This is a genomic window from Cryobacterium sp. M25 (assembly GCF_002929635.1).
Taxonomy (GTDB): domain Bacteria; phylum Actinomycetota; class Actinomycetes; order Actinomycetales; family Microbacteriaceae; genus Cryobacterium; species Cryobacterium sandaracinum.
Map to the genome: position 1 here is coordinate 1 of NZ_PJJU01000057.1, position 112423 is coordinate 112423.

Genomic DNA, 112423 nt, shown 5'->3' on the forward strand with positions numbered 1-112423 from the left:
GCTGAAGATCGCCGGCGAAGCCGACCCCGGCCGGGTCTTCGGCGGACGCCGCCCGGCGGTGCGCGTGATCGTGACCGAGAAAGCGCTCACGGCTGAGACCGGCGAGCCGGGTCCCGCCGAACCCGCCGCGCACGGGCAGATCGAGGGCAACCCGGTCCCGATCTCGCAGGAAACCATCGACCGGTTGCTCTGCGAGACCGGCACCCGCGGCATCAAATTCGACGACATCGGCCAAATCATCGACGTCGGCCGTGACGAACGACTCTTCACGGAGGCACAGCGCGCCGCGATGGGAGTGCGCGATGGTGGATGCCTCTGGGTCGGCTGCGACCGATCACCGGCCTGGAGCGAAGCCCACCACATCAACGAATGGCTCACAGACAGCGGAGACACCAACCTCGCCGACGGCGTGTTGCTCTGCCACCCGCACCACCTGCTGCTACACAACCAGCACTGGAAGATCACCCGCACAGGAACGCAGTACTGGCTCCGGCCACCGGTGGAGAACGATCCGGAGCAGACGCTGATCGCACTGCCGAGCAAGGCGGTGGGGCTGTAGGGCGTGGCTCTGGTCCCGGGTCTTGACAGGCTCGACCACCGGCAGGGAACCTCCGAGGGGCGGGTCGCCGGGACTGGGCAGGCTCGACCCCCCCCCCCCCCNGGGGGCGGGAAAGAGGCACTCCGTGGAGGGCGATGGGGTTTGGCTCGGGGGAGCAGACCCCAGCCAGATGCGAATCCGACTGGGGTTGCGTTGGTCCCCGGGTCCCCCTGAATCCTCCCGGTCAGTCGAGAACTGAATCTCACCCGGGGACTTGTACGATCGTACAGCACTCTCAGGTGAAGGCGTCCCGGCCCGATGGTTAGGCTGGTATATCGCACCATTCGGTCGAACGGTGACGATTCCCGGAGGTGCTGGTGGCTGGAAGTGATGCTCGCAGGATCGAGGCGCGTGAACGCATCCTGGCAGCGGCGGCAATCGAATTCGCCGACCGCGGCTACGCGGGCACCTCGATCGGCCTGGTTGCCGAGAAGTCGGGCACCGGCAAGGGGTTGGTACAGTACCACTTCAAAGCCAAGTCGGATATGGCGCTCGCGCTCGTGCATTCCTCGTTTTCGCGGGCTCCGTTCGCCAACGTACTGGGCGATGCGTCACCCATGCGCGGGATCGAGGCCATCGTGGCGTCGATCCGCGGGGTTGCCGGCGCTTTCCGGAACGACGTGCGCGTGCGGGCCTCGGTGCGGCTCGTGCGGGAATATCACCTGATCCCGGCAATCCTGCCGACCCCGTACGTGGGCTGGGTCGCGCGCATCGCGATGCTGCTTCGCGAGGCCGAGGCAGCGGGGGAGATCCCGTCCGGACTCGACCACGACCGCGAGGCCTGGCATCTGGTGGCGTACTTCAGCGGCGTTCAGGAGGTATCGAACCGGCTTGCCGAACGGGAGGACCTACCAGAACGGATCGAGGAGATGCTTGCACGGTCCCTGGCTACGCTGGGTGTGGTGGACCTCGACCGGTTCCTTTGAGAGCCTGGCCCCGCGCTGCCGTTGCGACAATCAGTCAGATCTCGTGTCTCACCGTCTCTCACAGACGGGCACCACCGCCGTTCACCCGCCCGCCGGCACGGGGTGACCCGCCGCGGGATACAACAACCGTTCCGGCGCTGGTTTCGGTTGCGCCTGAGGATCCTCCTTCGGTGCTGCGGTCCGCGCCGGTGGCCACGTCCGCCCCGACCCGCTGCCGGCTCCGCCCGTCGCGGCGTAAATCCGGCGGCCACTCGGTCTACTCTGTCTCCGACCGATCGGGGCCCACCGAAGGTTCGCCGGCTCACGACCAGACGAGAGACAACGAATGCTGTCGAGCTACCTGATTCGCCGAATCGTACGGGCGCGTCCGCGGAGTCGTGCACGCCGTGCTCAAGGATGCCGGTGCGGAGCTGCTGAACCTCCGGCCCGTCCCGGAGGCGAACAGCATCGCGTCGCTGATCCGGCATCTGACCCGGGCGCAGGACGACCACCTGTCCGAGATCATGAAGGAGGAGCTCTGAAACAGCTACCTGAACGGTTCACCGGCGCCAGACGTATTCGTTCTCTGGCCGCCCCGGCGTGCCGTAGCGCGGCGACCGCTCGAGCGAGCCGGTGTCGGCCAGATGCTCAAGGTAGCGCCGGGCGGTCACCCGCGAAATGCCGAGCTGCTCCATGACCTCGCTGGAGGAGACCGGAACGGTCTGCAGCTTCAGGAACTCGATCACCGCGCCCAGGGTGCCCTCGGACAGACCCTTCGGCCGCGGCAGCTCGGTGGGCGTGCGCAGGCTCGCGAACGCCAGGTCCACGTCGGTCTGGCTGGTCATCGCGGACAGGCCGCCCAGCTGAAGCCGAAAGTGCCGATACTGCACCAGCTTCTGCGCGAAGGTCGAATAGGTGAACGGCTTGATCAGGTATTGAACAATGCCGGCCGCCACGGCGCCGCGCACGATGTGCAGTTCGCGCACCGCCGTGATGGCGATGATGTCCGTGGTCAGGCCGGCCGCGCGCATCCGTCGGCTCACGTCGAGGCCGTGCAGGTCGGGCAGGGTCATATCCATCAGCACCAGATCGATGGGCTGCCCGGCGGTGACGGCCGTAGCCAGGGCGCGCAGGGCGGAATGGCCGTCGCCGACGGTGCCCGCGTGCACGAAACCGGTCAGACGCCCGAGGTAGGCGGCGTGCGCCTCGGCCGCAATGGCTTCGTCTTCGACGACGAGCACCCGGATGTCCCGGTCAGTCATGCGATCCGCCCATCATCGCCGCGAGGTCGCGTTCGATGCCCGCGGCGGGCTGCTCCGGCTGCCGGGGGAGGGTGACCGTGAACACGGCCCCCTCGCGGCGGGTGATGCTGAGGCTGCCGCCGAGCCGGTTGACCGTCTGCCGCACCAACGCCAGTCCGAGGCCGCGGCCGAAACTGCCGGGCTTCTTGGTGCTGTAACCGCGGCGGAGGATGTCCGTCACGGCGTCCGGGTCGACGCCGGGCCCGGTGTCGGCCACCTCGATCGCCACCGACGAGGGCGTGGAGCCGACCGAGAGGTGCACCCGGCGGGGTGCCTCGCCGCCGGCGGCCGCGTCGAGCGCGTTATCGACCAGGTTGCCCACGACCGTGACCAGGTCCTGCGCCGTCAGGCCGGAATCGGCGAGGGTTCCGGCCGCCTCAACCGTGAGCAGCACGCCCAGCTCGCTGGCTTGGGCGAACTTGCCCATCAGCAGGGCGCTGAGCACCGGTTCGTCCACCGAGTCGAGCATGTCATCGGTGAGTTGCTGGCTGAGCTCCAGGTCTTTGGTGGCGAAATCGAGGGCCTCGGCGCTGCGCCCGAGTTCCATCAGGGACACGATGGTGTGAAGCCGGTTGGCGTGCTCATGGGTCTGGGCGTGCAGGGCATCCGAGAGGGTGCGCATCGACCGGAGCTCGCTGCCCATCGATTGCAGGTCGGTGTGGTCGCGGATGGTCGCAACCCAGCCCATCGGCGCAGGTTTGGTGCGGCCGCTGCCCGGTTTCAGTGCCGGCAGCTGGCTGACGACCAGCACGCGCGTGTCGGTGACGTGGATCTCGTCGGTGGCGGGGCGGCCGCTCTTCAGTAGCTCGGCGAGCGCCGGGGGAAGGTCGAGACGGTCAAGGCTCTGCGTGGCGGCGGAGGATGCCCGGCCCTCAGTCGGTGAGCGCGGCGGCAGGCCCAGCAGCCGGGCAGCCTGATCGTTGTAGAGCACGACCTCGCCCGTGAGAGTGACGAGTACGAGACCCTCCCGAACCGAATGCAGCACCGAGTCGTAGTAGACGAAGAGCTGGGCGAGCTGCTCCGGTCCCCAGCCGAGCGTGACCCGGCTCAGATAGCGACCGAGCAGCCAGGCGGCGAGGGTGCCCGTGGCCAGCAGCATCAGGGCCACCCCCAGCACGGCCGGCAGCCGCGCGCTCAGCGCGATGGAGAGGTTGCTCGTCTTCACCCCCGCAGCCACCAGGCCCTGAACGGCTCCCTGCTCGTCGGTGATCGGAACGACGGCCCGCACCGAGGGTCCGAGCGTGCCCGTGGTCACCTCGGTGAACGGTTCCCCGGCCAGGGCAGGCGTGACGGTACCGATGTAGGGGCGGCCGATCTCCAACTCGGTCGGGTGGGTCCAGCGGGTGCGGTCGGGCGCCATGATCGTGATGAAGTCGAGGGTGGCGTCGGCGGTGACCCGCTCGGCGTACGGCTGGAGCACCGCGCTGGGATCGGCTGATCGGCTGGCCTCCAGTACGAGCGGGTTGTCGGCGATGGCGCTGGCGACGGACAGCATCCGTTCCTCGGCGGCGACGAAACCGCGGTCGCGGGCGTCCACGAAGGCCGCGGTGCCCGCGAACACGGTTATCGCCATGATGACCAGGGCGTTCGCCAGGAACAGGCGGCGCGCAATGCTCCAGCCTTGCCCCATCGCATCCTTCTTCCATTTGCGCGACCGTGACCAATATGACCGCAACAGTGACGCGGGCGCCTCGGTCGTCCAGTCTGAAACACACCACGGATGGTCCGGGCGCACCAGCGCCTCACCCCAGCCTAGTTACTAGACAAAGGAGTCTTTTGTGGCATCACTGCCTCGCGCTCGCGCTGCACAGCCCGCGAAGAAGTTTGACAAGTCCCACTACCTGTACATGGCGGTCATCGTCGCGGTGATCCTCGGCGTCATCGTCGGCCTGCTCTTCGGCGGCACAGGCGGATTCGCCGTCTCGCTCAAACCGCTCGGGGACATCTTCATCGCCCTGATCAAGATGATGATCTCGCCGATCATCTTCTGCACGATCATCCTCGGCATCGGGTCCATCGCGAAGGCCGCCACGGTCGGCAAGATCGGCGGACTGGCCCTCGGCTACTTCCTGATTATGTCCACCTTCGCCCTGGCGATCGGCCTCGTCGTGGGCAACGTGATCAAGCCCGGCTCAGGGCTCGATCTCACCGCGACCACCTTCGTGCCGCCGGAAGCCGCCGAAACGAACTTCTTCCTCGGCATCATCCCGACCACACTGTTCTCCGCACTGACCGCCGGCAACATCCTGCAGACCCTGCTGGTGGCCCTCATCGCCGGCTTCGCGCTGCAGAAGATGGGAGCCGCCGGCAAGCCGATCCTCGAGGGCATCGCACACGTGCAGGCCCTGGTCTTTCGCATCCTGATCATGGTCATGTGGCTCGCACCGATCGGCGCCTTCGGTGCGATCGCCGCCGTCGTCGGTGCCACCGGCTTCCAGGCCGTTATCAGCCTCTTCACCCTGATGGGCGCCTTCTACCTGACCTGTGTGCTCTTCATCGTCGTCATCCTCGGCGGGTTGCTCAAGATCGTCACCGGCATCAGCATCTTCAAGCTGATGCGCTATCTCGGCCGAGAGTACCTGCTGATCTTCTCTACCTCCTCCTCCGAGGCGGCGCTGCCGCGCCTGATCGCCAAGATGGAGCACCTCGGCGTCTCCAAGCCGGTCGTGGGCGTCACGGTTCCCACCGGATACTCCTTCAACCTCGACGGCACCGCGATCTACCTGACCATGGCGTCGCTCTTCATCGCCACGGCCATGGGTCAGCCGCTCGCCCTGGGCGAGCAGATCGGGCTCCTCGCCTTCATGATCATCGCCTCCAAGGGTGCCGCCGGAGTGTCCGGTGCCGGGATCGCGACCCTGGCCGCCGGCTTGCAGGCCCACGCCCCGCAGCTGCTTGAAGGAGTCGGCTTCATCGTGGGCATCGACCGCTTCATGTCCGAGGCCCGCGCGCTCACGAACTTTACCGGCAACGCCGTCGCCACCGTGCTGATCGGATCCTGGACCAAGGAGATCGATCGTGCCCAGGTCGACCGGGTGCTCGACCGTCACGAGCCGTTCGACGAGACCACGATGATCGCCCACCACGGTGCGCCCAGCGCCGCCGAAACGGCCGCCGCGACCGAGAAGTCCGCGCAGATCGCGGCGCTCAAGGCCTGAGTCCGGCCCGGGTCGTCGAACGCGACCCAGCACGGATGCTCCGCGGCGACTGTCTCGCGGCCTGCGGTAGGGCTGGTTCTCCCCGCTACCCGAAACCGTCGAAATCGCTGCTTCTGCGACGCAAATACCCCCGTGTTAGGGTTGCTGCTGGTCTTACGACCCTTCACCAGGACGCGAATGTACAGCCACGGCCCCATCGGTACGGCGCTTCGTATGGTGAGGCCATGACGGATGCGATCCCCATGATCGCCCCAGCCCACGCTTTCCATCGCGTCGAGGCCGGTCACGGCCTACCCGTCCGACACAGCGTGCATCCGTTCCGTCGGCCGTGATTCGGCCCCGCCCGGCGTGCACCGGGAGAATCCGTGACCGACACTATTGCCGTAAAGGCAGATCGACTGTACAAAGCGTTCGGGCGTCGTCCGCACGAGCTCGTCAAGAAGCTGACCGCGGGAGCCAGCCGCGATGAGGTGTCCTCGCTGGGCACCGCCGCCGTTATCGACGCCTCATTCGAGGTTCACCGCGGCGAAATTTTCGTGGTGATGGGGTTGTCCGGTTCGGGCAAATCCACCCTGATCCGCATGCTCAACGGGCTACTGGACGCCACCTCCGGCAGCGTGACGGTGGCCGGCCAGGCCATCACCGGCATCTCCGCCGCCGCGCTGCGCGAGGTGCGCCGCACCAATATTTCCATGGTGTTCCAGCACTTTGCCCTGCTACCGCATCGCACCGTGATCGACAACGTCGCCTACGGACTCGAGGTGCAGGGCGTGGGCCGCGAGGAGCGGCTCGCCAAGGCGCGCACCATCATCCGCCTCGTCGGGCTCGACGGCTGGGCCGACAGCCTGCCGTCCGAGCTTTCCGGCGGAATGCAGCAGCGAGTCGGCCTCGGCCGGGCCCTCGCCGCCGACACCGACGTACTCCTGATGGACGAGGCGTTCTCGGCCCTTGACCCGCTGATCCGCCGCGAAATGCAGGAGCAGCTGATCGAGCTGCAGGCCGAGCTTGGCAAAACCATCATCTTCATCACCCACGACCTCAACGAGGCCATGTTCCTCGGCGACCGCATCGCGGTCATGCGCGACGGTCGCATCGTTCAGATCGGCACCCCCGAGGAGATCCTGACCGACCCGGCGAACGACTACGTCGCTCAGTTCGTGCAGGATGTCGACCGCGCCCGGGTGCTGACCGCGGCCAGCGTGATGGAGCCCGTGCGCTCCGTGGTCACGATCACCGGCGGTCCCCGAGCTGCGCTCCGCACCATGCGCGACCTGCAGACCTCCGCCACCTTCGTGCTCAACCGCGACCGCACCTTCGCCGGTGTGGTGCGCGATCGCGACGTGCTGGGGCAGGTCAAGGCCGGCGAGACCGATCTGCGCGCGATAGTGCGCACGGATGCGATCTCCGTCAACCCGGACACCCCGCTGGTCGACCTGGTCGAACCCTCGGTCGGCAGTGACCTGGCCATCGCCGTGGTCGATGAGAAGAACCGTCTGCTCGGCGTCATCCCGCGGGTGACCCTGCTGGCCGCGCTCGGCAACGTGAGCACGAATACGGGGGACGTGCCCGTGATCGAGCCCGCGGCCACGATTTCCATCAGCGTGATCACCGAAACCCTCCGCGACACCGCTCTGGAAGGAGCCGACCTGTGAACGACTTCCGACTTCCTCTGGGTACCCTCGTGGAGGGGTTCATCGACTGGATCACCGACACGTTCGGGTTCTTATTCGACTTCATCCGGGCCGTCTTCGACGGTGCCTACGAACTGGTCGACTTCCTCCTGGTGGCGCCGCCCTTCTGGGTGATCATCGTGCTCTCGGCGGGGCTGGCCCTGGCCACCCGCGGTTGGAAATTCATGGTCGGTACCGTCCTCGGTCTGATCGTCGTCGTCGGCGTCGACCAGTGGGAGAACGCCATGGACACCCTCGCACTGGTGCTGGTCGCCAGTGTGCTCGCGATCGCCCTCAGCCTGCCGCTCGGCATCCTGGCGGCGAAGTCCGCGGTGGCGTCCAACATCATCCGGCCGATTCTCGACTTCATGCAAACCATGCCGGCCTTCGTGTACCTGATTCCCGCGCTGATCCTGTTCCGCGTTGGCGTCGTGCCCGGAATCGTGGCCACCATCATCTTCGCGATGGCTCCGGGAGTCCGCCTCACCGAGCTGGGCATCCGCGGGGTCGACCGAGAAGTGGTTGAGGCCGGACAGGCCTTCGGCGCCTCGCCCTGGCGCATCCTCCGGCAGATCCAGCTTCCGCTGGCGATGCCGACGATCATGGCGGGTATCAACCAGGTCATCATGCTCTCCCTGTCGATGGTCGTCATCGCCGGTATGGTCGGTGCCGGGGGGCTGGGAGCGGATGTCGTCGCCAGCCTGAACCGCATCGACGTCGCACTCGGTTTCGAAGCCGGCCTCGCCGTGGTGATCCTCGCCATCTTCCTTGACCGCCTGACCGCCGCACTCGGCACCGGCGACACCCCGCTCGGTCGAATCATGTCGGCCCGCAAGCGCCGCGCCCAGCAAGCCCTGGCCGCCTGAGTCAGTGCGCCGCGCACACGACCTCCTGATTTCTGATTCTGCCCCGGTCGCCCACCAGGCGACACGAAAGGAAACAATATGAAAAACCGATCACTGTCCCTCATCGCCCTCGGAGCCGTTGGGCTCCTCGCACTCAGCGGCTGCGCCTCGGCCGAGGCCGCCGTCGTCGGCGACGGGAACAAGGACCAGAAAGACATCACCATCGCCGTGTTCAACGGCTGGGATGAAGGCGTCGCGGTCTCCGAACTGTGGAAGGCCATCCTCGACGAGAAGGGCTACAACGCGGAGTTGGAATACGCCGACGTTGCCCCCGTCTACTCGGGTCTCTCCACCGGAGACTACGACATCAACATGGATGTCTGGATGCCACAGACCCACGCGTCCTACGTGAAGGAGTACGGCGATGACATCGTCGACCTCGGCGCATGGAACGAGGAATCCCGCCTGACCATCGCCGTCAACAAGGATGCCCCCATCGATTCCCTCGACGAGCTGGCCAGGAACGCCGACAAGTTCGGCAACCGCATCGTCGGAATCGAACCCGGAGCCGGCCTGACCAAGGCCACCACTGAGAAGGTCATCCCGGCCTACGGCCTCGACGACATGGAATACCTGACCTCATCGACCGCAGCCATGCTCACCGAGCTGACCGCGGCCACCAAGGCCGGCGAGAACATCGTCGTCACCCTGTGGGAGCCGCACTGGGCCTACGGTTCGCTGCCGATCAAGACCCTCGAGGACCCCAAGGGAACCCTGAAGAACACCGAGTCGCTCCACAGCTACGCCAAGTCCGACTTCGCCGAGGACTTTCCGCAGGCCACCGAGTGGATCAAGGGCTTCGACATGGACCTCGACAAGCTGTACTCGCTTGAGAAGGCCATGTTCGTCGACTACGACGGCAAGGACTACGAGCCGATCGTGGCGAAGTGGATCTCCGAGAACCAGGAGTACGTGGACTCTCTGACCACCACGTAACACAGAACACAACCCGAGAGCGGCAGGAAAGGCCCCGGTCAAGGAGACCCGGGCCTTTCCTGCACCTCAGCGGGGCAGCACGGATGTGCGCCCCCGGGTGTCGAAGGCGGCCGACCGCGCCCCGCAGGGTGCCGGGGCGACGCTTGGGCGAGGAAGGCCTGCAGGCGCGGCGAAGGTTTCCAGCCCACGACCGCGCTGTCGACGGGAACTGCCCTGGTGCCGTCGCCGAGCTCGACGGCGATTGTCTCGGCAATGGTTGACCTGGTTTTGGAGGTCGAATCGAAGATGACCAGGGTGCTCACGCCGTGCTCCAACGATCGGGTTCGTCAGGTGCCGGCCGCTTCAGTGCACCGCAACCGCGGACCGGGGAAGGTTGCCGACTACGGGGTTGTCTGTGTCAGGAATTCAGTGAGCTCGCGAGTGATTTCGGCGGCAACGGCATCCGTTGACATGGTGGCAACACCGTCGCCGTTCTCGACGCCGTAGTCGCCGAACCGCGCATGGTTGGCTCCTTCGATTTCGACGAAACGGGTGTCGGGCACAAGCAGATCTGCGCTGTCGGCGATCTTCTCCGGGGTGCTGAGGCCGTCGGCGCTCCCGCTGAGGCTGAGGGCCCGCAGATCGGTGCGCTCCGGCGCGGCCGCACAGTAGCTGCCGAACAGCACCAGCCCGGCCACCGCGGGATCGTCCGCCAGCATGCAGGCTCGCACGCCGCCGATCGAGTGGCCGCCCACGAACCAGGTGGAGACGTTGCGGACGGCGTCGGTGAAGGTGGACAACGTCCGGCGGTCGAAGATGGCGAGGTTGAGCACAGGCTTGGTGATCACAACGGTCACCCCGGTGTCTTCGACCGTGCCCGCCAGCTTGTAGAGGTAGGCATAGGGGTCAACCCGGGCACCGGGAACGAAGACCAGGCCGATGTCGCCGGCGTCGTCGGCGGGCGCGAGGACGACCGACGTGGGGGTGTCGGTGACGGTCACGTTCGGGTTGGCGAAGACCTCGTCCGCCGCGGCCCGATCGGCCACGCGCACCGTGTTCGCCCAGGCCAGAAACACGATCACGACGAGTACGAACGCGGTCAGGCTCCACCAGCCGCCGGCCCGGATGCCGCGCCGCAGCCGTCCTCGTCGCCGTGCCTCGGTCGTGCCGCCGGGCTGGGTCACCGCGCTCCGCTCCTCGCCTGTCCGGTCGGCGTGAGACCGGAAACCGCTGGTGGTCCCAACCTAGCCGCAACCGACCTGCCCGGGCCGAACCGCTCCGGCCTCAGTCGTCGAGACCGCGGGCGGCCAGAGCCTCGCCGATCGCATCCGCGGCATAGAGTGAGCGCACGACCACCGGCACGGCCAGGGCGAGCAGCGAACCCTGGGTGCCGCGCGCCCGACGGGCCTCGATCACCTCGGACACGATCTCGGTGACGAGCGGGATGCACCGCAGGGTGAGGGCGAGGAGGAGGCCGACCCGGTCGGCGTCGACCCAGCGACGGAACGGTCGCAGAAGCTTCTGAAAGCCCTCGAGCACGGCCGTGACCGTGGTCGTCACGGTGAACAGCGCCGCCAGCGCCACGGCGATCAGCAGCCGCCCGGCCATCAGGCCGGCCGTGGTCCAGCCGGCGAACAGCGCCTGGAGTGGAACGGCGATCACCAAAATCCACAGGATCGGGCCGATCTGCTGCCACGCCGCGCCCAGCGGCACCCGCGCCGCCAGGAACAGTGCGGCGACCCCGAGAAGGCAGGCGCCCAGCTGCCAGAGCTCGCCGAGCGAGCCGACGAGCAGTACGGCGAGCGAGAGAAGCACGAGCTTGAGCAGCATCGGCGCGCGGTGGATCAGCGAGTGGCCGGGGTGATAGAGCCCGATCATGCCGGCCCGATCATGCCAGCAGCTCCCGGTACGCGCCGAGCGCGGCATCCGGTGCACCGTCGGCGACCACCCGGCCGTCCTCGATCACAATCACGCGGTCGAAGGCGGCGAGCAGGTCCAGCTGGTGGGTGACCACGATGACCTGCTGGCTCAGGCCGAGCAGAAGTTCGGTGATGCGCCGGGCATTGCGTGCGTCGAGCAGGGTGGTCGGCTCGTCGGCGACCACGATCTCAGGCTCCGCCACGAGCACGGCCGCCAGCGCCAGCAACTGCTTTTGGCCGCCGGACAGCCGGTGCGCCGGATGGTCGGCGTGCTGCTCGAGCCCGAAGCGCTCGAGCGCCGCCCGCGTGCGGGTCGAGATCTCGAGCGGGGTCAGCCCGCGGCGGCGTAGGGTGAAGGCGACGTCTTCGGCCACGGTGGGCATCACGATCTGGTTGTCCGGGTTGGTGAAGATGAAGCCGACCTGCCGGCGCACCGCCTTGGCGTTCCGGGCCACGTCGAGGCCGCCGACGCTCACGATTCCGGTGTCGGGCTTGATCAATCCGTTGATCAGGCGCACGAGGGTGGACTTTCCCGACCCGTTCGCCCCGACGATGCCGATGTGCTGTTCGGTGAGGGTCAGACGGATGTCCCGCAGCACCATCCGTTCACCGAACGCATGCGAGACACTGTCGAAGTCGATCCTGCTCATGATGCAGGCGTGACTGCTCCGGCGGTGACGTCGGCGGCCTCGGGCGCGGGAGCGGCGCTGCGGCGCGGCGGGATCAGACCCGGGTAGGCCCTGTGAACCTGGCGGGCCACCAGAACGGTCACGACCACCTTGATCAGGTCGCCGGGCAGAAACTTCGCGGCGTCGACGAGAGCAACCCAGAGCGGCAGGCCCAGGTTGATCGCGGTGACGGGCACGCCGATCAGGTAGACCACGACGATGCCGCCGAGGGTGGTGGCGCCGAGCGCCGCCCAGAGCCGGTAGCGGGGGAGGAGCAGGCCGGTCAAGTAGCCGATGACCAGGGCGCCGAGCAGCCAGCCATAGAGGTAGCCGGCGGAGGGTGAGGTGGTGAACCAGACGATGCCGCCGCGCCCGCCAGACAGCAGCGGGAGGCCGGCTGCGGCGAGGGCGAGCAGGAGGAGCACGGCGAAGAAGCCCTTGCGCGCCCCGAGGATCGCCCCGGCCAGCATCACCCCGAGGGTCTGGAAGGTGATCGGCACGGCCACCGCCCCGATGCTCAGGGCGCCGGGCAGTCCGAGTGCGGCGATCAGGGCGGCGAAGATGGCGATCTGCGACAGGTCGCGCACGCTCATGATGCGGGGTGTCGGGGTGCGGGCGATGCGGGTGCTGGAAGTCATGTTCTTCAATCTAGAATTCCGCGGCAGGGCGAGTCCGAAGAAGACCTACAAAGAATGCGGCGGAACTCTATACGGGCGCGTCCGGCAAGCTCCTCGGCGCAGGGGTGTCTCGGGGTTTCTGCCGGTAGAGCGTTTCCCCGCGTTCGAGCATGCCGATGTAGGTCGCAATCTTCGCGGCGCGAGCCTCGGGCTGCTTCGCGCCGTCGAGGCGGAACGGGATCGCGAAGCGGTTCTGGGACGTGAGCGCCGGGAAGAACCCGGCGGGACGCATCCGCCCCTCCGCGATGAGGGTAAGGGCTGAGTCCCGGTTGAGCTGTGACCACACGCTGCGGGCTCGGCGGGGAGTGAAGGCCTGCGACAAGTAACCGTCGAGAAAGTTCACTTGCCCGTCGATCCAGCCGAAGCACAACGCGATCTCGAGCGCCTGGGATGGGTGGTCTCCGGTGCCGCAGGGCGTTTCTTCCGCAGCTGCAAACGGATGCGCTCGTCCGACGGAGTACTGCTGTGCCATGCTCACCCTTTGCTCCTGCACAACAAGCACTGGACGATCATCCGCACCGGAACTCAGTGCCGACTGCGGTCACCGATGCAGGTTGACCCGGAGTGGACGATAATCGCGTTGCCGAGCGAGCAAACAAGCGGGGCCGAGGGTCAGGCGACGAGGCGGGCGTTGTTCGTCGAAGCAGCGGCGGAGAAGCGCGGAAGAATGGCCGTCGGCGCCCGCTCCGGTTCGGCCCAAACGGAGATCGGGGCGGGAATGAAGGGGAGCGCGGTGGGCTCGGCGGTGACCTCGCCGCGCAGAACGGCGGTCTCGGTGCGGAGCACGGAGGCCAGGGACGAGGCAATCTGGTTGGCCTTCAGATCGTGGAAGATCACGTCGGTGTCGTCACTGCTGCGGGGAATTAGAGTCCACTGGCCTTGGGCGCCGACGAGACGAGCGATTTGGGTGTGCAGGAGCTCGAATACCTGAGCGTCGCTGAGCTCGGGAACGGGCGGGGGGATGACCGGTGCGACCGGTGCGACGCGACGTCGTCGACCAAACATCGGGAGCCCCTTTCGGCTAACGTGCCCTGAACTCTTCAGTTTGCCGTGCGGCGCGCTACGGCCCGCGCTGACACGCCGACAGCGGAGGACTTAGTCCTCGATTCGGCGATCGTCGGCATCCTGGATGACGGTTCCGATGGCGACGGCGGCGCTGAGCAGCCAGCCGACCCACATCAGCGCCAGGCGCCAGTCGCGCGGACCGGTGCGGGTGGCGCTCAGAATGTTCCAACCGCCGGCGAGCACGCCGATGATGGCACTGCTGAAAATGAACTTTCGCATGAAGACCTCCGCGTCTAACGCTACCCGGAAGTTGCCCGGCTGCACGTTTCCCGACAATCTGACCGATCGGACAGGCTCTGACCGATCGGTCAGGTACCGTGATTGGGTGACTCCAGAGCCCGTTGTGCCCCAGCCCCCACACAACCGCCAGAGCACCAGCGCAGAACTGCGCGCGACAGCGCTGGAGCAGTTCGCCTCGGTCGGGTTCGCCGGCACCTCGCTGCAGCAGATCGCCGACGCGGCCGGGTACTCCAAATCGAGCGTGCTCTACCACTTCGCCTCCAAGGAAGCGCTCCTCGAGGAGGTGCTCACCCCGGCGGTGAACCGGCTGGAGGCCATTCTCGAACGGTTCCTCGCCACCGAGGAGAGCGCCCTGACCCGGAGCCGGTTCGTGAACGACTTCATCGACTTCATCCTTGAATTCCGCCTCGAGCTGCACACCTTCATCAACCAGTCTCAGTCGCTGCGCGGCATCCCCGTGATCGACCGGGCAGGAGTGGTGATCGTGCGCCTCTCCGACACGCTGTGCCACGGCGATGCGAGTACGGAGGACCGCATCCGCTTCGGTATCGCCCTCGGCGGCGCCGCCTACACCCTGGTGGCCGGTATGACGTTCCTCGGGGAGGAGCTAGCCCCGGTGGAAGAGGTCCGACCGGCTCTCCTGACCGTCATCACCGAGCTGCTTGCCCCTGTCACCGTTCGCACCGCCCCGTCCCGGAAGTAGCACCACCCATGGCAACCCTGCTCTATCGAATCGGCCACTTCGCCTACCAGCGTGCGGGCCTGGTGCTCGGCATCTGGGCCATCCTGCTGGTCGGGATCCTCGGCTCCGGGGTGGCCCTCGGTGGCCAGACCCAGGAGTCGTACGCGATTCCCGGCACGGAATCACAGGACACCATCGACAAGCTCGGCGAGGTGTTCCCCCAGGCGGCCGGCGCCGCGGTACAGGTTGTCTACACGGCCCCGGACGGGGCATCCGTCACCGACGAGCCTTACCGCACGGCCATCGTCGACATGGCGGCCGAACTCGCGGACGTGCCCGGCGTCGACTCGGTGCTGACGCCCTATGACGAATATGCGTCGGGCGCGATCTCCGACGACTCGGAGAGTGCGTTCAGCCAGGTTCAGTTGTCCGGCTTATCAACCGACGTCACCGCGGAAACCCTCGACGACGTGACCGGGACGCGGGATATCGCCGAGCAAGCCGGCCTCGAGGTCGCTTTCGGCGGCCAGGTGTTCCAGGACAACACCTTCGGCATCACCATCTCCGAGGTGCTCGGCCTGATCTTCGCGGGGGTGGTGCTGGTGATCACCTTCGGTTCGCTCGTATCCGCCGGGATGCCGCTGCTGATGGCCCTGATCGGCGTCGGCGTCGCCATCGGCGGCATCACCGTGATTTCCGCATTCGTGCCGGTCTCGAGCACGGCCCCCATGCTCGCCCTGATGCTCGGGCTCGCCGTAGGCATCGACTACGCGCTCTTCATCCTGTCGCGGCACCGCACGCAGCTCGCCAACGGGGTCGAACCACACGATTCGGCCGCCTCGGCCGTGGCCACCGCCGGCAGCGCCGTCGTCTTCGCCGGGATCACCGTGATCATCGCCCTGCTCGGGCTGCTCGTGGTCGGCATCCCGTTCCTCAGCGTGATGGGGCTGGGCGCCACCTTCGCCGTGCTGGTCTCGATCTTCGTGGCGGTCACGCTCCTCCCCGCCGTTCTCGGCCTCGCCAAGGGGCGCCTCACTCCCAAGACGGGCAGCCGCGCGCACCACCGGGCCACCCGTCCAGACACCGGCCGGCCCACCCTCGGCAACCGCTGGGTCAACCTCGTGCTCAGGGCGCCGGTCGTGGCCGTGCTCCTCGTGGTGGGCGTGCTCGGCACGCTGGCGATCCCGGCCCTCAGCCTCGACCTGAACCTGCCTGACGGGGCGTCCGAGCCGGCCGGTTCGACGCAGAGAGAGGCGTTCACCATGCTCGAAAAGGGCTTCGGTCCGGGCTACAACGGTCCGCTCATCGTCGTCGTCGACATCACCCAGACGACGGATATCTTCGGTGACCTCGACACCATCGGCGCGGCCCTGCGCACCCTGCCCGACGTGGCCTTCGTCGGCAAGGGCACTCCGGACCCGACCGTCGACACCGCCATCATCCAGGTCATGCCGGACAGCGCACCGAACGCGCCCGAGACCAAGGCGCTCGTGCAGGCCATCCGCGATCTGGCACCATCGATCGACGACGACTTGGGGACCCCCATCGCCGTGACCGGCGCGACCGCCGTGTCGATCGACATCTCCAACCGCCTCAGCAACGCGCTCGTGCCGTTCGCCCTGATCGTGGTGGGGCTCTCGATCATCCTGCTGACCATGGTGTTCCGGTCGATCTTCGTGCCGATCAAAGCGGCCCTCGGGTTCCTGCTGTCGGTGGCCGCATCGATCGGCGCGACCGTGGCGATCTTCCAGTGGGGCTGGTTCTCCGAGCTGCTCGGGGTGGAAACCCCCGGGCCGATCCTGAGCTTCCTGCCCATCCTGCTGATGGCCGTGCTCTTCGGGCTGGCCATGGACTACGAGGTGTTCCTCGTCTCCGGCATGAGGGAGGAGTTCGTGAAGACCGGCCTGGCCCGCGAATCCATCGTGCACGGGTTCTCCCACGCCGCCCGCGTGGTCACGGCCGCCGCCCTGATCATGTTCTTCGTCTTCTTTGCCTTCGTGCCCGAGGGCACCGGGGCGATCAAGGGCATCGCGTTCGCCCTCGCCGTCGGAGTCCTCCTCGACGCGTTCCTGGTGCGGATGACATTGGTCCCGGCCGCGATGGCCCTCGCCGGCGATGCCGCCTGGTGGCTGCCACGCTGGCTCTCCCGCATTCTGCCCAACGTCGACATCGAGGGTGAGGGTCTGCGCCGGCACCTGGCCGACAAAGAATGGGCCATCAGCCAGCCGCACGCCATCACGGCCGAGGGAGCCGTCTTCGGGCTGCCGGAGAGCCCCTTCGGGCCGCTGGACCTCACCATCGACGCCGGCGCGGTGGTGGTACTGACCGGCTCCGCCACCCACCGCCGCGTCGTCGCCGCCACCCTGGCCGGCCGGCTCGACCCGGTGTTCGGCCGCCTCCAGGTCATGGGCTTTCCGGTGCCGTCCGAGCGCAGCCGCGCCCTCCGCGCGGTGGCGCTCGCCGACGTGGGCGACAGCCGCGACAATGGGCTCACCGTGGGGGAGTTGCTGGCCGAACGGCTGGACCTGGCGCATCCGTGGTACCGCGCCGCGTCGCGCCGCTCGCTTCTCGCGGGGTGGATCGCGCGTCTGAACGGTGCGCTCGGCACCCCGTCGAGCGGCCGGGACGCCGGCCCGATCGTGGCCGGCACGACGGTATCGTCCCTCTCCGCCCTGGGCCGTGCCGCGGTGCTCGTGACGGCGGCGCTCACCGAGACCCCGGGAGTTGTCATCGTCGACCTCGGCGAGGGACTGCCCGTCGACCCGGCGGGGCGGGACCTCGTGCAGGTGCTGGCGATCCTCGCCCCGGCATCGACCGCCCTCATCGTCGGTGCCGCCTCCTTCCCCGAGGCGATCGCGGTCTACCGCGGGGCCCGCCCGCTGCAGACCCTCGAACTCGATTCCCGTGACCGAAAGGCCCTGCAGCGATGAGCACCAGGCTTGAGAAACTGTTCAGCCGCACGCCCGGGCAGCGCCGAGGGGCCTTCGGGGCCCTGCTGGCGGGCCTGATCGTGGTGCCGCTGGCGGTTGCCGGACTCTTCGCCGGGGCCCTCGCCACCGCCGATCAGCGCGTGGACACGCTGCCGGCGATCGTCGTCAACAACGACGAGATCGTCACCACCACCCTGCCCGACGGCTCCGAGCAGCCGGTGCTCGCCGGCCGCCTGCTCGTGACCGAACTCACCAAGCCTTCCGATGACGGGTCCGAGGCCACCGGGTTCGACTGGACCATCTCCAACTCCGCGGATGCCGCGGCGGCCCTGGCCTCCGGCGACGCCTACGCGGTGCTCACGATCCCGAAGGACTTCTCGGCGTCGGTGACCTCGCTGGGCGGGGCGGCTCCCACCCAGGCCGACCTGGGCATCCGCACGGATGACGCGCACTCGTTCCTGGCCGGATCGGTGGCCCAGTCGGTGGGCACCGCCATGTCGGGCGTCTTCGGCCGCGAGATCACCTCGCAGTACCTCAACGGGCTCTACACCAACCTGGCCATGCTGGGCGAGTCCCTCACGCAGGCGGCGGATGGCGCCGCGCAGGTTTCGACCGGGGTCACCGGCGTGGCCACCGGACTCGATTCGCTGGCCGGCGGCACGGCCGCCGCGGCGTCCGGGGCTTCATCCGCCGCGACCGGCGCCGCCAGCTTCTCCTCCGGCGTCACCGAGTACACCCAGGGCGTCACCGGACTGAGCGACGGCCTGACCCGGCTGAGCACGGGCGCGGCCGGGCTGGCTCCGCTCGCGACCGGCCTACCGGCCTACGCGGCCGGGGTGCAGGCCAACGCCGACGGTTTCAGGCAGCTGAACGCGGCCATGCAGAGCGACCCGCGGGTCGCCGACTACGCGCCGGCCCTGCTGCAGCTCCAGGGCGGACTCGACGCCCTCGCCGCGCAGAGCACCGGCATCAGCCAGGCGGGTACGGGCCTCGAAGGCGTGCTCGATGGGGTGTCTCAGAGCGCCAACGGTGCGAGCCTGCTCTCCGCCGGTGGCAGCGACCTCCGCGGCGGTGCCAGCGACCTCGCCACCGGAGTTGCCGGCATCTCCACCGGCCTCTCGCAGCTGGTCACCGGAACAACGGATGCCGCGGCGGGCGCCCGCCTGCTCGAATCGGGCGCGGTCGAACTCGCCAGCGGACTGCAGGACGGCGCGGACAGCGCGGCCCCGCTCACCGACACCGACCCGGTGACTACCGCGGCGGTCGTCTCCGAACCGGTCGGCATCACCGCGGAGCGCGACAACGCCTTCGCGTCGATCGGCCCGGTCATCGGCATGGTCTTCGTGCCGATCGGCCTGTGGATCGGTGCCCTGGCGATCTTCCTGGTGATGAAGCCGCTGTCCGCGCTCGCGCTCGCGTCGACCGCGTCGACCGGCAACCTCGTGGCCCGCAGCCTCGGCCGTGCGTTCGGCATCGCTGCAGCGCAGGCCGTGGTCGTGGTGTTGTTGCTGCACAGCACGCTCGGCGTCTCGTGGTCGATCCTGCCGTCGACCCTGGCTTTCACGGTGTTCCTCGCCTTCGTGTTCGCGGCGGTGCACCACTTCCTCACGGCGGCGTTCGGCCGGGTCGGAATCGTGGTCTCCCTGGTACTGCTCGCGTTGCAGCTCACCGCGGTGGGTGGGCTCTACCCGATTGAGCTGGTGTCGGCGCCGTTCCAGATGATCAGCCCGTTCCTGCCGCTCACCTGGGCGGTGCGGGGCATGCAGGCCATTGTCTCCGGGGGAGGCGGCAGCGCCGGCGGGCCCGCGGCCATCCTGCTGATCTTCGCGCTGGTGAGCGTTCTGGCCTCGTACTGGACCGTCGCCAGCCGGCGCGGCGCCCGCTCGTTCGGCCTGGCGCAGGCCCGCAGCTGATGCGGGGCATCTGTTCCCGGAGGGAACGTGTGCGCGCCCGCGTGAGGTTGCGCCCCGTGCGCCGCACGAATTCGACGGAGATTTTGGCTCACCCGAACAACCGTAATTCAGGTCAGGCTCAGGCTCAGGCTCAGGCTCAGGCTCAGGCTCAGGCTCAGGCTCAGGCTCAGGCTCAGGCTCAGGGGAGCTTGCGTGCGTGGCTGACTCAGGACATCCGTCGCCCAAATTCTTCAGTCGGCGCGGACCAGTGCGGAACGGGTGCGGATACCCGGCTCGGCCCGGCCTGATCTCCTGAGGTGGCCACATCTCCCGCCTGATGCGCCGAAGTGCCTGTGCGGTTCGGGCATGCACCTCGCGCTTTGTTCTGCCCCGCAGCGCGAACGAATTCGACGGAGATTTTGCCAAGATAGGTCCAGGATGCCCCGGAAAGTAGCGTTTCCGCCAAAATCTCCGTCGAATTGGTTCGACGACCTGGCTCAGAGTTGGTCGACGACCAGGATCAGGGGAGAGGCGGGCCCTGGCCGATACTCAACCAGGCGTCGGTTCCTCCGCGAGCGTTCGGGCCGGGGCCCCGGTCCGTGGCGCGGGCCTCCTTCATCGCTTGAAGCTGGCGGTCGACAGCCGCTCTGGTCGCCCCCGCCGAGAGCTGCCGCTCGAGGTCCGCGTCGAGCGGGGCCGTGACATCGTTCAGAGCGCCGCTGGAGAGCAGCTCGTCGGTGGCGGCGGCGCGGGCCTGCATCTGGGTGACCCGGTCCTTGGCCCGGTCGAGGTCGGCACCGACCGTGCCCAGTTGCGAGCCGATGCCGGACGCGGCCTCGTTGGCCTTGACCCGAGCCTCGGAGGCAGCGTAGGTGGCCTTGATGGTCTCCTTCTCCGTGCGGAAAGCGGCGACCCGTTCGGCGAGGCGTCGTTCGTTGTCCTGCAGTTGCGCCTGCTGCTGCGCCAAAGCGAGGTACTGGTCACGGATGGCTGCCACCTGGCCCTCGAGGAGCGACCGGCGTTCCAGCGCCGTGCGGGCCAGATCTTCCCGGCCCTGGTTCAGCGCGTCCTGGGCCTGGTCGGCCAGCCGCTGGTAGCGGCCGCCCATGTCCTGCCCCTGCAGCTCAATTCGCTTCTTCGCCGTTGCGACCTCGGCCAGCCCCAGGCGCACCTGCTGGAGCGACTTCACCTGCTGCTCGTAGCTGTCGTCGAGGGCCTCGCGGGGGTCTTCGATCCGGGTCAGGGCCCGGTTTGACTTGCTGCGGAGGATGACGCGCAGCCGCGAGGTGAGGCTCATGATTCAGTCCTTCTGTTGAAAGTATTCATGGGCAGGGGCCGGCGCGGATCGGAGAACCCGTCGTTGCCGTTATGGGAGTGGCCGTTGAGGGAGTGGCCGTTGAGGGAGCGCAACTCATCGACCCCAGCCCGGAGCGCGGCCACCTCGCGGTCGACCTCGGAGCGAAGGGCCGTGAGGGTGTCATCGGTGAGCTCTCCGAGACCGGCAGCGACGGCCGAGCGCAGCCGGCGCACCAACCCGGCCACTTGGTCGACACGGCGGCCGGCCACCGACAGCGCCTCGGCGAGCACGACAGGATCGGTCTCGCTCGTCAGCAGCCGCAGCTGCGATTGCAGCGTGACGCTTTCGCCCTGAATGCGACGGAAAAGTCGCGGAAGCTCGCCGAGCGGGCCCTGGCTGCTCCGGGCCAGGTCGACGGCTGCCTGACCACTGTCGAGAGATTCCATCAGCCGCAACTGCAGCTTCAGAACCTCGTGTTGCGGGCCCCAACTCAGGATGGTTCGAGAACGCAACACCGCGCCGGTCAACCTGCGGATACGGCGAATGCGCCGGTACAGCCTCCGCACCAGAACGAAGAACGAGACGAAGACAACGAGGCTGATGGTCGCGAGTGAGATCGACACCCAGCTCAGCAGTGAATTCAGGTCCATGGGTCCGCCTCTTTCAAACAGTCAGCCGGGGTCGCGCCACACCCGGACACAATCCACGGTTTAAAGTACGCGCGTTACCTCAAAGTTGTCCCCATGTCGGGCGACCGTGGCCGAGGGGCCAGCCCGGCCACCGCTTTCGGCCCACTGGTAGCCTTAGGAGACCACCAAGGCGTCGCTCTGCGCCCGCCGGAACGGACGATCCCATTACCTCTGCAGCCGAACCCACGGCATCCGCCGCCCCGGACTCCACCTATTCGCTGGTCGTGGTCTCCAACCGCCTCCCGATCGAGATCGAGGTTTCCGAAGACGGAACCGAGGGCTGGCGCACCTCGCCCGGCGGCCTGGTCACCGCCCTTGAGCCCATGATGCGCAGCTCCGACGGCGCCTGGGTGGGCTGGCCCGGCATCGCCGACCGCTCGTTCGACCCGTTCGAGAACGACGGCATCTCCATCGTGCCGGTGCGGCTCAGCGAGTCGGAGTTGGAGGATTACTACGAGGGCTTCTCCAACGACACGATCTGGCCGCTTTACCACGACGTGATCGCGCCGCCGCGCTACCACCGCGAATGGTGGGAGGCCTACGTTCGGGTGAACCGCCGCTTCGCCGACGCCGCCGCATCCGCCGCTGCGCCCGGCGCCACGGTGTGGGTGCACGACTACCAGTTGCAGCTCGTGCCACGGATGCTGCGCGACGCGCGGCCCGACCTCGTGATCGGGTTCTTCAACCACATCCCTTTTCCGCCCTACGGGATCTATGCCCAGCTACCCTGGCGCAAGCAGATCCTCGACGGACTGCTCGGCGCCGACCTGATCGGTTTCCAGCGCCTCGCCGACGCCGGTAACTTCTCCCGAGCCGTGCGCCGCCTCTACGGCTATCCGACCCGCGGCGTCGCCATCGATGTGCCCGCACCCGAGGGCAAGCATCGCCGGGTGATCGCCAAGCACTTCCCGATCTCCATCGACGCCGCCGCCTACGAGGAACTGGCGCGGCGCCCCGAGATCCAGGAGCGGGCGCGCCAGATCCGGGAAGACCTCGGCAACCCCCAGACGATCATGCTGGGCGTGGACCGGCTCGACTACACCAAGGGCATCGCCCACCGCATCAAGGCGTTCGGCGAGCTGCTCGCCGACGGCAGCCTGAGCGTGGAGGACGTCACCCTGGTGCAGGTCGCCAGCCCCTCCCGGGAACGCGTCGGCCCCTACATCGCCCTGCGCGACGAGATCGAACTGGCCGTCGGCCGCCTCAACGGCGACTTCTCCACCATCAGCCACACCGCCATCAGTTACCACCATCACGGCTACCCGCGCGAGGAGATGGTGGCGCTCTACCTCGCGGCCGACGTGATGCTCGTGACCGCGCTCCGCGACGGCATGAACCTCGTCGCCAAGGAATACGTGGCCGTGCGCTTCGACCGCGACGGCGTGCTCGTTCTGAGCGAGTTCGCCGGCGCCGCCGACGAGCTCAAACAGGCCGTGCTGATCAACCCGCATGACATCGACGGCGTGAAGGCCGCCATCCTCAGGGCCGTCGCGATGCCCCGCCAGGAACGGCTGCGACGCATGCGCGCGCTCCGCCGCAAGGTCTTCGACAACGACGTCGACGCCTGGTCCTCTTCCTTCCTCCGAACCCTGACCGAAGGAGCCGGCGTGCGTCCCGGGATCCCCGACACCCTCGCCGGTGCGCTGAAGGATCTCAGCCGCGCCGACAACATCCTCGTGGCCCTCGATTTCGACGGGACGCTTGCCCCGCACGTCGACAAGCCCGAAGACGCGCGCGCAGTGGCAGGCACCCGCGAGGCCGTGCAGCGCCTGCTCGACCTCGACGGGGTGCGGGTCGCGTTCGTCTCCGGCCGGGCCCTGGTCAGCCTGCGGCACGTGTCGCAGCCGCAGACCGATGTGCTCCTCACCGGCTCGCACGGGATCGAGGTGCAGCTGGACACCCCCGAGATCGAACTCGACCTCGTCACCGAGGAACTCGAGCAGCTCGACGCCCTCGCCCGGGTGCTTGAGCGCATCTCCGGCAGCATCGACGGAACCTGGATCGAACGCAAGCCGGCCGGTCTGGCCCTGCACACCCGGCTGGCGACGCCTCGGAAAGCGGCGGCCGCCCTGAAGGCCGCACGCGAGGAGCTGGGCACGCTGCTGCCCGGCCTGACCGTGCGGGACGGCAAGGACGTGATCGAATTCGCGGTGCGTGCCAGCACCAAGGGCGACGCCCTTGAGCGGTTGCGCCGACACGCGGGGGCCGACCGGGTCTTCTACGCCGGCGACGACACCACCGACGAAGACGCCTTCGCCGTGCTGCGACCCGGCGACGTCGGCGTCAAGATCGGGGCAGGCGACTCGCTCGCCGGCTACCGGGTGCGCGGCCCCGAAGACGTGCCGCTGGTGCTGGGCCTGATCGCCGATGCCCGCGCGGCCGTCGCCGCGGAGCGTGAGGCCGCCGCCGGAGCATGACCCCCGGGCGACGTTCCGCCTTCAGCGGACGTTTAGACTCAGTGCATGACTGAGATCGATATGAAGCCTCGCAGCCGCGACGTCACGGATGGAATCGAAGCCACCACCTCGAGGGGGATGCTCCGGGCCGTCGGTATGGGCGACGCCGACTGGGAGAAACCCCAGATCGGCATCGCAAGTTCGTGGAACGAGATCACGCCCTGCAACCTCTCCCTGGACCGCCTCGCGCAGGCCGCCAAAGAAGGTGTGCACGGCGGCGGCGGCTACCCGCTGCAGTTCGGCACCATCTCCGTCTCCGATGGCATCTCGATGGGCCATGAGGGCATGCACTTCTCCCTCGTCTCCCGCGAGGTCATCGCCGACTCGGTCGAGGTTGTCATGCAAGCCGAGCGCCTCGACGGCTCCGTGCTGCTGGCGGGCTGCGACAAGTCGCTGCCCGGGATGCTGATGGCCGCGGCCCGCCTCGACCTGGCCAGCGTTTTCCTCTACGCAGGATCGATCGCTCCCGGCTGGGTCAAGCTTTCCGACGGCACCGAAAAAGATATCACCATCATCGACTCCTTCGAGGCGGTGGGCGCCGTCAAGGCCGGGCGGATGTCCGTGGCCGACGCCAAGCGCATCGAGTGCGCCTTCGCTCCCGGCGAGGGTGCCTGCGGCGGCATGTACACCGCCAACACCATGGCCAGCGTGGCCGAGGCTCTCGGCATGAGCCTGCCGGGATCGGCCTCCCCGGCCTCCGCCGACCGCCGCCGCGACTACTACGCGCACCGCTCCGGCGAGGCCGTCGTCAACCTGCTGCGTCTGGGGATCACGGCCAGGGACATCCTGACCCGCAAGGCCTTCGAGAACGCGATCGCCGTGGCGATGGCGTTCGGCGGCTCCACCAACGTGGTGCTGCACCTGCTGGCCATCGCGAACGAGGCCGAGGTCGAGCTCACCCTCGACGATTTCAACCGCATCGGCGACAAGGTGCCGCACATCGGCGACCTGAAGCCGTTCGGCAAGTACGTCATGAACGACGTCGACCGTCACGGCGGCGTGCCGGCCGTGATGCGGGCCCTGCTCGAGGCCGGCCTCATCCACGGCGACGCGCTCACCGTGACCGGCAAGACCGTGGCCGAGAACCTTGCCGAGATCGACCCGCCCGAACTGGACGGCGAGGTGCTGCGCACCCTCGACAACCCGATTCACGCCAGCGGCGGAATCACCATCCTCAAGGGCTCTATCGCCCCCGAGGGTGCCGTCGTCAAAACCGCCGGCTTCGACTCCGACATCTTCGAGGGACCCGCGCGCGTGTTTGAGCGTGAGCGCGCCGCCATGGACGCTCTCACTGCGGGGGAGATCCAGAAGGGCGACGTCGTCGTCATCCGCTACGAGGGACCCAAGGGCGGGCCCGGAATGCGGGAGATGCTCTCGATCACCGCCGCCATCAAGGGCGCCGGGCTCGGCGCCGATGTACTACTCTTAACGGACGGTCGATTCTCAGGCGGCACAACCGGACTGTGCATCGGCCATATAGCACCCGAAGCGGTGGACGAAGGTCCAATCGCCTTCGTGCGCGATGGTGATCTGATACGGGTCGATATCGCAGCTCGCACGCTCGACCTACTGGTCGACCCTGATGAGCTGACCGCCCGGAGTGTTGGCTGGGCACCTCTGCCTCCGCGCTACACCCGGGGCGTTCTCGCAAAGTACTCGAAGCTTGTCCAGTCTGCGGCCGTCGGCGCCGTCACGGGCTAGAACTCACTATTCGTCATCGAACTAGGGAACTGATCACATGACCGCGGAAACACCCGTGCCATCACCGTCGCCCTCGCCTGCCGCGGCCGCCGGGGCGCCCGACTCGGGGGCGCCGGAAATCCTCACCGGTTCCGGTGCGATCATCCGCTCGCTGGAGCTGCTGGGCGTCACCGACGTCTTCGGTCTACCGGGCGGCGCCGTCATTCCGCTCTACGACGAGCTGATGAGCCAAACCGTGATCCGGCACATCCTGGTGAGGCACGAGCAGGGTGCCGGCCACGCCGCGGAGGGCTACGCCTCGGCGAGCAACCGCGTCGGGGTGGCCATCGCCACCTCCGGGCCCGGCGCCACCAACCTTGTCACCGCCATCGCCGACGCGTACATGGACTCGGTGCCGATCCTTTGCATCACCGGCCAGGTCTTCTCCACCCTGATGGGCACGGATGCCTTCCAGGAGGCCGACATCGTCGGCATCACCATGCCGATCACGAAGCACTCCTTCCTGGTCAAGCGTCCCGAGGACATCCCCGCGGCTATCGCGTCGGCTCACCTGATCGCCTCCACCGGCCGGCCCGGCCCGGTCCTGGTGGACATCACCAAGGATGCCCAGCAGAAGAGCGCCCCGTTCATCTGGCCGCCCAAGCTCGACCTGCCCGGCTACCGGCCGGTCACCAAGGCCCACGGCAAACAGGTGCAGGCTGCGGCCCAGCTGCTTGCCGAGGCCAAGAAGCCCGTCCTCTACGTGGGTGGCGGTGTCATCCGTGCCCGCGCGTCGGAAGAACTGCTCGCGTTCGCCGAACTCAGCAAGACGCCCGTCGTCACCACGTTGATGGCGCGCGGCGCGTTCCCGGACTCGCACGACCAGCACCTGGGCATGCCCGGGATGCACGGCACCGTGTCCGCGGTGCTCGCGCTGCAGGAGGCCGACCTGATCATCGCGCTCGGCTCCCGCTTCGACGACCGGGTCACCGGCAAGGTCTCCGAGTTTGCGCCGCACGCCACGATCGTGCACGTCGACATCGACCCCGCGGAGATCGGTAAGATCCGCGCCGCCGACGTTCCCATCGTCGGTGATGCCAAGGAGGTCATCGCCGAACTCACCATCGCCTACGCGGCCGCCATCACCACGACGACGCCCGACGTCAGCGTTTGGTGGACCTACCTCAAGGGTCTGCGGGAGGAGTTCCCGCTGGGCTATTCCGAGCCGACCGACGGCCTCATGAGCCCGCAGTTCGTGATCCAGCGCATCGGCGAGCTGACCGGGCCGGAAGCCGTCTATGCGGCCGGTGTCGGCCAGCACCAGATGTGGGCGGCCCAGTTCATCAAGTACGAGCGGCCCAATTCCTGGCTGAACTCCGGGGGCGCCGGCACGATGGGCTACTCCATCCCCGCAGCGATGGGTGCCAAGGTGGCCGAGCCCGACCGGGTGGTCTGGTCGATCGACGGCGACGGATGCTTCCAGATGACCAACCAGGAACTGGCCACCTGCACGATCAACAACATTCCGATCAAGGTCGCCATCATCAACAACTCCTCGCTGGGCATGGTGCGCCAGTGGCAGACCCTGTTCTACGACGGACGGCACTCCTTCACCGATCTGCACACCGGGCACGGGTCCGCCATGGTGCCGGACTTCGTGAAGCTGTCGGAGGCCTACGGTGCCCTCGCCATCCGGGTCACCAGCCCCGATCAGGTCGACGACGCCATCAAGCTGGCGTTGGCGACCAACGACCGGCCCGTGGTGATCGACTTCATCGTGAGCCGGGACGCCATGGTCTGGCCGATGGTGCCGCAGGGTGTCAGCAACAGCTATGTGCAGTATGCCAAAGAGCACGCACCGACCTGGGAAGAGGAATAACCCGTGAGCACCCACGTTCTGAGCCTCCTCGTCGAGGACAAGCCCGGCCTGCTCACCCGGGTCGCCGGCCTCTTCGCCCGCCGCGGTTTCAACATCGAGAGCCTCGCCGTCGGCCACACCGAAATCCCCGGGCTCTCCCGCATCACGATCCTCGTCGACGTCGAAGACGCACCGCTGGAGCAAGTGACCAAGCAGCTGAACAAGCTGATCAACGTCATCAAGATCGTCGAACTCGACCCGGCCCAGTCGGTGCAGCGCGAACACCTGCTGGTGAAGGTGCGCGCCGACAACACGACCCGGTCGATGGTGCTCGAAGCCGTGACCCTGTTCCGGGCTCGGGTCGTCGACGTGTCCGTCGACGCGGTCGTGATCGAGGTCACCGGGGACTCCGGCAAAACGCAGGCGCTGCTGCGCGTGCTCGAGCCCTACGGGATCAAGGAAATCGCCCAGTCCGGCCTGCTCGCCATCGGCCGCGGGTCGAAATCGATCAGCGAGCGCGTCTTCAAAAACTAGAGCTCGACCACCGACTACAACAACAAGGAGAACATTTACTCGTGTCTGAGATTTACTACGACAAAGACGCCGACCTGTCGATCATCCAGGGCAAGAAGGTAGCCGTCATCGGCTATGGCTCGCAGGGTCACGCCCACGCGCAGAACCTGCGCGACTCGGGTGTCGAGGTCGTCATCGGCCTCAAGGAGGGCTCGAAGTCCAAGGCCAAGGCCGAAGAGGCCGGCTTCACCGTTCTCAGCACCGCCGAGGCATCCGCCTGGGCCGACGTCATCGTCATCCTGGCGCCCGACCAGGTGCAGCGTCACCTGTTCGCCGACGACGTGCTGCCGAACCTCGCTGCGGGCAAGGCCCTTGTCTTCGGACACGGCTTCAACATCCGTTTCGGCTACATCAAGGCCCCCGAAGGCATCGACGTCACCATGGTCGCCCCCAAGGGACCGGGCCACACCGTGCGCCGCGAGTATGAGGCCGGCCGCGGCGTTCCCGTGATCGTCGCCGTCGAGAAGGATGCCTCGGGCGCGGCCTGGCCGCTCACCCTCAGCTACGCCAAGGCGATCGGTGGCCTGCGCGCCGCCGGCATCAAGACCACCTTCACCGAAGAGACCGAAACCGACCTGTTCGGCGAGCAGTCCGTGCTCTGTGGTGGCGCGTCGCAGCTGATCCAGTACGGCTTCGAGGTTCTCACCGAGGCCGGCTACCAGCCGCAGGTCGCCTACTTCGAGGTGCTGCACGAGCTCAAGCTTATCGTCGACCTGATGTGGGAGGGGGGCATCGCCAAGCAGCGTTGGAGCGTCTCCGACACCGCCGAGTACGGCGACTACGTCTCCGGCCCACGCGTCATCGACGCCCACGTCAAGGAGAATATGAAGGCCGTTCTCGCCGACATCCAGAACGGCGCCTTCGCGGCCCGCTTCATCGCGGACCAGGACGCCGGAGCACCGGAGTTCCTCGCTCTGCGCAAGAAGGGCGAAGAGCACCCCATCGAAGCCACCGGCCGTGAGCTGCGCAAGCTGTTCGCCTGGAACGCCTCCGCCGACGACGACTACACTGACGGCGAAGCCGCGCGCTAACACCCGAGCTCGCATCGGCAGCGGGGCCAATCCACTGGATTGGCCCCGCTGCCGCGTCAACGGCGCTGATGCTCCCGAGGATGCGTTCGGGGTGCTTGCCACGCCCGGTCCGGGTGTTCACCATTGATGCCCGTGGATGAACCCGGCCTGCCGGTTCGCACAGGACACGACCCCCATTCGCAGCCGGTTCACGGCAGCCCCGACGGCCCGGCGGGGGAGACGGTCACGGCCGCGAAGCTCGAGCGCGCCTCGGACCCGGACACCGTCTTCCGGCTCGTCGCGCAGAAGAAGATCCCAGCCGACAAGCTGGCCACGCATCGGTTCCGGATGGACCAGATCCTCGAGGCGTACGACACCTTCTCCCGCGCGGCGGAAACCAAGGCACTGAAAGTCGTGATCAGCCGGTAGTGTGCGCCGCCCGGGCGGCGCCTCGGTACGCTGGACTCATGACTTCTGGACACTCCGGTGACGACAACCGGGACGACGCCCTGGGCTGGGCCGGCGACGACGACCCCACGCTCGTCTCCGGCGGCGAGTCTGGCGCGACCGCACGGCCCGCCGAGCCCGATTCGGGTGCTTTCGTCACGACCGGCGACGGCTCCGGCTCCGGCTCTGAAACCGACACCGGCACCGGCACCGCGGCCGGTACCGAGACCGGTTCCGTCGCGCCGCCGGAGGGATGGACCGTGGCCGGTCCGGCATCCGCTGTCGCGGCGAAGGCGGCGGCCGACGCCGCCCTGACCCGCACGGCCACGAGTTCCCTGGCGCTTGTCTCGCTCGGAATCTTCGGCGGAATATATCTGCTCTATACGGTGGGCTGGTTCATCGGCGTGGGCCGCATCCAGACCCCGCCCGCCGACGGGTTGTCCGAGTTCATGTTCTCCCTCGGTCTCTGGCTGGCCGTGGCCGCTCCCGCGGTCTGGTTCGCGGTGACGTTCTGGCTGACCAGAACGCATCCCCGAGCCCGGATCGGCTGGCTACTCCTCGGAGTCGTTCTGCTCGCCCCGTTGCCGTTCATCTCCGGACCGGGGGTCATCGCATGACCGATTCACCGGTGACCACGCCCGCGACCGTCCCCTCATCCCGGCGGCGCACCCCGCGCTGGCTGTCGACGGGCATCGCGATCCTGTTCGGCCTTTGCTATGCCTACGACATCTGGGAGGGCGTCGGCAACCTCGTCGGCCTCAACATCCTGGCTCAAAGCCTCGACACCCAGCTGAGCGGACTCGGTATTTTCGTGCTCCTCGTCGGCATCCTGGGCCCGCTCCTCGTCTTCGTGCTTGCCGCATGGATCGGGCGCTCACGCGGATGCGCCGCGCAGGCTGCCCTGTTCCTGGCCGGCCTGGGTCTGAACGCCGCGATCGCCGCCAACATCTTCACCCTCGGCGCGGGCAGCCTGCTCGCCTAGCCCTGCCTGCTCGCCTAGCCCTGCCTGCTCGCCTAGCCCTGCCTGCTCGCCTGGCCCTGCCTGCTCGCCTGGCCCTGCCGCTCGCCTGGCCCTGCCGCTCGCCTGGCCCTGCCGCTCGCCTGGCCCTGCCGCTCGGTGTCCCGAACGAATTCGACGGAGATTTTGCTCTCAACAGCGCGTTTGGGTTCAAAAACGGGTGTTTGACCCAAAATCTCCGTTGAATTGGTTCGACACCGGGCAGGGCGCTCCTCCTGTGTTGCACGGCGTCGCCTAGCGCTCAGGCGATCGCGATGACGATCAGCCCCATCAGCACGAGCTGCCCGGTCAGCCGCGGCACGAGGGGGATCGCGGCCACGCCGAAGCGGTCCGGGTAGCGCGCGGCGAAGGCGTTGGCGGGGAAGATCGCCGCCAAGAACACGATCAGGCAGACGCCGGCCGTCACCATCGTGGGTGGATACAGCAGTCCGAGCCCGCCCGCGATCTCGCAGACTCCGGTGAGGATGACGAGGTTGCCGGGGCGAAGCATCCCGGTCGTTCGCAGCCGTGGCGGGATCATCGCCCTCATCGTGCGCGCCACACCCGGCACGAAATGTGTGATGCCGGCGCCGATGAAGACCACCGCCAGCACGATGCGCACGGCGAACTGGATGTCGGGGAATGTAACGCTGCTCATGGCTCTATTCTCCAGCCGATAGAGTGATTTCACATCTGGCGCCCCACGGTCGCGGCGCAAGCCATTTTTCTGCTGCAATCGGAGGATCCGTTTTCGTGTCAAAACCTGTTGTCCTAATCGCTGAAGAATTATCGCCTGCCACCGTCGACGCCCTCGGGCCCGACTTCGAGGTTCGCTCCGTAGACGGCACCGACCGGGTCGCGCTACTCGCCGAACTGGCCACGGCGCATGCCGTTCTGGTGCGTTCCGCCACGAAGGTGGACGCGGAGGCAATCGCCGCCGCACCGTTACTGAAGGTCATCGCCCGCGCGGGCGTCGGCCTCGACAACGTCGACATTAAAGCGGCCACGGCTGCGGGCGTCATGGTCGTCAATGCCCCGACATCCAACATTATTTCCGCCGCAGAACTGACCGTCGGGCACATCATCAGCCTGGCCCGTCACATCCCGGCCGCCCACGGCGCGCTGGCGCAGGGGCAGTGGAAGCGCTCCAAGTACACCGGCGTCGAGCTCTACGAAAAGACCATCGGCATCATCGGCCTCGGCCGCATCGGTGCCCTCATCGCGGCGCGGATGCAGGCCTTCGGCACGAACATCATCGCCTATGACCCCTACATCACCTCCGCCCGCGCCCAGCAGCTCGGCGTGGTTCCGGTCAGCCTCGATGAGCTCCTTGCACAGTCGGACTTCATCACCATCCACATGCCCAAGACGCCCGAGACCAACGGCATGATCGGCGCCGAACAGTTCAAGCTGATGAAGCCCACCGCGTTCGTCGTGAACGTGGCCCGCGGCGGCCTCATCAACGAGGACGACCTCTACGACGCCCTCACGGCCGGCACGATCGCCGGCGCCGGCCTCGATGTGTTCGTCAGCGAGCCGCCGACCGGGTCGAAGCTGCTCGGCCTCAACAACATCATCACCACGCCTCACCTCGGCGCCTCCACGGACGAAGCCCAGGAAAAGGCCGGCGTCTCCGTCGCCAAGTCGGTTCGCCTCGCCCTGTCGGGGGAGCTCGTCCCCGACGCGGTCAACGTCGCCGGAGGCGTTATCGACCCCTACGTGCGCCCCGGCATCCCGCTGGTGGAGAAGCTCGGCCAGGTCTTCTCCGGTCTCGGCGCCCACAGCCCGCTGACCAGCGTCGACGTCGAGGTGCGCGGCGAGCTCGCCGACTATAACGTGAGCGTGCTCCGGCTCGCCGCGCTCAAGGGCATTTTCACCAATGTCGTCAGCGAGACCGTGTCCTACGTCAACGCGCCGTTGCTCGCCGAGCAGCGCGGCGTCGCGGTGCGCATGATCACCGACAAGGAGTCGCCGGAGTACCGCAACGTCATCACGCTGCGTGGCGCCCTCGCGGACGGCTCGCAGGTATCGGTGTCCGGCACCCTGACCGGCACCAAGCAAATCGAGAAGATCGTCGAGATCAACGGCTACGACGTCGAGGTTCCGTTCGACGACCACCTGATCGTGATGCTCTACACGGACCGTCCGGGAATCGTGGCCGTCTACGGCCGCGAGTTCGGCGACGCCCAGATCAACATCGCGGGCATGCAGATCGCCCGCCACGTGGCCGGCGGCAAGGCCCTGAGCGTACTGACGGTCGACTCGCCCGTTCCGGCGAGCCTGCTGGCCACGGTGCGCGACGCGATCTCGGCCGAGGCCATGATCGAAATCTCCATCACCGAATAGCAGTTCCGTCGGTCATCCGCCCGATCACCGCGAGCAACCGGTCCAACCTCGTCGTCGATGTGCCATCGACGGCAGGCTGGCCGGGGCTCGCGAGGGTGGATTCGTAGTACAGCCCGTCACTGACGAGCATGATCACCTCGGCCACGTCCGGGTCTCCCACCGCCTCCTCGATGACGCTCAGCCACTGGCGCCGAGTTGCGGCCAGGGCCGCATTGGCCAACGGATGTGCCCCCTGCGCGAGCCTGACGGCCGCACCGATCGACTGGTCGAGCACCGTCCCCTCGCTCATCGACGTGCGGATCAGGTAGTCGACCGCTCCGGCCGAGGCCGCTCGAATTTGTTCGACATCGTCGGCGACGAGCGCGTCGAGCCGGGCCAGGAGTCCCTCCACGAGCGCGTCTTTCGACCCGAAGTGGTAGAGCAGGCCGCCCTTGGACAGGCCGGCCGCCACCGCCACCGCCTCGAGGGTGGCCGCCCGCTCGCCCTGGTCGATCAGGAGGTGCGCGAACGCGTCCAGGATGCGATCGCGCGTGGGGGAGAGGCGGGGCACGTTCCGGGTCGGGGCTGCGGTATCAGAGCTCATGGTGCTACTATACCGTCTGGACGGTTTACTTTACCGTCTGGACGGTACAGCATCCGTCCCTGGAGCCGAAAGAAGTCATTCCCGTGTCGAATACCGTCCGAGAGACCACCCCCGTCATCGCCGTCAGCCGTGTGATCAGCCCCCGTCGCCGGTGGTGGGCGCTCGTCGTGCTCATGCTGCCCGTGCTCCTGGTTTCGATCGACAACACGGTGCTCAACCTCGCCCTGCCGGCCATTTCCGAGGACCTGCGGCCGACCGGCACGCAGCTGCTCTGGGTAATCGACATCTACCCGCTCATGCTCGCCGGCCTCCTAGTGGGCATGGGCAGCCTCGGTGACCGGATCGGGCGCCGCCGGCTGCTGCTGATCGGCTCCGCCGGGTTCGGCGCCGTTTCCGTGGTGGCCGCCTTCGCCCCAAGCGTCGAGTGGTTGATCATCGACCGCGCCGTGCTGGGCTTCTTCGGCGCCATGCTGATGCCGCCGACGCTGTCGCTGCTCCGCTCCGTCTTCACCGACCGCAACCAGCGGCGGCTGGCGATCGCGATCTGGGCGAGCGGTTTCGCCGCAGGCAGCGCGCTCGGCCCCGTTGTGGGCGGCGTGCTGCTGGAGCACTTCGCCTGGGGCTCCGTCTTCCTGCTCGCGGTGCCGCTGCTCCTGCCGCTGCTGGTTCTCGGGCCCCTGCTCGTGCCGGAGTCCCGCGACCCGAACCCCGGATGCATCGACGCCCCGAGCATCGCGCTCTCGCTGGCGACCATGCTGCCGATCGTCTACGGGATCAAGGCCCTGGCGGAGCACGGATCCACGCCCTTCTCGCTCGGCCCGATCGTGCTCGGACTCGCCGCAGGCGTGCTCTTCGTGCGCCGCCAGCCCCGGCTGACGCACCCGATGATCGACCTCGGGCTGTTCCGCCAGGGGGCCTTCAGCGGGGCGATCGGCGTCAACCTGCTGAGCGTCGTGGCTCTCGTCGGCGGCCTGTTCTTCGTCTCCCAGTACCTGCAGCTCGTGCTGGCCCTCTCGCCTCTGGAGGCGGGGCTGGTGCTCGTGCCGGGACTGGCGGCGATGATCGTGTCCGGCCTCGTTATCGTGCCCATCGCCCGGCGCGTGCGGCCGTCGATCGTCGTTCCGGTGGCACTGCTGATCTCGGCCGTCGGCTACGCGGCCGCCGCCCTGGGCGGGGGAGACCTCGACGCGGTCGGCATCGCGCTCGTCTTCGTGGCCCTCGGGATCGGGATCGGCGCGGCCGAGACGGTCTCGAACGAACTGATCGTGGCGAACGCCCCGGCGGACAAGATGGGGGCGGCATCCGCTGTCGGCGAAACGGCCTATGAACTGGGCGCCGTGCTCGGCACGACCATCCTCGGTACCATCCTGACGGCGTCGTACCGCAGTGCGGTCGTGTTGCCGGAGGCCCTCACCGCGGCGCAGAGCGCGGCGGCGGCGGAGACCCTCGGCGGTGCGGTGGCCGTGGCCGACGGGCTGCCCTCCGGCCTGGCAAACTCGCTGCTCTCGTCGGCCCGCGATGCCTTCACCGGCGGAATTTCGCCCACGGCCTGGATCGGAACCATTCTGGTGCTGGCGGCGGCGTTTGTGGCGCTGGTCACCCTGCGTAAGGCGACCTGATCACCTGAGCCGCCGCCGGCGCAGGCCGGTGCCGGGGCGCGTGTCGACGTCGACCTCGACACGAGCCCCGGCACGACGGACGTCGACCTAGACGTCGTCGACGGAACGCTTCTGCGACGTGACCTGTTCCCCGCTCGCCTGGTCGACGGCGCTGCGGGTCGTGGTGATGCTGCTGCGCTTGCGGGTCAGCAAGACGATGCCGATGACCATGATGACAGCACCGGCGCCCATCAGGATGTAGCCGACCAGCTCGATATCCATCCACTCGACGGTCACGTTCAGGGCGAACACCATGATGGCGCCGACGACAAGAAGGAAGATTCCCAATCCGAGACTCATGCGGAACTGCTTTCTATTGGTTGTCAGGAGTTGACCAGCTTAGACACTCGTTGCGTCGCAGTAGGGTTTATCTACAGCCAACTTTCAGACATACGGAGTCGAATGTCCCCTCTCATCAAGCTTGCTGTCATTCCCGGCGACGGGATCGGCCCCGAGGTCGTCGCCGAAGCGATCAAGGTTCTCGAGGCCGCCACGTCTGCCGACGACGTCACCTTCGACGCAACCTGGTTCTCCCTCGGCGCCGCACGGTTCCTGGAAACCGGCGATGTGCTGACCGATGACGACCTCGCGGCGATCGCCGGCCACGACGCCATCCTGCTCGGCGCCGTCGGCGGCGTGCCGGGGGACCCCCGCCTCGCCAACGCGAATATCGAGCGCGGCCTGCTGCTCAAGTTACGCTTCTCGCTCGACCACTACGTGAACCTGCGCCCGAGCGTTCTCTTCCACGGCGTGCCCAGCCCGCTTGCGTCTCCGGGCACCGTCGACTTCGTCGTCGTGCGCGAGGGCACGGAGGGTCCCTACGTGGGCAACGGCGGAGCGATCCGCCAGGGCACCGCGCACGAGGTGGCCAACGAGGTCTCCGTCAACACGGCCTTCGGCGTTGAACGCGTGGTGCGCTACGCCTTCGCCCAGGCCCAGGGTCGGCCCCGCCGCCACCTCACACTCGTGCACAAGACCAATGTGCTCGTCTTCGCCGGCAGCCTGTGGCAGCGAATCGTCACCGCCGTCGCAGCCGAATACCCCGAGGTGACCGTCGACTACCTGCACGTCGACGCGGCCACGATTTTCCTGGTCTCAAATCCGAGTAGATTTGACGTCATCGTCACGGACAACCTCTTCGGCGACATCCTCACCGATCTCGCGGCGGCAATCAGCGGCGGCATCGGCCTTGCGGCCTCCGGGAACATTAACCCTGAGGGCAGGTTCCCCAGCATGTTCGAGCCGGTACACGGTTCGGCACCGGACATCGCGGGCAAACAACTGGCTGACCCCACGGCGGCCATCCTGTCGGTGGCGCTACTCCTGGAGCACTTCGGACTCACGGATGCCGCGGCCCGGGTGACTGCCGCCGTGACCGCCGACATCGTGGCCCGGGCGGCTCTCGGCACACCCCGGAGCACCAGCGCCGTGGGCGACGCCATCGTGACTCGACTGACAGACAAGGGAATCCAATGAGCCAGCCAGCGCCCCCGACGACATCCGGCACCGCCACCTTCCCGCTGAAATTCAGCCTGACGCCGTCGACCGCGGCCCGCACGAAGATCGAGCGCGAAGAGATCCTCGTCGATCCCGGCTTCGGCAAGAAGTTCACCGATCACATGGTCGCCATCGACTGGACCCTCGACGCGGGCTGGCACAACGCCCGGGTCATGCCCTACGGTCCGCTGCACCTCGACCCGGCCTCCTCGGTGCTGCACTACGGCCAGGAGATTTTCGAGGGGCTGAAGGCCTACCGTCACGCCGACGGGTCGATCTGGACCTTCCGCCCGGAGAAGAATGCAGAGCGCCTGCAGCGCTCCGCACGCCGCCTGGCACTGCCGGAGCTCTCCGAGGTCGACTTCATCGAATCGATCCGGCAGCTCGTGGCCGTGGACGGCGACTGGGTGCCCTCTGCTGCGGAGACCAGCCTCTACCTGCGCCCGTTCATGATCGCCAACGAGAGCTTCCTCGGCGTGCGGGCCGCGCACCAGGTCGGTTACTACGTGATCGCCAGCCCGGCCGGCGCCTACTTCGCCGACGGTGTGGCCCCGATCAAGATCTGGCTCTCGACCGAGTACTCCCGCGCCGGCCGCGGAGGCACCGGCGCGGCCAAATGCGGCGGCAACTACGCCGCCAGCCTGCTGCCTCAGATGCAGGCTTATGACAACGGCTGCGCCCAGGTGCTCTTCCTCGACGGGGAGACCAGCAGCCGCATCGACGAACTCGGCGGCATGAACGTGTTCTTCGTTCATGGCACCGACACGCTCGTCACCCCGCGCTTGACCGGCGCGATCCTCGAGGGCGTTACCCGCGACAGCATCATCCAGCTCGCCCGGGACCGAGGCCTGACCGTGGAGGAGCGCGACGTGACCCTCGGCGAATGGCAGGACGGTGTCGCATCCGGTGCCATCACCGAGGTGTTCGCCTGCGGCACGGCCGCCGTCGTCACCCCGATCTCGCAGCTCAAGGGCCCGAACCTCTCCATCGGCGACCCGGATGGCCCGGCCGGCCAGATCACGATGGCGCTCCGCCAGGAGCTGACCGACATTCAGTACGGCCGCCTGCCCGACCGCCATGGCTGGCTCACCCGGCTCGACGCCCCGGTGGGACCCGCGTGAAAATCGCACGGTTCAGTCACGAGGGACGCATCTCGTTCGGCATCGTCGACGACGACGAGATCGTCGTTTTAAAGGGCGACCCGATGTTCGCGGGCTATGACCCGTCCGGGGAGCGCGTGGCCCTGCGCGACGTGAAGCTGCTCGCCCCGGTGATCCCGCGGTCGAAGATCGTGGGCATGGCGTGGTCCTACTTCGCCGACGCGGCCGAGCAGTCCGCCGCGGCCCGCTCGCCCGGTGAGCCCAGGTTTTTCCTCAAGCCGAACACCTGCGTCGTCGGCCCCGGCGACCCGATCACCGTGCCGGCGTCCACGGACAACGTGCACGTCGAGGGCGAGCTCGCGATCGTGATCGGCAAGATCACCCGCAACGTGTCCGTCGACGCCGCCGAGGACTCCATCTGGGGCTGTACGGTAGCGAACGATGTCACCGCCCGCGATCTGCAGGAGCGCGACGGCGACCTCACACGGGCCAAAAGCTTCGACTCGTTCTGCCCGCTCGGACCGGTCATCGACACCGAATACGATTGGACCACGCTGACCATCGAGTCCCGCATCAACGGCGAGGTCTTCCAGAAGGGCAATGCGACGCTGCTCAAGCACACCGTTGCGGAGATGATCTCCTTCGTCTCCAGCGTGTTCACCCTGCTGCCGGGCGACGTCATTCTGACGGGTGCCCCCGACCGGTCCGCCTCCGTCGTGCACGGCGACGCCGTGCAGGTCGAGATCGCCGGCATCGGCGTGCTGGCGAACCCGGTGCGGCGCGCCTGATCGTCAGGCGTCGGTCGCGGCGTGCACGGGAAACCAGGACCGGATCTGCTCCGTCGCCGTGTCCAGCAGCGCCACCGATTCGGTCGCGTTGACCCGGGCGAGCAGCATGGCGCTCATGCCGAGAGAAGCCAGGGTGCGGGCGCGTTCCGGCGCGCGGTCCGGCGCGCTTCCTCCGGCCGCCCGGAGGGCGTCCTGCAGGGTGTCCTTCAGCTCGGACCGGTAGCCGTCCACGACCTGGCGGGCCAGGTCGTCGTGCCCGGCGAGGCCTGCGGCGCAGTTCACCAGCAGGCAGCCGCGGCGCGGGGAGTCCTCCGGCAGGGCGGAGACCGCCGACCTGAGTTCGCTGAAGTAGGCCAGCAGCGAGGCCCGGCCGATCCCCGGCCCGGTCAGGGTCCGCAATCTCGGGCGGATGACGGAGGCCTGGTAGTCCTCGACGGCGGCGTCGAACAGGCCACGCTTGCTGCCGAAGGCATGGTAGAGGCTGGATCGCCGGAGACCGGTCGCATCTTCGAGGTCGGCGAGCGAGGTAGCCTCGAAGCCCTTGTCCCAGAACAGGTCCCTGGCCGCCTGGACGACGGTTGTGCGCTCGAAACTCTGCAGCCGTCCCATGGTGTTTCCTCCGTTTTCGCTGTGAGTGGTTTTGTGTATCGATCAGTACACAATATATTAGACTATCCGTTACAAAAAAGCAGAGGAGCCGCCATGGCCTCGTCCATCACCAGCACCCAGATCCAGCTTGTCGCCCGCCCCACCGGCTGGCCAACGGATGCCGACTTCGGCACCATCCGCATCGACCTGCCCGAGCTGGCCCCCGGTCAGGTTCGCGTGGCCAACGAGTTCGTCTCGGTCGACCCCTACATGCGCGGCCGGATGAACGACGCCAAGTCCTACTCCGCCCCCTACGCCCTCAACGAGACGATGACGGGCGGGGCCGTCGGCCGCGTCGTCGCATCCGCCTCTGACGCGGTTGCCGTCGGCGACGTGGTCGTGCACCAGTTCGGCTGGCGCGACCTGGTTCAGGAGGAGGCCGCCGGCTTCCGCGTCGTCCCGGAAATCCCCGGCGTGCCTCTCTCCGCCTACCTCGGCGTGCTGGGCATGACCGCACTCACCGCCTACGTGGGCCTGCTCGAGGTGGCCGGGCTCTCGGAAGGCGACACCGTTTTCGTTTCCGGCGCGGCCGGGGCCGTAGGCAGCATGGTCGGCCAGATCGCCCGTCTCAAGGGCGCGAAGCGCGTGATCGGTTCCGCCGGGTCGGCCGAGAAGGTTGCCCTGCTGACCGAGAAGTACGGCTTCGACGCCGCCTTCAACTACAAGGACGGCGACATCGCCAAGCAGCTCGCCGCCGCGGCTCCGGACGGCATCGACGTCTACTTCGACAACGTCGGCGGCGAGCACCTCGAGGCGGCACTGGCCAGCTTCAACGACGGCGGACGCGCCGCCCTCTGTGGCGCGATCTCCGTCTACAACAACACCGAGGCGACCGGCGGCCCGCGCAACCTGGCGAACATGATCGGTCGCGGGCTGACCCTCAAGGGCTTCACCGTGGGCAACTACGTGCAGCATTTCCCCGCGTTCTCGGCCGACATGGCCGGCTGGCTCGCCGCGGGCGACGTCGTCTTCGACGAGACCGTGGTCGACGGGATCGACCACGCGGTCGACGCCTTCCTCGGCCTCATGCGTGGCGAGAACACCGGCAAGATGGTCGTCCGCACGAACGTCTGACTTTCCCGACAGCATCCATTTCACACGATCACACACTCTGGAGAACCCATGAATTCCGTACTTTTTGTCGTCAGCGCCGCTGATCACTGGACCCTCAACGACGGCAGCCTGCACCCCACCGGCTACTGGGCCGAAGAGCTCGCCGAACCGCACCGCCTGTTCACCGAGGCCGGCTGGCGGATCACCATCGCGACGCCCGGCGGCGTCGCCCCCACCATCGACGCGGGAAGCCTGGCACCCCAGGCGGCCGGCGGGGAAGACCGGGCCGCGGCCATCGTCGCCTACCTCGACACCATCGGCAGTGAACTCGACGAGCCCCGCTCGATCAGTGACATCACGGTCGCCGACTACGACGTCGTCTTCTACCCCGGCGGCCACGCCCCGATGGAGGACCTGGCCGTCGACGCCGACTCCGGACGCATCATGACCGAAGCCCTCGACTCCGGATCGATTCTCGGCGTGCTCTGCCACGCCCCGGCCGCTCTGCTCGCCGCCCAGCGGGCCGACGGCAGCTGGCCCTTCACCGGCTACCGAATGACCGGCTTCACCGACGAGGAGGAGACTCTCGGTGGCCTCGCCCCCAAGGCGCCGTGGCTCGTACAGAGCCGCCTGGTCGCGCTGGGCGCCGACTTCGTCGCCGGCGCACCCTGGGCCGAGCACATGGAGATCGACCGCAACCTGTACACCGGCCAGAATCCGGCTTCCTCCGCCGCTCTCGCCGGCGCGATCATCACCGCCGTCACCTCCGTCACCGCACAGAAGTAGTCGAGTCGCCGCGAGGCCCTGTGGCCGAGCAAGCCCTGCGGTCACGCCCGTCGAGACCCGGCTATGTCCGTAGGGCGCGCAGGGCGTCGGCGACGTCGTCCTCGTCATTCCACAGGTGGAAAGCGACGCGGGCCCGCCCGGCCCTGCGCGACGCGGTGAGACCTGCCCGGGTGAGGCGGTCAAGGTCGGTGCCGTCGGCATCCGGCCAGGTCACGATCGACTGCCCGGCCGGGGCGAGCCCGAGCCCGGCGCAGAACGCGTCGCCCAGCGCCACCGCGTGGTCGCGCACCGTCGACAGGTCGAGCCGCCCGAAGAGCTCCAGTGCGGGTTCGGCGCCCACCCAGGCGTTCCAGGCCGGGGAGACGTCGAATCGGCGCGCATCAGCCGCGAGGTTCATGTCCGGTCCGTAACAGGAGGCCCACGGGTCCCGGCCGGCATACCAGCCCGCCTGCACCGGGTGCAGCACTACGGCCAGCCGCTCGGCCACGGTCAGGAAGGCCACGCCGCGCGGGGCGCAGAGCCACTTGTAACTGTGGCAGATAGACGCGTCGAAGACGGATGCGTCCACCGGCATCCACCCGGCTGCCTGCGTCGTGTCGCAGACGGTGAAGCACCCGTGAGCACGGGCGGCGGCCACGATCCCCGCGGTGTCGGCGACGGCACCGGTGGCGGACTGCACGAGCGAGAACGCCACAAGCCAGGTGTCGGCGGTGATCCCGACGGCCAGCTCGGCCAGAGGCAGGTGCCGCACGGTGACCCCGCGGTGCGCTTGGCTGAGGAACGGGAACACCATCGAGCTGAAATCGCCGTCGACGCAGAGCACCTCGGCGCCGTCGGGCACGCTCGCGGCGAGAAGACCGGCCAGCACGGATGCCTGAGACCCGATCGCGACCCGGCTCACCGGAACAGCGACGAGTCTGGCATACGCGTGCCGGACCCGTTCGACCACGGCGGCATACCCCGCCGCCGACGCGGTGCCCAGCGCCCAGGCGTCGGCGTCCACGCGCAGGGCCGCTTCCGTTTCCCGGGTTGGCAGCCCGAGCGTGCAGGCTGCCAGGTAGCCGCGGCCGCCACGGAACCGCTCGCGCGCCTCGCGCACGCCGATGCGGGCCGGCAGCGTCGAACGTGACGCGGAAGAGTCGCTCTGGATCATTTCTCCAGCATGCGACCGGCCTATTCATTTGACAACAACCAGTAGCTGAGGCAATCCATAAGCATAAGTTATGATCACTTCGTGCCCGCCATCGCCCAGCCCGAACTCGACTCCACCATGCTGCGCGTCGTGGGTGCGCTCGCCGACTACGGCTCGATCACGGCGGCCGCGGCGGCGCTCGGCTACAGCCAGCCCGCCGTGAGCCAGCAGCTCAAACGGCTCGAGCAGCGCATCGGGATGGCCGTGATCGAACGCATCGGCCGCGGCGTGCGGCTCACCGAGACCGGCCGGATGCTCGCCCGGCACGCCGCCACCGTGGGCGGGGCCCTGGACGCCGCCGCGGGGGACTTGTCCGAACTTCGCGGCCTGCGCGCGGGCCGGGTGCGTCTGGCGGCGTTCCCGTCCGCCTCGGCGACCATCGTGCCGCGCCTGCTCGCTGACCTGCAGCGCCGCCATCCGGGAGTCAGCGTCACCTACCTCGAGGCCGAGCCGCCCGAAGCCGTGGCCCTGGTGCGCCAGAATCAGGCCGATCTGGCGATCACGTTCAGCTACCCCGGCGACCGGGTCGACCCTCACCGGGACAGCGCCGAGGGCCTCGTCGTGACCCGGCTCCGCCGCGACGAGATGATGCTCGTGCTGCCGGCCGCACACGCCCTGGCCAGAGACAGCGCAGTCGACCTCGGCGACCTGGCCGAGGAGAATTGGATCGGCGGATGTCCTCGGTGCCGCGGCCACCTGCTGGAGCTCTGCGGTCACAACGGTTTCACGCCCCGCATCTCCTATGAGACCGACAACGCGGCCGCCGTGCTCGGCCTCGTGGCGGCCGGCATCGGGGTGGCGATGCTGCCCGCGCTCGCCCTCGACTCCGTCGGCGCGCAGCCCCTCGTCGCCATCCGGCCCACGCGCGGCCGCGACCACCGCACCTTGCACACGGTCACGGTCACCGGGGCCGCGGGCGTGGCGGCCATTGCCGTCACCCTGCGCCGGCTCGCCGCGCTGGCCGGACCGGACGCGGCACCCGCGGCACCACCTATATCCCCACGCGCGCCCTCACCCGGAGGCAACTAGAATCGGGGATGATGTCTGAGACAATTGCGCACCCGTTTTCCACTGCCACCGGCACCGACGTTCGCGTTCGGTTCTGCCCCTCGCCGACCGGAACGCCGCACGTCGGCCTGATCCGCACGGCGCTCTTCAACTGGGCTTACGCCCGGCACACCGGCGGCACGTTCATCTTCCGGATCGAAGACACCGATCCGGCCCGCGATACCGAGGAGAGCTTCGTGCAGCTCCTCGACGCGCTGCACTGGCTGCGCCTGGACTGGGACGAGGGCGTCGAGGTCGGCGGACCGCACGCTCCCTACCGCCAGTCCGAGCGCTACGACATCTACCGTGACGTGATCGAGCAGCTCAAGGCGTCCGGTCACCTTTACGAGAGCTTCGCCACCGGCGAGGAGATCGAGGTGCGAAACGTCGCCCTCGGCCGCGACCCCAAGGCCGGATACGACAACTTCGAGCGCGACCTCAGCGATGAGAAGAAGGCGGCCTTCCGTGCTGAGGGCCGCTCGCCGGCGCTCCGCCTCAAGGTGCCCGACACGGACATCTCCTTCGACGACCTGGTTCGCGGCGAGATCACCTTCCCGGCCGGCTCGTTCAGCGACTTCGTCGTCGTGCGGCCCAACGGGCATCCGTTGTACCCGTTCGTGAACCCGGTCGACGACGCCATGATGGGCGTCACCCACGTGCTGCGCGGCGAAGACCTGCTCTCCTCCACGCCGCGCCAGATCGCCCTGTACCACGCGCTGATCGACATCGGACTGGCCACGTTCGTGCCGCGTTTCGGGCACATGCCCTACGTCATGGGCGAGGGCAACAAAAAGCTCTCCAAGCGCGACCCCGAGTCCAACCTGTTCCACCACCGCGCCCGCGGCTTCGTTCCCGAGGGACTGGTCAACTACCTGTCGCTGCTCGGCTGGTCCCTCTCCAGCGACCGCGACGTGTTCACGATCGATGAGATGATCGCCGCGTTCGACGTCGTCGACGTGCTGCCGAACCCGGCCCGCTTCGACCTCAAGAAGGCCGAGTCGCTCAACGGCGACCACATCCGGCTGCTCGACCCGGCCGATTTCGCCGCCCGGGTCATCCCGTACCTGGTGGCCGCCGGCGACGTGACCGAACCACTCAGCGAGGTGCAGCAGGCTATTCTCGAGGCCGCCGCACCGCTCGTGCAGGAACGCATCGCCCTGCTCGGCGAGGCACCCGGCATGCTCGGTTTCCTGTTCATCGGCGGCGACTCGCTGGCCTACCAGCCGGATGCCCTCGCCTCGCTCCCGCAGAACACGCGCGAGATCCTCGCCACGTCCACGGCAGCGCTGCTCGACATTCCCGAAGCGGAATGGACGCACGACCGCGTGCACACCACCCTGACCGAGACGCTGATCGACGGGCTCGCGCTCAAGCCGCGCGTGGCCTTCGGCCCCCTGCGGGTCGCGGTCTCCGGCCGGCGCATCTCGCCGCCGCTGTTCGAGTCGATGGAGATCCTGGGCAAGGCGGAGTCCGTGCTGCGTCTTGCACGTCTGGCTGCCACCACTCTCGAGTGACTGGCCGCGCGGGGCCGGGCCCCTCGGGGTCTGCCCCGGCAATCGGCTCGAGCCGGCGGCGATTTCGGCCCTGGGTTTGTCCCGGCCCTCTGAGTGGGTTAGAGTTACGAGTCGGTCCGTTCTGAGGAACAGGCATTGGGGTATGGTGTAATTGGCAACACGACTGATTCTGGTTCAGTTGTTCTTGGTTCGAGTCCAGGTACCCCAGCAGTAGCAGGTGCAGGATTCCGCGGTGAAATCACCCATCGCTCATCTTTGGGGCCCGAAACGGGCCCGGTGTCCAGAACCAATACCACAAGCGCCATGCGGGGCTACAGCGGCGCTGCCCGGGTTGATTCGCTCTCGTCACTACGCAACCGGGCTGACACTCGACGCCGTTCGGCGTTCAGCCCGCGCCGCCAAGGTGCACACTGCGATGTCTTTCCTGGCTCGTCCGGATGCGGTGGACAATCTGATTTTCAGACGATGATTCGAACAGTTGACGGATGGTTTGCCGCACCGTCGGTATCAGGAAGCGACGCATAACAACCGTCGGCATGCGCTTTGCGGCTTGGTATGAGCCTGGCCAGCGCGTTTCATCAAACTTTCACATGCTCGGGGGCTGGAGCTTCATGCGCGGTCTGCATGCTGGTGTGTAGACACCAACCTGGTGGCTGAACGTGAAAGGTGTTGAGACTGATGAAATTCAATCGGAAGAACATGACCGCTGGTATTGCGGGACTCGGGCTTGTCGGAGCGCTTGTCACGGGCGGTGTTGCCGCGGCGCAGGCATCTACCGGTGATGGGGCCATTTCCCAGCCACCATCGACGACCTCGTCGTCAGTTTGCGACCACCGGTCAGGCCACTTGGCCGGCATAGCATTCGGGCAGAGTTCGCCCATGGTCGCGATCGCGAGCTACCTCGGCTTGAGTCGGACGGAGCTGCAGGACCGGCTGCAGTCGGGTGGGTCCCTCGCGGATGTCGCTGAAGCCCAGGGCAAATCGGTTTCTGGGCTCAAAGATGCAATGGTCTCACAGCAGAGGACCACGCTCGACTCCAACAGCACTCTGTCATCTGATGACAGGGAGTCAGCCGTAGAACAGATGAGGAGCCGCATTGACCCGATGCTGAACGCGACCCACACCCCAGGTGAGGGGAAGGGCATGGGTTCGGGAGTCGGTATGCACTCGGGCGCAGGGACGGGCACAGGGATGGGCTTGGGAATGGCGACGACCTGACCGTCTCCTGAACAGGCAGACCGGTCCACGGGCTGCCTGGATGTACGAAAATAAACACGAACTGAAGGAGCAGAAGAAATGATGTGGGGAAACGGATACAACATGACGTGGGGATGGCCGGTAGGGCTGCTCATGCTCGTCGCAGTCATCCTCCTTGTTGTCTGGGTCGTGCGGGCTTTTGATGGCGGAACTGAACGCGGTGGGTTCCGCGGGACTACTCCGCTGACCCGCGGACAAGGCGAGCGCAGTCAAGCGCGTCAAATACTCGATGATCGCTTCGCGAAGGGTGAATTGAATGAAACGGAATACCGAGAACGGTTGCAGGTGCTCGAGAGGTAAGGCCTGAGGAGGTCCTCCCTCGCCGAGTCCCTGGGGCGCAGTGCAGAGACCGTGCCGCCGGACGGCGATAATCAGAAGAAAAGGGTTGAGCGATGCAAAAGGTCCTGGTTGTCGACGACGAGGCGCAGATCAGGACGGTCCTGCGCGGCTACCTGGAAGCGGAAGGTTATGACGTAGCGGAGGCCGCGGACGGCGCCGAGGCGCTTGCGGTACTCCATAAGGACCCTCCCGCTCTCGTGCTGCTGGATGTAATGCTGCCGGGGATCGACGGGCTGGAGGTTCTCCGGCAGTTGCGAGGCTTCAGCGACGCGTACGTGATCCTCGTCACGGCCAGGGCGGAGGAGGTCGACAAGCTCGTGGGGCTCGGTGTGGGTGCGGATGACTATGTGACCAAGCCATTCAGCCCGCGCGAGGTGACGGCTCGAGTGAAGGCAATGCTCCGTCGTGACAATCGGGATGAGCGGACCGACAGAGACGCCCTGCTTCGCTTCGATGGCTTGTCCATCAAACCCGCCCACCGAGAGGTTGAGGCGAATGGAGTCTCCGTGGGGTTGTCGAGCCTGGAGTTTGACCTTCTCACCGCACTCGCAACCGAGCCCGGGCGGGTGTTTTCCCGGGCACAACTGCTTAAAAAAGTCTGGGGCTACGATTTCTACGGCGACGAACGGGTCGTCGATGTCCACATCCGCAGTTTGCGCGCACGACTCGGCGACGATGCCGGCGATCCACACCTGATCGCCACGGTGCGGGGCGTGGGCTACAAGTTTGTGGCCGGGCCCAGATGAAGATGCGCCTCTCGCTGCGCCTGTTCATCTCCTATGCCGCTATTGCCGTGGTCGGCGGCGTGGTGGCTTATCTGACGATCTCGCTGCTTGCTCCTCGACTGTTCGAAGACCGGCTGGGGATGATGATGGACAGTGAGGGCACCGGAATGTCGATGGGGGCCATGGACGCGACCAGCGTGCGCTCCGCCTTCCTATCCGCGCTCACGACCTCGCTGATCGTCGGGGTACTGGCCAGCGTCATCGCCGCAGGTTTCGTCGCCGCGGCAGTCACGGGGCGCCTACTTCGCCCCCTCAACGCTGTGCGGGCCGCGACCAAGCTGATCGCTGCCGGAAAATACGGAGGCAGGGTTCCCGTCCCCTCCGAGCCGGAACTCGCAGCGCTGGCCACCGACGTCAACACGCTGGCCCAGGCCCTGGCCGATACCGAGTCCCGGCGAACCCGGCTGCTTGGGGAGGTTGCGCATGAAATGCGAACCCCACTGACCGTTCTGGACGGCTACGTCGAGGGGCTGATCGATGGCGTGTTCACCGCCAGCCCCGACACATTCGCCTCCCTCAGCGGGGAACTGCGCCGCCTGCACCGCCTCTCCGATGACCTGTCCAGCCTGTCGCGCGCTCAAGAACAGCGGCTCGACCTGCATCCAGTCGATGCCGACCTGGCCGATCTTGCTCGCCGCACGGCCAACCGGCTCGCTCCGCAATTCGAAGATTCGGGCGTGACGTTGACACTCAACGTCGCCACGCCGCTGCCCGTGCACGTGGACCCGGACCGGATCACCCAGGTTCTGACCAACCTTTTCGGCAACGCCCTGCTCGCCACCCCGGCGGGCGGTGCGGTCACGATCACGACGCACGGCGCCGACGGCCGTGGTGAGGTCGTCGTGATCGACACGGGAGTGGGCCTGGCCGAGGAGGACACAGACCGTGTTTTCGAGCGGTTCTACCGTGTGCCCGGACAGGCCCGCCGCTCCGCCGGATCAGGGATCGGTCTCACGATCGCCCGGGAAATAGCGCGTGCGCACGGCGGGGACGTGACGGCCTCGTCGGGAGGGACCGGGCAGGGAGCCAGATTCGCGGTCGTGGTACCCCTGCGCGCCGCCGCCAGATCAGGCTGAAACTCCGACGTCATTCCCTGCTCCATCAGTCAAGGTGGTGGCCGATGTGCTCTCGGGCTGTCGCGGGAGGCGCAGCCGCTTGAGCAGCAGCGCGTTGACCGCGACGATGACGCTAGAGCCGGACATGGAGATGGCGGCGATTTCCGGACTGAGCCGGATGCCGAATGTCGGAAAGAAAACGCCCGCGGCAATGGGAAGCGCGATCGCGTTGTAGCCGACCGCCCAGCCGAGGTTCTGGCGCATCTTGCGCACGGTGCCTTTCCCGATGCGCAGGGTGATGGGGATGTCGAGGGGGTCGGACCGCATCAGGACCACGTCCGCCGTATCGATGGCGACATCCGCTCCTGCCCCGATGGCGATGCCCAGGTCCGCCTGTGCCAAGGCCGGAGCGTCGTTGACTCCGTCGCCGACCATCGCGACTCGTTTGCCGGAGGCCTGCAGCTCCTTGATTTTCGCGGCTTTGTCTTCCGGGAGCACCTCGGCGATCACAACATCGATGTGGAGCATGGATGCGATCCGCTGCGCGGTCGCCTCATTGTCGCCGGTGAGCATGACGACCTCGATGCCCGTTTCGTGAAGAGCGACAACGGCGGCCGCCGCGGTCTGTCGAACGGCGTCAGCCAGGGCGATGACCCCAGCGGCCTTCCCGTCGACGGCGACGAGGACCGCCGTCCGTCCGGTCGCGGCCAGCGTCTGACGCTGGGCGGACACCGGATCAATATCGATGCCCTGGGCAACCATGAGTTTGCGGTTGCCGACGAACACCTGGCGTCCTGCGACTGTGGCGCCGGCACCATGTCCCGGAACATTGCGGAACGCAGATGCTTCCAACGCTTTCGCGCCGCGCCCGACGGCGTAACTGACGACGGCTGCGGCGAGCGGATGCTCGGACTCCCGTTCCACTGCAGCGACAAGGGCCAGCAACTCGACCTCATCCATCCCGACAGCTATGAAGTCCGTCACCTCTGGTTCGCCCCTGGTCAGAGTTCCCGTCTTGTCCAGGACGACCGTGTCGATGCGAGCCGAAGTCTCCAACGCGGTCGCAGTTTTAAAGAGGACACCGCGTTTGGCGCCCAGACCGGTGCCGACCATGATGGCGGTCGGTGTCGCCAGGCCCAACGCATCCGGGCAGGTGATGACGACGACGGTGATCGCAAAGAGGATCGCGGTAGGAAGGCTCGCGCCGGCCAAGAGCCACGCACCCAGGGTGGCGCTGCCGCCAATGAGGGCCACGAGCACAAGCCAGAAGGCCGCGCGGTCGGCTAGCCGTTGTCCGGGGGCCTTGGAGTTCTGTGCTTCCTGAACCAGGGCCACGATCTGCGCGAGTGCGGTATCGGCGCCGACTTTGGTCGCCCGCACACGAAGGGTTCCGGTGGTGTTCACTGTGGCGCCGATCACGGTCGATCCGATGCTCTTGGCGACGGGAAGGCTCTCCCCGGTGACCATGGATTCGTCGATGTCGGACTCACCGTCTTCTACGACGGCGTCAGTTGGAACTTTTGCTCCGGGCCGAACCAGGAGGAGGTCGCCCGGGACAACCTCCGCGGTCGGGACCTCAACCGGTTCCCCGTCGCGGATGACGAATGCCATCGACGGTGCCAACTCGAGCAGCGTACGGATGGCGTCGTTTGCGCCGCCCCTGGCACGCATTTCAAACCAGTGGCCCAGGAGGACGAAGCTGGTCAGAACGGTCGCAGCCTCGTAGAAAACTTCCCCACCACCGGTAAGGGTGACAGACAGGCTATAGAGCCAGCCCGCTCCAACACCGACGGCTACCAGAACCATCATGTCCAGGGTTCGGGCCCGCAGCGCCCGGAAGGCCCCATCGAAAAAGATCCAAGCCGAATAGAAAATGACCGGCAGAGACAGGATCAACGCGAAAACGTCATCCCGCAGCCCGAACGGGGCAGGAACCGCGAAACCGAAAACGTCCCGGCCGATCGGCGACCACAGGGTGATCGGAACCGACAGGATCGCCGCCACCATGAACCGGTTGCGCATGTCCCGGATCATGCCGGCCATGGACATGTCGCCGTGCGCGCCACCATGCCCCATGGTCTCCTGCATGGTTCGAGGCGGTTGTCCGGTCTTCATTTCATGTTCGGTGTGGTCGGTGACGGATGACGCCATCGGATCGCAGATGTGATCGGGCACAGAGCGTCCAGCGCAGTGGTAACCGCATTCCCGGACCCATGCCGCCAGATCAGTGACGGAGGTCTGCCTGGGATCGAAGGTCACGCTCGCGGTTTGCGCTACCGGATTCGCATCAACGCTCAACACGCCGGGGCGGCGGGCGAGCACCGACTCGACGATCGCTCGCGAGGATGCCCATTGAACGCCCCGCACTTCGAGGACAGTAGTTTCGGCTTCCTGAGTCATGTGAATCTTCCATTCTGAAGAATCGGCCTCACAGCGACAATTTCCGTGTCGAACACTCTCACCCTATACCCATGGGGGGTATATGATCGGGGCGATCCACCTCTTCGGTGGGAGGCTGTCGTAGGGCCTCTGGGTCGTTAATCAGGCAACGCTACTAGGATAGATAGTATTCCGGAATGCGTCTACCGGCTCACGGCTCGCTTGTCGTTCGTTGCTCGCCGTGACGGCTTGAGGCGCACTGAACGACTACCCCTTCCGGGAGGATGCACCGCCTGAAAAAGGGGAGTGGTGCACGCCGTTTGATTGTCCAAAATACCCCAAGGGGTATGCTTGCGGCAGTGTCTATTCTCGAAATATGAGTCGAAGGAGTCGGATCATGATGTGGGGCTATGGAGGAAGTATGGGGCTGTACTGGCTCTTCGGGCTGCTGACAATTGTCGGTATCTCGTTGCTGGTCGTGCTCATGGTTCGGCTGTTTTCTGGAGATCGTAGTGTCGGGCCGAAGCAGGGGGGAGAGGTTGGGCCTGGCCGCGCGCGCCAGATACTGGATGAACGTTTCGCCAGGGGTGAGCTGACCGCGGAGCAGTACCGCGAACAGCGCGCAGTCCTGGGCGAGGATAAGTGGTGAAGCCTCTCAGCCGTCGAAGCGCTCTCACGCTCGGTGGCCTCGGGCTGGCGAGCACGGTTGCCGGGGGAGCGGGACTTCTCTGGAGCCAGCAGACAGCATCGCCTTTGGCCACCGGCTCAGGCTTTGGGGCGCCCTCCGGGGATCCACTGGTTCAGCCGCCCGAGTTGCGTAGCGCCGATGGCCGCCTCAAGGTACGCCTGGATGCTGCACCGGGGGACGTGAAGATTTCCGGTCGCGGTGCCACCGTGCTGAGCTATAACGGGGGCGTGCCGGGGCCTACCCTACGCGTTCAGGCGGGCGACACGCTCAGTGTGCGCCTGCACAACGGCCTCAACGATCCGAGCAACCTGCACGTGCACGGATTGCATGTTTCTCCGTCGGACAACGGCGACAACATGTTCGTGACCGTGAAGGCCGGAGACTCATTCGACTACGAATATCAGCTGCCGCCTGATCACCCGCCGGGAGTGTACTGGTATCACCCGCACTACCACGGGTTCGTCGCCGATCAGGTCTTCGGCGGCCTTTACGGGGCCATCATTGTCGAGGACCCCACGCCTATCAGGGCAACGCGAGAGCGCGTGCTCGTCATCTCAGACATCACACTGGACAGCCTGGGCCGCATCCCTCCCGTCACGCCGATGGAACAGACGGCGGGACGGGAAGGACAACTCGTTCTGGTCAACGGGCAGGTGAATCCGGTCATGACCGCCCGTCCGGGGGAACGCGAACGTTGGCGCATCGTCAACGCCTGTGTGTCCAGGTATCTGCGGCTGCGCCTTGACGGGCAGCAGCTGCAACTTCTCGGCATCGACTCCGGGCGGTTCCAGACCCCCGGCGACGTCGACGAGGTGGTGCTGCTTCCCGGCAATCGAGCGGACCTGCTCGTTTCCACTATCGCAGGAACGTCCATCTTCCAGGCCTTGCCCTACGACCGCGGCAGCGCGAACGGAATGATGGGCGGGATGATGGGCGGCGGCGCTGGACCCAGCGGACAGGACGCTCAGGCCAACCCTCGCGGCGTTTCAGTGGCGACGCTGACGGTGTCCGGTGATGCGGTTACTGCTCTGTCCGCAGTCCCCGAGCAGGCCGCGCCCTCCGATCTTCGTTCGCGGCCGGTGACGGCTCGTCGCGAGCTCACGTTCGGGATGGGCATGGGCGGAATGAGGGGCGGCTCGATGATGAGTTTCACCATCAATGGGGAGGTGTTCGACGCGGCTAGAACGGACACCACGGTTCAGTCCGGCAGTATCGAAGAATGGACCCTGACCAACCCCACCCAGATGGACCACCCCCTGCATCTTCACGTGTGGCCAATGCAGCTCGTTGAGGAAAATGGCAGGGCAGTCGAGTCTGTGGTTTGGCAAGACGTCCTAAACGTTCCGGCAGCGGGGCGGGTGAAGGTCCGCGTTGCCTTCGACGACTTCGCCGGACGGGCTGTCTATCACTGCCACATCCTCGATCACGAGGACAACGGGATGATGGGCGTCATTGAAGCAAAGTAACAAGGACCGCTGACAGGGACTTTCCTGTGTGACCGCGGTTCACTGGGACGGGAGCCAACCCCGGCGACTACTATGAAAGATAGTAGACAAAGAAGGAGGCGCTCATGCGCTCACGAATCTGGATCATCTCCCTGGCCGCTGGTGCGTTGCTTGCAGCAGGCACCGTCGCTCCGGCCTACGCGGCCGAGGGCAGCAGCCCTCCGGCCCCGGCGGGTCAGGCCGAGGATAGCGCCCGCGGACACATGGCCGCGATGCACAGAGCACCCGGTCTGGTGAAAATGCACGAACAGATGATGGCCGGGATGTCCGACACGGCTGACATGACGGCCGGTGTACCCGGCATGGCGAAAATGCACGAAGAGATGATGGCCCATCACCCGGCTGGCGACGCTTCGTCGGAGGCTGGCAATAAAAGCCCGGAGGCGTCACGGTGAGTACGGCGCTCTATGGTCTGGCCCTCCTGGCCTGCCCAGTGGCTATGGGCTCGATGATGTGGTTCATGATGCGAGGGAAGAAGACAGCTGATGCGCCGAAGTCGCTGTCGGCGGCCGATGAAATGGAGTTGACCACACTGCGCGCGGAGGTGGACACGCTGCATCTGCCGAATTGAGGTTCTTTTTCAGCCTCAACACTTGTTCGATGGCCGTCAGTGCGGTTGCAGTGTGAGATCCGGGCTTCCGGGGGAATGCGCAGCGTCGATCACATGGTCAAGGACTGCTCGTCCTCCGGGCACGGGTCCATTGTTCCCGCTGCGGATGCGGGGGCGATGGCGAGGAACAAGGGCAATGCGATCAACAATCCCATAGCCAAAGCAGCGACGGTTGTCTTCCCGGCGCCGAGGGGCCGAACCGGTGAAATGAGTCTCCTGACTCGGCTGGAAGCTGACTCTCCCCCAGCGCCGAGGGCCGCCGCCGGGGTCAGACCGTGTTCAGCCAGGCGCACCAGGGCGGTGGCCACTGTGGTCCGGTCGCTGTGTCTGCCCGCACTGTCATCGGCCAGCATCTCGACGAGCCGGCCGAGTTCTCTGCGTGCGGTTCGAAACGCTGTGACGCGGGGGAACGCATGCTGCAGCGCGTCGGATGCCGCGAGGATGAGGTCGTGGCGTCCTCGCAGGTGCGCCCTTTCGTGGGCCAGAACGGCGAGGAGCTGATTGTGATCCAACGCCGACAGGGCGGCGCTGGTCAAGACGACCTGGTGAATCCTGCCTGGTAGGCAGTACGCGGCGGCGGCCGGATGGTCGACGACGAGAGCGTCGTATCGGAGGTGGGGTCGCGCAATGAGGGCCAGGGCGTCCAGTTGCACTTTCCTGTTACGGGCTGCGATTGCCCGGTCCGCGGCCAGGCAATAGGCGACCCGGACGAGGATGGCACTTGCGGCGGCAGCGCCGGTGGCGCTGACCACGGCACCGCCTGGCGTGGAGTATTGCGCGAGGAGGGCCATCGCGCAGGTTCGGATCCAGTCGGCGAGGTTGATGGTCCAGGGAATCGCGGGGATGGCCAGGCTCGAACCGGCAAGCAGCACCGCCAAAACAATTGAGACGCTCAGCGTTTGCCAAGCAGCGATCCCGATCCGGGGAGACCGCTCGAGCCACGACATCCGGCGCAATAGGGCCGGCCCCAGGACGGCCAGAATCACGGCGAGGACCGTCAAAACAGCTGGAGCAATCATGGCGCGGTGCTTGTGCGACCCTGAAGGTGCTCGTCAAGGGCAAGACGGAGGCTGGCGACTTCCTCTGGCGGAATATGGTCGAGGAAGTGCAAAAGTGTCACCGAAGTGTCAGCTCCTCCGGCAAGGACTTCCCCCATGAACGCGGCAGTGTGCTGCTCACGAGTCTGCGCAGGTCGGTAAAGATACGCACGGCCGTCCTTCTCCCGGGTCAGCAAGCCTTTGCGGCGCAGGTTGTCCATAACCGTCATTACCGTTGTGTAGGCGAGTGTGCGCTCGCGTTGGAGATCCTCCAGCACCTCGCGAACGGCGACCGGGCGCCCCCAGGACCAGATGCGATCCATGACGTGCTGTTCCAGCGTGCCGAGTGGGCGCACCATGGATTGCTCCCTTCTACGCTCTAATGGAAACGAAAACCCCTAATCAACTACCTTCCATAGTAACGTACGGTCCCTGCTGCGCCCGCGGGTTCCTGTGCCGATCAGCCCTGGACGCCACCAGAGCAGGGTGCGCCGGGTTCGGGTGTCTGTGGCCCCTGTAGATAGGTCTGCAGGAACAACTGCAGGCGCGGGTCATCCACGCTGTCCAGTTGCAGTTGTTTTCCCCAGGCGCTGGCGATAATCGGGGCGGGGAGGTCGGGATACGGGCTCAAGAGTTCGTATGGGTTCGACTCGGCATCAGCCGTCAGAGTGTCGATCTGCTCTTGCGGCAGATCGGATCGGTAGGTGACCCACACCGCGCCATGCTCGAGCGAGTGCACGGCCCGCCAGGTGTCTACCGGCTTCGTATACACGCCGCAGTTTGTCAGCTCGGCGGAATGTTCTCCGCCGACGGGGGGAAGCGTTGGAAACGCAACCTCGTTGACCACGTGGTCGCGGCTCAATCCATCAGAACTCTCCACGCCGCTGATTGGCTTGTCTGCTGCCGATCTGGCCGCGTCCTGGTCTTTCTGGTTGACGATGAAGATGGAGACAACGGTTGCCACGAGGGTGATTGCGACGACGGTGCCCAAGCCGTAGATCCAGAACCTCCGACGCCGCTCGCCCCGCTTCAGCTCCGCTCGTGCGGCCGCAACGATCGCCTGCCGATGTGCTCTGTCCTCTGTGTTCGGGTGTTCCATTTGGACGGTCCTCTCTATTGCTGTTCTGCATTGTGATGTACGGCAACGCCCTGTGAGCTGCCGTTCGAGCCCGGCTGCCCCTGGGCGGCTACGTCGGGGCGGGACAGGTGGTGCCGCAGCTTCTTCTCCGATAGCCTCCGTAGCTGAACATGACGTCGTCGATCAGGATGCTGGGGGCAAAGATGATGCCGTTCCGAGCGGCCAGAGCCCGGCCTTCATCGGTGTCGAGGCCGATCGTCTCGACCTGAAAGGAGTAGTCCGCGGCGAGTCGGGACAGTACCAGCTTGGCTTGATCGCAGGCGTGGCACGAGGCTTGCGTCAGTACGGTGATTCGCATCAGGCGTCGGTCCGGAGAGCCTGCATCTGGGTGAGGATCTCGTCTACCGGCACGTACATGGTGTAGTTAGGCGGGCCGCCGTAGTCGGCTCGCCACTCAATTTCCCCCGTCGGCCCAACCAGGATGAAGCTGTGTCCGTTGCGGGATTCACCCATCATTCCGTACTTGTTGGTCTGGTAAGTCACTGAGAAATCCAGACGGATGTCGGCCAAAGCGACCGCCGTCAGCTTGTCGTCGGCCATTTTTTGGGCGATCAGGTCCACCGGCCCGCTGGTGATGTTGAGGAGCTGATCGACGCCGACGGACTGCAGCTCGGTCTCGGCGGCGTCCAGATCGCGGATTTGGTCCCAGCACGGCTGGCACCCGATCCCCTCATGGAAAAAGAGCAGGACGGACTCGCCACGGTAGTCGCTGAGATTGACCGTCCCCCCGGCCGTGGAAGCGAGAGAAAAGTCGGGGGCTTCCGCGCCCGGGCCGGGAGCACCCACGGCATAACTGACGGAGGCGGTGTTTTCCACAGCCGTGGGGGTCCCGTTCCAAGTGCTTTCCATGACCACCAGGATGGCTGCCGCAACCGCCATGATGCCCACTATCATCGTTGCCCGGCGCAACCCGGTGCTCCTGGCGCGTGACTGCAGGCATGTGCCCGGACGGCCTTTCTTCCGTGATGCCACTACTGTGACTCCTCTGTCTGGGTGCGCGTATGCGCCTGGTCGGGTCGGTTGCCGGAGGCGGTCGGCGTGGCTGCGTGCTTTCGGCTGCGCAGCGCCGTCCAGACCAAAGCGCCGAGAGCGGCGAAGACGGCGAGCGTCGATATCCACCCTGGAATGAAGGCCAGGAACTGCTGGATGACGGCGGCCCAGTGCCCCAGTGCTGCGGCAAGTTCAACCTGCCACCCGTCCGGTGCCATGCCCGGTCCCTGCACTGCGAGGACGACGGTGAGCACGCCCATGGCGATCATCAACCCGCTTGAGAGCACTGTTCCCACGGGCAACCGCCACCGGGCCCCGGGCCCGATCGGGATGGTCGTGGCCGCGAGCAGGCGACTGGCTCCCCAGTCTTTTCTGTCCCACACCAACGCCAAGGCGCACACGGGAGCGACCATCCCGAATACGTAGGCGACGCCCACTGCGGCGGCGGCCGGGAAAGACGAAGTGGCACCGGAGAGCGCCGCCACTCCGGCGAGGACTGGGGCGCAGCACGCGCTGGCGGCACCGGAGAACACTCCGAGTCCGTACACCGAGCCGATGCCCGTTCCGCCGCCGCGTCCAGAAGGCATCGATAGCGTCATTTTCCAGCCCCCCAGGGTGGCAACGCCCACTGCCACCATCGCGAGACCGACGACACTGAAAATTCCCAAAATGGTACTGGAACAAAATGCGGCTGAGGAACGCAGCGCCCAAGGCGATGGGGAGGATGATGGTGCCGACCCCGGCGGCGAACACCAGTGTCATGCCGAGGATCTGGCTCCGGCTGCGGAAGCTGGAAGCGAAGAACGCCGGCAACATGACGGAGGCGCAGCATGGGACCAGGAGGGCCACGCCGCCGCCGAGAAACGCTGCCAGGATCGTTGTCGAGAGCAAGACCTGCCCCATGAACGAGCTCCAATCAATACCAGTCGGGCGCATCCCAAACTACTATTCACCATAGTAGTTAAGCGTGGCTGAGCGTTCACCCTACGGCCGACGACGGCTCCTGGAGGCTGCTGCACTGTCTTGAATGACGACGTTTGGCTGGACGGCGGGGGTGACCGCCTGGACGCTTCCGCCATCGATCAACCCGTGGAGTAGCTCGCGGGCGCGCGATCCGAGATTCGCGAAACTTTGGTTCACTGTCGTCAGCTTGGGCAACCAGATCTTCGCGAGCGGATGGTCGTTGACTCCCACGACGCTCACGCCAACCGGAACTGACTTGCCACCGTCGGCGAGGCCGCTGATGACCCCTATCGCCAGGACGTCGTTGCCGCAGAAGATGGCTGTGATCTCACCGATCTTCGCGAGTAGACGGCCGATCTCTCGTCCTGAGTGGGGGTCTCCACTGGCGTGAATGACCTCGGGTGGGACCACCCCGGCGGTGCGGAGAGCACGTCGCCAGCCCGCGCCTCGGTCGTCTTCTTCCTGCTGTGGGGGAGCGTTGGCGTAATGAACTTGCGAGTGGCCGAGGTTCAGGAGGTAGGTGACGAGTTCTTCGGCTGCGCTTGTGCTGACCCGCGCGGATCCGTTGACAACGCGAGAGACGGTCGCCACGGCAACGCCGGTTAGGCGAGCGACGCCGTTGATGACCGGCTTGGTGTTGTGGTCAGTATCAGGCATTAGCCGGCGCATCGATAGTGTGAACGGGGACCCCGGGTCGAGCCTGCGGAGCCCAGCACCTCGAATTCGGGTCGTCCATAAGTTGGCTCCGGGACACAAATAGTCCGTCGGATGGGTGGCCCCATGGTGGAGCCGCCCGCTGATGACCCCGAAAGGGACTGCCCACAAGGTGAAATCAAGGACGATTCCGGGTCCTCCACCACGGTGGGTGAGCCGCCGGGAAGTCAGAATGAGGGCGGCTGCGATGGCCGCGAGGATGAACAGGGCGTAGAAGTGGAGCAGGATCGGCTCCAGTTGGATGGACCTGACATCGGGGCTCGGGATGCGGGCATGAATGTTCATCAGCGGGGAGATCTTTCGTAAGTTGAGTGTGGATGGCGCGTATTGCTGTGGGGCTGGCGGAGGGCCCGTCTGATGCTGCCGCGCGTTTTCGGGACGCCCGCCTGGGGCTAGCCAAGGGTGATTCCTCGCGCGCTCATGAAGGGTGCCGGGTCAATGCGCGCTCCATCAACCCGAGCCTCGAAGTGCGAATGGCAACCGCTGGACGCCCCGGTCGTGCCGACGAGGGCGGTCGTCTCGCCGGCGGCCACGCTCTGGCCATTGCCGACAAGGATCTGGCTGTTGTGGGCATAGCCGGTCTGCACACCGTTGCCGTGATCGAGGAGAACCCAGTTGCCGTAACTGCCGAGATAACCGGAGTAGATGACGGTGCCGCCGGTGGCCGCCGAGACCGCCTGCCCGCACCCGGCAGCGATGTCGGTGCCGTAGTGAAAGGCTCCGACACCGTCAACGGGTTTGGAGGCTCGTGGGCCGAAGGAGTCGCCGATCCATCCAGACACAGGAAGCGCCCATCCCTGGCCGCTGAGTTGACCGAGATCGCGGTCCGCGCTCCCAGCGTCACCGCCGGTGCTGGGGGCAGCGGTTGCAGCGGCGGCCGCCGCAGCCGCCGCCGCCGATCGTCGTGCTTCCTCGTCCGTGGCAAAGTCAGCTTCTGTTGCCGCACGATTTTCGGTCAGGACCGCCAGTTGAGCCTGGAGGGTGCCCGAGTTCTGTTCTTGTTCGGTGAGCTTGGTCTCCAAGGCGGTGCTGGCGGTGGTGGCATCGGTCAGAGCCGTCTCCGCTTTCTTGGCCAACGCGCCAAGCTCCTTCTGTGCAACATTCGCCTGGTCGGTCAGGGAGGTCGCGGAGTTACGGTCTGCTGCTGCCTGGTCATAGATCTTGCTTGAACGCTCGGTGAGATTGCTCATGGCGCCGAGCTGGTAGAGCAGCGCGTCGGAGTTTTCTCCTTCAAGGAAGATGTTCATCGAGAGGTCGAAGGCACTCGCACGCGCCAGCAAAGCCGCCAATCGGCCGGCTTGTTGCTGCGAAATGTTGGCGAGCTGGGTCGCTTTATCGGCCTGGCCCTGGAGCGTCGTGGCACGGTAGGTGGCCTCGTCGAATGCGCCTTGAGCGTGCTCGTATTCAGCGCCACGGCGCGTGGCCAGGTCACGGGCCGCAGCCACCTCGGTCGTCAGCCCGGCGATGAGGTTTTTGAGCACTGTGATTTGAGTTTGCTTCGCCGTCTCGTTTGTACGGGAGGTCTCAACGTCTGACCATGACGGGTATTCGGCTGCCGCCGCACGCGGCGCGACCCCGATGATGGCGAGGAGGGAAAGAGTGGCCACCATCCCTCCAGCCCACTTCGGGAGAAGCGGGTGTCGAGGTCGTGATTCAGTTTGCGTCATTGGGGCGAACTCTCTCTGTGAGCCAGGCGAATGGGTCCGTCGGCTTTGAACCGCCGAGGAGGATCTCGAAATGAAGGTGTGGACTGGTGCTCTGCCCGGTGCTGCCGACGTTGCCGACGAGCTGGCCGACGAGTACGGGTTGCCCGATTTCGAGAGCTAGGGTGCCTTCCGACATATGGGCGTAGAGGCTTCTGACCAGGCGGCCGTCGATCATGTGCTCGATGATGGCGTACACGCCGAGTCCGCTGTCGTCGGTTGCCGAGACGTCCTTCACGATGCCGTCCGCGACTGCCTGGCTGGGAGTGTTCACGCCGGGATTCATGTCCAGGCCCTTGTTGAAGCTCGAGCAGCCGTCGCAGGGCGGCACGCGCGGACCGCGGTCCGTCGTGATGAAGACCCCGACTGTGAACGGCCACCGAACTGGCAAAGTCACGTCCTTGACATAGCTGCTCGACCTTTGGTTATAGGCGCCTGGCTACGGCTTCTGCACTCGTCCCACGGTGAAACCGTCGCGCAGGACGCTGACGGTGTCTGCTTCGTTGATGGGCACGACCTGGGGTGAGTCAGCGGCCAGTTGGCTCTGTGGATTCGCCGCGGCCGGGCCGGGTTTCACAGCGAGAGCGGGGAGCGAGACACTGACGGCGAAAAGCGCGACGAAGGCCATCGCCACGACGCCGAACAATCGCCGCCGCACTGGTGGCGGAGCCGGTCGGTCGGACTGTTGTCGGAGCGATTTGTGTGCCAGCCTGCGGGGCTGCCGATGACGCTGGTGTTTTTCTGCCGCCCGCAGAAGGCGACGGGTCTCGATAGGCTTTACCGCCGGGAAAGGTGAGGGGTCCTACGGGGTGGAGAGGATGTCCTTCATGACATCGATCTCATCGGTCTGGCTCGTGACGATGTTCGACGCCATGGCCTTGGCGTCCTCGTTTCGACCTTCATCCAGTTCCAGCTCCGCCATCATGATCGCGCCCTGATGGTGGACGATCATCTGTTCCAGGTATAGCTCGCCGGCCTGCGGGCCCGACGCATTTTCGAGGGCCATCATGTCGTCGTCGGACATCATTCCATCCGAACCGTCACCCATCCCCGACATCCCATCCATGCCGCCGGTGCTGGTCTCATCGGTGCCCCACTCGGCGAGCCAGTCTCTGAGTTGCTCTATTTCCGGTTCTTGGGCGGCTTTGATCTGCGTGGCGAGGTCGGTGATGCGTACGTCGATCTCGTCCTTGGCGAGGATGTCCTCGCTCATCTCGACGGCTTGCTCGTGGTGGGGGATCATCATCTGTGCGAAAGTCACATCAGCCGACCCGAAAAAAGCGGACGCAGTGGGGGTGCTGGATGACCCGGACGAACTGTCGGGGGCTGTCCCGTTGGTGCAGGCGCTGAGCGTGAGCACGGCGGCGAGGGCCGCCCCCGTCAGAAGGTACTTACGTGATTCGAGCATTGTTTTTCCATTCATTAGTCAGACTTGAGAAACCGAGGCGCCGGCGGGCGCGAGGATGCCACGCGTCCATGGGGGCGCGTCGGCGGCGGTTCGGTCTAAATGCGACTGATGGAAAGAATGGTCAGATTCGGCCTGTGAATATCCAGGACGAGGCGGTGAGAGAGCCGAGCGATGTGTCCGCCCGCGTCGAGCAGTCGGCGGTACGTTGACGGCAACCGAGCCAACAAGATCAATGATGCAATCACCAGCAGAATGGTGCAGGTCATCGCGACGATCGCACAGTCCAACAAGCAGTCGGAACAATCGACGGCTCCGAGACCGGTGTGGGCGATGACGGACATCGCCGGGACTGCGACTGCCGCGACGTTCGGGACGACACCGGCCTGTGTGGTGTGGTCGGACGCAACTTGGGTCCAACCTGTCTCGTGCCCGGCATGCGTTGAGTTCATGGCCAGCACACCGAACAGAAGTGCGGCCATGGCGACCAGCGCCACCAACCCGGACGTGAGGACGGGGCGGTTGCGCGAAGCAATGTGTGCCGTGCTATCCAGCTTCATGTCACCTCCGGTACCGTGCCTGGCGGAGTCGATTCCCGCACATGCCTTCACCAAGAGTATCGACTTTCACATGGTGTGACCTGTGAGATGCGATTCCACAGGTCACCCGATGGTGGCAGGATGTTCGGTGAGCGTTCCGGTAGGTATCGGGGCACTCGCCACGTTGAGTCCGCGAAAGCCGCGCAGCCGGAGGCTGTTGCTCACCACGAAAACAGATGACAGCGCCATGGCCGCGCCGGCGATCAACGGGTTGAGCAAGCCCAGCATGGCCAGCGGGATCGCCGCCACGTTGTAGGCGAAGGCCCAGAACAAGTTGGCCTTGATGGTCGACAGGGTGCGCCGGGAGAGTCGGATCGCATCAGCTGCCGCGATGAGGTCGCTTCTGACCAGGGTCAGATCGCTGGCCTCGATGGCGACATCCGTTCCCGTTCCCATCGCAATGCCCAGGTCCGCGGTGGCCAGTGCCACAGCGTCGTTCACGCCGTCGCCGACCATGGCAACCACGCGACCCTCGCTCTGCAGCTCCCGGATGATCTGAGCTTTCTCGGCCGGCAGCACACCGGCACGAACGTCGCTGATACCGACCTCAGCCGCAACGAAGGCCGCGACGGCCTCGTTGTCGCCGGTGAGGAGCACCGGCTGCAGACCCAGGCGACGGAACTCCGCGATCGCGGCAGCGCTGGTGTCTTTGACGACGTCAGAGACGGCGAGGATACCCCTGGCCTGGCCGTCCCAGGCGACGGCGACCGCGGTTCGACCCTGTGCCTCGAAGGCGGCCAGCACCGTCTCGAGCTCTGACGGAAGCGGGATAGTCCACTGTTCCGTCAGCCAGCGCGGACGTCCCACGAGAACGACCCGACCGCCGACCAGGGCTTGAACGCCGAGACCGTCCGTCGACGCGAAGGACTCGGGTGACGGTAGTTCGCCGGCGCGTTCCCGGGCACCAGACACAATCGCCTGGGCGATGGGATGTTCGGAACCCGTTTCCGCGGCTCCGGCGAGGTGAAGCAAGAGCTGCTCGTCTCCACCAGCGACGGGAACGGCGGCCACGAGCGTCATCCGGCCGGTCGTGACCGTGCCGGTCTTGTCGAGCACGATGGTGTCTACCCGGCGGGTTGATTCGAGAATCTGGGGTCCCTTGATCAGGATGCCCAACTGCGCACCACGCCCGGTGCCCACGAGCAGAGCGGTCGGGGTCGCCAAGCCGAGCGCGCACGGGCACGCGATGATGAGCGTCGCCACGGCCGCGGTGAATGCGACGACGGTCCCTGCTCCGAGCAGCAGCCAGACCACAAGGGTGGCCAGCGACAACCCGATCACGATCGGGACGAAGATCGCTGAGACCCGGTCGGCGAGGCGCTGTACTTCGGCCTTACCGGTCTGCGCCTGTTCGACCAAGCGGCCTAGCTGGGCGAGCTGCGTGTCCGCGCCAACGCGGGTGGCCCGCACGACCAGGCGACCACCCGAGTTCAAGGTGGCGCCGACCACGGCTGCGCCGGGCCCGACCTCGACCGGAACGGACTCGCCGGTGAGCATGCTGACGTCGATCGCCGAGTTACCTTCTACAACGGTTCCATCCGTGGCGATCTTCTCGCCGGGACGGACGACGAACTGGTCGCCGACGACCAGCGACGCGGTGGGGACGGTGGTCTCGACACCATCCCGCAGAAGGGTCGTCTCTTTCGCCCCGAGTTCGAGCAGCGCCTTCAGCGCGGCACCAGACTGTTTCTTCGCACGGGCCTCGAAGTAACGGCCGGCCAGGATGAACACCGTGACGGCGGATGCGACCTCCAGGTAGATTTCATCGGCACCGCTTCCCGGGGTGGTGGTGAAGCTGAAGGCCATGGTCATGCCCGGGACTCCAGCCATTCCCAGGAAGAGGGCGTAGAGCGACCAGCCGAGTGCGGCGAGCACTCCGATACTGATCAGGGTGTCCATAGTCGCAGCACCGTGGCGCAAATTCACCCAGGCAGCGCGATGGAACGGCCATGCTCCCCAGACGGCGACCGGGGCGGCAAGGGTGAGAGCCAGCCATTGCCAATTGGTGAATTGCAGCGGGGGGATCATCGAGAGCAGGAGCACGGGGGTGGCGAGCAGGGCGGACAGGATCAGCCGCTGGCGCAGGCTGGCCACTTCGCGGTCTTGGTCCGTGGGCATATCGAGTGTCGGCGCCTCAGGCGGTTTCGGACGTGCGGCCGTGTATCCGGTCTCCTCAATCACCGCGATGGCATCCTCAACCGTCGTGCCGTCAGGGATGAGGACACTGGCCTTCTCGGTGGCGTAGTTCACCGATGCCTCGACCCCGGGCATCCGGTTGAGTTTTTTTTCAATTCGCGCCGCGCAGGAGGCGCAGGTCATGCCGCCGACGAGAAGGTCGACCTGCTCTCCACTCATCGGGTCGCCGTGACCAGTTCGTAGCCTGCCTCATCGATGGCGGCGGCCACAGCGGCGGGATCGAGGGGTCCGGAGCTGGAGACGGTGACCACGGAGACGCCGCCCGGGACAAGGTCAACGTCCACGGCTTCGGCTCCGGCGACCTGGCCCACTTCGGCCGTCACGCTCTTCACACAGTGAGAGCAGGTCATTCCCGATACCTGGAAAGTGGTGGTCATGCCGGTAGGTTCTGCGGTGCGCTCGGATTTGTGATCGTGCGACCCGCACGTGCACGAAGAGTCAGAAAGGCCAGGGTCGTTCATATTCAACGTCGACATAGTATTCGCGATTCCTTTCGTTCCTCGGCGATCGAAGCAACCGTCGGGACGTACTCCCAGGGGATACACCCACGGTATACCCCAGGGGGGTACCCGGTCAACATGAGACCGGTGCGCACAGTTGGTCACCCCGCCGCGTGTGAGGTATACCACCCGGGGGTATACTCGGAAAATTCAAAGTGCCACCACTCGCCGGCAGGCCACCGGGATCGCGCGGGGCAGACCAGATCGGATACACACATCAATGAGTGATTTCAACGACGAGAGCGCGATGACAACCCACGCTGGCCCGCACGGCTATATATCGAGCAAAGACGCGTATGTGAAGCGCCTCCGACGAATCGAAGGACAGGCCAGGGGATTGCAGGGAATGGTCGCAGATGAGCTGTACTGCGTCGACATTCTGACGCAGATATCAGCTATGACCAGCGCTCTGCAGTCCGTGGCCTTGGGCTTACTCGAGGACCACATGAGCCACTGTGTTGTTGCCGCTGTCGCTGCTGGCGGTGAAGAAGGCGACGCCAAGATCAAGGAAGCTTCAATCGCAATCGCACGATTGGTCCGCTCCTAACCTCCCCCATGCGCACTGCGCCGCCAGCGCCTGACAGTGCCTAGTGCTTCATCGTCGACGAGTCGCCAGAAACCACCGGAAGCTCCAGCTTTGTTTCCGGGGACGGTTCGACGGTTTGCGTTGAGAAGCTAATTCCATTTGGTGTGGATCCGACCGGGATACGTGCCACGACGGTGAGCGACTTCAGATCGAGGACGGCGACCGTGTCTGCGGCCATGTTGGTGACGTACGCGTGTCGGCTGGAGGGGTCAATGACGACGCCGTGGGCGCCGTCGCCCGTCTTCACGCTCTTCACAACCTTGAATGTATCGACACTCAGGATCGAGACTGTTGTGCCTGGTTCGTCGTCGGTGCCCTGGTTGGCTACCAGTAGGTACTTGTTGTCCGGGCTCACGAACGTCTGGATCGGTCCGGAGCCGACCGCGGTCTTTCCGACCAGCTTGCGGGTGGCCACGTCTACCTTGGCAACGGCATTTTCCCCACTGAGCGAGGCGTACACGAAGCGTCCGTCCGGCGAGAATGCCACTTGGGCGGGCGCCGCGCCGACCTCAATCTCTGCGACCTGTGAGTTAGTTGCGGTATCGACGACGCTCAGAGTCGTTCCGCCGATGTTGGCGACGTAAATCCATTTTCCATCGGGGCTTGGCCGGAGCCCGTGTGGGCCTGTCCCGACGGGGATGGTGGCCACCGACTGCATCGTCGAGGCATTGACTGCCGTCACGGTGTCGTCAGCGTTATTGGTTGTGTAACTCGTCGTGAGATCCGGAGTGACGACAACGTGAGCAGGCATGGCGCCGGTGGCGACCATTCCCGTCACAGCCAACGTTGATGCGTCGAGCTTGATCGCCATAGACGTGGATCCACTGACGGCCCACACGGACTCCCCATCGGCTGTCGCCTGCACATTGTGTGGGCTCTTAAGACCGGTCAGGGTGGTTGCGACCTTGTTCGAGGCCGCGTCGATCGCGCTCAGGCTGGCGCCATCTTCGTTGGCGACCCAGACCGTTCCGGTCACGAGACCCTCATGCATGGCTACCCGGGCCTCCGGGTCATCGGTTGTGGTCATCAGAATTGCCGTCGCGGCCGCCACGATGACAAGGGGGATCGAGCCCATGGCCACTGCACGTCTTCTGTTCATTGCATTCCCGTCACTCATGCCGTTGTCTCTTCGGACGGACCCTCAGCGAGACCATGATTCGTCGAATTGTATTATTTACGATAATACTGCTTTCTATACAGGCCTGAGCAAAAACTCGCCTGCGCATCGGCTGCTGATGTGGTCGCGGCGACCGGCGGTCGGAGCACGTGCTCTCCGATGCCGCTGTTCCCGCAGCCCATGGCACGGTTCAATGTGTTCGACGCGAGGTCTTCAGGTAGTTGCAGATCTCGTCAGGATCGCATCCTGTGGGGTCTGCCGCAGCGACGTCTTGATGGAAGCCGGCAACTGTCGCGCGCCCGCCGAAAGCTCAGCCGACTGAGGGTGTCGTGCCCATATTCCCGATACCCCTTCGAGGCTCGCTCCGGCGGAGGAAGCAAGCCTCGATCCTCGACATAGCGCAGCGTTTTCGCCGTCATCCCGGCCACATCAGCCGTTCCTCCTATGCGCACCCTGTGCTCCTGCCATGACCGGACTTGAGGTCCGCGCACACCGCACTGCGCGGCGGCAGCGCGATTGCCGATTGGAAGCACTTGGAGGATTCATGTGTAAAACAACGCCGACCGACTTTGACTTGGCGATCATCGGTTCCGGTGGTGCAGCATTCGCGGCCGCGATCCTGGCGACCAGGCTTGACAAGCAAGTGGTAATAGTCGAGCGTGCAACTATCGGAGGCACCTGCGTCAATACGGGATGTATGCCGTCTAAGGCCCTGTTGGCGGCCGCCGAAGCTCGCCATGTTGCCTTCGATACGAGGCGATTCCCCGGCATCGCAGCCTCTGCGGAGCCGGTGGATATGAAGGAGCTAATCGAGGGCAAGCGCGCTCTGGTCACCACGATGCGGGCCAGCAATTAGGGGGACTTGATCGCCGAATACGATTGGGCCTTCCGTCACGGCGACGCAACGTTTACGGGAACTACGGAGGAGCCGCTACTAAAGATCACCTCGGACGACGGCAGCGTGGAAACCATGCGTTCAAACCAGTACCTCGTGGCCACCGGCTCCGCCCCGTGGGCACCACCCATTGAGGGGTTGTCCGAGGTGGGCTGCCTGACCTCGGCGAACGCCATGGAGCTAGACGAAGTGCCCGAGTCATTGCTGGTCCGGGGGGNGGGGGGGGGGGGGGGGCTACGTGGCCCTCGAACAAGCACAACTGTTCTCCCGGCTCGGCTGCGAGGTGACCGTCCTGGTGCGCTCCCGGCTGGCGTCGCAGGAAGAATCCGAGGGCACCCGCGACGTGATCGCCGAGGTGACAAGCGCCACCGGCAAGGAGACAATCCGGACCAGCAAGCTCTTCGTGGCCACCGTACGTAGACCCGCCACCGCGGACCTGCACTTCGACAAGGTCGGCGTCACAGTCGGGACACGAGGGCAGATCGAAGTCTCAGGCATGTTGACTCACACGAAGCCGTAGTCCTTCACCTATTGGCCTCCTGAAGCTGTGTTGACGCCGATGTCCACGACCGGACCGCCGCGAGTCCGGCGAGTACGGCGATGGCGGCCAGGACGAGGGCAGTCGGGGCAAGTCCGAGCGTTGCCCCGAGGATCCCGGCCAGCGGGTAGGTGATGATGAAGCAGGCGCGGGAGAGCGAAAAATGGGCGGCGAAGACCGCTGGCCGGTTGGTGTCGTCGGAGTAGCGTCGGAGGAGCCGGGCCGACGGCGTGAGGATCAGTGCGGTCGCGGCGCCGAGAACGAACCAGACCGTGAGCACGCCTGGCCAGGCCGGCGCGGAGTCCTGAGCCAGGACCAGCAGCGCGACGGCGACGAGCCCGCTCGGGAGGATGGCGCATCCGGTCAGCATCACGCGTCGATCCGGATAGCGATCCAGCACCCGCGGCAGGTTGAGGGCGACGAGCATGGAGCCTAGTCCGTAGCAGGCGAGGGTGATCGCGAAATCGACCTGGGTTCGTTCAAGGCTGTTCCGCACGAGGATGACGGTGTTGACGATCACCATCGCGGTAGACGCGGCGACGACGAGGTTCATCGCGAGCAGTGCACGGAGCGGCGGGGTGCGCCAGAACACGCGCACGCCTCGAGTGAGCCGGTCGACGAACGGTGCGGCTGCGGTGGATCTCATCGCCGGGAGGGTGGTGGAGAGCACGAGTGTGGCCGAGCCGACGAAGCCGAGCGCTGTTCCCACGAACAGGGAGTGGTAGCTGATCACGGTCAGGAGCGCGGCCGCCAGGATGGGACTGAGCAGGGATTCCAGGTCGTAGGCCAGACGGGACAGCGACAACGCCCGCGTGTATTCGCTTTCCTTAGGAAGAACATCCGGGATCAGCGCCTGGAACGCGGGCGTGAAGGTCGCGGAAGCGGCCTGCAGCACGAAAATGAGAATGTAGATCTGCCAGGCCTCGGTGACGAACGGGAGCGAGATCGCAACCCCGACCCGGAGAACATCTGAGGACACCAGCAGCACCTTGCGGGGGACGTGGCTGGTGAGCGCGGACACGACCGGGGCGACGCCCACGTAGGCGAGCATCTTGATCGTCAAGGCGATGCCCAGGACGATGCCGGCGTCCCCGCCGGCCAGATCGAAGGCGAGCAGCCCCAGTGCGACGGTGAGCAGGCCGGTGCCAATCAGCGCCACAACCTGGGCGCTGAACAGTTTTCGGTAGGCGGTGTTCCGCAACACGTCACGCATGCGCGTCCACCTCAAGTTCTGTGCTGGCGGTGTCGTGCGGGTGCCGGTGGTGGGCCGGAACGCCATCGAGGGCGTGCTCGGCCTGGAAGATGGCGTCGGCGACAAGCTGGCGGGCGTGCTCGTTCGCGAGGCGATAGAACACCCGGGTTCCTTCGCGCCTGGTAGTCACGATGCGGGCGAGGCGCAGCTTCGCCAAATGCTGCGATACGGCGGCCTGGGACTTGTTGACGATTTTCGCCAGTTGGTTCACCGACAGTTCCGAGTCGCGCAACGCGAGTATGACCCGGATGCGCGTGGCGTCGGCGAGCATCGCGAAGACCTCCACGGCCAACTCCACATACTCACTTTCTGGGCCGAGCGTGCAACCATCCTCATATGCATTCATGCGCAGATTATTGCACACGGGCGAGCACGTTGCGGTGGCTGATACGGCCAAGCTACGAGTGTCCGCCTGTCGAGCCGGTCGATGAAGTTTCTGGCGTCTCCGCTGAATCGTTGGGCCGTGCCTGCGTGGAGGGTCCTGACATGCCCGGCGCCGAAGGGATGGTGTACACGGTCAGCGCTGCATTGATCAGACCGGTAATCGCGGTAATGGTCTACGGGTCCAGATGCGCGTCGATCGCCGCGTCGGTCGCGGCCCGCACGGCCACCCAGCCGATATGCGCGGACCTGAATCCTCGTGCCGTCCCGGCGGACGCGCGGGGGTTGTAGAGGAGCCGGATGCTGATCAACCCCAGGTCGGGGGCCACCCCGCGCGAGAGCGTGGCTTCGGCGTTCACGCTGCCGCTTCCAGTGCTGGGGCGGACTGCGCGGCTCCCAGCGCGGTTGTGCGGCTCAGCCGGCCCGCCCGGACGCCGTTGGCGATCACGACGATTTCGGCCAGTTCGTGGATCAGGACCACGGCGGCCAGGCCGAGCGTGCCGAATAGTGCCAGGGGAATGAGCACGGCGATCAGCAGCAGGGACAGGCCCACGTTCTGGAGCATGATGCTCCGGGTTCTCCGCGCGTGGTCGAGCACCTGGGGTAGGTGGTTCAGGTCCTCGCCCATCAGGGCGATGTCGGCTGTTTCGATGGCGACGTCGGAGCCCATGGCGCCCATGGCGATGCCGGTGTCGGCGGTTGCGAGGGCCGGCGCGTCGTTGACGCCGTCGCCGACCATGGCTGTGGGCTGGCGGGCTTTGAGGGTGCGGATGATTTCCGCTTTGTCCTCGGGGCGGAGGTCGGCGTGGACTTTGGTGATGCCCGCAGCCTTCCCCAAGGCGGTGGCGGTGATCAGGTTGTCGCCGGTGAGCATGACCGTGGTGTATCCGGATGCGCTCAGCCGGTCTATGACCTGCCGGGTTTCGGGACGCAGCTCGTCACGGACTGCGATGGCGCCGATGACCTGCCCATTGTCCTCGATGAGGACAGCGGTGGCGCCGGCCTGTTGCATCCGCTGGACGTCGGCGGCCAGGGGGCCGGCATCGATCCACCCCGGCCGGCCGAGACGTACACGTCGCCCGTCCACCCGGCCCTCCAGGCCGGCGCCGGGGACGGTATCCACGTCGGTGACAAACGCCCGGTCCGGAGCCGCGGCGAGAATGGCGTGGGCGAGGGGGTGTTCGCTGCGGGATTCCAGACCGGCCGCGAGGAAGAGGACATCGTCTTTGGAAGCGGATCCGGTGGTGGCGACATCGATCACGGCGGGTTTGTTGCGGGTGAGGGTTCCGGTCTTGTCCAGTGCGATGGTGCGGATCCGGCCGAGGGTTTCCAGGGCACCCCCGCCCTTGATGAGAACGCCCATGCGGCTGGCGGCGCCGACGGAGGCGACCACGGTGACCGGGACAGAGATGGCCAAGGCGCAGGGCGAGGCGGCGACCAGGACGACGAGCGCACGTTCGAACCACAGCAGTGGTTCGCCGACGATGAAGCCGAAGATGATGATCAGGACTGCAACGATCAGGATGCCCGGAACCAGCTTGCTGGCGATCGAGTCGGCCAACCGCTGACCGGGCCCCTTGCGGGACTGCTCAGCCTCCACGATCTGAACGACCCTGGCCACCGAGTTGTTCTCAGCGGTGCTGGTGACCTCAACTTCGAGCGGGCCTGTGCCGTTGATGGACCCGGCATAGACCTCGGTTCCCGGTCCCGCCTCGACGGGGACGGACTCTCCGGTGAGCGCAGAGGTGTCCAAAGACGTGCGGCCGATGATGATCCTCCCGTCGGTGGCTAGACGTTCCCCGGGCCGGACGACCATACGGTCGCCGGGGGCGAGTGCTGACAGGGCGACGGTGACCTCGGCGCCGTCGCGCAGGACGATCGCCTCAACCGGGACCAGGTCCAGCAGGGCGCGCAGACCTCGGCGGGTTTTCGCCAGGGAGTATTCCTCAAGCCCTTCCGAGATCGCGTAGAGGAATGCCAGCACGGCTGCTTCCTCGAACTGCCCGAGCGCGACCGCGCCGGCGGCGGCGATCGTCATCAGTGTACCGACCCCGATTTTGCCTTTGAGCAGTCGTCGGAGGGTGGACGGAACGAATGTCCAGGCGGCAATCAGAAGCGCCATGATTTCCAGTGGTAGCAGCAGCCCCTGGGGACCGCCGGTCAGCGAGACGATCCACGCGGCAAGGAGAAGTGCACCGGAGGCTGCCGCCGCCCGGATCTCGCTCACCTGCCAGAAACTGGCGGCCTCCTCCTCTTCGGATTCCTCGGTCCCGTTTTTCTCGTCGCTGCAACCGCAGGCAGCACTCATGGTGTGCGCTTCTTTGTCAGGGGGACGCCGGTACTGCCGGTGCCGTAGATCGGGCACAGGCTGACCGCGTTGCCGGTTGCGGCGAGTAGAACCTCGGCCTGGGCGAGCATGTCAATCAGCTCCGGACGGGACAGCGAGTAGTACACGCTGCGGCCCTGCATACGGCCTTCCACCAGGCCGCACTCACGCAGGCACGCAACGTGCGCCGAAACCGTGGATTGGGCGAGGCCCAGCTCGCCGGTAAGGTCACTGACCCGTACCTCGCCGCCGGCCATTCGCTTCACAATGCTCAACCGGGTTGGGTCACTGAGGGAGTGGAACAGCGCCGCCGCAGGATCGCGTTGCCCGCACCCATCGGACAGAACCGAAGATTTGATCGTCATTAAACGATGATAGCGCTCAAGGTGGATCCTTCTTCGCTCACCGCCGGGAGTCGGACATCGGCCCATCCGACGCGATGGTAAGGGCGTTGTACGTTTGCACGATGGCGGGACCCGTGCGTTGGATGGAGCGCCGGCAGATTGTGGACATCCGTTTTCTGGGCACCGTGATTGCCGTCAACTTCATCGTCGTTCCGGTGGTCGCGTTCGGCCTGTCACGATTCGTTGCCGGCGACCGGGCACTGCTCCTCGGTGCCCCGCTCGTGCTGCTGACTCCGTGTGTCGACTATGTGATCGTGTTCACCGGTCTGGCCGGCGGGGCACGTGAACGACTCCTGGCGGCCACACCTCTGCTGATGCTTCTGCAGATTGTTCTACTTCCCATTTACCTGCTGCTGTTCGCCGGCCCGGACACCGTCTCGATGATCGAGATTGAGCCGTTCCTCGAGGCGTTCCTCGTCTTGATCGTGATTCCCCTGCTGGCTGCGGTCACGGTTCAATGGGTTGGCCGTCGGCACCGGTTCGGCCGGGCAATCGAAGCCGTCATGCAGGTCCTTATGGTGCCGCTGATGATGGCCACCCTGGCGGTGGTGAGCGGATCCCAGATCGCGGCGGTGGGCACGCGGATCGCCTCGCTTCTGCTGGTGGTGCCGCTGTACATCGCGTTCCCGGTCATCATGGTCGTCGTCGGGTTGTCAGCGAGTCGACTCGCACGCCTGGAAGTGCCGGCGACCCGTGCGCTCGTCTTCAGCGGGTCCACCCGCAATTCCCGGGTGGTGCTCCCTCTGGCGCTTGCGCTACCGGAGTCCCTGTCCGTGGCCGCACTGGCCGTGGTTCCCCAGACGCTCGTGGAGCTGGTCGGCATGGTGATCCTCGTGCGTCTCGTACCTCGGCTCACCGGCCAGCGTCGAGCCGCCGACAAAATCGCACATCGATGACGGATGTGGCGGCGCATCCAGTGCCGCCTTCGGTCTATGAGAGGCCTTTCACTCTGTGTACGGCACGCGCGAGGATGTGACCGGAAACGCACCGAAAACCCCTTGGCGTGACCAGAGTAGGCCCGTATTCGTCCGTGCCAGCGCGTGCACTAGCCATATCAAAACCGCGGAAATCCGCGGCATTTTGCCCCTATTGCGGGTGGGCCGCACGGCCGAGATTACTATCAGTTGTTTGGGTTCGAGTCCAGGCACCTCAGCACTACCGTGAGTTTTCATGAAAACCTGAGATTTGCGTATTTCCAGTCACACTGTTCGCACCGGGGACACTCAATCGCTGTCGTCGGCATGGTGTCTGTGAACGACGTCAGGGCACTAGGGAAGACTCTTCCCATGACGAGTGGAGAGTGACATGGTGACTGCGCGCCGAGGAGTGCCGGAAGTTGATGCGATCGTGGTCGGCTCCGGGCCCAACGGCCTCGCCGCCGCGGTCACCCTCGCCCGGGCCGGACTCTCTGTGCGCGTCTACGAGAAGTCCGCCGGCGTCGGTGGCGGCGCCGCGACCGCGGAACTGACCTTGCCGGGCTTCCACCACGATGTCTGCTCCGCCGTGCACCCACTCGCGCTGGCTTCGGAGTTCTTTCAACGATTCGGGCTCGCGGATCGGATCGAACTGGCAGTTCCCGAGGTTTCTTACGGCCACCCGCTGCCGGGCGGCACCGCCGGCCTCGCCTACCGCAGCTTGACGCGCACCGTCGCCGAACTGGGCAGGGACGGCGCGGCCTGGAATCGGTTGTTTGCGCCCCTCGTGGCGCATGCCGAGCAGGTCGCTCAGTTCACCGGTGCGCAGCTCCTGCGACTGCCGAAGCATCCGGTCACCGCACTGCGCTTCGGCTTACGCTCCCTCGAACAGGGCAGCCCGCTCTGGGGCCTGCGCTTCTCGGGCGAAGCCGCGCCTGCCCTGTTCTCCGGCGTCAGCGCCCATACGATCAGGTCGATGCCGAGCATCGTCACAGCCGGTGCGGGCCTCACCCTCGCCACGTATGCGCACGCGGGCGGCTGGCCGATACCGGTCGGCGGCAGCGGCGCGATCGTGACCGCGCTGGTCGACGATCTGCTCGCTCACGGCGGTGAGATCGTCACGTCGACCGAGGTGCGGCGGCTGAGCGAACTGCCGCCGGCCCGCGTGGTAATGCTTGACCTGACGCCGCGTGCGCTCCTGCGACTCGCCGAGGGCGAGCTTCCCGGCGCCTACGCGCGACGGTTGCGCGCCTTCCGGTACGGAAACGGCGTCGCCAAGGTCGACTTCGCGCTTTCGGGTCCGGTGCCCTGGCAGGCTGCCGGGGTGCGGGCGGCTGGCACCGTGCACGTGGGCGGCACTCGGGCTCAGATCCGGCGAGCCGAGAACACCGTTGCGCGCGGCGGACACGCCGAGGAGCCGTATGTTCTCGTGTCCCAGCCCAGCGGCACCGACCCCAGTCGCGCACCGGCCGGTCAGCACACTCTTTGGGCGTACACCCATGTTCCGCGCGGCTCAACCATCGACCAGACCGAAGCGATCGTGCGCCAGATCGAGCGCTATGCCCCGGGTTTCCGTGACACGATCCTGGCCAGCGCCGGTCGCACCGCGACGGAGATGGAACAGCTCAATCCCAACTACGTCGGCGGTGACATCTCGGCCGGCGAGGTGAGTCTGACCCAACTCGTGCGCCGCCCGGTACTGTCCACTGACCCTTGGCGCACCCCCCTGAGCGGCGTGTACCTGTGCTCGTCGTCCACACCGCCGGGCCCCGGCGTGCACGGCCTGGCCGGCTGGTACGCGGCCCTGAGCGCTCTTCGACACGACCTCGGGGTGCGCACAGCCCCCGATCTTTCCCCGACTAACCAGAAATAGGTGACACAGTGGCCGTGAACTACCGCACCATGAGCTGTCCGCCCGAGAACGTCTTCGCCGTCCTCGCTGACGTCTGGCTGTACCCGAGCTGAGTCGTCGGAGCCTCCCGCATGCGGGCTGTCGACGCGGCCTGGCCGACAGCCGGAAGCTCCATCCATCACTCGGTGGGCGTCTGGCCGGCTCTGATCGACGACTCCACCTCTGCTTTGGAGTGGGAATCACCTAGGCACGCGCTGTTCACGGCCAGTGGCTGGCCGATCGGGGAGTCCCACGTGGCCCTCGATGTGAAGGCACGAGGTGGCGGATGCGTCGTGCGCATCACCGAGGACGCCACCGCCGGCCCCGGCCGGTTCGTGCCCTCCTTCCTTAGCGACCCGGCCATCAGTATGCGAAACGTGGAGACTTTGCGCCGACTCGCTTTCCTGGCCGAGGGCGGTGCCGGGAGGGGCCCGAGAGCGCTCACCGACGCGTGACCACCCCCGGGACCGCGGCCATGATTGAGATGACCTAGTCCCAGTCCCAGCACGCTGGAGCGCACAGGAACAGCCGGGTCACGGGTGACCTCGGCCAGCAGATCACCCAATGAGGTGTCTGCGGCATGTCGCTCGGATGGGACGGGCCAACATATTATTGACGGCACTGCCGCGGCCGCGGTGAAGAGAGTCGTGCCGTTCCATATGCACCTGGAAGGACCACAATGTCAAACGTCATCAATCATCTGCCGGCGTAGTCCCGTATGAGCGCAGGGAACCCGAAAAAGTGACCATCCCGAATCGTTTAGACGCCGATGAGTACGACCGGCCTCGACACAAGAAGTCCGACTCCGGGCCCGATCCCGCCGCGCAATCGGGGAAGTAGATCGTGTTCCTTCTCTTCGGCACGCGTGCGCATCGTGCCGTGATAAACGTTGTCTCGTTTGTGTGCGGATATTGTGGGATTCTGGCCCAGCAGCGGGTGGTGAAAAAGTCGACGAAGCTTACGCTGTTCTTAGTGCCATTGTTTCCCCTTGCCAAGTCGTACGCCAACGAGTGCACCAACTGCGGTGGCACCACACGACTCACCGCCACCCAGGTTCGGCACTCATTGGATTGGGCGACATCACGGGCCGCAGAAGACTAGGAAAGTTCAAAACAGCAAAGAGTTGTCTGCCCTGAGCCCGTGCCGCTGCGCACTGGCGTCGACGGACAGGCCTGGTTCGGAGAGCAACGCCCGAAGTCCTCCGGGAAATGGTTCGATTGAGTCGACCGCGTTGTCCTCAACGACCGTCTCATCGACACCCAGCAAAGTCCGCCATAAAGTTAGAGACCGCACGCCGTTTTCCTGCCCCTTGAGTTTCTGTTCCTAGACAGTCAGAAACCTAGACAGGAAGCGGCGTGCGGCCGTTAAGGCGCTCCGCAACACCCACGGATGAAGCAGGAGAGCCAAAATCTCCGTCGAATTCGTTCAGGACGGAGTCGTCCATCCGTGAAACCGTCACCGCCGAAAGCAATTGGTGCGCACTCCTCTCACACCACCGCAAGCGCGCGTGAACATCCATAGGGACGATTTCTGTCATCCGACGACTCTCAGGATCAGTCCGGTCGGGCGTCTAGGATCGAAAGTCCACGACGTCCTGGAGGAATCTTATGAAGTGCCCTAATGACTCAACCACCCTCGTGATGAGCGAACGCAGTGGCGTGGAAATCGACTACTGCCCCGAATGCCGCGGCGTGTGGCTGGACCGCGGCGAACTCGACAAGATCCTCGACCGCGTGGAAAAGGAAGCCGCCCAGGCGGCGCCGGTCCCGCCGGTCGCCGGGACACCGGTTCAGCCGTATCCGGACACCCGCAACCGCGCGCAGTACGGCGAGCGCGACCGGAGTTATGACGACCGAGACCGTGGCTACGACAACCGTGACGGGTACCGTCCCAAGAAAAAGGAGAACTGGCTCGGCGAACTCTTCGGTTAGACGTGCGCGGGCTCACCCGCTCACGGCTCGGCGTCTCTATTTGTGAGCAACCTCCCAGCGGGATTCCGAGCCGACTGTCAGAGCCCCGGCGTAGCATCAGGGTATGAACCGCTTCGGAACAGGTCGTTGATCATGTCACGCAATTCAGCCAAGTGGCTTCCCGCCATCGTCGTTCCGGTTGTCATCGTCGCCGGTGTGATTGCTGTACCTCTGCAGGCCGGTGCAACCGTCGATTTGCCCGACAAAACGCCCGAGCAAGTGCTACTCATGGTCAGTGACAGCACGATCAGCGCCTTCTCCGGCACCGTCGAGAAAACAGCCGAGCTGGGACTACCCGACATCGACCTGAGCGCTGGCATGTCCGAGTCCATGAGCGACTCGATGGCCGAGTCCGCACCGGAAGGTACGACCGAACCGGGGGCGGCGGCCACCGGAGCGCTCGCCTCCGTGATGGAACTTTTCAGCGGCTCGCACACGGCCCGCATTTACGTGGACGGCAGCGACTCCGACGGCCCCGCGAAAGCCCGCGTGCAGATCCAGGACCGCATGGCCGAACGCAACGTGGTGAGCAACGGCACGGATGTCTGGACCTACGACTCCGAGACCAACACCGCCAGCCACCTGAATATCCCCGCCGACGCCCGGGCCATCGCGGGGGCGAAGTTCGCCGAAATAGTTGACTCTGCCCCGGCCGGCCTGTCGACGCCCTCGCAGGTTGCCGAGCGCTTTCTGAGCGAGATCGACCCGAGCACCACCGTCTCGGTCGGCACCGACGGCACCGTGGCCGGTCGCACAGCCTACGAGCTGGTGCTCACCCCCAAGACCACACGGACCCTGGTCGAATCGGTGTCGATCTCGGTCGACTCTGAGACGGGGGTGCCGCTGCAAGTCACCGTGCGCGCCGACAGCCAGGAAGACCCGGCTTTTCAGGTCGGCTTCACCGCCGTCGACTTCAGCACCCCGTCCGCCGATTTGTTCGACTTCAGCCCGCCAGCCGGCACCACCGTCGAAGAGGTCGCCCTTCCGGTCATGCCCGAGATGACCGAGATGCCCGCCGACCAGGCCAAGCCTGAGATTCCGGCTGAGAAGCTTCCCCTCGTGACGGGAAGCGGCTGGGACGCCATCGTCGAGGTGCCCGCGGCATCCGTTCCGTCCGAACTCAACGCCAACCCGCTCATGTCGGAACTGGCGACCGCGGTCGACGGAGGGCGACTATTCTCGACAGCCCTGGTCAACGTGTTCCTGGCCGATGACGGCCGTGTCTTCGCCGGATCCGTTCCGGTGGAGATGCTCCAGGCCGCCGCCCAGTGATCACGACACAGTGACAGCCGCAACCCCGGCTCCCGATCTCGCGATCGAGAGCCGGGGTCTCACCAAGCGCTTCGGCGAGCAGATCGCAGTGAACGAGATCGACCTGGCTGTCCCGCGCGGAGCGGTCTTCGGATTCCTCGGGCCGAACGGCTCCGGTAAGACCACCAGCATCCGCATGCTGCTCGGCCTAACCCAGGCCAGCAGTGGGCAGATCAGCGTGCTGGGGCAGAGCATGCCCGACAGTCTGCACGCGGTGCTACCGCGCGTGGGCGCCCTCGTGGAGGGACCGGCGTTCTACCCATTCCTCTCCGGAGCCGCCAACCTGCGCCGGCTCGACACCGCCGACCGCAACGCGCCGTCTGGCACGCGAGGCGCCCGGGTCGAGCAGGCACTGGCGCGCGTGGGCCTGACCCACGCCGCCGGCAAGAAGGTAGCTGCCTACTCGCTGGGCATGAAGCAGCGCCTCGGCATCGCCAACGCGCTTCTGCAGCCGCGGGAACTGCTCGTGCTCGACGAACCCACAAACGGGCTCGACCCGCAGGGCACCCGCGAGGTGCGCAGCCTGGTGCGGTCGCTCGCGGCCGAGGGCACCACGGTCTTCGTCTCGAGCCATTTGCTCGCCGAGGTGGAGCAGATGTGCACTCACGCCGCGGTGATGAGCGGCGGCAACCTCGTGGCCCAGGGCACGCTGGCCGACCTGCGCCACGTGGGCCAGACGCGGGTCCGCGTGCGCACACCGGATGCCGCCGCGGCCGCAGCCGTGCTGACCGGCCTCGGTCTGGCACCCGTGCACAGCGACGTGCCCGAGCAGGACCCCTGGATCGCGGCTCCGCTGCCCCGAGAAATGTCGGTCGACCTGACCGGGCAGCCGGAGTCCATCGTCACGGCTCTCGTCGCCGGTGGCGTGCGCGTGCGCGGTTTTCTGATCGAGGAATCCAGCCTGGAAGAACGTTTCGTGGCCCTGACCGGAGAAGGTTTCGATGTCCTCCAATAGCGTGGCGAGCTCGAAGGTGTCGGGCAACGGCGTTCCGAGCCGGCGCCGATCAGCCGGACCGGCCCTGCTCGGCTCCGAGTTAACGGTGCTGTTCCGCCGCCGCCGCACCTGGGCGATGCTGGTCGCCATCGCTCTCATCCCCATCCTGCTCGCCGTCGCCGTGCGGCTTTCGTCGGAGACCTTGGCACCGGGAGAGGGCCCGCCCTTCCTGGACCGGGTCACCCAGAACGGCCTGTTCGTGGCGTTCACCGCCATGATCGTGGCCATCCCGTTGTTCCTTCCGCTCACCATCGGCGTCGTCGCCGGCGACACCATCGCGGGGGAGGCCGGGCAGGGCACCCTGCGCTACCTGCTCGTGGCCCCGGCCGGGCGTTTGCGCCTGCTACTCGTCAAGTACGCCGGCGTCGCCGTGTTCTGCCTGGCCGCGACGTTGACCCTTGCGGTGGCCGGGACCCTGATCGGGGCCGCACTGTTCCCGGTCGGGCCGGTGACACTGCTTTCGGGCGATGTGATCAGCGTGCCGGAATCGCTGCTGCGCTCCGGGCTGATCTCGCTCTACGTGACAGTCTCGCTGCTCGGCTTTGCGGCGATCGGGTTGTTCATCTCCACCCTCACCGATGTTCCCGTGGGGGCGATGGCCGCCACGGTCGTGGTGTCGGTCGTCGTGCAGATCCTCGACGTGCTCCCGCAACTGTCGTGGCTGGATCCGTGGCTCTTCAGCCACTACTGGCTGGGCTTCGCCGACCTGTTGCGGCAGCCCATGGACCTGGGCTCGTTCGGCGACAACGTGCTCCTGCAACTGGGCTACATCGCCGTGTTCGGTGCCCTGGCCTACGGCCGGTTCTCCACCAAAGACATCTTGTCCTGACCCTTCGTCCGGTTGGGACCACCACGCCCGAACAGCCGACGACGTTTGGCCCGCGGATGCTCGACATCTGTCGATCAGGTCTGGCCCGCGGCCGCGGGGTGCGGGCTGGGGTGCGCCTCGGCTGCCACCCGGGTTCGGGGGACGCCCGCCCGAGGACGTAGCGTTGCTACTTCAGAACCCGAGTCGGGCCGCTTCACAACCGTGAGGCCCCAACGGGTTGACACGGTCGTCCTCTAGGTGGCTGTGTCTGCGCCGTTTTGAGGAAGAAGCCCCATGCCTGAACGCACCACCGCGGTACCCGGAACCTCACGTACCGGGGCCGCAGCCCGAGACTCGCACGCGGATCCGAGCCTTGCTCGCTCGTTGAGTCGGCGGCACATCCAGATGCTCGCCATCGGCGGCACGATCGGAACCGGGCTGTTCATGGGCGCCGGCAAGACCATCTCCCTCGCCGGGCCGGCCGTGATCTTCGTCTACATGATCATCGGCTTCATGCTTTTCTTCGTGATGCGGGCCATGGGCGAGATCCTGCTGTCCAACCTGGACTACAAGTCGTTCAGCGACTTTGCCGGTGACCTGCTCGGCCCGTGGGCGAGCTTCTTCACCGGCTGGTCGTATTGGGCGTTCTGGGTGATCACCGGCGTCGCCGACATCGTGGCCATCTCCGGCTACGTCGACGTGCTGGCACCGGGCACGCCGCTGTGGATCCCCGCGCTGCTCACTCCGGTTGCGCTGATCCTGCTCAACCTGCCGAGCGTCAAGGCGTTCGGTGAAGCCGAGTTCTGGTTTGCGCTGATCAAGGTCGTCGCCATCGTGGCCCTGATCGGAACCGGCCTGGTAATGATCATTACGCACTTCACCTCCCCGTCGGGTGCCGTGGCCGGCTTCGAGAACATCTGGAACGACGGCGGGATGTTCCCGCACGGCGTCGCCGGCTTCGTGCTCGGCTTCCAGATCGCCATCTTCGCCTTCGCCGGAATCGAGCTTGTCGGCACCGCGGCCGCGGAGACGAGGGACCCGGAGAAGAACTTGCCCCGGGCCATCAACACCATTCCGCTGCGGCTGCTGCTCTTCTACGTGGGTGCCCTGGTGATCATCATGTCGGTCAACCCGTGGCGCACCATCGACCAAGGCAGCAGCCCTTTCATCGGCATGTTCGCCCTCGCCGGGCTGGGGGTCGCGGCCATCGTCGTCAACCTGGTCGTGCTCACCTCCGCCGCCTCGAGTGCCAACTCCGGCATCTACTCGACCTCCCGGATGGTCTACGGCCTCGCGCAGGACGGCAATGCCCCGAAGACCTTCGGCACGCTGAGCAGCCGCAAGGTGCCGAGGAACGCCCTGCTGTTCTCCTGCATATTCCTGCTGGCCGGGCTGGTGCTGCTGTACACGGGTGATTCCTTCATGGGCGCTTTCACGCTTGTCACCTCGGTGGCATCTGTGCTGACGATGTTCGTCTGGTCCATCATCATGGTCAGCTACCTCGCCTTCCTGCGCCGCCGTCCCGACCTGCACGCCGCCTCGAAATACAGGATGCCGGGCGCTCGGTTCATGCCCTGGGTCGTGCTGGCGTTCTTCGCCTTCATGCTCTGGGCCCTGGGCCAGGCTGACGACACGCGCCTCGCGCTGGTCGTGGCCCCGGTCTGGTTTCTGGCCCTCGGCGCCGCGTGGTACGTCAACCGCAAGGCGCCGCTGCAGCAGGCCCGGATCGTGGAGTGGAAGGCCGACGTTCAAGCAGAGAAGGCCACGCTCGTCCGGCGCTAGATCCGCGGCCGCCGCGACCAGCGGTCTGCCTTCATCGCGAGGTGCAGTTCCAGCCGCACCTGGCCGCCCAGCGGGTCAGCGCCGATCAGGGTGCGGATCTTCGCCAGCCGGTTGTAGATGCTGCTGCGGTGCAGGTGCAGGGCCGCCGCGACATCCTGAACCGACCCGTCGGTGTCGTAGAGCAGTTCCAGCATCGGAAGCAACTCGTGGTTGTCGTCGAAGTCCCGCAGCTCGGCGAAGTAGACCGATTCCACGGGGGAAAGGTTGCGGCTGCTGGCCGCGAGGAACTGGTAGACGCCGATCTGGCGGAAATCGGCGATGGTGCCCAACCGGGCGTCGACGGCGGCGGCCTGCACCGCTTTGCGGGACTGGATGTAGGCATCCGGGAACCGTCTGAGATCGGTGAACACCTCGCTGAAGCCCATCAGGTCGGGACGCTCGGGGGTGCCGCCACGCCGGGCGAGTTCGGACCGATAGCGGTGAAGCATCTCGGTGTGTGCCACCTTGCCCGGTGAATCGCGCAGCAGCACAACCGCGTGGGTCTCGGTGCCGGCGCTGAACCGGGCCGCGTCGATGCCGACCGTGGCGTGCAGCGCCGAGATCCGCTGGAGCAGAACGCCGGCGGCGAAATCGGGCGTGGCCTCGCCGCCGTCGGCCTGCTCGACGGGGCGGGGCATCAGGGTGGCGAGATGCCACGGTCCGGTCCCATGAATCTGCGGCCAGCCCGCGATCTCCTCGATGGCGGATGTCTCCGCGTGGCAGGCCGCGAGGAATAGGGCCTCACGTTGCCGGCGGTGCTCGGATTCGGCGGTGTTGGTGTCGAGCAGGGTCTCGGCCAGCCGGTCCAGCTGGCCGCGCACAGCGGGCAGCTCACGGAGGATCGCCTCCGGGGATTCGTCGTGCGACCCCTGCATCGCCCACAGGTAGCCGACCCGGAACCCCCGCACCATCAGCGGCACACAGACGCGGCCGAGCATGCCCAGCGCGGCGTTGGCGGGAACGGCGACGGGACGGACCGCTGTGCTGATTCCGTGCTGCAACTGCCAAGCGCTGACGTCGGCGGGCACCTTCTTGCTCAACAGGAAATTGACACGCACGCTGTCGGCGAGCGGCTGGTCCCTGCTGTACGCCAGCAGGCCTCCGTCGAGGTCCTCGAGCGAGAGGGCGCGGTCCAGGCCGGCCGCGAGGTGTTCGACCAGGTCTTCGATTTCCGCGGTTCTCATTGGCTCAATGCTAGGGGGCCGGAGCAGGCCGGAAACGGACATCAGGCGACGCTTGCCGGGTTGACGCGCGACAACTGTCGAGTGACAAAGCGGTTCCCCGTTTCGGTGACCGGTGCGGTCCGGAGCGAAGCCGACCGTGATCACCAGGAAAACCCCTGAACACGAGGCTTATTTATGCTGCGGTGGAGCCGTTGTCGGCATCGGTCTCCGCCGCTGGAGCGCAGGGCCGACGGCGGCGTGCGGCTCGGGCCGAATTGGTGGATTTAGTCTTGACCCCGCTGCGGTTCACCGTCGAAAGTGGCGCCGCAGCCACCTGTCACAAGTTCAACGAAGCAGTACTGAGCAACGGAGTCGGCCATGATCATCGGTGTACCCAAGGAAATCAAGAACAACGAATTCCGCGTAGCCATCACAGCCTCGGGCGTGCACGAGTTCCTGGCCGCCGGCCACACCGTGTTGGTCGAAAAGGGTGCCGGCCTCGGATCGCACATCACCGACGACGAGTACCACGTGGCCGGCGCCGAGCTGGTCGACTCCGCCGACGAGATCTGGGCCCGCGCCGACATGGTGATGAAGGTTAAGGAACCGGTCGCTTCCGAGTACCACCGCTTCCGCGAGGGTCTGATCCTCTTCACCTACCTGCACCTGGCCGCCGAGCCTGACCTCACCCGCGCCCTGACCGAAGCCGGCGTCACCGCCATCGCCTACGAGACGGTGCAGACCGCCAACCGCGCGCTGCCGCTGCTGGCCCCGATGAGCGAGGTGGCCGGCCGACTGGCCGTGCAGGTCGGCGCGCAGTCCCTGATGGCCCCGGCCGGCGGCAAGGGCGTGCTGCTCGGCGGCGTGCCCGGGGTGCGCCCCGCGAAGGTCGTCGTGCTGGGCGCCGGCGTCGCCGGCACCAACGCGGCCGCCATGGCAATGGGCCTCGGCGCCGACGTCACGATCCTCGACATCAACATCGACCGGCTGCGCCAGCTCGACGCGCAGTACCAGGGTCGGCTGAAAACTGTCGCGTCCAACTCCTACGAGATCGAGAATGCCGTGACGGATGCCGACCTGGTCATCGGCTCCGTGCTGATCCCGGGCGCCAAGGCCCCGAAGCTGGTCACCAACGCCCTCGTGGCGCGCATGAAGTCCGGCTCCGTGCTGGTCGACATTGCCGTGGACCAGGGCGGCTGCTTCGAGGACACCCACGCGACCACGCACGAAAACCCGACCTACCGCGTTCACAACTCGATCTTTTACTGCGTCGCCAACATGCCCGGCGCCGTGCCGAACACGTCGACCTACGCGCTGACCAACGTCACCCTGCGGTACGCCCTCTCACTGGCCAACCTCGGCGTGAAGGCGGCGCTCGAGCGCGATGACGCCTTGGCCCTCGGCCTGAACGTCGCCGCCGGAGCGGTCACGAACCGTTCCGTGTCCGAAGCCCACGGCCTGCCGCTGGCCGACTGGCGCGAGCTCGTCACCGCGTAGCGCCGCGAGCGCTCCTGGCCTGCCGCCGGTCGAGCAACCGGTGGTCGGGCTCGTCGAGAAGCGGCGACCCGACGTCCGGAGGCTCCCGTTCGGCGCTCGAGCTCGTCGAGACCCGGTGCGCCACCCCGCGCTAACTTCGGAGATTTTCGCAACACGCCGCTCAGCCGGGCGCGAAAACCGGGGTTTCCCGAAAATCTCCGGGATTACGTCACGATGGATGCCCGTTTGCGACGCTGCGGCGCCCGTTAGCGGGGCGCCGGAACAGCCGTCTCCGTCAGGCGCTGCACCAGGGCGAGGGAGTGGTGCAGTAACTCGCCGGGGCTGCCGGTGAAGCCGCCGGAGAACCACTTCCGCATCGAGTAGCGCATGACACTGCCCGCGAGGGCGACGACCATTCTGGCCTCGTCGGCCAGATCGGGGGTGCCCGTCTCGGTGCGCCCCTGGGCGTGGAAGCGGTCGAGGACCAGCTGCACCAGATGCTCCTCCAGCTCCGCGATGCGGGACGTCTCCCCGGTGAGGAGTTCCGGGGTGCGCTCGATCAGCATCCTACGGTTACGGAGGAGTTCCGTGTCGGGGGAGTGGTCGGCCACGGCGGCAGCGATCATTTCGACGAGGTCGCCCAGCACGTCCCGGCCGGTGCCGTGCAGGAACGCCTGGTGCTCGGCATCCGTCGGCTGAGGCGGCGCACCGCCGAGGAACGCGCCGTCCTTCGTGCCGAAGTAGTTGAAGAAGGTGCGCGGCGAGACCACGGCCGCCTCGCAGATCATGTCGACCGTCACCCGGTCGTAGCCGTGCTCGAGGGCCAGCGAGATGGCGGCCCGCTCCAGCGCCGACTGGGTGGCCGCGCGCTTGCGGGCGCGCAGCCCCAGGTCGGCGGCGGGGCCGGCCGGACCGGGGCCGTTCGGGCCCGCACCGCTCTGGCCCGTGCTACTCATACCGCAGGGCGTCGATCGGGTTCTGCCGCGCCGCGGCCCGGGCGGGCAGGGTACCGGCCAGGAAGGCGATCAACATGACGACGCCGATGATGATGGCGATCGAACTCGGCGCGAACTGCACGACCTGAAGTCCGGGCAGGTTCTCGAACACGGTCGTAGCAAGGATGTTGCTGATCACCGAACCGACGCCCACCGCAACGAGCGCGCCCAGGGCGCTGCCCAGGAAGCCGATGAAGACGGCCTCGGTGCTGAACAGGGCGTAGACACGGCCGCCGTTCATGCCCATAGCCTTCATCAGCCCGATCTCCCGGGTGCGTTCCTGCACGCTCATCAGCAGCGTGTTGATGATGCCGAAGCCGGCGGCGATCAGCGCGATCACGGCGAAGGCGTTGAGCACGCCGATGATGACGTTGATCACGGTTTCGAACGAGCCGATCTGGTCCGCGACGGTCTGCGAGGCGTAGCCCTGGTCGGCGAGGTCGGCCTTGATCGCGACGATCTCCTCGTCGGAGGCGTCCAGGTCGAACCGGGCGGTCGCGCTGGCGTAGCTCTGTGGTGCCCCGGCGGGGGTGCCGGCGAGTTCGACGTCGTGCAGCCGGTCGGTCAGCGGCTGGTTGAGGCCGGCCCCAGCGCCAAGGATGGTCTCGTTCTGCACGCCGACGATGGTGGCCGGAACCTGCTGCGGGGTGCCCGCGAAATCAGTGATGCCGATGGAGACGGTCTGGCCGATGGCCGACTCCGGGGTACTGAAGCCCAGCGCGTCGAGGTAGGTGGTCGGCAGCAGAAGCTGGTCGGTGGCGCTCTCGTTGTCCAGTTGAGCCCCGGCCGCCAGGTCGGCCGTGGTGAGGGTGGCGGCCGCGTTCACGGTCAGCTCGAACTTTCCGCTGCCGTCGTACTCGATGAAGTCGGGCGTCACCTGCACCGCCGGGTCGACGCCGAGGATGCCGCTGGTGGCCTTGATCGTGTCGAGATCGGCGTCGGTGAGCGCCTGGATGGTGCTGCCAGGGCGCGAGCCGTTGCCCAGGCTGATCGTGGTGGCCTTCTCCGGGTCATACGCGGCCGGTCCGTCGCTCTCCGTCGCCGCGGCGTCGTCGGTCTTGGAGACCGTGAGAACATCCGCCGCACCGATCGCCGAGACCTGGCTGTTGATGTAGCTCGTCACCCCGGTGCCGATGCCGCTGGTGATGGTGAGCGTGAACGCGCCGATGAAGATGGCGATGACGGTCAGGCCGGTGCGGAGCTTGCTGCGAAAACTGTTCGCGATCGCGGTTGTGATGATGTCGACGAATTTCATGCGCGCGCTCCCTCGGGCTTCGAGATGGCTTCAGGAGATCTGGTGACGTCCTCGATCCCGTCCCGGATGAAGATCTGGCGGTCGCAGCGGGCAGCGAGATCGATGTCGTGGGTGACGATGATGAGCGTGATGCCCTTGTCCTTATTGAGGGAGAAGAGGATGTCCTCGACGACGGCTCCGGTGGCCGTGTCGAGGTTGCCGGTCGGTTCGTCCGCGAAGATCACCTTCGGGTTGTTGACCAGGGCCCGGGCGATGACGGCGCGCTGCTTCTGCCCGCCGGAGAGGTTCATGGCCTTGTTCTTCGCCTTGTCGGCCAGCTCCAACTGCTCCAAGGCCTTCATTCCGCGCGCCCTGCGCGCCTGCGGGCTGACCCCGGCTATCTTCAGGGGGAGCACGACATTCTCGAGCACACTCGCATTGGCGGTGAGGAAGAACTGCTGGAAGACGAACCCGAAGTCCTGGTTACGAAGCCGGTTCACCTCCTTGCCCTTGAGCTTCTTCGCATCCGTTCCCTCGACCAGCAGCGCGCCGCTGTCCGGGTCGTCCAGCAGCGCCAACAGGTGCATGAGCGTGGACTTGCCGGACCCGCTCTTGCCGACGATGGCGACGGATTCACCGGCGCGGATGTCGACGGAGACTCCCTTGAGCGCGTCGAAACGGTTCGCCCCGCTCCCATAGGACTTGCCGATGTTCTGGGCCGAGAGAACGGGAACAGTCATAGGGGCAGCATCCTTCGGGGGAGACGTCATCGGGTCGCACTTGTGCAGAGCCATCAAAATTACAGTAGCTGCACCGATGCCCCGTCAGCTGGGTGCGCCCTGTGCAGGGGCGGTGCATCCCCTTCTTTGGTTTTGGGCCGGACAAAGCGGGGCCCGGATCAGTGGATCCAGGCCCCGCGGCCTATCGGTTCTCGGTCAGCGCCCCATTCTCAGGCGGCGGATCAGCCAGACGGTTGCCCCTGCCAGGACCAATCCGATCAGGACCATGATCCCGGGAGCCGCGCGATTGAAGCTCAGCGTCTCGGCGCCATCGGCCAGCTTGCCTGAACCCGCGGCCACCTTGGCATAGCCGGCGCTCAGCTCGGCGGTGCCGGCGGCGAGCGTGTTCGCACCGTCGAGGAGCGTCCCGGATCCGTCCGACACCTTCTCGGTGCCTTCGGCCAGGGCAGTGGACCCGGTTTCGAGCGCAGTGGTGCCGGCGACCAGCGTGGACGCCCCCGCCGCGAGGGTCTGCGTGCCGTCGGTCAATGACCCGGCGCCGACCGAGATGCGGGTTGCGCCGTCGGCGAGACTCACAGCGCCAGTTGCCAGGGTCGTCGCTCCCGTGAACAACGACGAGGCGCCGGCGGCTACTCGGCTGGTGCCGCCCTGGAGGGAGCTTGCACCGGTGGAAACCGCGCTGGTGCCGGCCGCAACCCGTTCGGAACCGGCGGTGAGGGCCTGCGTACCGACCTGGAGTTCCGAGGCCCCCGTCGCGACGGCACCTGTCCCCGCGGCCACCGCGGCAGCTCCGCCGGACACCTGGGCCGCGCCGGCGGCGAGGGTTGTGAGCCCGTCGCGCAGTTCTGCGGATCTCGTCTGGAGCACCGCAGTGCCCTCGCTCAGGGGCGTCAATCCGTCGCGGAGGACGGCCGAACCGTCCCGAAGGGCAACAGCCCCGGACTCAACCCCCGTGGTGCCCGTGTGCAGGCTGGAGGCGGCGGAGCTCAGCCCCTGGAGAGTGGCCAGAAGGGCGTCCGGGGTGATCGTGTCCGCCTCGACCTGGTCGGCCAGGGTGGCGAGGGCGGCATCCAGCCTCGTGGCGCCCGCAGCGACGCTGCGGGCTCCGTCGCTGAGCTCGGTCGCCCCCAGCGCGAGGGCCTCGGCGCCGCGCCGGGCCTGGTTCGTGCCCTGGGCGGCGGATGCCGTTCCAACGACGAGCAGGACCGAGCCGTCGCGAGCCGTCCTGGCGCCGAGGGCAGCCTGGCCGGCGCCGGTGGCCAGGGTTGCCGCACCCGCGGCAACCTGCGTTGCGCCGGCGGAGACCTTCATGGCGCCGGTCCCTGTCGTGGCGACGCCGGCGGCGAGAGTCGCCGCACCGGTCGCAGCAGCTCCGGCACCGGCGGCGAGAGCGCTCGCTCCGCTGGCGGCGGTGGCGGCGCCGGCGGACAGCGTCTCCGCACCCCGTGCGGCCGATTCGGCGCCGAGCACCAGCCTGGTGCTGCCGCTGACGCTCGTGAGTGCTCCGTCGAGGAGGGTGCCGGCGCCGGCCGAAGCGTTCGCCGCACCTGTCGCCAGGCTGATGGCGCCCGTGTTGGCCCGGGTCGCCCCAGCCTGGAGGTCGGTCGCACCGGCGGCCGCGGCGGCCGCGCCCTCCGACAGCGTTTCGGCGCCCACGGCGAGTTGTGCCGCGCCGCCGGTGACTTTCAGGGAGCCGGTTTCCACCGTGACGGCTCCGGTGGAGAGTTCTCCGGCGCCGCTGGCCAGCCGCCCGGTGGTCAGGAAGAAGAACGTCAGCAGCATGACCAGCATGAGGCTGAGCCCGGCCACAGTGGAGCGAATGCCAATGGTGCCTGGGCGGGATAGTGCACGGTCAGATCTCGTCATTGAGGCTCCTTGAAAGACGTGAGCAGGCATGCGGGCATGCCGGAACTCACATGGTGTGGTGTGCGGTGCGCGGTCAGACTCCGACGTCACGGCCGGTGGTTCACGGCCGTGCGGCACGGTGGCGCGCCGGAGTGACACGACCGTAGCAGTGGGGAGAGGCCACGAACCGAAGCCCGGAAAAGTTCAGGGCCAGGGCTAACGCATTCCGCGCTGACTATATATCGTTTGTGGGATTCCTACAGGGCTACCCCCCGAAAGGAGCGTCAAACATCACAGGTCAAGGGACTCGTTCGGCTCGAGCGGGAAGAACTCGCCGCCGTTCTGCTCGGTGGCCCAGTGAATCCGGGCGTTGGACAGTTCCTTGCCACCCCGGGAGAGTCCCATTTCGTGGGTGGGGAAGGTGCGGCGCGGCTCAAGGGCCAGCACGTAGTCCATCACCTCGCTGATCTTGAGCCAGGGCGCGCCGGCCGGAACGGCGAGGGTCTGCACTGTCACGCCTTCCGGAATCGCAAACGAGTCACCGCCGTAGTAGAGCTCCTCGTCGACGAGTACGCCGAGGTTGTCGATCACCGGGATCGTTTTGTGGATGATAGCGTGCGTGCCGCCGAAGAAGCGCAGCCGAAACGGCCCGGCCTGCACGGTGTCGCCCGCGCTGACGACGGTCACGGGATAGCCGGCGGCGGCGGCCGCGACCCCGGCCGGGGCAAAGATCGCCACGTCGGGGTTCAGGGCGATGATGCGGTCCAGCTGTTCCGGGGTCCAGTGGTCGGGGTGCTCGTGGGTGAGCACGACGGCGACGGCCCGGGCGGTGTCGGTGAGCGGGCTCGTGAACGAGCCGGGATCGATGAATAACTTCTGGCCGGCCTTGTCAAGAATCAAAGCCGCGTGCTCGAGTTTCGTCAGTTTCATGGATTGAGCTAATACCCAATCCCAGAGCGCTGCAAGCTGAGACCATACATGGAGCGGTGCCTCCATGTCTTCACCTCGTCGTCGCCATCAACGCCGCCGCCGCTTTCGGTCGCCGCAGGGACGTCGGCCCTCGGGTTGCCCAGGCCCTGGTCGCGGCCGGCCACCAGGTGACCAGTCTGAGCGCCCCCAGCTTCGACGCGCTTCGCCGCGACGTCCAGGGCGCGCTGGTGTCGCGGGTCGACGCGCTCGTGGTCGTCGGCGGCGACGGGATGGTCAGCCTTGGCACCAACCTCCTGGCTGGCACGAGTCGACCCCTGGCCATTGTGCCGTGCGGCACGGGCAACGACCTCGCGCGCGGGCTGGGGATCCCGGTCGACGACACGGATGCCGCCATCCGTCACCTGCTCGATGCCCTCACCCGCCCGCCGCGGGCCATAGACACCGCCCGGGTGCGGTGCGGCGACACGACGATCTGGTTCGCGGGCGTGCTTTCGGCCGGGCTCGACGCCGTGGTCAACGAACGGGCCAACCGGATGCGCCGGCCCCGCGGGAAGAGCCGCTACACCCTGGCCATGCTGCTGGTGCTGACGACGTTTCGGCCCATCTCCTACCGGCTGACCGTCGACGGCCGGCCACGCCGGGTGCGGGCCATGCTGATCTCCGTCGCCAACAACGTGTCGATCGGCGGCGGCATGCGCATCGTTCCGGGTGCGGTGATCGACGACGGCCTGCTGGACCTCTTCATCGTGGCCCCGCTGTCGCGGGCGGGTTTCCTCCGCGTCTTCCCGAAGGTATTCTCGGGCACGCATGCAACCCTGCCGCAGGTGGAAATCACCCGGTGTCGCAGCATCCGGATCGACGCCGACCGGGTCGCCGCCTACGCCGACGGGGAGAGGGTCGGGGCAATGCCGGTGCAGGTCGACGTGGTACCCAAAGCCCTGCTCGTGCACGCCTGAGCCGCTCAGTTTGGTTTTAGCTATCGGCGTGTGGCATATTAGGTGAGTTGCAAAACGGCCCCATCGTTTAGCGGCCTAGGACATCGCCCTCTCACGGCGGTAACGCGGGTTCGAATCCCGCTGGGGTCACAACAGCCCGGTTTCCTTCTTTTCGAGGGGCACCGGGTGTCTTATTTAAGCGAGACCCCGGTAGACTCCACGGAGTGAAGGGGAATATCCCTGTGCCCGTTTCGGGCACCTCGCCGTGAACGTCAACACGGGCCGCGTCGCAGGGGCCCGGCACGGCGGTATCGATCCATCGATACGGGAGAGACTCTCAGGTTTCCTGCTGCCTCCAGCATCCCCTTCAGTGAAAGGCTCAACACGCATGGAAATTGCTCTTCCGCTCTGGTTTGAGATTGGGTCGCTCGTCGTCCTGACGCTCATCCTGGTTGCCGACCTCCTCATCGTCTTCAAGCGGCCGCACGTGCCCTCGATGCGCGAGGCCAGCCTGTGGGTTGCCTTCTACGTGGGACTGGCCCTGATCTTCGCCCTGCTGATGCTGGTTCTGGGCGACGCCGAGCACGCGGGACAGTTCCTCGCCGGCTGGCTCACGGAGTACAGCCTCAGCATCGACAACCTGTTCGTTTTCGTCATCATCATGGCGAGGTTCTCGGTGCCCCGGAAGTACCAGCAGGAGGTGCTGATCGTGGGCATCATCATCGCGCTGGTGCTGCGCGGCATCTTCATCCTGCTCGGAGCCCAGCTGATCGAGAACTTCAGCTGGATCTTCTACATTTTCGGCGCGTTCCTCCTCTACACGGCCGTGCACCAGGCGGTCGCAAAAGAGCCCGACGTGGACGAGGCCGACAACGGGCTGATCCGTTACCTGCGTCGGCACATGAACATCTCGTCGACCTTCGACGGTTCGAAGTTGCGCACCCTGGTCGACGGCAAGAAGGTCTTAACCCCCATGCTGATCGTGCTCCTCGCGATCGGCACCACCGACCTGGTCTTCGCCCTCGACTCCATCCCGGCGATCTTCGGCATCACGCAGAGCCCCTTCATCGTGTTCACCGCGAACGTGTTCGCCCTGATGGGGCTGCGTCAGCTGTACTTCCTGCTGGGCGGGCTGCTCGAACGCCTCGAATACCTCAATTACGGGATCGCATTCATCCTGTTCTTCATCGGCGTCAAGCTTGTCTTCCATGCCCTGCACAACAATGAGGTCTTCTTCATCAACGGCGGCGAGGGCGTGGGCTGGGCTCCGGAGATCGACACCTGGACTTCTCTCTGGGTGATCGTGGTTTCCATGGCCGTGGCCACCATCGCCAGCCTGATCAAGGCTCGGCGGGATGCTCGCCGGCGCGGTCACACCCTCGCCGAGGAGATCCCCCACTTCGTCGAGGAGTGACATTCGCCGACGTGCCTCGCACGCACTCGAACACAGGAGCTGACGTGGCCTCGCAGAGTGAGAGCGAACTGGTGCTCCCCGCAACCCGTGCGCGGTTCGTGTTCAGTGCCCGGAGCGACGTCGGCCGCGAGCGCAAGGTCAACGAGGACAGCTTTCTGGCCCAGGCCCCGGTCTTCCTGGTCGCCGACGGCATGGGTGGTCACGCCCAGGGCGACGTGGCCAGCCAGACAGTCGTGCGGGTCTTCGAGGAACACATCGCCTGCGACGCACCTTCGACCCCGGAACGCGTGCTCGACGCCATCCACTCGTCGAACGATGCGGTGCGCGACCTCAGCGCCGTCGACGACTACGGCACCGCGGTGTCCGGCACGACGCTGTCGGGCATCGCGTTCGTCGACGCCGGCGACGACGTCGGCTTCCACTGGATGGCCTTCAACGTCGGCGACTCGCGGGTCTACACCTGGGACGGGCACACGTTGGCGCAGCTGAGCGTCGACCATTCCGCTGTGCAGGAGATGGTCGACGCGGGTCTCATTTCCAGTGACGAGGCGGAGCAGCATCCGGAACGCAACGTGATCACCCGCGCGATCGGCGCCGACGAGTCCGTGGACGCCGACGTGTGGCTGCTACCGGCGTCCGGGCGGCACGCGTTCCTGATCTGCTCCGACGGACTGACCAAGGAACTCGGCGCGGCCGAGATCGCGAAGATCCTGGCATCCTATGACGGTGATAGCTTGCCCAGCCGGTCCCGCGCAGACGTGCTCGTCGACGCGGCTCTGGCCCGCGGCGGACACGACAACGTGACGGTCGTCTATGTGGAGTCGGAACTGGGCAACCCTGAGCAGGACGACACCGCCGACACGGGCGAAGCAGCGCGCCACAGATAGAGTGGCGTCGTGGACACAGCGGAAAGCACCCTCGAATGAGGGGCGTCAGGCAAAGCTCGCACACGCAAAGTGTTAGCCTGTCAGGGTGCTGCTGCGTCGACTCTCTCTTCCCTGCCGCGACGAGTCCCAGTTCTGAGGCCTCTCTCGTCGTGGAGTTTCTGGTTGGCTGCATACCCATCGTTGAGGAAGACGCACACACACATGACTGACGCACCACTGCTGGAAGAACGTCCGCGTACTCTGGCCGAAAAGGTTTGGGACAAACACCTCGTCGCCAAGGGCGAAGACGGCACGCCCGACCTGATCTACATCGACCTGCACCTCGTGCACGAGGTCACCAGCCCGCAGGCCTTCGACGGGCTGCGCCTGGCCGGACGCCCTCTGCGCCGCCCCGATCTCACCATCGCCACGGAAGACCACAACACGCCGACCCTGGCGATCGACCAGCCCATCGCCGACCTCACCAGCCGCACCCAGATCGAGACGTTGCGGCGCAACTGCGAGGAATTCGGCATTCGCCTGCACTCGCTCGGCGACATCGAGCAGGGCATCGTGCACGTCGTCGGACCGCAGCTGGGCCTGACCCAGCCGGGCATCACCGTCGTCTGCGGCGACTCCCATACCTCCACCCACGGCGCCTTCGGGGCCATGGCGCTCGGCATCGGCACAAGCGAGGTAGAGCACGTGATGGCCACCCAGACTCTGCCCCTGACACCCTTCAAGACCATGGCGATCACCGTCGACGGCACTCTCCGCCCCGGCGTGACGGCCAAGGACATCATCCTCGCCGTGATCGCGAAGATCGGTACCGGCGGTGGCCAGGGCTACGTGCTCGAATACCGCGGCAGCGCCATCCGCGCCCTCTCCATGGAGGGTCGCATGACCATCTGCAACATGTCGATCGAGGCCGGCGCCCGCGCGGGCATGGTGGCCCCGGATGCGATCACCTACGACTACCTTCAGGGTCGCGCACACGCCCCGGAAGGCCAGGATTGGCTCGACGCGGTCGGCTACTGGGACACCCTCGCCACCGACGACGGCGCTGTGTTCGACGCCGAGGTGCTGCTCGACGCCGACACTCTCGAACCCTTCGTGACCTGGGGCACCAACCCCGGGCAGGGCGTGTCCCTGAGCGATACCGTGCCGGACCCGTCCGGAATCATCGACGCCAACGAGCGCTCGGCCGCCGAACGCGCCCTCGAGTACATGGACCTGGCGGCTGGCACCCCGATGAAGGAGATCCGGGTAGACACCGTCTTCCTCGGCTCCTGCACCAACAGCCGGGTCGAGGACCTGCGCGCCGCCGCCAACATCATCCAGGGCCATAGCCTGGCCCCCGGCGTGCGGATGCTGGTGGTGCCCGGTTCTGCGCGGGTGCGCATCGAGGCCGAGGCGGAGGGCCTCGATAAGATCTTCACCGACTTCGGCGCCGAATGGCGCTTCGCCGGCTGTTCGATGTGCCTCGGCATGAACCCCGACCAGCTCGCTCCCGGCGAGCGGTGCGCTTCCACGAGCAACCGCAATTTCGAGGGCCGTCAGGGCAAGGGCGGGCGCACGCACCTCGTCTCCCCGCTGGTCGCGGCGGCGACCGCTATCCGCGGTACGCTGTCGAGCCCGTGGGACCTGGTCCAGGATGGAGACGAGTAAGTAATGGAAAAGTTCACAACCGTCACGGGCATCGCGCTTCCACTGCGCCGCTCCAACGTCGACACCGACCAGATCATTCCCGCCGTCTACCTCAAGCGCGTCACCAAGACCGGCTTCGAAGACGCCCTCTTCGCCCGCTGGCGCGCCGACCCCGACTTCGTACTCAACAATCCGGCCTACGAGGGTGCCCGCGTGCTCGTGGCCGGCGCCGACTTCGGCACCGGCTCCTCGCGGGAGCACGCCGTCTGGGCGCTACGCGACTACGGCTTCGACGTGGTCCTCAGCCCCCGCTTCGGCGACATCTTCCGCGGCAACTCCGGCAAGCAGGGTCTGCTCGCCGGCCAGATCTCCGAGGCCGACGCCCAGCGCCTGTGGGACATCATCGAGGCCTGTCCCGGAGTCGAACTGACGGTCGACCTCGTGTCGAGGACCGCCCGCGTGGGCGGCCTCACCGTTCCGTTCGAGATCGATGACTATACCCGGTGGCGCCTCCTCGAGGGCCTCGACGACATCGGCCTCACACTGCGCGATGAAGCGCGGATCGCAGAATTCGAATCCCACCGGGAGCCATGGCGGCCCCGCACTCTCCCCGCAAGGCAGGTACGTTTGTGAGCACCATCAGCGAAATCACCCAGGACCGTGAAGACGACCAGAACCGGTCGGACGCGCAGAACCGCGAGAACGCCCAGAACTGGGGCGCGGCCGTCGGGCTGCAGGGCGACCGGATCACCATCCGCGGCGGCATCCCCCTGGTCGGCCGGATCGAACTTAAAGGCGCGAAGAACCTGGTCACCAAGGCCATGGTCGCGGCCCTTCTCGGTGAGAGTCCTAGCACGCTCAAGAACGTGCCGAACATCAGCGACGTGCGCATCGTGCGCCAGCTGCTCGAAGTGCACGGCGTCAAGGTCACCGACGGCGCCGAGCCCGGCGAACTGCTGCTCGACCCGGTCGACGTCGAGAGCGCGCATTTCGCGGCGATCGACGCGCACGCCGGTTCCTCGCGCATCCCGATCCTGTTCTGCGGCCCTCTGCTGCACCGCCTCGGGGAGGCGTTCATCCCCGATCTCGGCGGCTGCCGCATCGGCGACCGCCCGATCGACTACCACCTGGACGTGCTGCGCAAGTTCGGCGCCGTCGTCGAGAAGCAGCCCAACGGCATCCGGATGTCCGCGCCCAACGGACTCAAGGGCACCAAGGTGTCCCTGCCCTACCCGAGCGTCGGCGCGACCGAGCAGGTACTCCTGACCGCCGTGCGCGCGGAGGGCATCACCGAGCTCAAGGGCGCGGCGATCGAGCCCGAGATCATGGATCTCATCAACATTCTGCAGAAGATGGGCGCCATCATCACGGTCGACACCGACCGGGTGATCCGGATCGAGGGCGTCGAGCGCCTCGAGGGCTACAACCACCGCGCCCTGTTCGACCGGAACGAGGCGGCCAGCTGGGCGGCAGCGGCCCTGGCCACCGACGGCGACATCTTCGTCGGCGGCGCGCGCCAGCCCGAGATGTTGACGTTCCTGAACGTGTTCCGCAAGGTCGGTGGGGCGTTTGACATCGAAGACGACGGCATCCGTTTTTACCACCCGGGCGGCGACCTCAAGCCCGTCATCATCGAGACGGATGTGCACCCCGGCTTCATGACGGATTGGCAGCAGCCGCTCGTGATCGCCTTGACCCACGCGCACGGCGTCTCGATCGTGCACGAGACCGTCTACGAGCAGCGCTTCGGCTTCGTGGACGCTCTCGTCGAGATGGGCGCCACCATCCAAATCCACCGGGAATGCCTCGGCGGGCACCCCTGCCGGTTCGGCCAGCGCAACTTCAACCATTCGGCCGTGATCACCGGGCCGACGAAACTGACCGGCGCCGACATCGAGGTTCCCGATTTGCGTGGTGGCTTCAGCCACCTGATCGCGGCGCTGACCGCGAAGGGAACCTCCACCGTCAGCAACGTCGGAATCATCAGCCGCGGCTACGAGAACTTCATCACCAAGCTTCAACTGTTGGGGGCTGACTTCGATCTCGAAGGATAATGGGGCTGTGCCAGCATCCGATCCAGCGTCCGTGTCCGATCCAACGCCCCAGACCCACATCTCCCGTGACGTCGTGAACCCCGGGCGGGAGCGTTCGGAGACCCGGCGGCCATCCGTGTTCTGGGTGCTGGCGATGATGATCCTTCCGGTGATCAATCTCGCCGTGCGGTACAAAGTCACCGACGCCGCGAAGTTCCCCCGTTCGGGGGCGTTCGTGATGGCGCCCAACCACTTCAGCGAGATCGACCCGCTTCTGATGGGGGTGCTGAGCTGGAATATGGGGCGCGCGCCCCGGTTCATGGCGAAGGCATCCGTCTTCAAAATCCCGGTGATCGGGTGGCTGCTGCACAAGTCGGGACAGATCCCGGTGCAGCGCGGCGGCAGCGTGCGCGGCAGCGAGCCCGTGAAGGCGGCCGAGCGACTGGTCGAACGTGGCCAGATGGTCGTCGTCTACCCGGAGGGGTCGCTGACCCGGGACCCCGCGCTGTGGCCGATGCGTGGCAAGACCGGCGCCGTGCGGATCGCTCTCGAGCAGGGTATCCCGATCGTGCCGGTGGCCCACTGGGGAGCGCAGGCGATCATGCCGCGCTACTCGAAGCGCCTGAGCCTATTCCCGCGCAAGACCGTGCTGGTCAAGATCGGTGACCCGCTCGACCTGGCGCAGTTCCGGGGCCGCAACCTCGACCCGGCGACGCTCAACGAGGCCACCACGCTCGTCATGGCCGCCATCACCCAGTTGCTCGAAGATCTTCGGGGCGAGACGGCGCCGTCCAAGCGCTGGAACCCGACCGAACACGATCAGAAAGAGACCGGCCGTTTTGAAGCCTAAGGTTCAGCCAGGCAAACGGGTGGCCGTTCTCGGCGCCGGCAGCTGGGGCACCACGTTCGCCAAGATCCTGGCCGACGGCGGGGCCGACGTCGTGCTGTGGGCCCGCCGTCCCGAGCTCGCCCGCGAGATCACCGAGGCCCGGCGCAACAGCGACTACCTGCCCGGCATCAACCTGCCGGAGGGCCTGCGGGCCACCGCGAGGCTCGACCTGGCCCTCGCCGGCGCCGAGCAGGTGTTCGTATCGGTGCCGAGCCAGTCGCTGCGCGAGAACCTGATCCTGGCCGAGCCGTTCCTGGCTCCCGGCGCCATCGTGGTGTCGCTGATGAAGGGCGTCGAGCGCGGGTCCGGCCTGCGCATGAGTCAGATCATCGCCGAGATCCTGCCGATCAACCCCGACCTGATCGCGGCGATCTCCGGACCCAACCTGGCCCTGGAAATCGCCAAGGAACAGCCGACGGCGGCCGTGGTCTCCTCGAACAGCCTCGAGACCGCGCAGGCCGTTGCCATGCTGGCCCGCAACCGCTACTTCCGCTCCTACGTCAACACGGATGTCATCGGCACCGAATTCGGCGGCGTGCTGAAGAACCTCATCGCCCTGGCCATCGGCATCGTCGACGGCGTCGGCTACGGGGAGAACACGAAGGCGTCGATCATCACCCGCGGCCTCGTGGAGATGACCGATTTCGCGGTGGCCTACGGCGCGCATCCGGAAACGCTGGCTGGCCTGGCCGGCCTGGGCGACCTGATCGCGACCTGCCAGTCGCCGCTGTCGCGCAACAACACCGCCGGCCGGCTCCTCGGCCAGGGCTACGGCATCAACGACGTCGTCAAGCAGATGCAGCAGACCACCGAGGGTCTTGCGTCCGTCGGACCGATTCTCGATCTCGCCCGCGCCAAGGGGGTGGACATGCCCATCGTTGAGCAGGTCCGCCAGGTGCTGGCCGGTACTCTGAAACCGCGGGATCTCGCCCCGCACCTGACCACGGACTCAGCGGAGCCGCAGGGCGAAAGGACGATTGATGACGAACAAGCTCACGGTGGCGCTGCTCTTTGGGGGTCGGTCAAGCGAACATTCGATCAGTTGCGCCACAGCGGGCGGCGTCCTGGCGGCGATTGACCGCGACCGCTACCACGTCATTCCGGTCGGCATCACCCGCGACGGCGCCTTCGTGCTCGAAGCGGATGACCCGGCCCGGTTCACATTGGACGCGGACGAACTGCCGGAGGTCTTCGACAACGGCACCCGCATCCGCTGGCCGGAGAGCAGCCTCAGCCGCCAGTTGACCGTCAGTGACGGCGCCGGCTACCGTTCGCTCGGCAACGTCGACCTGGTCTTCCCGATCCTGCACGGCCCGTTCGGCGAGGACGGCACCGTGCAGGGGCTGCTCGAACTCGTCGGGCTGCCCTACGTGGGCTCAGGCGTGCTCGCGTCGGCGCTCGGAATGGACAAGCACTTCACCAAGACCGTCTTCCAGCAGGCTGCCCTCCCGGTCGCCCCGTGGCGGACCATCACCGCCGGCGATTGGGCCGAGGCTCCCGGGATGGCGTTCGCGGCGGCCGAGGAGCTCGGGCTGCCCGTGTTCGTGAAGCCGGCTCGGGCAGGGTCGAGCGTGGGCGTGAGTCGGGTGTCGACCCTGGACCAGCTCGCCGAGGCGATGCGGGTTGCTCTGCTCGAGGACAGCAAGGTTCTGATCGAGACCGGGTTGCGCGGACGCGAACTCGAGATCGCGGTGCTGCAGGGGCGTCCTGGGGAGCCGACGCGGGCATCCGTCGCCGGCGAGGTGCGGGTCACCGGGCGGGACTTCTACGACTTTGCCGCCAAGTACCTCGGTGCGTCCGGCATCGACCTGGTCTGCCCGGCCGACCTCACCTCCGAGGAACTCGCCCAGATACAGGCCCTGGCCATCCGCGCGTTCGACGCGATCGATGGCGCCGGCCTGGCGCGGGTGGACTTCTTCCTCACCGATGACGGCTGGGTGATCAACGAGATCAACACCATGCCCGGGTTCACCCCCATCTCGATGTTCCCGAGCTGCTGGCTGGCCAGTGGCTTCACCTACCCGCAGTTGATTGATGAGCTGATCGAGGTGGCGATCGCCCACCGCGCCGCGTCGGCCGCGCTGCACCTGGCGGTCTAGCCGCCCAGCCGCGCGCCCGGCGCGGCGATCAGGCCTTCTGCACCGTGATGGTCCAGTGGGCGTCCCCGACGCGATCGAAGTGCGTGACCGGGTAGCCGCTCTCCGCCGCCCAGCGTGGCAGGGCGTCCGTCGCTTGCGTGCAGTCGAAGTTGATGGTGAGCTCGTCGCCGAGGTCGAGCTTCTCGATTGCGGCTCCGGCCTCCACGAGCGGGAACGGGCAGACCTGACCGTCGGTCTCAAGTACGTACTGTGCCATGTCGGGCTTCTTTCTCCTGGTTGGCTACGGGGTTGCTACTGGTTGGCCGGAACGCGAGCGGGGGAGACCCCTACCCGCGCGGACCCGGTGATGAAGAGGCGCGTCGCGGCGCCGGTGCCGATGATCATGAACACCAGCGCCACCCAGCCCTGGAGGCCGAAGGTGGCGGTGTCGACCATGCCGTTGCCGATGGTGCATCCGCCGGCCAGGCTGGCTCCGACGCCCATCAGCACTCCGCCGAGGATGCTGCGGATGGTGGTGGTGACATCGGGCAGTCGCACCCGGAACTCGCCGCTGCCCTTGGCTGCGATGACCGAGCCGAGCAGGATGCCGATCACCAGGTACACTCCCCAGTCGATCAACTGGGGATTGCCGCGCACGAGGTAGTTGACGATGTTCGAGGACGGCCCGGTGATACCGAGCCCGGACTCGCGCCCGGTTGCCCAGCTGAGCGGCCAGGCGAGGATGGCGAGCGGCGCGATGATCAGGGCGGTGGTGAACGCGCCCCATTTCTTCTCGAACAGGAGATGCCGGATGCCGCTCGTGCGGGCCGGGAGCGACGCGACCGGCAGGGACGACCGCAGCCGCAGGTGGTGCCGGGCGAGCAGGCCGACGCCGGTGACGAGCACCGCGACCAGCACCCACGGTGAGATGCCGAGGACTCCGTGGATGGTGGAGGCCTCCACGGTGATACCGCGCAGCGCCGCGACCGGAGCGGACAGCGCGCCCGTCTTCGAGATAGCGGAGAAGAGGGCGTAGAAGATCAGGGCGAACCAGCTGCCCACCAGACCCTCGCCGGCGCGGTAGTAGGTGCCCGTGGCGCATCCGCCGGCCAGCACGATGGCGAACCCGAAGATGAACGCACCGATGATCGTGGCCAGCCAGGCGAAGGGCTGGGGGTCGAGGGTGATCACACCGGCAGCGTCGAGGGCGAAGACTCCCACACTCTGCACGGCGATGACGATCAGAAAGGCCGTCAGCCAGCGGGTGCTGCCCGTGAGCCACAGGTCCCGGAACGCGCCGGTGACGCAGAACCTGCCCCGCTGCATGGTGAAGCCCAGGGCGACGCCCAGGCCGAGTCCGGTGAGAAGCATGTCGTGTCCCCGTCCATCAGAGGCCGCACGCCGTGTGACGGCGACTCCCCGGCGACGTTACGGGCCGGCCGGCGGCGCTGCTCCCAGACGTCGCGGCGTAACGAAATGAGACGTAACACTTGACAACTCCGTACCCGCACTCGTCCGTGCGGCCGCAACCCCTAAAGCTGTCGACTCGGGGCAGCAGGCCGGCGGGGTGGCGGGCTATGGAGCGGGCGCCACCGTCTCGCCGTCGGTCGGCAGCAGCAGGTCCGCGGCGCCGAGGCACTGGCCCGTCGCGGGGATGTTACCCACGGCCTGCGCCAGGTCTACGAGCACCGTGGACCCGCTGACCTTGTCCGAGTCGATGACCAGTTCGGTTGCCGGGTCGCGGCCGTAGGTGGTGTAGCGGTAGAGCGGGGCATCCGAGTCGTCTTCGATCCAGTCGATGCCGTTGACCGTGAGGCAGGGGAGCGTCGTCGGTGGAGGAACGGCAACGCCGCAGTGCAACAGGACCGCGCTCGGGGTGCCCCACGCGCCCGTGGCCTGGGCGTTCGTCTCACGTTCCGGAAGCGAGGCCACCGAGGTCGGAAGGCGAACGATGAGGTCGGCGCAGGTGGGATTGACGGCATCCGCGGCCGGTTCCAGCGGCACGACCGCCGTGCAGCCGGTGAGGAGCACGGTACCGGCGACGAGCGTGAGCGCGAGGCCGGTGTGGAGGAAACGGATGCGGGGAGTCATTGCATTCAGGCTACCGTTTGAAGCATGACGAATGCTGCGGGCGCGATGTTCCCCATGAGTGCGACGCTGGCCGACCTGAGCGAAGGGGAGGTTCTCGCTCGGATCTTCCCGCGACTGCCGGGCTCCGCGGCCCAGCTCCTCGGCCCCGGCGACGACGCCGCCGTGATGCGGGCCCCGGACGGGCGCTACGTCGTCACCACGGACATGATGATCCAGGGTCCGGATTTCCGGCTCGCCTGGTCGTCCCCGCACGACCTCGGCTGGAAGGCCGCCGCGACGAACCTGTCCGACGTCGCCGCCATGGGGGCCCGTCCCACCGCACTGGTGGTGGCGATCGCCGCCCCGCCGTCGACGCCGATCACGGTGATCGAGGGCATCGCCGACGGGTTGCGCGACTGCTGCGAGGCGCTGGCCCCCGGCTGCGGCGTCGTCGGCGGCGACCTGTCCGCGTCCGACGCCCTCACGCTCGCTGTGACAGCCTTCGGCGACCTCGAGGGACGCGAGCCCGTGCTGCGCTCCGGGGCGCGGCCAGGCGACGTCGTGGTCCTGGCCGGGCGCCTCGGTGAGGCCGCCCGAGGCCTGGACCTGCTCTTCCGTCTCGCCGTGGACGAAAACGGTGTTCCGGATGCTGCGCTGGCGGATGCACTGCGGGCGCAGCATCCTGAGGCGGTCGCCGCGCAGCTCGCACCGGTGCCGCCCATCGACCGAGGTCCGGCCGCCGCCGGCGCCGGCGCGACCGCGATGCTGGACGTGTCCGACGGACTCGCCATCGACGCCGGGCGCCTCGCCCGGGCCAGCGGCGTGGGCATCGACTTCGCCCGGTCGGCCCTCGGCGAGAATGTCGAGCGTTCCCTCGGCGGCGGCGAGGACCACGGCCTGCTGGCCACTTTCCCGCCGGGCGCCGTGCTGCCCGCCGGCTTCCGCGCCGTCGGCGTGGTGACGGATGCCGCAGGCTCGGTCCTGGTGGACGGCCGCCCCCACGACCAGGCCGGTTGGGACCCCTACCGCGGCTGGGACGGCGCCGTCGCCTGAGAGCGCCTCAGGCCGCCGGCAGCACGGGGGAGGCGTACCAGACGGTCGTGTCGCCGTAGTCCTTGCGCCGGTCGGATCCGAGGCCCGCTCCCCAGACCGGTTCGGGGGAGCGCGAACTGCGCTCCACGATGACGAGTGCGCCCGGGTCGAGCAGCGGCGCCAGGGCGGCAAGGTTGTGGCCGAGCTCGGTCTCGGCCAGGTCGTAGGGCGGGTCGATGAAGACCAGGTCGAACCCTTCGCCGGTGGCCGCGAGGAACGACTGCACGGCCTGGCTGCTCACCTTGATCTTCGGGGCGCCCCGCCCCGGTGCCGCCCGCAGCACGGCCTCGGTGTTCTTCCGGCACATCTGCGCGGCGCCGAAGTTGTTCTCGACCAGGGTCACGATGCGCGCTCCCCGGCTGGCCGCCTCCAGGCCGAGCCCGCCCGATCCGGCGTACAGATCGAGAACCCGAGCGCCACGGATGATGTCGCGCGCGTCGAGGGCGGAGAAGATCGCCTCCCGAACGCGGTCGCTGGTGGGGCGGGTGCCGGTCTTGGGCACCGCCAGGGGCAGGGAACCGGCAAACCCGGCGACGATTCGCGTCATAACCCGTCGAGTTTATCGCCCGTCGGCGGCCGAGCTCGCGGCGCACCCGCGCCGACCCGGTGCCGCATGTCGCACGTGCCGCCTACGATCGAGACATGACCGATTCGGAGGCTGGGGAGACTCTCGCCCCGGTGACCCTCGACAGCAAGCTGGCCACCGTGGTCGGCGGCAAAACGGCCGTCGCCCTGGGCAAGGCCTTCGGCTCGCACACCGTGGGCGATCTGCTCAGCCACTACCCGCGCCGCTACGCCCGCCGCGGCGAGCTCTCGTCGATCAGCCTGCTGCCGCTCGACGAGAACGTGACCATTGTGGCGGAGATCCGCTCGGTCGAGGAACGCCCGATGAAAGCCCGCAAGGGGTCGATCGTCGAGGTGAAGATCTCCGACGGCCGCGGCATCCTCAGTCTCACCTGGTTCAACCAGTCCTGGCGGGCCAGGCAGCTCCAACCCGGCATGCGCGGAATGTTCGCGGGCAAGGTCACCGACTACCGGGGCCACCTGCAGCTCACGCACCCGACCTACAAGCTCTTCGGCCCCGGCGCCGACGACGAACCCGAGATGCCCACGGATGCCGCGGCCGCCAAACTCTGGATCGAGCAGCCCGTCGCGATCTACCCGGCCACCAACACCGTGGCCAGCTGGCAGGTCGCGCAGTCCATCGCGATCCTGCTGGACAGCGTGGGCCCGGTGCCCGACCCGATCCCGCCGGGGCTGCGCGCCGAGCGCGGGCTGCTGCCGCAGGGCCGGGCCTTCGAGCTGATCCACCGCCCGGAAACCGATGCGGACTGGCGCCGCGCGAGGGACACCCTGCGGTTCACCGAGGCCTTCGTGCTGCAGAGCGCCCTGGTGCAGCAGCGGCTCACCGCCCGGCAGCAGCACTCCACCCCGCGAGTGGCGTCGTCCGGCGGCCTGCTCGAGCGCTTCGACGCCGGCCTGCCCTTCAGCCTCACCGCGGACCAGCAGGGCGTGGCCACGGAGATCTCCGCCGACCTTATCGAGACCCACCCGATGAACCGGCTGCTGCAGGGTGAGGTCGGCTCCGGCAAGACCGTCGTGGCCCTGCGGGCCATGCTCACCGTCGCCGACACGGGCGGCCAATCGGCTTTCCTCGCTCCCACCGAGGTTCTGGCGGCCCAGCACCTGCGCACGATCGTGCGGTCGCTCGGCCCCGAGCTGGCGGGCACGCTGATGCCCACCCTGCTCACCGGGCAGCTGCCGGTGGCAGAGCGCCGCAAGGCGCTGCTCCGAGTGGTGTCCGGACAGGCCAAGATCGTGATCGGCACGCATGCGCTGCTCGGCGACAAGGTCACGTTCTTCGACCTCGGACTGGTCGTCGTCGACGAGCAGCACCGGTTCGGCGTGGACCAGCGCGAGGCGCTGCGGCTGAAGGGGGCCGTGCCGCCGCACGTGCTGGTGCTTACCGCCACCCCGATCCCGCGCACCGTGGCCATGACCGTGTTCGGCGACCTCGACGTGAGCACGATCGCGGAGCTGCCGGAGGGGCGGCAGGGCATCGAGACGTTCGTCGTGCCTGTGTTCGAGAAGCCCGGCTGGGTCACCCGGGTGTGGACCCGGCTGGCGGAGGAGCTCGCTCAGGGCCGCCAGGGTTTCGTGGTGTGCCCGGCCATCGCCCCGAAACAGCTCGAGGAGGGCGCGGAGGTCGATCCCGAGGCTGCAGCGCCGGCATCCGTCGAAATGGTGCTCGCCGAACTGCGTCGTAACCCGGCCCTGGCCTCTGCCCGCATCGAACCGCTGCACGGGCGCATGACCAGCGAAGAGAAAGACGTGGCCATGCGCGCGTTCGCGGCCGGTGAGATCGACGTGCTCGTGGCGACGACCGTCATCGAGGTTGGCGTCGACGTGCCCAACGCCTCCGCCATGGTGGTGCTGGACGCCGACCGGTTCGGCGTCTCGCAACTGCACCAGCTGCGCGGCCGGGTGGGCCGCGGCGGCGTGCCGGGGCTCTGTCTCCTGGTCACGAGCGCGGAGGCCGAAACCATCGCGCGCGAGCGAGTCGAGGCTGTCGCTGCCACCCTCGACGGGTTCGAGTTGGCCCAGGTCGACCTGGAGCTGCGCCGGGAGGGCGATGTGCTCGGCAGCAACCAGTCCGGGGGCCGCTCTTCGCTGCGTCTGCTGAGGGTGGCGACCGACGGCGACCTGATCGGGGAGGCCAGAGGCTATGCGCAGCGCCTGAGCGAGCACGACCCGCACCTCGAATCGGTCCCGGCGTTGCGGGAGGCGGTGCGGCGGCGCCTCGACGACGCGGAGCGGGCCTCGCTCACCAAGTCCTGACAGCAGGATCGGAGCGCGCTCAGGCACCGTTCACGCACTGGGGCTAGGGTGATCGCTATGCGCAGGATCGCCGTCGTCCCCGGTTCATTCGACCCCGTCACGCGGGGTCATCTCGACGTGATTGAACGGGCGTCCGGTCTCTTCGACGAACTGCACGTGCTCGTCGTGCACAACCCCGGCAAGACGGCTCTGCTGCCGATCAGCCAGCGGGTTTCCCTGCTGCAGCGGTCCATCCTGGACGCCGGGCTGCCGGGCAACATCGTGGTGGCCTCCTGGGGCATGGGGCTGCTCGTCGAATACTGCACGGAGGTCGGCGCAAGCGTGCTGATCAAGGGCATCCGCTCACAGGTGGACGTGGCCTACGAGACCCCAATGGCGATCGTGAACCGCAACCTCGCCGCCGTGGAAACGATCTTCCTGCTGCCGGACCCGGCCAACGCCCACGTGTCCAGTTCCCTGGTGCGCCAGGTCGCCGCGCTCGGCGGCGATATCACCCCGTATGTGCCGCCGGCCGTGGCGGCGTTCCTGCAGAAGACACGCGTGTGAATACGTCGCCCGTGCGCTCGGTTTCCGTTCCGGCGCTCGCCGGGAACGCGGGCGGCCCTGTCGCCGACACGGACGACGAGACCCTGATGGACCTTCCGGCCGTCGAGGCTGCGGCGCGTGCGATCATCCGCAATGTGGAAACCGTCATCGACGGCAAGCACACGGCCGTCACGACGGCTCTCACGGTGCTGCTGGCCCAGGGGCACCTTCTGATCGAGGACGTTCCCGGCGTCGGCAAGACCATGCTGGCCAAGGCGCTGGCCAAGTCCGTGCACTGCACGGTCAGCCGCGTCCAGTTCACCCCCGACCTGCTGCCCTCCGACGTGACGGGCGTGTCGGTGTTCAACCAGGTGGACCGCCGATTCGAGTTCAAGCCTGGCGCCATCTTCGCGAACATCGTGATCGGGGACGAGATCAACCGGGCGAGCCCGAAGACCCAGTCCGCGCTGCTGGAATGCATGGAGGAACGCCAGGTCACCGTCGACGGCTCCACCTATCTGCTGCCGCTGCCCTTCACGGTCGTGGCCACGCAGAACCCGATCGAGATGGAGGGCACCTATGCGCTTCCCGAAGCCCAGCGGGACCGGTTCATGGCGCGCATCTCGATGGGGTACCCCGACACCGAGTCCGAGCTGATGATGCTGGATGCCCGCGACACGTCGAGCCCGCTGGCCGGCATCGAGGCGGTCGTCTCCGGCGCCCAGCTGCGCGGAATGATGACGGCCGTACAGCGGGTGTTCGCCTCTCCCGCGGTGAAGGAGTACACGGTCAGCCTGGTGCGGGCCACCCGCGACGACCGCGACCTGCGCCTGGGCGCCAGCCCCCGTGCCACACTGCAGCTGATCCGGGCGGCCAAGGCCCAGGCGGCGCTGCACGGCCGGGACTATGTGCTGCCCGACGACATCGACTCTCTCGCCGTCGCCGTGCTCGGGCACCGCCTCGTGGCGAGCAGCCGGGTGCTCGGCCACCATCAGGACAGCGGCCCGGTGGTCGACGACATCGTTCGCCGGATCGTGACGGCCACCCCCGTTCCCGTCGGTGCCACCGGGCATCCCTGACGCCATGCCGGCGAAGCAGCGGCGCGTCCGGTTTCCCCGGCTCACCCTTCGAGGCGGGATGTTCCTCGCCGCGGGAGCCGGCCTTCTGCTGCTCGCCCTGCTGACGAACCAGCGCGACCTTCTGTTCATCGCCGGTGTGCTTTTGGCCATCCCCGTCGCCGCCCTCGGGTACGTCTCGATCCATCGGGTGCGCCTGCGCGTCACCCGGATGCTGCGCCCACCGGTCGTGCCGGCCGGCGGCGAGGTCGTCGTGGGGCTCGGGGTGCGGAACCTTTCCCCCCGGCCCCTGGCGGGCCTGCATCTGCGGGACACCGTGCGGGGGCGGGACGCCGGCGACGCCGGACTGACCGTGCCGGCCGGAACGCCGCTGCCGGCCCTCGACCGCTACGAGGGCGGCCCGGACACCGGTGCAGACAGCGTGAGGTTCGAGTACCGGTTCAGCTTGCCCCGGCGGGGTCTCTACGCAACGGGCCCGGTGCTGATCAGGCGTTCGGATCCCTTCGGCCTTGCCTCGGGCGAGTGGGCCGTGGGGGAGCCGCACGACCTGGCGGTGACGCCCCGGGTGACCGCCCTGGCCGGCCGGGGCCTCACCGGCACCCTGAACGACGGCGACGTTCCGGAGCGGCTCCGGCACCTGAACCACAACGCAGACCCCTTGATCGCGCGCGAATACCGGCCGGGCGACCCGCTGCGCCGCGTGAACTGGCCGGCCACGGCCCGCCTGGGCGCGATCATGGTGCGGCAGGAGGAAGAGCAGAGCAACCCCGGAGCCCGACTCGTGCTTGACACCGCGCTGCGCGGCCGCCGCGGCCGCCCGACCGTCGTCGGTGCCGACACTGGTGCCGGTGCCGACAGCGGCACCGATCTCGGCGGGCCGCGCCTCGAGCAGGCGTTCGAGGTGGCCGTCGAGCTCGCGGCATCCGTGGGGGTGCACCTGCTGGCGGCCGGCTACCGGCTCGACCTGGTTGCGCTGGGACCGAGCCTGTCCGGACCGAGCCTGTCCGGACCGAGCCAGTCCGGACCGAGCCTGTCCGGACCGAGCCTGTCCAGTCCCAGCTCGGGCTCGTCCGGCAGGCTGGCGAGCCCGGGTCAGGCGAACGCCACCCCGGGGCGAGCCGGCGGCCGCGGCGGCCTGCGCGGCGACCCTCCCACCGTCTTCCTGCCGCCGGGCGGAGTCGCGCTGCTGCTCGAAGGGCTGGCCGGGGTCAAGCCGGCGGACCCGCCCGACCCGGCGGAGACCGCCGAGGACGCAGCAGAACAGACGTACACGTTCGGCGGCCCCGCAGTGAAGCCCGGACCCCCGGCATCCGTCGAACCAAGTACGCCCGAGTCCGGGACCGCCGCGAAACTCAGCACGCTCGTGGTGCCCGGCGGGCTGCTGCCGACCTTCGCGGTGCTCGTCGCCGTCGACGACCGGGATCTGGCCGAGCTCGCCGACCTCGTGTCCCAGAGCCGCCCCGCGGTGGCGTTCGTGCTGCCCACGGTGCGAACGGATGCCGTGCGCCGGCTACGCGAGGCCGGCTGGCGCTGCATCCCCGTGCACCAGACCCCGGACATCCCCCGTGCCTGGGAGGACTTTATCGGCGCGAGGAGGCCCCTGAATGACGCCGTCTGACCGGGTCGCTCCCGACCAGGCCGCTCCCGACCAGGGCACTCGCACCGCCTGGCGCGACCCCTCCGCCCGCGCGGCCCGACTCAAGCGGGCGGAGTGGCCCCTCGCGTTCGCACTCCTATTGCTGTTGGTCGTGGCCGACGCCGGCCTCGGGCCGCTGCTCGAGGACACGGGCTGGTGGTGGCTGATGACGTTCACGGCCGCCGGCGTCCTGCTCGGTTCCGCCGGGTTCCGCCGCGCCGGGCTGCCCGTCTTCCTCGGGTCGCTCGCTGGATTAGGGGTTCTTGTGGCGGTCCTGACGCTGCTCTTCGGCGCCGGAAGCGGCTGGCTCTGGCTGATCCCGACCGGGGAGACGATCGACCGGTTCCGCGATCTGGCGCTCTCCGGGGCGGTCTCCATCGAGCAGCAATCGACGCCGGCCGAGGCGACCGCCGGCATCCTGTTCCTGCTCAGCGCCGGCGCCGGCGTGATCGCGATCCTGATCGACACGCTCGCGGTCATCCTGCGCGTGCCCGCGCTCGCCGGACTGCCCGTGCTGGTGCCGCTGCTCGTGCCGGGGCTTGCCCTCGGCCACGAGGCCAACCTGGAGGCCCTCGTGCTCACGGCCGCCACCTACCTCCTGCTCCTCCATGTCGAGATCCGGATGCGCCGAGCCGGCAGCCTGCCCGGCCCGCCGGCCGCAGCGGGGCCCGGCACGGTCGCGCCCGAGCGGCGCCACGTGCCCGGCTCTTTTAAGGGAGCGGTCGTCGTGGGCAGCGTCGCGATAGTGGCGGCAATCGTGGTCAGCGTCGCCACGCCCGTCTTGCCTGGGGGCAGCCTCACGCGCGCGCGCCCGGGCAGCAGCCTGCTGTTCGCCAACGGTGTCAGCCCCATGATCAACCTCGGTCAGGACCTGCGCCGGCCGGACGCCGAACCGGTGCTGCACTTCCGCACCACGGCGACTCGGCCGCCCTACCTTCGACTGCTGACACTCGATGAATTCTCGGGCCGCAACTGGACCGCCGGGGAGGCGCCCGGGAGCCGCGCGAACGCCGTCGACGACATCGACCTGCCGCCAGGGTTCTCACCCGATATCAAGACGAGCGAGACGATCACGACCATCGGCATCGACAACCTGGCCGCCCGGTGGCTGCCGACCCCTGCGCCGCCCCGCTCGGTGACCGGCCTGCTCGGCGCCTGGTACTGGAACGAGGCGACCGGGTCCATCACGAGCCCCGGCGACACGACCCGCGGCCAGGAATACACCGTCACCGCGCTCACGCTGGAGCCGACGGCGGAGCAGTTGCGGGAAGCCGAGGGTGCCTATCCGGCGGAGATCCGGCGCAGCCTGAGGCTGCCAGCCGAGACTCCGGCCCTGATCGGCGACACCGCGCGTGAGGTCACCGCCGGCACCACGAGCGCGTACGAGGCCGCGCGGGCCCTGCAGGACTACCTGCGCGGCAGCGACTTCGCTTACGACACCGAGGCTCCCGTCGAGGCCGGCTATGACGGTGGCGGCATTGACGTCGTCAGCACCTTCCTCGAGGTGAAGACCGGGTACTGCGTGCACTTCTCCTCGGCGATGGCGGCGATGGCCCGCTCGATCGGCATCCCGTCCCGGATCGCGATCGGCTACCAGCCCGGGTCGCTGTCCGCGTCGGGTTCCGTCGCCGGGGTCGGCCGGTACAGCGTCGACACCCACGACCTTCACGCGTGGACGGAGGTCTACTTCGAGGGCGTCGGCTGGGTGCCCTTCGAGCCCACGCCCGGCCGCGGCGCCGTGCCTGCGTACACGCAGGACGATGCCGTCACCGTGCCGCTGACTGATTCCGGCCAGGCCGGCCCGTCGGACGCGCCGCGCCCCGAGGACCTCGGTGGCCAGAACGCCGCTGACGCCCAGGCCGACGCTTCTTCGCCCGCGGACTCGCGCGGCGGCATCATCCGTCTCGGCCTGCTCGTCCTCGGGACGTTCGCGCTGCTCCTTCTGCCGGCCCTCATCCGGGTGACCCGGCGGATGCTGCGGCGCCGGGGCCTCCTGTCGGGGCAGAGCGGGGCCGTGGAGGCGTGGCGTGAGGTCAGCGACACGGCGGTGGACCATGGCGTCTTCGTGCGGGAGACCGAGACGCCGCGCGAGCTCGCCGCCCGGCTACGGGTTCTCATCGGCTCGGTAGGCGGCACCGAGAGCGTTACGGAGGGCGCCGGTCCGGGCGGGGGAGCCGCGGCCGAGGCCCTCGATCGGCTCCTCGTGGGAGCGGAGCGCAGCCACTACGGGCGACCGGGTGACGACGCGCAGTCCGCGCGGGCGGCGGAACGCGTGGCCGACCTCGACGTGGTGCTCCGCGGCATCCATTCGGTGTCGGGCCGGCGCCTGCGGGTGCGGGCGACGCTGCTGCCGGCATCGCTCTGGCGCCCCGGCGAGCGACGAATCGGACGCCCAGCCGCGAACGCGTAGAATCTCCCCTCGTGAGTAGATTCAAGAAGACCCCGTACAAGGTCGATGTGCGCGACCTGATCAACCGCCCGGGCACCATGCACGAACGGCACCTCGAAATCGTCGTGCCGGGAGACCTCGGCGAGAGCCTGGTCGCCGTGAAGGCCGGCTCTACCGTGATCGCGAACCTGCGCCTCGAAACCCTGCACGAGGGCATCCTCGTGTCGGCCCAGGTGTCCGGAATCGCCGCCGGAGAGTGCGGCAGATGCCTCATCGACGTCGAATTGCCGGTCCAAGTCGAGTTTCACGAGCTTTTCGCGTACTCTCTAGACGAAGCTTATGAAAGTGAAGTTCAAGATGACCACGTGGATCTTGAACCTCTGATCAGGGATGCGGTGGTGTTGTCACTGCCGTTCCAGCCGGTTTGCCGGCCGGATTGCCCAGGTCTCGACCCCGAGACCGGTGAACGGCTTACCGAGGCCCCTGAGTTCCTACCCGAAGAAAAGCGCGATCCCCGGTGGGCCGCGCTCATGGAATTCCAAGCTTCCGAAAGCAGCGGCACGGATGAAGACATCCAGGCTGAAACGGATAGAGAAGAGAAGTAGTCATGGCAGTCCCGAAGCGCAAGCAATCACGCTCCAACACCCGTTCACGTCGTTCCTGTTGGAAGGCCGAAGCTCCCACCCTGGTCAAGACCATGGAAAACGGCAAAGTTGTCTACAGCCTGCCGCACCGCG

108 protein-coding genes, 2 tRNA genes and 3 pseudogenes (1 of these 113 cut by a window edge) are annotated in these 112423 nt (G+C 67.1%); 64 read left to right on the forward strand and 49 right to left on the reverse strand.

Annotated features, from left to right (window positions below):
• From CXY81_RS16465 to CXY81_RS16195, 3 genes and pseudogenes are all read left to right on the forward strand, one after another.
• Positions 1–559 (forward strand): annotated as a pseudogene (locus CXY81_RS16465) (hypothetical protein); the annotation flags it as partial.
• 356 nt (positions 560–915) lie between these two features.
• On the forward strand, positions 916–1524 hold the full coding sequence (locus CXY81_RS13030; protein ID WP_158252068.1) for a TetR/AcrR family transcriptional regulator: 609 nt from the start codon (positions 916–918) through the stop codon (positions 1522–1524).
• Positions 1525–1901: 377 nt separating this feature from the next.
• On the forward strand, positions 1902–2045 hold the full coding sequence (locus tag CXY81_RS16195; protein WP_134543578.1) for a hypothetical protein: 144 nt from the start codon (positions 1902–1904) through the stop codon (positions 2043–2045).
• A gap of 18 nt (positions 2046–2063) precedes the next feature.
• On the opposite strand, the gene CXY81_RS13035 is transcribed toward CXY81_RS16195, so the two are convergent.
• Together CXY81_RS13035 and CXY81_RS13040 are read right to left on the reverse strand one after the other, a co-directional pair.
• A complete protein-coding gene (locus tag CXY81_RS13035) occupies positions 2064–2765 on the reverse strand; it encodes a response regulator (protein WP_104195097.1) in 702 nt (233 codons plus the stop codon).
• Positions 2758–4434, reverse strand: a complete 1677-nt coding sequence (locus CXY81_RS13040; protein WP_104195098.1) for a sensor histidine kinase — start codon at positions 4432–4434, stop codon at positions 2758–2760. Before CXY81_RS13040 ends, CXY81_RS13035 begins: the two co-directional genes overlap by 8 nt.
• A 217-nt stretch (positions 4435–4651) precedes the next feature.
• Between CXY81_RS13040 and CXY81_RS13045 the strand changes: the two genes are divergently transcribed.
• The 4 genes from CXY81_RS13045 (at position 4652) to CXY81_RS13060 (ending at position 9473) form a co-directional block, all read left to right on the forward strand.
• Positions 4652–5962, forward strand: coding sequence for a cation:dicarboxylate symporter family transporter (locus tag CXY81_RS13045; RefSeq protein WP_104195243.1), 1311 nt, complete (start codon positions 4652–4654; stop codon positions 5960–5962).
• Between the two features lie 365 nt (positions 5963–6327).
• Positions 6328–7614 carry a glycine betaine/L-proline ABC transporter ATP-binding protein gene (locus CXY81_RS13050; protein ID WP_104195099.1) on the forward strand — a complete coding sequence of 429 codons (1287 nt, stop codon included), beginning with the start codon at positions 6328–6330 and terminating at the stop codon, positions 7612–7614.
• The gene (locus CXY81_RS13055; RefSeq protein WP_104102826.1) at positions 7611–8498 is read left to right on the forward strand and encodes a proline/glycine betaine ABC transporter permease; all 888 of its coding nucleotides are present in this window, start codon (positions 7611–7613) and stop codon (positions 8496–8498) included. Before CXY81_RS13050 ends, CXY81_RS13055 begins: the two co-directional genes overlap by 4 nt.
• 78 nt (positions 8499–8576) lie before the next feature.
• Complete coding sequence (locus tag CXY81_RS13060; RefSeq protein WP_104171603.1) at positions 8577–9473, forward strand: glycine betaine ABC transporter substrate-binding protein; 897 nt, start codon at positions 8577–8579, stop codon at positions 9471–9473.
• Between the two features lie 380 nt (positions 9474–9853).
• Here CXY81_RS13060 and CXY81_RS13065 read toward each other — a convergent pair whose 3' ends face one another.
• The 7 genes from CXY81_RS13065 to CXY81_RS13095 form a co-directional block, all read right to left on the reverse strand.
• On the reverse strand, positions 9854–10636 hold the full coding sequence (locus tag CXY81_RS13065; protein WP_233194164.1) for an alpha/beta hydrolase: 783 nt from the start codon (positions 10634–10636) through the stop codon (positions 9854–9856).
• A gap of 100 nt (positions 10637–10736) precedes the next feature.
• The gene (locus CXY81_RS13070) at positions 10737–11330 is read right to left on the reverse strand and encodes an energy-coupling factor transporter transmembrane protein EcfT (RefSeq protein WP_104195100.1); all 594 of its coding nucleotides are present in this window, start codon (positions 11328–11330) and stop codon (positions 10737–10739) included.
• A gap of 10 nt (positions 11331–11340) precedes the next feature.
• Positions 11341–12021: an energy-coupling factor ABC transporter ATP-binding protein gene (locus CXY81_RS13075; protein WP_104195101.1), complete on the reverse strand. Its 681-nt coding sequence runs from the start codon at positions 12019–12021 to the stop codon at positions 11341–11343.
• On the reverse strand, positions 12018–12677 hold the full coding sequence (locus tag CXY81_RS13080; RefSeq protein ID WP_104195102.1) for a biotin transporter BioY: 660 nt from the start codon (positions 12675–12677) through the stop codon (positions 12018–12020). The genes CXY81_RS13075 and CXY81_RS13080 overlap by 4 nt, the downstream gene beginning before the upstream one ends.
• Before the next feature lie 67 nt (positions 12678–12744).
• The gene (locus tag CXY81_RS13085; protein WP_104195245.1) at positions 12745–13188 is read right to left on the reverse strand and encodes a YdeI family protein; all 444 of its coding nucleotides are present in this window, start codon (positions 13186–13188) and stop codon (positions 12745–12747) included.
• 140 nt (positions 13189–13328) lie between these two features.
• Positions 13329–13721: a hypothetical protein gene (locus tag CXY81_RS13090; protein ID WP_104195103.1), complete on the reverse strand. Its 393-nt coding sequence runs from the start codon at positions 13719–13721 to the stop codon at positions 13329–13331.
• Positions 13722–13811: 90 nt separating this feature from the next.
• Positions 13812–14000, reverse strand: coding sequence for a hypothetical protein (locus CXY81_RS13095; RefSeq protein ID WP_104195104.1), 189 nt, complete (start codon positions 13998–14000; stop codon positions 13812–13814).
• 106 nt (positions 14001–14106) lie between these two features.
• On the opposite strand from CXY81_RS13095, the gene CXY81_RS13100 reads away from it, so the two are divergent.
• Genes CXY81_RS13100 through CXY81_RS13110 form a run of 3 tightly spaced genes read left to right on the forward strand, consistent with a single transcriptional unit; the run spans position 14107 to position 19546 of the window.
• Positions 14107–14724, forward strand: a complete 618-nt coding sequence (locus CXY81_RS13100; RefSeq protein ID WP_233194165.1) for a TetR/AcrR family transcriptional regulator — start codon at positions 14107–14109, stop codon at positions 14722–14724.
• Positions 14725–14732: 8 nt separating this feature from the next.
• Positions 14733–17633, forward strand: coding sequence for an MMPL family transporter (locus CXY81_RS13105; RefSeq protein WP_104195106.1), 2901 nt, complete (start codon positions 14733–14735; stop codon positions 17631–17633).
• Entirely contained in the window at positions 17630–19546 is a 1917-nt protein-coding gene (locus tag CXY81_RS13110) for a YhgE/Pip family protein (RefSeq protein ID WP_104195107.1), read from the forward strand. The genes CXY81_RS13105 and CXY81_RS13110 overlap by 4 nt, the downstream gene beginning before the upstream one ends.
• Before the next feature lie 499 nt (positions 19547–20045).
• Here the strand turns inward: CXY81_RS13110 and CXY81_RS13120 are convergent, their stop codons facing one another.
• Together CXY81_RS13120 and CXY81_RS13125 are read right to left on the reverse strand one after the other, a co-directional pair.
• Complete coding sequence (locus tag CXY81_RS13120; RefSeq protein WP_104195108.1) at positions 20046–20822, reverse strand: PspA/IM30 family protein; 777 nt, start codon at positions 20820–20822, stop codon at positions 20046–20048.
• Entirely contained in the window at positions 20819–21472 is a 654-nt protein-coding gene (locus CXY81_RS13125; RefSeq protein WP_146067699.1) for a hypothetical protein, read from the reverse strand. Before CXY81_RS13125 ends, CXY81_RS13120 begins: the two co-directional genes overlap by 4 nt.
• 203 nt (positions 21473–21675) lie before the next feature.
• Between CXY81_RS13125 and CXY81_RS13130 the strand changes: the two genes are divergently transcribed.
• From CXY81_RS13130 to CXY81_RS13165, 8 genes are all read left to right on the forward strand, one after another.
• Positions 21676–23928, forward strand: coding sequence for a bifunctional alpha,alpha-trehalose-phosphate synthase (UDP-forming)/trehalose-phosphatase (locus CXY81_RS13130; protein WP_104195246.1), 2253 nt, complete (start codon positions 21676–21678; stop codon positions 23926–23928).
• A 45-nt stretch (positions 23929–23973) separates the two neighbouring features.
• Positions 23974–25668 carry a dihydroxy-acid dehydratase gene (ilvD, locus tag CXY81_RS13135; RefSeq protein WP_104171612.1) on the forward strand — a complete coding sequence of 565 codons (1695 nt, stop codon included), beginning with the start codon at positions 23974–23976 and terminating at the stop codon, positions 25666–25668.
• A gap of 37 nt (positions 25669–25705) precedes the next feature.
• The gene (locus CXY81_RS13140) at positions 25706–27526 is read left to right on the forward strand and encodes an acetolactate synthase large subunit (protein WP_104195110.1); all 1821 of its coding nucleotides are present in this window, start codon (positions 25706–25708) and stop codon (positions 27524–27526) included.
• 3 nt (positions 27527–27529) lie between these two features.
• Positions 27530–28039 (forward strand): acetolactate synthase small subunit, encoded by a 510-nt coding sequence (gene ilvN / locus CXY81_RS13145; protein ID WP_104102867.1) that lies wholly within the window; start codon positions 27530–27532, stop codon positions 28037–28039.
• A 41-nt stretch (positions 28040–28080) separates the two neighbouring features.
• Entirely contained in the window at positions 28081–29109 is a 1029-nt protein-coding gene (gene ilvC / locus CXY81_RS13150) for a ketol-acid reductoisomerase (RefSeq protein WP_104195111.1), read from the forward strand.
• 132 nt (positions 29110–29241) lie between these two features.
• Positions 29242–29517: a hypothetical protein gene (locus tag CXY81_RS17575; protein ID WP_104171615.1), complete on the forward strand. Its 276-nt coding sequence runs from the start codon at positions 29242–29244 to the stop codon at positions 29515–29517.
• Between the two features lie 38 nt (positions 29518–29555).
• Positions 29556–30152, forward strand: coding sequence for a DNA polymerase III subunit gamma/tau (locus CXY81_RS13160; RefSeq protein WP_104171616.1), 597 nt, complete (start codon positions 29556–29558; stop codon positions 30150–30152).
• Positions 30149–30517, forward strand: coding sequence for a hypothetical protein (locus CXY81_RS13165; RefSeq protein WP_146067700.1), 369 nt, complete (start codon positions 30149–30151; stop codon positions 30515–30517). The genes CXY81_RS13160 and CXY81_RS13165 overlap by 4 nt, the downstream gene beginning before the upstream one ends.
• A 277-nt stretch (positions 30518–30794) precedes the next feature.
• On the opposite strand, the gene CXY81_RS13170 is transcribed toward CXY81_RS13165, so the two are convergent.
• Positions 30795–31190 carry a DoxX family membrane protein gene (locus CXY81_RS13170; protein ID WP_104195113.1) on the reverse strand — a complete coding sequence of 132 codons (396 nt, stop codon included), beginning with the start codon at positions 31188–31190 and terminating at the stop codon, positions 30795–30797.
• Between the two features lie 95 nt (positions 31191–31285).
• Here CXY81_RS13170 and serA point away from each other — a divergent pair, with 95 nt between their 5' ends.
• Positions 31286–32878: a phosphoglycerate dehydrogenase gene (serA, locus tag CXY81_RS13175; RefSeq protein WP_104195114.1), complete on the forward strand. Its 1593-nt coding sequence runs from the start codon at positions 31286–31288 to the stop codon at positions 32876–32878.
• On the opposite strand, the gene CXY81_RS13180 is transcribed toward serA, so the two are convergent.
• Positions 32868–33461: a TetR/AcrR family transcriptional regulator gene (locus CXY81_RS13180; RefSeq protein WP_104195115.1), complete on the reverse strand. Its 594-nt coding sequence runs from the start codon at positions 33459–33461 to the stop codon at positions 32868–32870. The genes serA and CXY81_RS13180 overlap by 11 nt on opposite strands.
• Positions 33462–33592: 131 nt before the next feature.
• On the opposite strand from CXY81_RS13180, the gene CXY81_RS13185 reads away from it, so the two are divergent.
• Positions 33593–35080, forward strand: coding sequence for an MFS transporter (locus CXY81_RS13185; protein WP_233194185.1), 1488 nt, complete (start codon positions 33593–33595; stop codon positions 35078–35080).
• Between the two features lie 87 nt (positions 35081–35167).
• Here the strand turns inward: CXY81_RS13185 and CXY81_RS13190 are convergent, their stop codons facing one another.
• Entirely contained in the window at positions 35168–35419 is a 252-nt protein-coding gene (locus CXY81_RS13190) for a DUF6458 family protein (RefSeq protein ID WP_104102889.1), read from the reverse strand.
• Positions 35420–35521: 102 nt separating this feature from the next.
• Here CXY81_RS13190 and CXY81_RS13195 point away from each other — a divergent pair, with 102 nt between their 5' ends.
• Genes CXY81_RS13195 through CXY81_RS13205 form a run of 3 tightly spaced genes read left to right on the forward strand, consistent with a single transcriptional unit; the run spans position 35522 to position 38504 of the window.
• Positions 35522–36595 (forward strand): 3-isopropylmalate dehydrogenase, encoded by a 1074-nt coding sequence (locus tag CXY81_RS13195; protein WP_104195116.1) that lies wholly within the window; start codon positions 35522–35524, stop codon positions 36593–36595.
• A complete protein-coding gene (locus tag CXY81_RS13200; protein ID WP_104195117.1) occupies positions 36592–37737 on the forward strand; it encodes a branched-chain amino acid aminotransferase in 1146 nt (381 codons plus the stop codon). The genes CXY81_RS13195 and CXY81_RS13200 overlap by 4 nt, the downstream gene beginning before the upstream one ends.
• A complete protein-coding gene (locus CXY81_RS13205) occupies positions 37734–38504 on the forward strand; it encodes a fumarylacetoacetate hydrolase family protein (protein ID WP_104171623.1) in 771 nt (256 codons plus the stop codon). The genes CXY81_RS13200 and CXY81_RS13205 overlap by 4 nt, the downstream gene beginning before the upstream one ends.
• Before the next feature lie 3 nt (positions 38505–38507).
• On the opposite strand, the gene CXY81_RS13210 is transcribed toward CXY81_RS13205, so the two are convergent.
• Positions 38508–39113, reverse strand: a complete 606-nt coding sequence (locus tag CXY81_RS13210) for a TetR/AcrR family transcriptional regulator (RefSeq protein ID WP_104195118.1) — start codon at positions 39111–39113, stop codon at positions 38508–38510.
• Positions 39114–39206: 93 nt separating this feature from the next.
• Between CXY81_RS13210 and CXY81_RS13215 the strand changes: the two genes are divergently transcribed.
• Positions 39207–40226, forward strand: coding sequence for an NADP-dependent oxidoreductase (locus tag CXY81_RS13215; protein WP_104195119.1), 1020 nt, complete (start codon positions 39207–39209; stop codon positions 40224–40226).
• A gap of 48 nt (positions 40227–40274) precedes the next feature.
• Positions 40275–40991 (forward strand): type 1 glutamine amidotransferase domain-containing protein, encoded by a 717-nt coding sequence (locus CXY81_RS13220; RefSeq protein ID WP_104195120.1) that lies wholly within the window; start codon positions 40275–40277, stop codon positions 40989–40991.
• Positions 40992–41052: 61 nt separating this feature from the next.
• Here CXY81_RS13220 and CXY81_RS13225 read toward each other — a convergent pair whose 3' ends face one another.
• Entirely contained in the window at positions 41053–42144 is a 1092-nt protein-coding gene (locus CXY81_RS13225) for an aminotransferase class V-fold PLP-dependent enzyme (RefSeq protein WP_104195121.1), read from the reverse strand.
• A gap of 81 nt (positions 42145–42225) precedes the next feature.
• Here CXY81_RS13225 and CXY81_RS13230 point away from each other — a divergent pair, with 81 nt between their 5' ends.
• The 6 genes from CXY81_RS13230 to CXY81_RS13260 all read left to right on the forward strand — a co-directional run bounded on the left by CXY81_RS13230 (position 42226) and on the right by CXY81_RS13260 (position 48201).
• Positions 42226–43212: a LysR family transcriptional regulator gene (locus CXY81_RS13230; RefSeq protein WP_233194167.1), complete on the forward strand. Its 987-nt coding sequence runs from the start codon at positions 42226–42228 to the stop codon at positions 43210–43212.
• Positions 43213–43223: 11 nt separating this feature from the next.
• The gene (gene gltX / locus CXY81_RS13235) at positions 43224–44744 is read left to right on the forward strand and encodes a glutamate--tRNA ligase (RefSeq protein ID WP_104195249.1); all 1521 of its coding nucleotides are present in this window, start codon (positions 43224–43226) and stop codon (positions 44742–44744) included.
• Between the two features lie 136 nt (positions 44745–44880).
• Positions 44881–44952 (forward strand) — tRNA-Gln (locus CXY81_RS13240).
• 1088 nt (positions 44953–46040) lie between these two features.
• Entirely contained in the window at positions 46041–46301 is a 261-nt protein-coding gene (locus tag CXY81_RS13250; protein WP_104195122.1) for an SHOCT domain-containing protein, read from the forward strand.
• 92 nt (positions 46302–46393) lie between these two features.
• Positions 46394–47086: a response regulator gene (locus CXY81_RS13255; RefSeq protein ID WP_104102914.1), complete on the forward strand. Its 693-nt coding sequence runs from the start codon at positions 46394–46396 to the stop codon at positions 47084–47086.
• A complete protein-coding gene (locus CXY81_RS13260) occupies positions 47083–48201 on the forward strand; it encodes a cell wall metabolism sensor histidine kinase WalK (RefSeq protein ID WP_104195123.1) in 1119 nt (372 codons plus the stop codon). Before CXY81_RS13255 ends, CXY81_RS13260 begins: the two co-directional genes overlap by 4 nt.
• Here CXY81_RS13260 and CXY81_RS13265 read toward each other — a convergent pair.
• Entirely contained in the window at positions 48193–50580 is a 2388-nt protein-coding gene (locus CXY81_RS13265) for a cation-translocating P-type ATPase (protein WP_104195124.1), read from the reverse strand. The two genes, CXY81_RS13260 and CXY81_RS13265, sit on opposite strands and share 9 nt — an antisense overlap.
• 376 nt (positions 50581–50956) lie before the next feature.
• Here CXY81_RS13265 and CXY81_RS13270 point away from each other — a divergent pair, with 376 nt between their 5' ends.
• From CXY81_RS13270 to CXY81_RS13285, 4 genes are all read left to right on the forward strand, one after another.
• On the forward strand, positions 50957–51208 hold the full coding sequence (locus tag CXY81_RS13270) for an SHOCT domain-containing protein (RefSeq protein ID WP_104171632.1): 252 nt from the start codon (positions 50957–50959) through the stop codon (positions 51206–51208).
• Positions 51205–52713 (forward strand): multicopper oxidase family protein, encoded by a 1509-nt coding sequence (locus CXY81_RS13275; protein ID WP_104195250.1) that lies wholly within the window; start codon positions 51205–51207, stop codon positions 52711–52713. The genes CXY81_RS13270 and CXY81_RS13275 overlap by 4 nt, the downstream gene beginning before the upstream one ends.
• A 104-nt stretch (positions 52714–52817) precedes the next feature.
• Positions 52818–53147, forward strand: coding sequence for a hypothetical protein (locus tag CXY81_RS13280; RefSeq protein ID WP_104195125.1), 330 nt, complete (start codon positions 52818–52820; stop codon positions 53145–53147).
• Positions 53144–53323 (forward strand): hypothetical protein, encoded by a 180-nt coding sequence (locus CXY81_RS13285; protein ID WP_104195126.1) that lies wholly within the window; start codon positions 53144–53146, stop codon positions 53321–53323. Before CXY81_RS13280 ends, CXY81_RS13285 begins: the two co-directional genes overlap by 4 nt.
• A gap of 89 nt (positions 53324–53412) precedes the next feature.
• Here CXY81_RS13285 and CXY81_RS13290 read toward each other — a convergent pair whose 3' ends face one another.
• From CXY81_RS13290 to CXY81_RS13360, 15 genes and pseudogenes are all read right to left on the reverse strand, one after another.
• Positions 53413–54381: a M56 family metallopeptidase gene (locus tag CXY81_RS13290; protein WP_104171635.1), complete on the reverse strand. Its 969-nt coding sequence runs from the start codon at positions 54379–54381 to the stop codon at positions 53413–53415.
• Complete coding sequence (locus tag CXY81_RS13295; RefSeq protein WP_104171636.1) at positions 54378–54758, reverse strand: BlaI/MecI/CopY family transcriptional regulator; 381 nt, start codon at positions 54756–54758, stop codon at positions 54378–54380. Before CXY81_RS13295 ends, CXY81_RS13290 begins: the two co-directional genes overlap by 4 nt.
• 101 nt (positions 54759–54859) lie before the next feature.
• Entirely contained in the window at positions 54860–55498 is a 639-nt protein-coding gene (locus CXY81_RS13300; RefSeq protein ID WP_104195127.1) for a DUF3105 domain-containing protein, read from the reverse strand.
• A gap of 88 nt (positions 55499–55586) precedes the next feature.
• Positions 55587–55835 (reverse strand): glutaredoxin family protein, encoded by a 249-nt coding sequence (locus tag CXY81_RS13305; RefSeq protein ID WP_199180986.1) that lies wholly within the window; start codon positions 55833–55835, stop codon positions 55587–55589.
• Complete coding sequence (locus CXY81_RS13310) at positions 55835–56416, reverse strand: redoxin domain-containing protein (RefSeq protein WP_199183063.1); 582 nt, start codon at positions 56414–56416, stop codon at positions 55835–55837. The genes CXY81_RS13305 and CXY81_RS13310 overlap by 1 nt, the downstream gene beginning before the upstream one ends.
• Positions 56417–56508: 92 nt before the next feature.
• Complete coding sequence (locus CXY81_RS13315; RefSeq protein ID WP_146067701.1) at positions 56509–57114, reverse strand: hypothetical protein; 606 nt, start codon at positions 57112–57114, stop codon at positions 56509–56511.
• Positions 57115–57511: 397 nt separating this feature from the next.
• Complete coding sequence (locus CXY81_RS13325; RefSeq protein WP_233194187.1) at positions 57512–58147, reverse strand: substrate-binding domain-containing protein; 636 nt, start codon at positions 58145–58147, stop codon at positions 57512–57514.
• Positions 58148–58324: 177 nt separating this feature from the next.
• A pseudogene (locus CXY81_RS17085) lies at positions 58325–58489 on the reverse strand (prolipoprotein diacylglyceryl transferase); the annotation flags it as partial.
• Positions 58490–58596: 107 nt separating this feature from the next.
• Complete coding sequence (locus CXY81_RS13330; protein WP_158252069.1) at positions 58597–59814, reverse strand: M23 family metallopeptidase; 1218 nt, start codon at positions 59812–59814, stop codon at positions 58597–58599.
• A gap of 43 nt (positions 59815–59857) precedes the next feature.
• Positions 59858–60298: a M23 family metallopeptidase gene (locus tag CXY81_RS13335; RefSeq protein WP_104195131.1), complete on the reverse strand. Its 441-nt coding sequence runs from the start codon at positions 60296–60298 to the stop codon at positions 59858–59860.
• Between the two features lie 48 nt (positions 60299–60346).
• A complete protein-coding gene (locus tag CXY81_RS13340; protein WP_104195132.1) occupies positions 60347–60553 on the reverse strand; it encodes a hypothetical protein in 207 nt (68 codons plus the stop codon).
• Between the two features lie 156 nt (positions 60554–60709).
• Positions 60710–61315 (reverse strand): DUF305 domain-containing protein, encoded by a 606-nt coding sequence (locus CXY81_RS13345; protein ID WP_199183064.1) that lies wholly within the window; start codon positions 61313–61315, stop codon positions 60710–60712.
• Positions 61316–61410: 95 nt separating this feature from the next.
• Positions 61411–61872, reverse strand: coding sequence for a hypothetical protein (locus tag CXY81_RS13350; RefSeq protein ID WP_104195134.1), 462 nt, complete (start codon positions 61870–61872; stop codon positions 61411–61413).
• Between the two features lie 102 nt (positions 61873–61974).
• Complete coding sequence (locus tag CXY81_RS13355; protein ID WP_104171647.1) at positions 61975–64266, reverse strand: cation-translocating P-type ATPase; 2292 nt, start codon at positions 64264–64266, stop codon at positions 61975–61977.
• Positions 64263–64484 (reverse strand): heavy-metal-associated domain-containing protein, encoded by a 222-nt coding sequence (locus CXY81_RS13360; RefSeq protein ID WP_104171648.1) that lies wholly within the window; start codon positions 64482–64484, stop codon positions 64263–64265. Before CXY81_RS13360 ends, CXY81_RS13355 begins: the two co-directional genes overlap by 4 nt.
• Before the next feature lie 343 nt (positions 64485–64827).
• Between CXY81_RS13360 and CXY81_RS13365 the strand changes: the two genes are divergently transcribed.
• Positions 64828–65154, forward strand: coding sequence for a metal-sensitive transcriptional regulator (locus CXY81_RS13365; protein ID WP_304481853.1), 327 nt, complete (start codon positions 64828–64830; stop codon positions 65152–65154).
• Between the two features lie 40 nt (positions 65155–65194).
• On the opposite strand, the gene CXY81_RS13370 is transcribed toward CXY81_RS13365, so the two are convergent.
• A complete protein-coding gene (locus tag CXY81_RS13370) occupies positions 65195–66310 on the reverse strand; it encodes a beta-propeller fold lactonase family protein (RefSeq protein WP_233194168.1) in 1116 nt (371 codons plus the stop codon).
• A 233-nt stretch (positions 66311–66543) separates the two neighbouring features.
• The gene (locus CXY81_RS13375; RefSeq protein ID WP_233194188.1) at positions 66544–66729 is read right to left on the reverse strand and encodes a MerR family DNA-binding transcriptional regulator; all 186 of its coding nucleotides are present in this window, start codon (positions 66727–66729) and stop codon (positions 66544–66546) included.
• 125 nt (positions 66730–66854) lie between these two features.
• On the opposite strand from CXY81_RS13375, the pseudogene CXY81_RS13380 reads away from it, so the two are divergent.
• Positions 66855–67722, forward strand: a pseudogene (locus CXY81_RS13380) (FAD-dependent oxidoreductase); the annotation flags it as partial.
• A gap of 7 nt (positions 67723–67729) precedes the next feature.
• On the opposite strand, the gene CXY81_RS13385 reads toward CXY81_RS13380, so the two are convergent.
• From CXY81_RS13385 to CXY81_RS13405, 5 genes are all read right to left on the reverse strand, one after another.
• Positions 67730–68956 (reverse strand): MFS transporter, encoded by a 1227-nt coding sequence (locus tag CXY81_RS13385; protein WP_104195136.1) that lies wholly within the window; start codon positions 68954–68956, stop codon positions 67730–67732.
• A complete protein-coding gene (locus CXY81_RS13390) occupies positions 68949–69341 on the reverse strand; it encodes a metalloregulator ArsR/SmtB family transcription factor (protein WP_104195137.1) in 393 nt (130 codons plus the stop codon). Before CXY81_RS13390 ends, CXY81_RS13385 begins: the two co-directional genes overlap by 8 nt.
• Before the next feature lie 211 nt (positions 69342–69552).
• Positions 69553–69735 (reverse strand): hypothetical protein, encoded by a 183-nt coding sequence (locus tag CXY81_RS13395; RefSeq protein ID WP_104195138.1) that lies wholly within the window; start codon positions 69733–69735, stop codon positions 69553–69555.
• On the reverse strand, positions 69732–71684 hold the full coding sequence (locus CXY81_RS13400; RefSeq protein WP_104195139.1) for a cation-translocating P-type ATPase: 1953 nt from the start codon (positions 71682–71684) through the stop codon (positions 69732–69734). Before CXY81_RS13400 ends, CXY81_RS13395 begins: the two co-directional genes overlap by 4 nt.
• Positions 71681–72067: a helix-turn-helix transcriptional regulator gene (locus CXY81_RS13405; RefSeq protein ID WP_104171653.1), complete on the reverse strand. Its 387-nt coding sequence runs from the start codon at positions 72065–72067 to the stop codon at positions 71681–71683. Before CXY81_RS13405 ends, CXY81_RS13400 begins: the two co-directional genes overlap by 4 nt.
• Before the next feature lie 101 nt (positions 72068–72168).
• Between CXY81_RS13405 and CXY81_RS13410 the strand changes: the two genes are divergently transcribed.
• The 8 genes from CXY81_RS13410 (at position 72169) to CXY81_RS13450 (ending at position 81776) form a co-directional block, all read left to right on the forward strand.
• The gene (locus CXY81_RS13410; RefSeq protein ID WP_233194169.1) at positions 72169–73002 is read left to right on the forward strand and encodes an arsenic resistance protein; all 834 of its coding nucleotides are present in this window, start codon (positions 72169–72171) and stop codon (positions 73000–73002) included.
• Positions 73003–73411: 409 nt separating this feature from the next.
• Positions 73412–74893 carry an NAD(P)/FAD-dependent oxidoreductase gene (locus CXY81_RS13415; protein ID WP_104171655.1) on the forward strand — a complete coding sequence of 494 codons (1482 nt, stop codon included), beginning with the start codon at positions 73412–73414 and terminating at the stop codon, positions 74891–74893.
• Between the two features lie 110 nt (positions 74894–75003).
• Complete coding sequence (locus CXY81_RS13420) at positions 75004–75366, forward strand: SRPBCC family protein (RefSeq protein ID WP_233194170.1); 363 nt, start codon at positions 75004–75006, stop codon at positions 75364–75366.
• Positions 75367–76518: 1152 nt separating this feature from the next.
• Entirely contained in the window at positions 76519–76842 is a 324-nt protein-coding gene (locus tag CXY81_RS13430; RefSeq protein ID WP_104195142.1) for a zf-TFIIB domain-containing protein, read from the forward strand.
• A 132-nt stretch (positions 76843–76974) separates the two neighbouring features.
• Positions 76975–78153, forward strand: coding sequence for a DUF2092 domain-containing protein (locus CXY81_RS13435; protein ID WP_104195143.1), 1179 nt, complete (start codon positions 76975–76977; stop codon positions 78151–78153).
• A 10-nt stretch (positions 78154–78163) separates the two neighbouring features.
• Positions 78164–79147 carry an ABC transporter ATP-binding protein gene (locus tag CXY81_RS13440; protein ID WP_233194171.1) on the forward strand — a complete coding sequence of 328 codons (984 nt, stop codon included), beginning with the start codon at positions 78164–78166 and terminating at the stop codon, positions 79145–79147.
• On the forward strand, positions 79134–80015 hold the full coding sequence (locus CXY81_RS13445; RefSeq protein ID WP_104171660.1) for an ABC transporter permease: 882 nt from the start codon (positions 79134–79136) through the stop codon (positions 80013–80015). Before CXY81_RS13440 ends, CXY81_RS13445 begins: the two co-directional genes overlap by 14 nt.
• A 273-nt stretch (positions 80016–80288) precedes the next feature.
• A complete protein-coding gene (locus CXY81_RS13450; RefSeq protein ID WP_104195145.1) occupies positions 80289–81776 on the forward strand; it encodes an amino acid permease in 1488 nt (495 codons plus the stop codon).
• Here the strand turns inward: CXY81_RS13450 and CXY81_RS13455 are convergent.
• On the reverse strand, positions 81773–82999 hold the full coding sequence (locus tag CXY81_RS13455) for a CdaR family transcriptional regulator (RefSeq protein ID WP_104171662.1): 1227 nt from the start codon (positions 82997–82999) through the stop codon (positions 81773–81775). The genes CXY81_RS13450 and CXY81_RS13455 overlap by 4 nt on opposite strands.
• 357 nt (positions 83000–83356) lie before the next feature.
• Between CXY81_RS13455 and ald the strand changes: the two genes are divergently transcribed.
• Positions 83357–84475: an alanine dehydrogenase gene (gene ald / locus CXY81_RS13460; protein ID WP_104171663.1), complete on the forward strand. Its 1119-nt coding sequence runs from the start codon at positions 83357–83359 to the stop codon at positions 84473–84475.
• A 245-nt stretch (positions 84476–84720) separates the two neighbouring features.
• Here ald and CXY81_RS13465 read toward each other — a convergent pair whose 3' ends face one another.
• From CXY81_RS13465 to CXY81_RS13485, 5 genes are all read right to left on the reverse strand, one after another.
• Positions 84721–85410 (reverse strand): TetR/AcrR family transcriptional regulator, encoded by a 690-nt coding sequence (locus tag CXY81_RS13465; RefSeq protein ID WP_104195146.1) that lies wholly within the window; start codon positions 85408–85410, stop codon positions 84721–84723.
• On the reverse strand, positions 85403–86704 hold the full coding sequence (locus CXY81_RS13470) for an ABC transporter permease (protein ID WP_104195147.1): 1302 nt from the start codon (positions 86702–86704) through the stop codon (positions 85403–85405). Before CXY81_RS13470 ends, CXY81_RS13465 begins: the two co-directional genes overlap by 8 nt.
• Positions 86701–87423: an ABC transporter ATP-binding protein gene (locus CXY81_RS13475; RefSeq protein WP_104171666.1), complete on the reverse strand. Its 723-nt coding sequence runs from the start codon at positions 87421–87423 to the stop codon at positions 86701–86703. Before CXY81_RS13475 ends, CXY81_RS13470 begins: the two co-directional genes overlap by 4 nt.
• A 195-nt stretch (positions 87424–87618) precedes the next feature.
• The gene (locus CXY81_RS13480) at positions 87619–89289 is read right to left on the reverse strand and encodes a hypothetical protein (protein ID WP_146067702.1); all 1671 of its coding nucleotides are present in this window, start codon (positions 89287–89289) and stop codon (positions 87619–87621) included.
• Positions 89290–89559: 270 nt separating this feature from the next.
• Complete coding sequence (locus tag CXY81_RS13485) at positions 89560–90198, reverse strand: MBL fold metallo-hydrolase (RefSeq protein WP_104195149.1); 639 nt, start codon at positions 90196–90198, stop codon at positions 89560–89562.
• Between the two features lie 56 nt (positions 90199–90254).
• Here CXY81_RS13485 and CXY81_RS13490 point away from each other — a divergent pair, with 56 nt between their 5' ends.
• The 10 genes from CXY81_RS13490 to CXY81_RS13535 all read left to right on the forward strand — a co-directional run bounded on the left by CXY81_RS13490 (position 90255) and on the right by CXY81_RS13535 (position 100081).
• A complete protein-coding gene (locus CXY81_RS13490) occupies positions 90255–91154 on the forward strand; it encodes a diacylglycerol kinase family protein (protein ID WP_104195150.1) in 900 nt (299 codons plus the stop codon).
• A gap of 56 nt (positions 91155–91210) precedes the next feature.
• Positions 91211–91283 (forward strand) — tRNA-Glu (locus CXY81_RS13495).
• Positions 91284–91521: 238 nt separating this feature from the next.
• Positions 91522–92547 carry a TerC family protein gene (locus CXY81_RS13500; protein ID WP_104195151.1) on the forward strand — a complete coding sequence of 342 codons (1026 nt, stop codon included), beginning with the start codon at positions 91522–91524 and terminating at the stop codon, positions 92545–92547.
• A 44-nt stretch (positions 92548–92591) separates the two neighbouring features.
• Positions 92592–93434 (forward strand): PP2C family serine/threonine-protein phosphatase, encoded by an 843-nt coding sequence (locus CXY81_RS13505; RefSeq protein ID WP_233194172.1) that lies wholly within the window; start codon positions 92592–92594, stop codon positions 93432–93434.
• A gap of 201 nt (positions 93435–93635) precedes the next feature.
• On the forward strand, positions 93636–95081 hold the full coding sequence (gene leuC / locus CXY81_RS13510) for a 3-isopropylmalate dehydratase large subunit (protein WP_104171670.1): 1446 nt from the start codon (positions 93636–93638) through the stop codon (positions 95079–95081).
• A gap of 3 nt (positions 95082–95084) precedes the next feature.
• Entirely contained in the window at positions 95085–95693 is a 609-nt protein-coding gene (gene leuD, locus CXY81_RS13515; RefSeq protein WP_104103024.1) for a 3-isopropylmalate dehydratase small subunit, read from the forward strand.
• A gap of 98 nt (positions 95694–95791) precedes the next feature.
• On the forward strand, positions 95792–97114 hold the full coding sequence (murA, locus tag CXY81_RS13520) for a UDP-N-acetylglucosamine 1-carboxyvinyltransferase (protein ID WP_233194190.1): 1323 nt from the start codon (positions 95792–95794) through the stop codon (positions 97112–97114).
• A 133-nt stretch (positions 97115–97247) separates the two neighbouring features.
• Entirely contained in the window at positions 97248–97943 is a 696-nt protein-coding gene (locus CXY81_RS13525) for a 1-acyl-sn-glycerol-3-phosphate acyltransferase (protein WP_233194191.1), read from the forward strand.
• Entirely contained in the window at positions 97933–99060 is a 1128-nt protein-coding gene (locus CXY81_RS13530; protein ID WP_233194173.1) for an NAD(P)H-dependent glycerol-3-phosphate dehydrogenase, read from the forward strand. The genes CXY81_RS13525 and CXY81_RS13530 overlap by 11 nt, the downstream gene beginning before the upstream one ends.
• Entirely contained in the window at positions 98963–100081 is a 1119-nt protein-coding gene (locus CXY81_RS13535) for a D-alanine--D-alanine ligase family protein (RefSeq protein ID WP_104195153.1), read from the forward strand. Before CXY81_RS13530 ends, CXY81_RS13535 begins: the two co-directional genes overlap by 98 nt.
• 28 nt (positions 100082–100109) lie before the next feature.
• Here CXY81_RS13535 and CXY81_RS13540 read toward each other — a convergent pair whose 3' ends face one another.
• The 3 genes from CXY81_RS13540 to CXY81_RS13550 all read right to left on the reverse strand — a co-directional run bounded on the left by CXY81_RS13540 (position 100110) and on the right by CXY81_RS13550 (position 102151).
• Positions 100110–100337: a sulfurtransferase TusA family protein gene (locus CXY81_RS13540; RefSeq protein WP_104171673.1), complete on the reverse strand. Its 228-nt coding sequence runs from the start codon at positions 100335–100337 to the stop codon at positions 100110–100112.
• Positions 100338–100372: 35 nt separating this feature from the next.
• Complete coding sequence (locus CXY81_RS13545) at positions 100373–101431, reverse strand: YeeE/YedE family protein (RefSeq protein WP_104171674.1); 1059 nt, start codon at positions 101429–101431, stop codon at positions 100373–100375.
• 204 nt (positions 101432–101635) lie between these two features.
• Positions 101636–102151, reverse strand: coding sequence for a DUF3515 family protein (locus CXY81_RS13550; protein ID WP_104171675.1), 516 nt, complete (start codon positions 102149–102151; stop codon positions 101636–101638).
• Between the two features lie 24 nt (positions 102152–102175).
• Between CXY81_RS13550 and thiL the strand changes: the two genes are divergently transcribed.
• Entirely contained in the window at positions 102176–103183 is a 1008-nt protein-coding gene (gene thiL, locus CXY81_RS13555; RefSeq protein ID WP_369828391.1) for a thiamine-phosphate kinase, read from the forward strand.
• Positions 103184–103190: 7 nt separating this feature from the next.
• Here the strand turns inward: thiL and rsmD are convergent, their stop codons facing one another.
• Positions 103191–103769, reverse strand: a complete 579-nt coding sequence (gene rsmD, locus CXY81_RS13560) for a 16S rRNA (guanine(966)-N(2))-methyltransferase RsmD (RefSeq protein ID WP_104171677.1) — start codon at positions 103767–103769, stop codon at positions 103191–103193.
• 95 nt (positions 103770–103864) lie between these two features.
• On the opposite strand from rsmD, the gene CXY81_RS13565 reads away from it, so the two are divergent.
• The 7 genes from CXY81_RS13565 to rpmF form a co-directional block, all read left to right on the forward strand.
• Positions 103865–106060: an ATP-dependent DNA helicase RecG gene (locus tag CXY81_RS13565; protein WP_104171678.1), complete on the forward strand. Its 2196-nt coding sequence runs from the start codon at positions 103865–103867 to the stop codon at positions 106058–106060.
• A 57-nt stretch (positions 106061–106117) separates the two neighbouring features.
• Complete coding sequence (gene coaD / locus CXY81_RS13570) at positions 106118–106606, forward strand: pantetheine-phosphate adenylyltransferase (RefSeq protein WP_104103054.1); 489 nt, start codon at positions 106118–106120, stop codon at positions 106604–106606.
• An 86-nt stretch (positions 106607–106692) separates the two neighbouring features.
• Entirely contained in the window at positions 106693–107664 is a 972-nt protein-coding gene (locus CXY81_RS13575) for a MoxR family ATPase (RefSeq protein WP_104171712.1), read from the forward strand.
• Between the two features lie 4 nt (positions 107665–107668).
• On the forward strand, positions 107669–109279 hold the full coding sequence (locus tag CXY81_RS13580; RefSeq protein WP_146067703.1) for a DUF58 domain-containing protein: 1611 nt from the start codon (positions 107669–107671) through the stop codon (positions 109277–109279).
• On the forward strand, positions 109266–111707 hold the full coding sequence (locus tag CXY81_RS13585; RefSeq protein ID WP_104195155.1) for a DUF3488 and transglutaminase-like domain-containing protein: 2442 nt from the start codon (positions 109266–109268) through the stop codon (positions 111705–111707). The genes CXY81_RS13580 and CXY81_RS13585 overlap by 14 nt, the downstream gene beginning before the upstream one ends.
• 77 nt (positions 111708–111784) lie before the next feature.
• On the forward strand, positions 111785–112291 hold the full coding sequence (locus CXY81_RS13590) for a DUF177 domain-containing protein (RefSeq protein ID WP_199183070.1): 507 nt from the start codon (positions 111785–111787) through the stop codon (positions 112289–112291).
• A 2-nt stretch (positions 112292–112293) separates the two neighbouring features.
• Positions 112294–112423 carry the 5' portion of a 50S ribosomal protein L32 gene (gene rpmF, locus CXY81_RS13595; protein WP_066596228.1) on the forward strand. It continues 74 nt past the right edge of the window, so only the first 130 of its 204 coding nucleotides appear in the window; it begins with the start codon at positions 112294–112296; the stop codon falls past the right edge of the window.

What these genes read in the sequence shown, in the direction of transcription:
- CXY81_RS13035 (WP_104195097.1), bottom strand. Translation starts at nt 2,765, where the DNA reads ATGACTGACCGGGACATCCGGGTGCTCGTCGTCGAAGACGAAGCCATT.
- CXY81_RS13040 (WP_104195098.1), bottom strand. Translation starts at nt 4,434, where the DNA reads ATGGGGCAAGGCTGGAGCATTGCGCGCCGCCTGTTCCTGGCGAACGCC.
- CXY81_RS13045 (WP_104195243.1), top strand. Translation starts at nt 4,652, where the DNA reads ATGGCGGTCATCGTCGCGGTGATCCTCGGCGTCATCGTCGGCCTGCTC.
- CXY81_RS13060 (WP_104171603.1), top strand. Translation starts at nt 8,577, where the DNA reads ATGAAAAACCGATCACTGTCCCTCATCGCCCTCGGAGCCGTTGGGCTC.
- CXY81_RS13070 (WP_104195100.1), bottom strand. Translation starts at nt 11,330, where the DNA reads ATGATCGGGCTCTATCACCCCGGCCACTCGCTGATCCACCGCGCGCCG.
- CXY81_RS13075 (WP_104195101.1), bottom strand. Translation starts at nt 12,021, where the DNA reads ATGAGCAGGATCGACTTCGACAGTGTCTCGCATGCGTTCGGTGAACGG.
- CXY81_RS13080 (WP_104195102.1), bottom strand. Translation starts at nt 12,677, where the DNA reads ATGACTTCCAGCACCCGCATCGCCCGCACCCCGACACCCCGCATCATG.
- CXY81_RS13085 (WP_104195245.1), bottom strand. Translation starts at nt 13,188, where the DNA reads ATGGCACAGCAGTACTCCGTCGGACGAGCGCATCCGTTTGCAGCTGCG.
- CXY81_RS13090 (WP_104195103.1), bottom strand. Translation starts at nt 13,721, where the DNA reads ATGTTTGGTCGACGACGTCGCGTCGCACCGGTCGCACCGGTCATCCCC.
- CXY81_RS13095 (WP_104195104.1), bottom strand. Translation starts at nt 14,000, where the DNA reads ATGCGAAAGTTCATTTTCAGCAGTGCCATCATCGGCGTGCTCGCCGGC.
- CXY81_RS13105 (WP_104195106.1), top strand. Translation starts at nt 14,733, where the DNA reads ATGGCAACCCTGCTCTATCGAATCGGCCACTTCGCCTACCAGCGTGCG.
- CXY81_RS13110 (WP_104195107.1), top strand. Translation starts at nt 17,630, where the DNA reads ATGAGCACCAGGCTTGAGAAACTGTTCAGCCGCACGCCCGGGCAGCGC.
- CXY81_RS13120 (WP_104195108.1), bottom strand. Translation starts at nt 20,822, where the DNA reads ATGAGCCTCACCTCGCGGCTGCGCGTCATCCTCCGCAGCAAGTCAAAC.
- CXY81_RS13125 (WP_146067699.1), bottom strand. Translation starts at nt 21,472, where the DNA reads ATGGACCTGAATTCACTGCTGAGCTGGGTGTCGATCTCACTCGCGACC.
- ilvD (WP_104171612.1), top strand. Translation starts at nt 23,974, where the DNA reads ATGACTGAGATCGATATGAAGCCTCGCAGCCGCGACGTCACGGATGGA.
- CXY81_RS13140 (WP_104195110.1), top strand. Translation starts at nt 25,706, where the DNA reads ATGACCGCGGAAACACCCGTGCCATCACCGTCGCCCTCGCCTGCCGCG.
- CXY81_RS13160 (WP_104171616.1), top strand. Translation starts at nt 29,556, where the DNA reads ATGACTTCTGGACACTCCGGTGACGACAACCGGGACGACGCCCTGGGC.
- CXY81_RS13165 (WP_146067700.1), top strand. Translation starts at nt 30,149, where the DNA reads ATGACCGATTCACCGGTGACCACGCCCGCGACCGTCCCCTCATCCCGG.
- CXY81_RS13170 (WP_104195113.1), bottom strand. Translation starts at nt 31,190, where the DNA reads ATGAGCAGCGTTACATTCCCCGACATCCAGTTCGCCGTGCGCATCGTG.
- CXY81_RS13180 (WP_104195115.1), bottom strand. Translation starts at nt 33,461, where the DNA reads ATGAGCTCTGATACCGCAGCCCCGACCCGGAACGTGCCCCGCCTCTCC.
- CXY81_RS13190 (WP_104102889.1), bottom strand. Translation starts at nt 35,419, where the DNA reads ATGAGTCTCGGATTGGGAATCTTCCTTCTTGTCGTCGGCGCCATCATG.
- CXY81_RS13195 (WP_104195116.1), top strand. Translation starts at nt 35,522, where the DNA reads ATGTCCCCTCTCATCAAGCTTGCTGTCATTCCCGGCGACGGGATCGGC.
- CXY81_RS13200 (WP_104195117.1), top strand. Translation starts at nt 36,592, where the DNA reads ATGAGCCAGCCAGCGCCCCCGACGACATCCGGCACCGCCACCTTCCCG.
- CXY81_RS13210 (WP_104195118.1), bottom strand. Translation starts at nt 39,113, where the DNA reads ATGGGACGGCTGCAGAGTTTCGAGCGCACAACCGTCGTCCAGGCGGCC.
- CXY81_RS13215 (WP_104195119.1), top strand. Translation starts at nt 39,207, where the DNA reads ATGGCCTCGTCCATCACCAGCACCCAGATCCAGCTTGTCGCCCGCCCC.
- CXY81_RS13220 (WP_104195120.1), top strand. Translation starts at nt 40,275, where the DNA reads ATGAATTCCGTACTTTTTGTCGTCAGCGCCGCTGATCACTGGACCCTC.
- CXY81_RS13225 (WP_104195121.1), bottom strand. Translation starts at nt 42,144, where the DNA reads ATGATCCAGAGCGACTCTTCCGCGTCACGTTCGACGCTGCCGGCCCGC.
- gltX (WP_104195249.1), top strand. Translation starts at nt 43,224, where the DNA reads ATGTCTGAGACAATTGCGCACCCGTTTTCCACTGCCACCGGCACCGAC.
- CXY81_RS13250 (WP_104195122.1), top strand. Translation starts at nt 46,041, where the DNA reads ATGATGTGGGGAAACGGATACAACATGACGTGGGGATGGCCGGTAGGG.
- CXY81_RS13255 (WP_104102914.1), top strand. Translation starts at nt 46,394, where the DNA reads ATGCAAAAGGTCCTGGTTGTCGACGACGAGGCGCAGATCAGGACGGTC.
- CXY81_RS13260 (WP_104195123.1), top strand. Translation starts at nt 47,083, where the DNA reads ATGAAGATGCGCCTCTCGCTGCGCCTGTTCATCTCCTATGCCGCTATT.
- CXY81_RS13265 (WP_104195124.1), bottom strand. Translation starts at nt 50,580, where the DNA reads ATGACTCAGGAAGCCGAAACTACTGTCCTCGAAGTGCGGGGCGTTCAA.
- CXY81_RS13270 (WP_104171632.1), top strand. Translation starts at nt 50,957, where the DNA reads ATGATGTGGGGCTATGGAGGAAGTATGGGGCTGTACTGGCTCTTCGGG.
- CXY81_RS13280 (WP_104195125.1), top strand. Translation starts at nt 52,818, where the DNA reads ATGCGCTCACGAATCTGGATCATCTCCCTGGCCGCTGGTGCGTTGCTT.
- CXY81_RS13290 (WP_104171635.1), bottom strand. Translation starts at nt 54,381, where the DNA reads ATGATTGCTCCAGCTGTTTTGACGGTCCTCGCCGTGATTCTGGCCGTC.
- CXY81_RS13295 (WP_104171636.1), bottom strand. Translation starts at nt 54,758, where the DNA reads ATGGTGCGCCCACTCGGCACGCTGGAACAGCACGTCATGGATCGCATC.
- CXY81_RS13300 (WP_104195127.1), bottom strand. Translation starts at nt 55,498, where the DNA reads ATGGAACACCCGAACACAGAGGACAGAGCACATCGGCAGGCGATCGTT.
- CXY81_RS13305 (WP_199180986.1), bottom strand. Translation starts at nt 55,835, where the DNA reads ATGCGAATCACCGTACTGACGCAAGCCTCGTGCCACGCCTGCGATCAA.
- CXY81_RS13310 (WP_199183063.1), bottom strand. Translation starts at nt 56,416, where the DNA reads ATGGCGGTTGCGGCAGCCATCCTGGTGGTCATGGAAAGCACTTGGAAC.
- CXY81_RS13315 (WP_146067701.1), bottom strand. Translation starts at nt 57,114, where the DNA reads ATGCCTTCTGGACGCGGCGGCGGAACGGGCATCGGCTCGGTGTACGGA.
- CXY81_RS13325 (WP_233194187.1), bottom strand. Translation starts at nt 58,147, where the DNA reads ATGCCTGATACTGACCACAACACCAAGCCGGTCATCAACGGCGTCGCT.
- CXY81_RS13330 (WP_158252069.1), bottom strand. Translation starts at nt 59,814, where the DNA reads ATGGTGGCCACTCTTTCCCTCCTCGCCATCATCGGGGTCGCGCCGCGT.
- CXY81_RS13345 (WP_199183064.1), bottom strand. Translation starts at nt 61,315, where the DNA reads ATGCTCGAATCACGTAAGTACCTTCTGACGGGGGCGGCCCTCGCCGCC.
- CXY81_RS13350 (WP_104195134.1), bottom strand. Translation starts at nt 61,872, where the DNA reads ATGAAGCTGGATAGCACGGCACACATTGCTTCGCGCAACCGCCCCGTC.
- CXY81_RS13355 (WP_104171647.1), bottom strand. Translation starts at nt 64,266, where the DNA reads ATGAGTGGAGAGCAGGTCGACCTTCTCGTCGGCGGCATGACCTGCGCC.
- CXY81_RS13360 (WP_104171648.1), bottom strand. Translation starts at nt 64,484, where the DNA reads ATGACCACCACTTTCCAGGTATCGGGAATGACCTGCTCTCACTGTGTG.
- CXY81_RS13365 (WP_304481853.1), top strand. Translation starts at nt 64,828, where the DNA reads ATGAGTGATTTCAACGACGAGAGCGCGATGACAACCCACGCTGGCCCG.
- CXY81_RS13370 (WP_233194168.1), bottom strand. Translation starts at nt 66,310, where the DNA reads ATGAGTGACGGGAATGCAATGAACAGAAGACGTGCAGTGGCCATGGGC.
- CXY81_RS13375 (WP_233194188.1), bottom strand. Translation starts at nt 66,729, where the DNA reads ATGACGGCGAAAACGCTGCGCTATGTCGAGGATCGAGGCTTGCTTCCT.
- CXY81_RS13385 (WP_104195136.1), bottom strand. Translation starts at nt 68,956, where the DNA reads ATGCGTGACGTGTTGCGGAACACCGCCTACCGAAAACTGTTCAGCGCC.
- CXY81_RS13390 (WP_104195137.1), bottom strand. Translation starts at nt 69,341, where the DNA reads ATGAATGCATATGAGGATGGTTGCACGCTCGGCCCAGAAAGTGAGTAT.
- CXY81_RS13400 (WP_104195139.1), bottom strand. Translation starts at nt 71,684, where the DNA reads ATGAGTGCTGCCTGCGGTTGCAGCGACGAGAAAAACGGGACCGAGGAA.
- CXY81_RS13405 (WP_104171653.1), bottom strand. Translation starts at nt 72,067, where the DNA reads ATGACGATCAAATCTTCGGTTCTGTCCGATGGGTGCGGGCAACGCGAT.
- CXY81_RS13410 (WP_233194169.1), top strand. Translation starts at nt 72,169, where the DNA reads ATGGCGGGACCCGTGCGTTGGATGGAGCGCCGGCAGATTGTGGACATC.
- CXY81_RS13415 (WP_104171655.1), top strand. Translation starts at nt 73,412, where the DNA reads ATGGTGACTGCGCGCCGAGGAGTGCCGGAAGTTGATGCGATCGTGGTC.
- CXY81_RS13420 (WP_233194170.1), top strand. Translation starts at nt 75,004, where the DNA reads ATGCGGGCTGTCGACGCGGCCTGGCCGACAGCCGGAAGCTCCATCCAT.
- CXY81_RS13430 (WP_104195142.1), top strand. Translation starts at nt 76,519, where the DNA reads ATGAAGTGCCCTAATGACTCAACCACCCTCGTGATGAGCGAACGCAGT.
- CXY81_RS13435 (WP_104195143.1), top strand. Translation starts at nt 76,975, where the DNA reads ATGTCACGCAATTCAGCCAAGTGGCTTCCCGCCATCGTCGTTCCGGTT.
- CXY81_RS13445 (WP_104171660.1), top strand. Translation starts at nt 79,134, where the DNA reads ATGTCCTCCAATAGCGTGGCGAGCTCGAAGGTGTCGGGCAACGGCGTT.
- CXY81_RS13450 (WP_104195145.1), top strand. Translation starts at nt 80,289, where the DNA reads ATGCCTGAACGCACCACCGCGGTACCCGGAACCTCACGTACCGGGGCC.
- CXY81_RS13455 (WP_104171662.1), bottom strand. Translation starts at nt 82,999, where the DNA reads ATGAGAACCGCGGAAATCGAAGACCTGGTCGAACACCTCGCGGCCGGC.
- ald (WP_104171663.1), top strand. Translation starts at nt 83,357, where the DNA reads ATGATCATCGGTGTACCCAAGGAAATCAAGAACAACGAATTCCGCGTA.
- CXY81_RS13465 (WP_104195146.1), bottom strand. Translation starts at nt 85,410, where the DNA reads ATGAGTAGCACGGGCCAGAGCGGTGCGGGCCCGAACGGCCCCGGTCCG.
- CXY81_RS13470 (WP_104195147.1), bottom strand. Translation starts at nt 86,704, where the DNA reads ATGAAATTCGTCGACATCATCACAACCGCGATCGCGAACAGTTTTCGC.
- CXY81_RS13475 (WP_104171666.1), bottom strand. Translation starts at nt 87,423, where the DNA reads ATGACTGTTCCCGTTCTCTCGGCCCAGAACATCGGCAAGTCCTATGGG.
- CXY81_RS13480 (WP_146067702.1), bottom strand. Translation starts at nt 89,289, where the DNA reads ATGACGAGATCTGACCGTGCACTATCCCGCCCAGGCACCATTGGCATT.
- CXY81_RS13485 (WP_104195149.1), bottom strand. Translation starts at nt 90,198, where the DNA reads ATGAAACTGACGAAACTCGAGCACGCGGCTTTGATTCTTGACAAGGCC.
- CXY81_RS13500 (WP_104195151.1), top strand. Translation starts at nt 91,522, where the DNA reads ATGGAAATTGCTCTTCCGCTCTGGTTTGAGATTGGGTCGCTCGTCGTC.
- leuC (WP_104171670.1), top strand. Translation starts at nt 93,636, where the DNA reads ATGACTGACGCACCACTGCTGGAAGAACGTCCGCGTACTCTGGCCGAA.
- leuD (WP_104103024.1), top strand. Translation starts at nt 95,085, where the DNA reads ATGGAAAAGTTCACAACCGTCACGGGCATCGCGCTTCCACTGCGCCGC.
- CXY81_RS13525 (WP_233194191.1), top strand. Translation starts at nt 97,248, where the DNA reads ATGATGATCCTTCCGGTGATCAATCTCGCCGTGCGGTACAAAGTCACC.
- CXY81_RS13535 (WP_104195153.1), top strand. Translation starts at nt 98,963, where the DNA reads ATGACGAACAAGCTCACGGTGGCGCTGCTCTTTGGGGGTCGGTCAAGC.
- CXY81_RS13540 (WP_104171673.1), bottom strand. Translation starts at nt 100,337, where the DNA reads ATGGCACAGTACGTACTTGAGACCGACGGTCAGGTCTGCCCGTTCCCG.
- CXY81_RS13545 (WP_104171674.1), bottom strand. Translation starts at nt 101,431, where the DNA reads ATGCTTCTCACCGGACTCGGCCTGGGCGTCGCCCTGGGCTTCACCATG.
- CXY81_RS13550 (WP_104171675.1), bottom strand. Translation starts at nt 102,151, where the DNA reads ATGACTCCCCGCATCCGTTTCCTCCACACCGGCCTCGCGCTCACGCTC.
- thiL (WP_369828391.1), top strand. Translation starts at nt 102,176, where the DNA reads ATGACGAATGCTGCGGGCGCGATGTTCCCCATGAGTGCGACGCTGGCC.
- rsmD (WP_104171677.1), bottom strand. Translation starts at nt 103,769, where the DNA reads ATGACGCGAATCGTCGCCGGGTTTGCCGGTTCCCTGCCCCTGGCGGTG.
- CXY81_RS13565 (WP_104171678.1), top strand. Translation starts at nt 103,865, where the DNA reads ATGACCGATTCGGAGGCTGGGGAGACTCTCGCCCCGGTGACCCTCGAC.
- coaD (WP_104103054.1), top strand. Translation starts at nt 106,118, where the DNA reads ATGCGCAGGATCGCCGTCGTCCCCGGTTCATTCGACCCCGTCACGCGG.
- CXY81_RS13575 (WP_104171712.1), top strand. Translation starts at nt 106,693, where the DNA reads ATGGACCTTCCGGCCGTCGAGGCTGCGGCGCGTGCGATCATCCGCAAT.
- CXY81_RS13580 (WP_146067703.1), top strand. Translation starts at nt 107,669, where the DNA reads ATGCCGGCGAAGCAGCGGCGCGTCCGGTTTCCCCGGCTCACCCTTCGA.
- CXY81_RS13585 (WP_104195155.1), top strand. Translation starts at nt 109,266, where the DNA reads ATGACGCCGTCTGACCGGGTCGCTCCCGACCAGGCCGCTCCCGACCAG.
- CXY81_RS13590 (WP_199183070.1), top strand. Translation starts at nt 111,785, where the DNA reads ATGCACGAACGGCACCTCGAAATCGTCGTGCCGGGAGACCTCGGCGAG.